This window comes from Amycolatopsis thermophila (assembly GCF_030814215.1).
In the GTDB taxonomy this organism is placed as follows: domain Bacteria; phylum Actinomycetota; class Actinomycetes; order Mycobacteriales; family Pseudonocardiaceae; genus Amycolatopsis_E; species Amycolatopsis_E thermophila.
Map to the genome: position 1 here is coordinate 6,595,571 of NZ_JAUSUT010000001.1, position 115,343 is coordinate 6,710,913.

General features: G+C 71.6%; 98 protein-coding genes and 1 pseudogene (1 of these 99 cut by a window edge). 29 read left to right on the forward strand and 70 right to left on the reverse strand.

Features of this window, described 5'->3' with window-relative positions:
* Window positions 1-262: 262 nt before the first annotated feature.
* From FB470_RS32350 to FB470_RS32395, 10 genes are all read right to left on the reverse strand, one after another.
* Window positions 263-592: an IS3 family transposase gene (locus tag FB470_RS32350; protein WP_306997728.1), complete on the reverse strand. Its 330-nt coding sequence runs from the start codon at window positions 590-592 to the stop codon at window positions 263-265.
* Window positions 593-1,277: 685 nt separating this feature from the next.
* Window positions 1,278-1,457, reverse strand: a complete 180-nt coding sequence (locus FB470_RS32355) for a hypothetical protein (RefSeq protein ID WP_306997730.1) — start codon at window positions 1,455-1,457, stop codon at window positions 1,278-1,280.
* Between the two features lie 101 nt (window positions 1,458-1,558).
* The gene (locus FB470_RS32360; RefSeq protein WP_306997732.1) at window positions 1,559-3,487 is read right to left on the reverse strand and encodes a hydantoinase B/oxoprolinase family protein; all 1,929 of its coding nucleotides are present in this window, start codon (window positions 3,485-3,487) and stop codon (window positions 1,559-1,561) included.
* Complete coding sequence (locus FB470_RS32365) at window positions 3,484-5,544, reverse strand: hydantoinase/oxoprolinase family protein (protein ID WP_306997734.1); 2,061 nt, start codon at window positions 5,542-5,544, stop codon at window positions 3,484-3,486. The genes FB470_RS32360 and FB470_RS32365 overlap by 4 nt, the downstream gene beginning before the upstream one ends.
* Window positions 5,537-5,779, reverse strand: coding sequence for a hypothetical protein (locus FB470_RS32370; protein WP_191243543.1), 243 nt, complete (start codon window positions 5,777-5,779; stop codon window positions 5,537-5,539). Before FB470_RS32370 ends, FB470_RS32365 begins: the two co-directional genes overlap by 8 nt.
* 30 nt (window positions 5,780-5,809) lie before the next feature.
* Window positions 5,810-7,558, reverse strand: a complete 1,749-nt coding sequence (locus tag FB470_RS32375) for a class I adenylate-forming enzyme family protein (RefSeq protein ID WP_306997736.1) — start codon at window positions 7,556-7,558, stop codon at window positions 5,810-5,812.
* A complete protein-coding gene (locus FB470_RS32380; protein ID WP_306997738.1) occupies window positions 7,555-8,421 on the reverse strand; it encodes an SDR family NAD(P)-dependent oxidoreductase in 867 nt (288 codons plus the stop codon). Before FB470_RS32380 ends, FB470_RS32375 begins: the two co-directional genes overlap by 4 nt.
* Before the next feature lie 22 nt (window positions 8,422-8,443).
* Complete coding sequence (locus FB470_RS32385; RefSeq protein ID WP_306997740.1) at window positions 8,444-9,925, reverse strand: aldehyde dehydrogenase family protein; 1,482 nt, start codon at window positions 9,923-9,925, stop codon at window positions 8,444-8,446.
* The gene (locus tag FB470_RS32390) at window positions 9,922-11,103 is read right to left on the reverse strand and encodes a CaiB/BaiF CoA transferase family protein (RefSeq protein WP_306997742.1); all 1,182 of its coding nucleotides are present in this window, start codon (window positions 11,101-11,103) and stop codon (window positions 9,922-9,924) included. The genes FB470_RS32385 and FB470_RS32390 overlap by 4 nt, the downstream gene beginning before the upstream one ends.
* Window positions 11,103-12,188, reverse strand: a complete 1,086-nt coding sequence (locus FB470_RS32395) for an NAD(P)H-dependent flavin oxidoreductase (RefSeq protein ID WP_306997744.1) — start codon at window positions 12,186-12,188, stop codon at window positions 11,103-11,105. The genes FB470_RS32390 and FB470_RS32395 overlap by 1 nt, the downstream gene beginning before the upstream one ends.
* Before the next feature lie 221 nt (window positions 12,189-12,409).
* Here FB470_RS32395 and FB470_RS32400 point away from each other — a divergent pair, with 221 nt between their 5' ends.
* Window positions 12,410-13,102: a TetR/AcrR family transcriptional regulator gene (locus FB470_RS32400; RefSeq protein WP_306997746.1), complete on the forward strand. Its 693-nt coding sequence runs from the start codon at window positions 12,410-12,412 to the stop codon at window positions 13,100-13,102.
* Between the two features lie 360 nt (window positions 13,103-13,462).
* Here the strand turns inward: FB470_RS32400 and FB470_RS32405 are convergent, their stop codons facing one another.
* Window positions 13,463-14,290, reverse strand: coding sequence for an SDR family oxidoreductase (locus FB470_RS32405; protein WP_306997748.1), 828 nt, complete (start codon window positions 14,288-14,290; stop codon window positions 13,463-13,465).
* A gap of 257 nt (window positions 14,291-14,547) precedes the next feature.
* On the opposite strand from FB470_RS32405, the gene FB470_RS32410 reads away from it, so the two are divergent.
* From FB470_RS32410 to FB470_RS32425, 4 genes are all read left to right on the forward strand, one after another.
* Window positions 14,548-16,005 carry a class I adenylate-forming enzyme family protein gene (locus FB470_RS32410; protein WP_306997750.1) on the forward strand — a complete coding sequence of 486 codons (1,458 nt, stop codon included), beginning with the start codon at window positions 14,548-14,550 and terminating at the stop codon, window positions 16,003-16,005.
* A gap of 25 nt (window positions 16,006-16,030) precedes the next feature.
* Complete coding sequence (locus FB470_RS32415; protein ID WP_306997752.1) at window positions 16,031-17,857, forward strand: DUF3556 domain-containing protein; 1,827 nt, start codon at window positions 16,031-16,033, stop codon at window positions 17,855-17,857.
* On the forward strand, window positions 17,854-19,287 hold the full coding sequence (locus FB470_RS32420; protein WP_306997754.1) for a phytoene desaturase family protein: 1,434 nt from the start codon (window positions 17,854-17,856) through the stop codon (window positions 19,285-19,287). Before FB470_RS32415 ends, FB470_RS32420 begins: the two co-directional genes overlap by 4 nt.
* Before the next feature lie 88 nt (window positions 19,288-19,375).
* The gene (locus FB470_RS32425) at window positions 19,376-20,635 is read left to right on the forward strand and encodes a PucR family transcriptional regulator (protein WP_306997756.1); all 1,260 of its coding nucleotides are present in this window, start codon (window positions 19,376-19,378) and stop codon (window positions 20,633-20,635) included.
* A gap of 14 nt (window positions 20,636-20,649) precedes the next feature.
* Here the strand turns inward: FB470_RS32425 and FB470_RS32430 are convergent, their stop codons facing one another.
* Together FB470_RS32430 and FB470_RS32435 are read right to left on the reverse strand one after the other, a co-directional pair.
* Window positions 20,650-21,336 carry a nitroreductase gene (locus FB470_RS32430; protein ID WP_306997759.1) on the reverse strand — a complete coding sequence of 229 codons (687 nt, stop codon included), beginning with the start codon at window positions 21,334-21,336 and terminating at the stop codon, window positions 20,650-20,652.
* Window positions 21,337-21,385: 49 nt separating this feature from the next.
* Window positions 21,386-22,297, reverse strand: coding sequence for an alpha/beta hydrolase (locus FB470_RS32435; protein ID WP_306997762.1), 912 nt, complete (start codon window positions 22,295-22,297; stop codon window positions 21,386-21,388).
* Window positions 22,298-22,442: 145 nt separating this feature from the next.
* On the opposite strand from FB470_RS32435, the gene FB470_RS32440 reads away from it, so the two are divergent.
* Together FB470_RS32440 and FB470_RS32445 are read left to right on the forward strand one after the other, a co-directional pair.
* Window positions 22,443-23,327, forward strand: a complete 885-nt coding sequence (locus FB470_RS32440; RefSeq protein WP_306997764.1) for a helix-turn-helix domain-containing protein — start codon at window positions 22,443-22,445, stop codon at window positions 23,325-23,327.
* A gap of 14 nt (window positions 23,328-23,341) precedes the next feature.
* Entirely contained in the window at window positions 23,342-24,469 is a 1,128-nt protein-coding gene (locus FB470_RS32445) for a low temperature requirement protein A (RefSeq protein ID WP_306997766.1), read from the forward strand.
* 1 nt (window position 24,470) lies between these two features.
* Here FB470_RS32445 and FB470_RS32450 read toward each other — a convergent pair whose 3' ends face one another.
* The 18 genes from FB470_RS32450 to FB470_RS32535 form a co-directional block, all read right to left on the reverse strand.
* Entirely contained in the window at window positions 24,471-26,036 is a 1,566-nt protein-coding gene (locus FB470_RS32450; protein ID WP_306997768.1) for a class I adenylate-forming enzyme family protein, read from the reverse strand.
* A gap of 4 nt (window positions 26,037-26,040) precedes the next feature.
* Window positions 26,041-26,301, reverse strand: coding sequence for a hypothetical protein (locus tag FB470_RS32455; protein ID WP_191244924.1), 261 nt, complete (start codon window positions 26,299-26,301; stop codon window positions 26,041-26,043).
* 12 nt (window positions 26,302-26,313) lie between these two features.
* Window positions 26,314-28,227 (reverse strand): hydantoinase B/oxoprolinase family protein, encoded by a 1,914-nt coding sequence (locus FB470_RS32460; RefSeq protein ID WP_306997771.1) that lies wholly within the window; start codon window positions 28,225-28,227, stop codon window positions 26,314-26,316.
* A gap of 14 nt (window positions 28,228-28,241) precedes the next feature.
* Window positions 28,242-30,308, reverse strand: a complete 2,067-nt coding sequence (locus FB470_RS32465) for a hydantoinase/oxoprolinase family protein (RefSeq protein WP_306997773.1) — start codon at window positions 30,306-30,308, stop codon at window positions 28,242-28,244.
* A gap of 87 nt (window positions 30,309-30,395) precedes the next feature.
* Complete coding sequence (locus FB470_RS32470) at window positions 30,396-31,481, reverse strand: helix-turn-helix transcriptional regulator (protein WP_306997775.1); 1,086 nt, start codon at window positions 31,479-31,481, stop codon at window positions 30,396-30,398.
* A 143-nt stretch (window positions 31,482-31,624) separates the two neighbouring features.
* Window positions 31,625-32,200, reverse strand: a complete 576-nt coding sequence (locus FB470_RS32475; protein WP_306997777.1) for a hypothetical protein — start codon at window positions 32,198-32,200, stop codon at window positions 31,625-31,627.
* Between the two features lie 39 nt (window positions 32,201-32,239).
* Window positions 32,240-33,358, reverse strand: a complete 1,119-nt coding sequence (locus tag FB470_RS32480; protein ID WP_306997779.1) for an NDMA-dependent alcohol dehydrogenase — start codon at window positions 33,356-33,358, stop codon at window positions 32,240-32,242.
* A gap of 13 nt (window positions 33,359-33,371) precedes the next feature.
* The gene (locus tag FB470_RS32485; protein WP_306997781.1) at window positions 33,372-34,850 is read right to left on the reverse strand and encodes an aldehyde dehydrogenase family protein; all 1,479 of its coding nucleotides are present in this window, start codon (window positions 34,848-34,850) and stop codon (window positions 33,372-33,374) included.
* 1 nt (window position 34,851) lies between these two features.
* Window positions 34,852-36,339, reverse strand: coding sequence for a sugar ABC transporter ATP-binding protein (locus tag FB470_RS32490; RefSeq protein WP_306997783.1), 1,488 nt, complete (start codon window positions 36,337-36,339; stop codon window positions 34,852-34,854).
* A gap of 4 nt (window positions 36,340-36,343) precedes the next feature.
* On the reverse strand, window positions 36,344-37,423 hold the full coding sequence (locus tag FB470_RS32495; RefSeq protein ID WP_306997785.1) for a hypothetical protein: 1,080 nt from the start codon (window positions 37,421-37,423) through the stop codon (window positions 36,344-36,346).
* On the reverse strand, window positions 37,420-39,585 hold the full coding sequence (locus FB470_RS32500) for an ABC transporter permease (protein WP_306997787.1): 2,166 nt from the start codon (window positions 39,583-39,585) through the stop codon (window positions 37,420-37,422). The genes FB470_RS32495 and FB470_RS32500 overlap by 4 nt, the downstream gene beginning before the upstream one ends.
* Before the next feature lie 22 nt (window positions 39,586-39,607).
* Window positions 39,608-40,681, reverse strand: coding sequence for a sugar ABC transporter substrate-binding protein (locus FB470_RS32505; protein ID WP_306997789.1), 1,074 nt, complete (start codon window positions 40,679-40,681; stop codon window positions 39,608-39,610).
* Window positions 40,682-40,711: 30 nt separating this feature from the next.
* Complete coding sequence (locus FB470_RS32510) at window positions 40,712-41,728, reverse strand: ABC transporter permease (protein WP_306997791.1); 1,017 nt, start codon at window positions 41,726-41,728, stop codon at window positions 40,712-40,714.
* A 227-nt stretch (window positions 41,729-41,955) separates the two neighbouring features.
* Window positions 41,956-42,852 (reverse strand): alpha/beta hydrolase, encoded by an 897-nt coding sequence (locus tag FB470_RS32515; protein ID WP_306997793.1) that lies wholly within the window; start codon window positions 42,850-42,852, stop codon window positions 41,956-41,958.
* Complete coding sequence (locus tag FB470_RS32520; protein ID WP_306997794.1) at window positions 42,849-43,967, reverse strand: zinc-dependent alcohol dehydrogenase; 1,119 nt, start codon at window positions 43,965-43,967, stop codon at window positions 42,849-42,851. Before FB470_RS32520 ends, FB470_RS32515 begins: the two co-directional genes overlap by 4 nt.
* The gene (locus tag FB470_RS32525; protein ID WP_306997796.1) at window positions 43,967-45,127 is read right to left on the reverse strand and encodes an acyl-CoA dehydrogenase family protein; all 1,161 of its coding nucleotides are present in this window, start codon (window positions 45,125-45,127) and stop codon (window positions 43,967-43,969) included. The genes FB470_RS32520 and FB470_RS32525 overlap by 1 nt, the downstream gene beginning before the upstream one ends.
* On the reverse strand, window positions 45,124-47,067 hold the full coding sequence (locus tag FB470_RS32530; protein ID WP_306997798.1) for an AMP-binding protein: 1,944 nt from the start codon (window positions 47,065-47,067) through the stop codon (window positions 45,124-45,126). Before FB470_RS32530 ends, FB470_RS32525 begins: the two co-directional genes overlap by 4 nt.
* 28 nt (window positions 47,068-47,095) lie before the next feature.
* Window positions 47,096-47,575 (reverse strand): MaoC family dehydratase, encoded by a 480-nt coding sequence (locus tag FB470_RS32535; RefSeq protein WP_306997800.1) that lies wholly within the window; start codon window positions 47,573-47,575, stop codon window positions 47,096-47,098.
* 205 nt (window positions 47,576-47,780) lie between these two features.
* On the opposite strand from FB470_RS32535, the gene FB470_RS32540 reads away from it, so the two are divergent.
* The 5 genes from FB470_RS32540 to FB470_RS32560 are packed head-to-tail and all read left to right on the forward strand — an operon-like array spanning window position 47,781 to window position 53,325.
* Window positions 47,781-49,334, forward strand: a complete 1,554-nt coding sequence (locus FB470_RS32540) for a class I adenylate-forming enzyme family protein (protein WP_306997801.1) — start codon at window positions 47,781-47,783, stop codon at window positions 49,332-49,334.
* An 11-nt stretch (window positions 49,335-49,345) separates the two neighbouring features.
* A complete protein-coding gene (locus tag FB470_RS32545) occupies window positions 49,346-51,271 on the forward strand; it encodes a flavin-containing monooxygenase (RefSeq protein ID WP_306997803.1) in 1,926 nt (641 codons plus the stop codon).
* Window positions 51,268-52,017, forward strand: coding sequence for an SDR family NAD(P)-dependent oxidoreductase (locus tag FB470_RS32550; RefSeq protein WP_306997805.1), 750 nt, complete (start codon window positions 51,268-51,270; stop codon window positions 52,015-52,017). Before FB470_RS32545 ends, FB470_RS32550 begins: the two co-directional genes overlap by 4 nt.
* On the forward strand, window positions 52,014-52,793 hold the full coding sequence (locus FB470_RS32555; RefSeq protein WP_306997807.1) for an SDR family NAD(P)-dependent oxidoreductase: 780 nt from the start codon (window positions 52,014-52,016) through the stop codon (window positions 52,791-52,793). The genes FB470_RS32550 and FB470_RS32555 overlap by 4 nt, the downstream gene beginning before the upstream one ends.
* Window position 52,794: 1 nt before the next feature.
* Window positions 52,795-53,325, forward strand: coding sequence for a nuclear transport factor 2 family protein (locus FB470_RS32560; RefSeq protein WP_306997809.1), 531 nt, complete (start codon window positions 52,795-52,797; stop codon window positions 53,323-53,325).
* Window positions 53,326-53,382: 57 nt separating this feature from the next.
* Here FB470_RS32560 and FB470_RS32565 read toward each other — a convergent pair whose 3' ends face one another.
* From FB470_RS32565 to FB470_RS32585, 5 genes are all read right to left on the reverse strand, one after another.
* Complete coding sequence (locus FB470_RS32565) at window positions 53,383-54,852, reverse strand: aldehyde dehydrogenase (RefSeq protein WP_306997811.1); 1,470 nt, start codon at window positions 54,850-54,852, stop codon at window positions 53,383-53,385.
* Window positions 54,853-54,883: 31 nt separating this feature from the next.
* Entirely contained in the window at window positions 54,884-55,774 is an 891-nt protein-coding gene (locus FB470_RS32570; protein ID WP_191244945.1) for an HpcH/HpaI aldolase/citrate lyase family protein, read from the reverse strand.
* Window positions 55,771-56,592, reverse strand: coding sequence for an enoyl-CoA hydratase/isomerase family protein (locus tag FB470_RS32575; RefSeq protein ID WP_306997813.1), 822 nt, complete (start codon window positions 56,590-56,592; stop codon window positions 55,771-55,773). The genes FB470_RS32570 and FB470_RS32575 overlap by 4 nt, the downstream gene beginning before the upstream one ends.
* Entirely contained in the window at window positions 56,589-58,286 is a 1,698-nt protein-coding gene (locus tag FB470_RS32580) for a CoA-transferase (protein WP_306997815.1), read from the reverse strand. The genes FB470_RS32575 and FB470_RS32580 overlap by 4 nt, the downstream gene beginning before the upstream one ends.
* 87 nt (window positions 58,287-58,373) lie before the next feature.
* A complete protein-coding gene (locus FB470_RS32585; RefSeq protein ID WP_306997817.1) occupies window positions 58,374-59,069 on the reverse strand; it encodes a GntR family transcriptional regulator in 696 nt (231 codons plus the stop codon).
* A 90-nt stretch (window positions 59,070-59,159) separates the two neighbouring features.
* Between FB470_RS32585 and FB470_RS32590 the strand changes: the two genes are divergently transcribed.
* From FB470_RS32590 to FB470_RS32605, 4 genes are read left to right on the forward strand one after another with little or no spacing between them, the layout of a single operon-like run.
* Window positions 59,160-60,332 carry an acyl-CoA dehydrogenase family protein gene (locus FB470_RS32590; protein WP_306997819.1) on the forward strand — a complete coding sequence of 391 codons (1,173 nt, stop codon included), beginning with the start codon at window positions 59,160-59,162 and terminating at the stop codon, window positions 60,330-60,332.
* On the forward strand, window positions 60,329-61,477 hold the full coding sequence (locus FB470_RS32595; protein ID WP_191244950.1) for an acyl-CoA dehydrogenase family protein: 1,149 nt from the start codon (window positions 60,329-60,331) through the stop codon (window positions 61,475-61,477). Before FB470_RS32590 ends, FB470_RS32595 begins: the two co-directional genes overlap by 4 nt.
* Window positions 61,478-61,486: 9 nt before the next feature.
* Window positions 61,487-62,227, forward strand: coding sequence for a 3-oxoacyl-ACP reductase FabG (gene fabG / locus FB470_RS32600; RefSeq protein ID WP_306997821.1), 741 nt, complete (start codon window positions 61,487-61,489; stop codon window positions 62,225-62,227).
* Complete coding sequence (locus FB470_RS32605) at window positions 62,224-62,676, forward strand: MaoC family dehydratase (protein WP_306997823.1); 453 nt, start codon at window positions 62,224-62,226, stop codon at window positions 62,674-62,676. The genes fabG and FB470_RS32605 overlap by 4 nt, the downstream gene beginning before the upstream one ends.
* Window positions 62,677-62,729: 53 nt before the next feature.
* Here FB470_RS32605 and FB470_RS32610 read toward each other — a convergent pair whose 3' ends face one another.
* The 12 genes from FB470_RS32610 to FB470_RS32665 form a co-directional block, all read right to left on the reverse strand.
* Window positions 62,730-63,848 (reverse strand): NDMA-dependent alcohol dehydrogenase, encoded by a 1,119-nt coding sequence (locus FB470_RS32610; RefSeq protein WP_191244953.1) that lies wholly within the window; start codon window positions 63,846-63,848, stop codon window positions 62,730-62,732.
* Window positions 63,849-63,872: 24 nt separating this feature from the next.
* Window positions 63,873-65,081 (reverse strand): acetyl-CoA C-acetyltransferase, encoded by a 1,209-nt coding sequence (locus tag FB470_RS32615; RefSeq protein ID WP_306997825.1) that lies wholly within the window; start codon window positions 65,079-65,081, stop codon window positions 63,873-63,875.
* Between the two features lie 41 nt (window positions 65,082-65,122).
* Window positions 65,123-66,166 carry a zinc-dependent alcohol dehydrogenase family protein gene (locus tag FB470_RS32620; protein ID WP_306997827.1) on the reverse strand — a complete coding sequence of 348 codons (1,044 nt, stop codon included), beginning with the start codon at window positions 66,164-66,166 and terminating at the stop codon, window positions 65,123-65,125.
* A gap of 2 nt (window positions 66,167-66,168) precedes the next feature.
* Complete coding sequence (locus tag FB470_RS32625; RefSeq protein ID WP_306997829.1) at window positions 66,169-67,539, reverse strand: phenylacetate--CoA ligase family protein; 1,371 nt, start codon at window positions 67,537-67,539, stop codon at window positions 66,169-66,171.
* A gap of 14 nt (window positions 67,540-67,553) precedes the next feature.
* Window positions 67,554-68,081: a cupin domain-containing protein gene (locus tag FB470_RS32630; protein WP_191244957.1), complete on the reverse strand. Its 528-nt coding sequence runs from the start codon at window positions 68,079-68,081 to the stop codon at window positions 67,554-67,556.
* Window positions 68,082-68,405: 324 nt separating this feature from the next.
* Window positions 68,406-69,197, reverse strand: a complete 792-nt coding sequence (locus FB470_RS32635) for an SDR family NAD(P)-dependent oxidoreductase (protein WP_306997831.1) — start codon at window positions 69,195-69,197, stop codon at window positions 68,406-68,408.
* Complete coding sequence (locus FB470_RS32640; protein ID WP_306997832.1) at window positions 69,194-70,780, reverse strand: class I adenylate-forming enzyme family protein; 1,587 nt, start codon at window positions 70,778-70,780, stop codon at window positions 69,194-69,196. Before FB470_RS32640 ends, FB470_RS32635 begins: the two co-directional genes overlap by 4 nt.
* Window positions 70,777-72,249 carry an aldehyde dehydrogenase family protein gene (locus FB470_RS32645; protein ID WP_306997834.1) on the reverse strand — a complete coding sequence of 491 codons (1,473 nt, stop codon included), beginning with the start codon at window positions 72,247-72,249 and terminating at the stop codon, window positions 70,777-70,779. Before FB470_RS32645 ends, FB470_RS32640 begins: the two co-directional genes overlap by 4 nt.
* Window positions 72,249-72,977 carry a hypothetical protein gene (locus FB470_RS32650; RefSeq protein WP_306997837.1) on the reverse strand — a complete coding sequence of 243 codons (729 nt, stop codon included), beginning with the start codon at window positions 72,975-72,977 and terminating at the stop codon, window positions 72,249-72,251. The genes FB470_RS32645 and FB470_RS32650 overlap by 1 nt, the downstream gene beginning before the upstream one ends.
* A 35-nt stretch (window positions 72,978-73,012) precedes the next feature.
* Window positions 73,013-74,929, reverse strand: a complete 1,917-nt coding sequence (locus FB470_RS32655) for a hydantoinase B/oxoprolinase family protein (protein ID WP_306997839.1) — start codon at window positions 74,927-74,929, stop codon at window positions 73,013-73,015.
* 5 nt (window positions 74,930-74,934) lie between these two features.
* Window positions 74,935-76,974 (reverse strand): hydantoinase/oxoprolinase family protein, encoded by a 2,040-nt coding sequence (locus FB470_RS32660; RefSeq protein ID WP_306997841.1) that lies wholly within the window; start codon window positions 76,972-76,974, stop codon window positions 74,935-74,937.
* Between the two features lie 14 nt (window positions 76,975-76,988).
* Window positions 76,989-77,198 (reverse strand): hypothetical protein, encoded by a 210-nt coding sequence (locus FB470_RS32665; RefSeq protein WP_191244964.1) that lies wholly within the window; start codon window positions 77,196-77,198, stop codon window positions 76,989-76,991.
* A 192-nt stretch (window positions 77,199-77,390) separates the two neighbouring features.
* Here FB470_RS32665 and FB470_RS32670 point away from each other — a divergent pair, with 192 nt between their 5' ends.
* Complete coding sequence (locus FB470_RS32670) at window positions 77,391-78,362, forward strand: AraC family transcriptional regulator (protein ID WP_306997844.1); 972 nt, start codon at window positions 77,391-77,393, stop codon at window positions 78,360-78,362.
* A gap of 7 nt (window positions 78,363-78,369) precedes the next feature.
* Here the strand turns inward: FB470_RS32670 and FB470_RS32675 are convergent, their stop codons facing one another.
* Window positions 78,370-79,584 carry a CaiB/BaiF CoA transferase family protein gene (locus FB470_RS32675; protein ID WP_306997847.1) on the reverse strand — a complete coding sequence of 405 codons (1,215 nt, stop codon included), beginning with the start codon at window positions 79,582-79,584 and terminating at the stop codon, window positions 78,370-78,372.
* Between the two features lie 148 nt (window positions 79,585-79,732).
* On the opposite strand from FB470_RS32675, the gene FB470_RS32680 reads away from it, so the two are divergent.
* On the forward strand, window positions 79,733-81,049 hold the full coding sequence (locus FB470_RS32680) for an MFS transporter (RefSeq protein ID WP_306997849.1): 1,317 nt from the start codon (window positions 79,733-79,735) through the stop codon (window positions 81,047-81,049).
* A 138-nt stretch (window positions 81,050-81,187) separates the two neighbouring features.
* Here the strand turns inward: FB470_RS32680 and FB470_RS32685 are convergent, their stop codons facing one another.
* The gene (locus tag FB470_RS32685; protein ID WP_370876630.1) at window positions 81,188-81,460 is read right to left on the reverse strand and encodes a hypothetical protein; all 273 of its coding nucleotides are present in this window, start codon (window positions 81,458-81,460) and stop codon (window positions 81,188-81,190) included.
* Window positions 81,461-81,671: 211 nt separating this feature from the next.
* The gene (locus tag FB470_RS32690) at window positions 81,672-82,568 is read right to left on the reverse strand and encodes an alpha/beta hydrolase (protein WP_306997851.1); all 897 of its coding nucleotides are present in this window, start codon (window positions 82,566-82,568) and stop codon (window positions 81,672-81,674) included.
* Window positions 82,569-82,802: 234 nt separating this feature from the next.
* Here FB470_RS32690 and FB470_RS32695 point away from each other — a divergent pair, with 234 nt between their 5' ends.
* Window positions 82,803-83,504, forward strand: coding sequence for a GntR family transcriptional regulator (locus tag FB470_RS32695; RefSeq protein ID WP_306997853.1), 702 nt, complete (start codon window positions 82,803-82,805; stop codon window positions 83,502-83,504).
* A 36-nt stretch (window positions 83,505-83,540) separates the two neighbouring features.
* On the opposite strand, the gene FB470_RS32700 is transcribed toward FB470_RS32695, so the two are convergent.
* Window positions 83,541-84,407: a helix-turn-helix domain-containing protein gene (locus FB470_RS32700; protein ID WP_306997856.1), complete on the reverse strand. Its 867-nt coding sequence runs from the start codon at window positions 84,405-84,407 to the stop codon at window positions 83,541-83,543.
* A gap of 121 nt (window positions 84,408-84,528) precedes the next feature.
* Here FB470_RS32700 and FB470_RS32705 point away from each other — a divergent pair, with 121 nt between their 5' ends.
* Entirely contained in the window at window positions 84,529-85,392 is an 864-nt protein-coding gene (locus FB470_RS32705; protein WP_306997858.1) for an alpha/beta fold hydrolase, read from the forward strand.
* Window positions 85,393-85,481: 89 nt separating this feature from the next.
* Window positions 85,482-86,705 (forward strand): CoA transferase, encoded by a 1,224-nt coding sequence (locus FB470_RS32710; protein ID WP_306997860.1) that lies wholly within the window; start codon window positions 85,482-85,484, stop codon window positions 86,703-86,705.
* 47 nt (window positions 86,706-86,752) lie between these two features.
* Here the strand turns inward: FB470_RS32710 and FB470_RS32715 are convergent, their stop codons facing one another.
* Together FB470_RS32715 and FB470_RS32720 are read right to left on the reverse strand one after the other, a co-directional pair.
* Window positions 86,753-88,147, reverse strand: coding sequence for an MmgE/PrpD family protein (locus tag FB470_RS32715; RefSeq protein WP_306997862.1), 1,395 nt, complete (start codon window positions 88,145-88,147; stop codon window positions 86,753-86,755).
* Window positions 88,148-88,214: 67 nt separating this feature from the next.
* The gene (locus FB470_RS32720) at window positions 88,215-89,639 is read right to left on the reverse strand and encodes an MmgE/PrpD family protein (RefSeq protein WP_306997864.1); all 1,425 of its coding nucleotides are present in this window, start codon (window positions 89,637-89,639) and stop codon (window positions 88,215-88,217) included.
* A gap of 296 nt (window positions 89,640-89,935) precedes the next feature.
* Between FB470_RS32720 and FB470_RS32725 the strand changes: the two genes are divergently transcribed.
* The gene (locus FB470_RS32725; protein ID WP_306997867.1) at window positions 89,936-91,108 is read left to right on the forward strand and encodes a CaiB/BaiF CoA transferase family protein; all 1,173 of its coding nucleotides are present in this window, start codon (window positions 89,936-89,938) and stop codon (window positions 91,106-91,108) included.
* Window positions 91,109-91,409: 301 nt separating this feature from the next.
* Here FB470_RS32725 and FB470_RS32730 read toward each other — a convergent pair whose 3' ends face one another.
* The 4 genes and pseudogenes from FB470_RS32730 to FB470_RS32740 all read right to left on the reverse strand — a co-directional run bounded on the left by FB470_RS32730 (window position 91,410) and on the right by FB470_RS32740 (window position 94,717).
* The gene (locus FB470_RS32730; RefSeq protein WP_306997869.1) at window positions 91,410-92,219 is read right to left on the reverse strand and encodes a carbon-nitrogen hydrolase family protein; all 810 of its coding nucleotides are present in this window, start codon (window positions 92,217-92,219) and stop codon (window positions 91,410-91,412) included.
* Window positions 92,220-92,298: 79 nt separating this feature from the next.
* Window positions 92,299-92,415, reverse strand: a pseudogene (locus FB470_RS35890) (carbon-nitrogen hydrolase family protein); the annotation flags it as partial.
* Window positions 92,416-92,500: 85 nt separating this feature from the next.
* A complete protein-coding gene (locus tag FB470_RS32735) occupies window positions 92,501-93,460 on the reverse strand; it encodes an AraC-like ligand-binding domain-containing protein (protein WP_306997871.1) in 960 nt (319 codons plus the stop codon).
* A 105-nt stretch (window positions 93,461-93,565) separates the two neighbouring features.
* The gene (locus tag FB470_RS32740; protein ID WP_306997873.1) at window positions 93,566-94,717 is read right to left on the reverse strand and encodes an acyl-CoA dehydrogenase family protein; all 1,152 of its coding nucleotides are present in this window, start codon (window positions 94,715-94,717) and stop codon (window positions 93,566-93,568) included.
* A 109-nt stretch (window positions 94,718-94,826) separates the two neighbouring features.
* Between FB470_RS32740 and FB470_RS32745 the strand changes: the two genes are divergently transcribed.
* The 6 genes from FB470_RS32745 to FB470_RS32770 all read left to right on the forward strand — a co-directional run bounded on the left by FB470_RS32745 (window position 94,827) and on the right by FB470_RS32770 (window position 100,033).
* The gene (locus FB470_RS32745) at window positions 94,827-95,771 is read left to right on the forward strand and encodes a LysR family transcriptional regulator (RefSeq protein WP_306997875.1); all 945 of its coding nucleotides are present in this window, start codon (window positions 94,827-94,829) and stop codon (window positions 95,769-95,771) included.
* The gene (locus FB470_RS32750; RefSeq protein WP_306997877.1) at window positions 95,768-96,544 is read left to right on the forward strand and encodes an alpha/beta fold hydrolase; all 777 of its coding nucleotides are present in this window, start codon (window positions 95,768-95,770) and stop codon (window positions 96,542-96,544) included. Before FB470_RS32745 ends, FB470_RS32750 begins: the two co-directional genes overlap by 4 nt.
* 157 nt (window positions 96,545-96,701) lie before the next feature.
* Window positions 96,702-97,427, forward strand: coding sequence for an NUDIX hydrolase (locus FB470_RS32755; RefSeq protein ID WP_306997879.1), 726 nt, complete (start codon window positions 96,702-96,704; stop codon window positions 97,425-97,427).
* On the forward strand, window positions 97,424-98,422 hold the full coding sequence (locus FB470_RS32760) for an ADP-ribosylglycohydrolase family protein (RefSeq protein WP_306997882.1): 999 nt from the start codon (window positions 97,424-97,426) through the stop codon (window positions 98,420-98,422). The genes FB470_RS32755 and FB470_RS32760 overlap by 4 nt, the downstream gene beginning before the upstream one ends.
* A 64-nt stretch (window positions 98,423-98,486) precedes the next feature.
* Window positions 98,487-99,227: a VIT1/CCC1 transporter family protein gene (locus FB470_RS32765; RefSeq protein WP_306999602.1), complete on the forward strand. Its 741-nt coding sequence runs from the start codon at window positions 98,487-98,489 to the stop codon at window positions 99,225-99,227.
* Between the two features lie 8 nt (window positions 99,228-99,235).
* Window positions 99,236-100,033, forward strand: a complete 798-nt coding sequence (locus tag FB470_RS32770; RefSeq protein WP_306997884.1) for a lipase family alpha/beta hydrolase — start codon at window positions 99,236-99,238, stop codon at window positions 100,031-100,033.
* Here the strand turns inward: FB470_RS32770 and FB470_RS32775 are convergent.
* Genes FB470_RS32775 through FB470_RS32785 form a run of 3 tightly spaced genes read right to left on the reverse strand, consistent with a single transcriptional unit; the run spans window position 100,030 to window position 102,871 of the window.
* Window positions 100,030-100,869, reverse strand: coding sequence for an ABC transporter permease (locus FB470_RS32775; protein ID WP_306997886.1), 840 nt, complete (start codon window positions 100,867-100,869; stop codon window positions 100,030-100,032). The genes FB470_RS32770 and FB470_RS32775 overlap by 4 nt on opposite strands.
* Window positions 100,866-101,777: an ABC transporter ATP-binding protein gene (locus FB470_RS32780; protein ID WP_306997889.1), complete on the reverse strand. Its 912-nt coding sequence runs from the start codon at window positions 101,775-101,777 to the stop codon at window positions 100,866-100,868. Before FB470_RS32780 ends, FB470_RS32775 begins: the two co-directional genes overlap by 4 nt.
* Window positions 101,774-102,871 (reverse strand): hypothetical protein, encoded by a 1,098-nt coding sequence (locus FB470_RS32785; RefSeq protein WP_306997890.1) that lies wholly within the window; start codon window positions 102,869-102,871, stop codon window positions 101,774-101,776. Before FB470_RS32785 ends, FB470_RS32780 begins: the two co-directional genes overlap by 4 nt.
* Window positions 102,872-103,063: 192 nt before the next feature.
* On the opposite strand from FB470_RS32785, the gene FB470_RS32790 reads away from it, so the two are divergent.
* On the forward strand, window positions 103,064-103,660 hold the full coding sequence (locus FB470_RS32790) for a TetR/AcrR family transcriptional regulator (protein ID WP_306997891.1): 597 nt from the start codon (window positions 103,064-103,066) through the stop codon (window positions 103,658-103,660).
* Between the two features lie 128 nt (window positions 103,661-103,788).
* On the opposite strand, the gene FB470_RS32795 is transcribed toward FB470_RS32790, so the two are convergent.
* From FB470_RS32795 to FB470_RS32835, 9 genes are all read right to left on the reverse strand, one after another.
* A complete protein-coding gene (locus FB470_RS32795; RefSeq protein ID WP_306997893.1) occupies window positions 103,789-105,222 on the reverse strand; it encodes a dihydrolipoyl dehydrogenase family protein in 1,434 nt (477 codons plus the stop codon).
* 1 nt (window position 105,223) lies between these two features.
* Window positions 105,224-105,784: a hypothetical protein gene (locus FB470_RS32800; protein ID WP_306997895.1), complete on the reverse strand. Its 561-nt coding sequence runs from the start codon at window positions 105,782-105,784 to the stop codon at window positions 105,224-105,226.
* A gap of 201 nt (window positions 105,785-105,985) precedes the next feature.
* The gene (locus FB470_RS32805; protein WP_306997897.1) at window positions 105,986-108,310 is read right to left on the reverse strand and encodes a hydantoinase B/oxoprolinase family protein; all 2,325 of its coding nucleotides are present in this window, start codon (window positions 108,308-108,310) and stop codon (window positions 105,986-105,988) included.
* On the reverse strand, window positions 108,307-110,424 hold the full coding sequence (locus tag FB470_RS32810; RefSeq protein WP_306997900.1) for a hydantoinase/oxoprolinase family protein: 2,118 nt from the start codon (window positions 110,422-110,424) through the stop codon (window positions 108,307-108,309). The genes FB470_RS32805 and FB470_RS32810 overlap by 4 nt, the downstream gene beginning before the upstream one ends.
* 19 nt (window positions 110,425-110,443) lie before the next feature.
* Entirely contained in the window at window positions 110,444-112,054 is a 1,611-nt protein-coding gene (locus tag FB470_RS32815; protein ID WP_306997902.1) for an FAD-dependent monooxygenase, read from the reverse strand.
* On the reverse strand, window positions 112,051-112,803 hold the full coding sequence (locus tag FB470_RS32820; protein ID WP_306997904.1) for an alpha/beta fold hydrolase: 753 nt from the start codon (window positions 112,801-112,803) through the stop codon (window positions 112,051-112,053). Before FB470_RS32820 ends, FB470_RS32815 begins: the two co-directional genes overlap by 4 nt.
* Window positions 112,804-112,841: 38 nt before the next feature.
* On the reverse strand, window positions 112,842-113,468 hold the full coding sequence (locus FB470_RS32825) for a cysteine hydrolase family protein (RefSeq protein WP_306997906.1): 627 nt from the start codon (window positions 113,466-113,468) through the stop codon (window positions 112,842-112,844).
* Complete coding sequence (locus FB470_RS32830) at window positions 113,465-114,775, reverse strand: MFS transporter (RefSeq protein WP_306997908.1); 1,311 nt, start codon at window positions 114,773-114,775, stop codon at window positions 113,465-113,467. The genes FB470_RS32825 and FB470_RS32830 overlap by 4 nt, the downstream gene beginning before the upstream one ends.
* A gap of 551 nt (window positions 114,776-115,326) precedes the next feature.
* Window positions 115,327-115,343, reverse strand: partial view of a helix-turn-helix transcriptional regulator gene (locus FB470_RS32835; protein ID WP_306997909.1) — the 3' portion only. Its footprint extends 1,003 nt past the window's final position; only the last 17 of its 1,020 coding nucleotides appear in the window; its start codon lies beyond the right edge, outside the window; the stop codon is at window positions 115,327-115,329.

Sequence of the window (115,343 nt, forward strand, 5' to 3'; positions counted from 1 at the left end):
GCGGCCAGGGAGATCACCATCTCGTCCACCTCGGTGATCCGCCCCCGCTGCCGCTTGATCACGATCTTCGGCTCGACGCTGACATCCCCGTCCACCCTCGGGCGTCGATTCCACCAGCCGGTTGGTCACAGGCCCCAAGACAGCCCTGCCCCGAGTGCGAGCTTGGAGGACGTTGCCGAACCCGAACATGAAGGTGAGACCGACGACGATGCCCACTTCGGTGCGCTGCCGTCCGTGGGTGTCTCGGCTGCGATGCCGCGTTTCACCGAGGAGTGTGGCGGGAGTAGGCGTCCATGACCACGGCGCAGTACAGCTTGCCGTGGCGGGTCGGCTGATCGGTGATATCCGTCAGCCACAGGAAGTCAGGAGCGTCGACGCTGAACTGCCGGTTGACCAGGTCCTCGGCGGTCGGCCCACCGACCAGGTTCTTCCGACGTCTACGCCGGGAGACATCCTGCAGTCCCGCCTCGCGCATCAACCGCGCGACGCGCTTGTGATTGACCTGCTCACCGTATCCCAGCACCAACTCGGCACGCACCCGTGGCCAGCCGTATGTGCCACGGGAGTCCTCGCGAATCTGTCCGATCCCCAAGCACTCGGAGGTCACTGCGACCGGGATCGCACGGGCGCACGTTCTCCCGCGCGAAGTACACCGCCGCGCGTTTGAGGATCCCCACTTCCAACTCCAGCTGCCGGGTGCGTTTCCGCAACTCCGCAAGCTCACGCCGCTCGAGGGTCGTCAACCGCGGTCCGTCCGGCCGCTCGTCAGCACCAGCCGCGGCCACCCGGTTCCGCAAACAGCTCACGCTGATCCCCAAATCCTTCGCCGGCAACGCGATCCGCGTCTCCCGACGCCGTGCCAGTTCCACCGCGCGCTGCCGAAACTCCGGCGGACGTGCAGGCATGATCCCATCAACTCTCCCACCAGACCCGAGGTGTCCGGACGACCGGGGGCCAACCTCAGATACAGGTGGTGACGTCGAGGAGAGTTTGTGGATGTCGTCGCGGCATTCCCAGCCGATGCGCACGCGTTGCCTCACGTCGTACCACGTGATCGTGCGCCCGACCAGCCACCTGTACTCGCCCGGAGCGGATCCAGGTTGGCCGCGGCGCGCGATGCGGGGGCGGATCCGTTCGGCCCCCGCACCTTCTTGCGGTACTCCCGCCCGCCCACCGGTTCTCAGCAGCGAAAACAACTTCAGAAATCAACCGATCACCATTGGGCGCGGCCTGGATGGGAGCATCTCAGCGTGATGTCGATGCCCCGGCGGCGCAAGTCAGTAGGCCAGGATCCCCGCTTCGATGCCGCGTACCCGGTCACCGCACCCGCTCATCGTCCGCGGACCGAACCCGACGATGCCCGTCCGGCGATCGCGCGGTCGACCGGGCTCGGACCCGGCCCGGTCGACCGCGAACGTCAACGCGGCCGGGTCACTCCCGTCCGCCCCGGCGGTCACGACGTGACGGCTCTTCGGGCATCGCCATCGGGTAGCCGGACGGCGTGGCGGTGACGTGGCCGTGCGCGGTCCCGGCGGCGCAGCGCCCCAGGACGGGTTGGTCATCGCCGCGCGGCCCGCGCCTTCTCCGTGGCGGCCTCGTCGAGCACGAGTCCCTCCGGATCGGCGTGCGGGTCGCCGGTGATCACGACCCCGAAGTCCCGCTTGGCGGCGGCGAGCGTGACGTACTCGTCGCGGACGTCGCGCAGTACCCGCTGCGGGTCGCGCTCGAGCGGGTCGCCCCAGCCGCCGCCCCCGTTGGTCACGTACCGCCAGGTCGCACCGGCCTCGGTGGCCCAGCCCGGGTCCCGGCCGTAGTAGAAGAACTCGCCGTCCACCCGCGGGGCCCGCGTCACGGGATCCAGGGTGCCCGCGACCGCGACCGCCGCGGCGTAGCCGGAGTCGTCCGTGGGCAGCAGGGTCTCCGGCCCGCTCGTCGGAGCGCCGTCCCGGCCGAAGACCCAGACTCCGCCGAGCGCACCGTCACCTCCTCCGCGCACACCGACGCCGCTCGCGTGGCGGAACCGCAGCGGGATCGTCTGGTGCTCACCCGGCCGCGTGTAGAGGACGTCTTTCGCGACCGCGGCGCCGCCGCGGTGCGCGCCCGGCCCGGCAGTGTCGGGCAGGAACTCGCGCCGCATGATCCGCAGCGGGAAGTCGGCTTCCAGGGACTCGCTCGAGGGCGACATGAGGTTGAAGATGTAACTGCACGAGAACCCGTCGCCGTCGCCCGCACTGGACCCGCCTCGCGGTCCGTGCTCGCCGCCGGCCATCGCGGAGCACATCCACGGCGCACCGTCGGGGCCCACGCCGTAAGCGTTGTGCACGTAGGCCGCGCCGAAGTCGCCGCCGAGGGCGGCTTCGCCGAGGACCGAGCCCAACGCTTCGCACAGGACCGTGTTGATGAGTGCGGAAACCTCGTAGTAGCAGAAGACCGCCCCGTCCGGAGGCAGCGCGCTGACCATCGAGCCGGGCGGGATCACGAGGTCGATGTCACGGAACGTGCCGGAGGTGAACTCGCTTTCGGGCGACAGCAGCATCTTCAGGCCCACGCCGACGGCGGTCTTGGCGTCGAGCGCGCCGGCGTTGATGCAGGTGCGAGCCTGCCGGGACGAGCCGCTGAAGTCGGCTTCCAGCCGCTCCCCCCGCTTGCGCAGCGTGAGGGCGACCGTGTACTCCTCGCTGTCGTCGACGCCATCGGCGTCCAGGGAACCGCTCGCGGAGTAATCACCGTCGGGCATCGAGGCGAACGCCTGCCGCATGCTCTCGGCGGAGGCGTCGCAGGCGTAGCGGAGGCTGCCCAGGTACGCCTCGATGCCGTAGCGCTCGATGATCTCCTGGATGAGCTCTTCGCCGAGCGCGCAGCAGCTCTGCATCGTGTGGAAGTCCGGCAGCATCAGCTCGGCCATCCGCACGTTGTCGAAGATCAGCGAGAACGTCTCCCGCACCGGTTCGCCGGCGTGGTAGAGCAGCCGCGGGCTGATCGAAATGCCGTCCTCGTAGATGTTGTGCTTGGCGGCGGAGAACCCGCCCGGGGCGATGCCGCCGACGTCGAGCTGGTGCGCCCGCAACGCGATGAAACCGGCGATCTTCCCGTCGTGGAACACCGGCCGGATGAAGCAGACGTCGTTGTAGTGATTGCCCATCCGGTAGACGTCGTTGCAGATCAGCAGATCGCCGGGCACCAGGTTCTCGGGCCCGAACTCCTCGACGGCGACCCGCACGCCGGCGGACATGGTGCCGAGGAAGATGGACAACCCGTTGGTCACCGCGCTCATCGCGTAGTCCTGCTCGGGCGGCGCGCAGACGCAGGCCGCGAAGTCGTAGCACAGCGCGATGATCGGCGAGAAGGCCCGGTGCAGCAGGCCGGTGGTGACGTGCTGCGCCGAGTACCGGAGCCGGTTGGCCAGCACCGAAGCGGTGAACCGATCGCAGTCGTAGCGCTCGAGGAACTGCTCGTCGGTCAGGTCCCGCAGCAATGTCGTGCTCATTTTCCTGCTCCTTCGACGCGGGTGATGACGATCTCGCCGATCCGGCCGACGGTCGCGATCAGGCCGGGCGGCACGAACGTGGTCGACATCGGCTCCCGGATCACCGCCGGGCCCTCGATGACGTCGCCGCGCATCAGGCTGTCGCGCTCGTACTCGCCGGCTGTCAGGTCGGTCTCTTCCAGGTATCGGATGGTGATCGTCCCGGCCGGCCGGACGGACTCCCCGGCCGGCCGCGCCGGCGGCTCCGGGTACTCGACCTTCGGCGTGGGCACGACCGCGGTGAGCCGGTAGGTGACGCCCTGCACCGGCATACCCTCGAAGCGGTTGCCGGAGCGCTGTTCGTAGCCGTCGTGGAAGTTGGCGATCATCGTCTCGACGGCTTCGGGGGTGATCTTGCCGTTCGGCACCTCGACGAACGGGGTCTCCCAGACCTGCCCCATGAGCTGGCCGTCGAACGAGCGGGTGAACGTGACGCGCTCGGCGTCCGCGCCCAGCGAGCGCCTCATCGCCTCCTCCATGCCCGCGTACACGGCGTCGATCTCGTCGGCGGCCTCCGGCGTGAGGACCGTGTACGCGGTGCGGCTGTCGGCGTACACCTGGTCGGCGCTGACCAGGCCCAGCGCCGAGAACAGCCCGGGGTGCGGCGGCACGATCACGCTCTTGACGTGCATCTGCTCCAGCAGTCCCGGCAGCATCATCGGCCCGGCCGCGCCGTAGGCGACCATCGCGTGGTCACGCGGGTCGACGCCGTTCTTGACCAGCACGTCGACGATGCCCTCGGCGACGTTGTTCAGCGCCATCCGGTAGGCGAACCGGACGCGTTCGGCCAGGGTCGCCTGGGTGTCGAGCTTCTCGAAGGCGGCCCGGGCGAGGTCCGGGTCGAGCCGTGACCGCCCGGCGGCGAACCGGTCCGGATCGAGGATCCCCAGCATCAGGAACGTGTCGGTGGTGGTGGGTTGCTCGCCGCCGCGGCCGTAGCACGCCGGCCCGGGGTCGGCGCCCGCGCTCTCCGGGCCGACCTTCACCTCGCCGGTCGGGGTGATGCTGACGATGCTGCCGCCGCCGGCCCCCACGCTCACGATCTCGTTCGAGAGCGTGTTCACGATCAGATCGTGCTCCAGCTCGAACGTCGTGTTGACGAACGGCTTGCCGCCGGTGACGACGCTGATGTCGCTGGAGGTGCCGCCGATGTCGGTGCAGATCAGGTTCGGCTCGCCGATCAGCTCGCCCAGGTGCGCACACGCGACCGTCCCCGCGGCGGGGCCGGAGAAGACGATGCGGGACGGCCGCTCCATCGCGACGTCGACCGGGGCGAGCATGGCGGCGCAGTCGGCGAAGTTCAGGTCCCCGGTGAACCCGAGGCCGGTCAGCCCGGCGGCCAGTTCCCGCGTGTAGGGGCCGTAGATGCGCTTCATCAGCACGTCGACGACGGTCGTCGAAGCCCGCGGGTATTCGCGGGCCAGCGGCGAGACCTCGCTCGAGATCGAGCACGCGACGTCGCCGATCTCCTCGGCGACCAGCTCCCGCAGGCGCCGCTCGTGGCTTCCATCCACATAGGAATTGAGCAGGCAGATCGCGACGCCCTCGACCCCGCAGCGGGCCAGGATCCGCAGCTCTTCGCGGGCCTGCCGCTCGTCGAGCGGGATCACCACCGACCCGTCGGCGCCGAGGCGCTCGCGGATGCCGCGGCGCAGGTAGCGCGGTACCACCGGGGCGGTCACGTCGCCGAAGCTGCGGTGCCAGCGGGGATCGGTGTTGGCCTCGGCCGGCCGCCACGCCCGCGCCATGTCCAGCATGTCGCGGTGGCCTTCGGTCGTCAGGAACGCGATCTTGGGCAGCCGCCGGGTGATGATCGCGTTGAGGCCGTGCGTGCTGGCGTGGTTGAACGCGGCCGCGGCGGCGACGTCCACTTCGGACGCTCCCTCCAGAACCGCCTTGTAGCTCTCGGTGACGTTGGTGGCCACCTTGACGGTCTCGATCCGGCCGTCGGCGATCGAGACGATGTCGGTGAACGTGCCGCCGACGTCGACGCCGATCATCCCCTTGCGCTCAGCCATGTCCGCCACCTCGGATCCGGTCCGCCAGCAGTTCGATCGGGCCCAGCTTCGGCCCGGGCGTGCGCCGCACGTCGGTCAGGCACTCCGCGCACTTGACGACGTCGAACCAGCCGGCCTCCGACAGCACCGGGTAGGCCTGCAGCTTGCGCGCGCCGCAGCCCGGGCACGTGCCCTCGACGCTCTCCCGGTTCACCGACAACGTCGGTTCGGCCGGGCGTGGATTGGTGATCGCCATTGATCTCTCCTCACTGGATCCGTTTCGGTACTAGGCCGGATCGGCCGGGCTCAGGGCCCGGACGGCCGACGCGTCCGCGCCGAGCAGACGCTGTGCCATCGGCACGAGCTTGAACTTCTGGACCTTCCCGGTCGGGGTCTGCGGCACGGCGCCGGTGTCGAGCACGAAGACGTGCCGGGGCACCTTGAACCGGGCCAGCGCCGACCGGCAGGCTTCGAGGAGCTGCCCCGGATCGGGCGTGGCGCCCGGCTCCGGGACGACGAACGCGCACCCGGCCTCGCCCCAGCGGTCGTCCGGCACGCCGACGACGAAGGCCTGGCTGACACCGGGGCGGGTGGTCAGGAAGTCCTCGACCTCCTTGGGCATCACGAGTTCGCCGCCGCTTTTGAACACGTCCTTCGACCGGCCCGTGATGACGAGGGAACCGTCGTCGAGGACCCGGCCGAGGTCGCCGGAGTACAGCCAGCCGTCCCGGAGCGTGGCCTCGGTCGCGTCGGGGCGGTTCCAGTACCCCAGCATGGTCGTCGGCCCGCGCGACACGAGCTCACCGGTTTCCCCGGGCCGGACGGGTTCGTGGGTGACGGGGTCCAGGATCCGGTACTCCGCGACCGTCCCGGCGGCCCCGGCGGCGGCCCCGCCCAGCTTGGGCCGGCCGACGGTGGACGCGGTCACTTCGAGGGGGTCGTCCGGCTGCGTCATCACCGTCGCCCCGGCGACCTCGGTCATCCCGTACGCGGTGGTGAGCTCGCGGACCCCGAGGTCGTCGCGGATCCGCTGCCACAGCCACGTCGGCGCGACCGCCGCGGCCGAGAGCATCCTGGTCAGCGAGGAGAGGTCGACGTTGGTGCGGTCGGGATGCTCGACGAGCGCGACGCTCATCGTCGGGACCGCGAGCACGTCGTTGACCCGGTGCCGCTCGATCGCGCGCAGGTACTCCCCCGCGTCGAAGCGGGGCTGCGGCAGCATCGCCCCGCCGACGAAGGTCGTCGACTGGACCCCGTGCTCGTAGCCGAACATGTGGTAGCAGGGCAAGGCGAACACGACCCGGTTGCCGTCCGGGAGGGCCCGGCAGAACGCCGAGCCGTATTCCTGGCGCAGCAGCGCGTCGTGGCTCAGCTGCACGCCCTTGGGCTCACCGGTCGTCCCGGAGGTGTACATGATGTCCGACATCTGCTCCGGGCTTCGCCGGCCGCCCGGCGCCGCACCCGGGTTCTGCTCACCGATCCGCGCCAGCTCCGGGACGTCGGCCACGCACTCCCGGCCCTCGCCCCGCCCTTCGGCGTCGAAGGTGATGACGCGCTCCAGGTCGCCGAACCCGATCGACCCGGTCCCTGACCAGCCGGGCGCCAGCTCGTCCAGCATCGCCAGGTAATCCAGGTCGCGGTAGGACGTCATCGTGATCAGCACGCGGGCGCAGGACTGGCGGAGCACGAACCCGAGCTCGTGGGTGCGGTACAGGTAGTTCAGCGGCACGGCGACCGCCCCTGCCCGGGAGATCGCCAGCTTCAGCGGCGCGTACTCGGGGTAGTTCGCCATCAGCACGGCCACGTGGTCCCCGGGCCGCACGCCCAGCGCGGCCAGCCCATCGGCGAACCGGTGGGCTTGGCGCAGCACGTCGTCGTAGGTGAGCACGCGGTCGCCGGCGATGACGTACGGCCGTGGCCCGAAGCGGGCCGCGGCGTGCTCGAAGTGCTCGTCGAGCGTCCGCGGGCGCCAGGGTGCGAACTCCCGCTCCAGATCCGCCCGCCGCTCGGCGATCGACGGCCCGTCCGCGGTCACCGGGTGCCGCCCGCGACATCCACCGTGCGGTGCACGGTCGACTTCACCCCGGTGCTGCCCCGGTTGACGCCGACCAGGCCACGCAGCGCGGGGTTGTTGTTGACCAGGTTCCCCAGCTGCGGCCCGGCGGCGATCATGCCGCCGTCGACCGTGACGATCTCGCCGGTGATGAACCGCGCGTCGTCGCTGGCCAGGAACGACACGACCGCGGCGACGTGGTCCGGCTCGCCCGCGTAGGGCAGGGGTTGCACGGTGCCGAGCACCGGCTCGAGATCCTCGGCGGTCAGGCCGATCAGGGGTGTGGTGATGATGCCCGGGGCGACCGCGTTGACCCGGATCCGGTCCGGCGCGTATTCGAGCGCGGCGATCCGGGTGAGGTGCTGGACCCCGGCCTTCGCCACCGAGTAGGCCTGCACCCCGGCTCCGGCCGCGAAGGCGCCCACCGAGCCGAAGTTGACGATCGCGCCGCCGGTGCCCTGGGCGCGCATGACCCGGCCGGCGTGCTTGATCCCGAGGAACACGCTGCGCAGCACGACGTCGAACGTGTAGTCCCAGTCATCGGCCTCGATCTCGGTCAGCGGGCCGAACGCCCCACCGACCCCGGCGGCGTTGACCAGCACGTCGAGCCGGCCGTAGGTCTCGACCGTCTCGCGGATCGCGGCCTCGAACCGCGCTTCGTCGCTGACGTCGGTGTGCACGAACCGGACCCGGTCGCCCGCGTCCAGCTCCGCGATCGTCCGCTCGGCGACCTCGCGGTTGAGATCCGCGATGACCACGCTGAACCCGCGCCCGAGGAACCGGGCCACCGACGCGCGGCCCATGCCGCTCGCCCCACCGGTCACCAGTGCCACTTCGTTGCCCATGTCTCGTCCGTTTCCGGTGCTGTCAGCCGAACAGCACTTGCTTGGTGTCGGTGAACTCGCGGAGGCCCTCGGGACCGCATTCGCGCCCCCAGCCGGAGCGCTTCACGCCGCCGAACGGCGCGGCCATCGTGGGCCCGAAGGTGTTGAGCGCGACCGACCCGGCGCGGATCCGGCGGGCGACCGCCAGCGCACGCTCCCGGTCCGCCGAGAACACGCTCGCGGCCAAGCCGTACTCGCTGTCGTTCGCGATCCGGACGGCGTCGTCGACGTCGTCGTAAGCCAGGACGGCGGTGACCGGGCCGAAGACTTCGTGCCGTGCGACGTCGTGGTCCTCGGCGACGCCGGTCAGCAGCGTGGGTTCGTGGAACCAGCCGGTGCGCAACCCCTCGGGACGGCCCCCGCCGGTCACGACCGTCGCGCCCTGCTCGCGAGCCCGGTCCACGACGCGACGGGTCCGGTCGAGCGCGGCGCGGGTGGCGAGGGGACCGTGGTCGGTGTCCGTCGACCGCGGATCGCCGATCCGCAGCGCCCGATAGGCCCCGGCGAGCGCCTCGACGATCTCGTCGTGCCGGGCCGCCGGGACGAGCACCCGCGACAGCGCGGCGCACACCTGACCGGCGCCGCTCATCGCCCCGGCCACCAGAGGCCGCAGTGCCCGGCCGAGGTCGACGTCCTCCAGCAGCACCGCCGGGGACTTGCCACCGAGCTCGAACACCGTGCGTGGCAGCAGATCGGCGCTCTGCCGGAGGATCTCCGAGGCAGTCCGGGGTCCGCCGGTGAACGAGATCATCTCGAACCGCGGATCGGCGACCAGCCGCCGCGAAACCTCGACGCCGGCCGACAGGACGCTCAGCACCCCGGGCGGAAACCCCGCGGCGGCAGCGCATTCGGCCACGATCCGCATCATCAGCGCCGATTCGGGCGCCGACTTGACCACCACCGGGGCGCCCGCCAGCAGCGCGGGGACGACCTTGCTGCCCACGGTCGTCAGCGGACCGTTGTACGGCATCACCGCCAGCACCGGCCCGACCGGGTCCCGGTCGATCCGCACCTCGCCGACCGGGGTCGTCCGGGTCTCGGGCGCCAGCGCGTCCTCGGCCACCTCGAGCGCGGTCCGCCAGGCGGTCTTCGCGGCGAAGCGGTGCAGCGTGCGGCTCCAGCGCACCGGAATCCCGGTCTCCACTGCCCACACGAGACCGATCTCGTCGGCCCGCTCCTCCAGGAGGTCGCAGAACCGGCCGCAGACTTCGATCCGGCGGCTGACCGGCCACCGCGGCCACGGACCGGCGAAGGCTTCGGCGGCCGCCGCCACCGCGGCATCCGCGTCTTCGGCCGACGGCGCCACGACCTCGGCGACGATCTCTTCGGTCGTCGGCGAGACGACCGTCGTGCGCTCGTGCCCGGCCGAGGGCCGCCACTCGCCGCCGATCAAGAGCGCGTCCGGCCGTGGTACGCGCAGGTCACCGTCCACCACGAGCTGCTCTCGGTTGTCCACCAGGCTCATCGGATCGCCCTCTCCTTCCGGACCTCGGCCTGGACGACGGTTTCCGCCGCGGCGAGTCCCGCGATCTCGGCGGGACTGAATCCCCAGTCCCGCAAGGCTTCTTCGGTGTGTTCACCGGGAACGGCGGCCGGCCCCGCCACCGCTCCCGGCGTGCGCCCGAACCGCGGCGCGGGTGCCGGCTGCAGCACCCCGTCGACCGGGACGAACGACGAGCGCGCGACGCCGTGCTCGTGGGTGCGTGCCTCGTCGAGGGTCAGCACCGGGGAGAAGCAGGTGTCCCGGGCCCGGAACGTCTCGACCCACTGGGCGCGGGTGCGGGTCAGGAAGGTCTCCGCGAACCGGGCTCGCAGCTGCGGCCAGCGGCGTTCGTCGAACTGGTCCGGCAGGTTCTCGCCGGCCAGCTCGAGCGCGTCGAGCAGTTCCGCGTAGAACCGCGGCTCGTTCGCCGCGATCGCCACCCAGCGCCCGTCGGCGGTTTCGTAGGTGCCGTAGAACGGGGCGCCGCCGTCGAGCCGGTTCGACTCCCGGCGGTCCTGCCACTCGCCGACCTGCCGCAGCCCGTGGATCAGGGTGCCGAGCAGGCAGGAGCCGTCGAGCATCGCCGCGTCGACGACCTGGCCGCGGCCGGAGCGGGCGGCTTCGATCAGCCCGGCCGCGATCCCGAACGCCAGCAGCATCCCGCCGCCGCCGTAGTCGCCGACGAGGTTCAGCGGCGGGGTGGGGCGGCCGTCCGCCGGCCCGATGGCGTGCAGCAGACCGCTCAGTGCGAGGTAGTTCAGGTCGTGTCCGGGCAGGTGCGCCAGCGGGCCGTCCTGGCCCCACCCGGTCATCCGGCCGTACACCAGCCGGGGATTGCGGGCCAGGCACTTCTCCGGCCCGATGCCCAGCCGCTCGGCCACACCGGGCCGGCTGCCCTCGATGAGCGCGTCGGCCTGCTCGGCCAGCCGCAGCACGACCTCCGCGCCACCGGGGCGCTTCAGGTCGACGCCGACCGACCGCCGGCCGCGCAGGGTCGCGAACTCGTAGGACCGCTCGCCGGGAAGGTGCTCGCGCACGTGCCCGGCGCGGTCGACGCGGAGCACGTCCGCGCCCATGTCCGAGAGCATCATGGCGCACCACGGCCCGGGCCCGATCGAGCCGATCTCGACCACCTTGACGCCTTCCAGCGGGCCCGGCATCAGCGGAACTCCACCGTCTTCTCCACCCGGCGCAACGCTTCGACGGTCTCCTCGACCAGCCGGTGGAGGACGTCGGCGGCCCCGGGGAGATCGGTGATCATGCCGGCACCCGATCCGGAGGGCAGGCTCATGTGCGACTTCAGGTTGGCGCGCATGGCGGCGTACTTGAACGGCATGGTCAGCACCCGCTGGACCGGGTACGGGCGCAGTTCGTCCTCGTGACCCTCCCAGACCTCGGTGAAGCGGTTGCGCAACATGCGCACGTGCAGGCCGTCGAACAGCACTGAGCGCAGCGTCGAGTCGTATCCGGCTTCGAGGACCGCCTCCTTGAAGACGTCCTCCGAACCGGATTCCCGGGTGGCCAGGAACCGGGTGCCGACCCACGCGCCCTGCGCACCGGCGGTCAGGCACGCGGCGATCTGGGAGCCCTTGACCAGCCCGCCCGCGGCGACGACCGGCACCGTCGCGAACTCCAGCACCTCGGCGAGGAGGGTGATCAGCCCGACGTCGCCGGTGTGGCCGCCGCCCTCGGTGCCCTGGACGATGACGACGTCCGTGCCGTTGCGGATCGCGCTGCGCGCGTGCTTGGCGAGCCCGACGATGCTCATCACTTTCGCGCCCTTGGCGTGACACGCCTCGACGACCCAGGTCGGGGTGCCCAGGGCGCAGGCGATCACCTCGACTCCGTGATCGAGAGCGATCTCGAGCTTCTTCTTGTTGTCGGCCAGGCTGATCGCCTGGTCAGTGGTCGGCTTGATCTCGACGCCGCGCTCGTTCAGCTCCGACTTCAGCTGCCGCAACGGCCCCGGCAGCTCGGGCACCTCGACATCGGACAGTCCCTTCGGGGCATTCGCCGGGAAGCCGAGGTCCACGCAGAGCGGCCCCTCGCTGAGCGAGCGGAACAACCGGATCTCCTCGTCGACCTGCTCCGGCGTGATGTCGATACCACCGATCGAGCCGAGACCGCCCGCGTTCGAGACCGCGGCGGCCAGCCGGCCGTAGGCGACGTTGCCCATGCCTGCCTGCATGAGGGGCACGTCGATCCCCAGAAGCTCACAGATCGGGGTCCGCAGGATCGGCGGCATGGGTCCTCCTCGAGTGGCCTGCCCGGGGTCCGGGCACGGAGCGAATCAAGATCCGGATACATTTAATATTTGCTCACGTCTGCCCTGTTCACCCAGGACAGCGCGGCGAGTTCGTATTTTCTAACACTTCCTCGAAAAGTTGGCAACACCTGAGCCGGCGTTGGTCACTTCTTCGAACACCCTGTAGATTTCCAGTGGGACTACCGGGGAAGGACGATCAGGTGACGAAGGCAGCCGATGCCGGGCGGCGTGAACGCAAGTCCGACAAGACGCGGCGGCGCATCCTCGACGCGGCCGCGGACCTGTTGAACCGCAAGGGTTTCGACGGCACCCGGCTCTCCGAGATCGCGACGCTGGCCGAGCTGCGTGTGCCCGCCATCTACTACTACTTCGACTCGCGGGAAGCGATCCTCGAAGAGGTGGTCAACATCGGCGACCGGCTGGCCCACGAGAACGTCACGCGGCGGCTGGCCGAGCTGTCGCCGGCCGCTTCGGCGCTGGACCGGATCTGCACGGCGTTCGCCGCCCACCTCGAGATGGTGCTGATGGAGTCGGCCTACACCGCGGCCGCGATGCGCACGATGGGCCAGCTCCCGGCCGACATGCGGGCGCGCCAGCTGGAGCGCCAGCGCGCAAGCGGCCGGATGTGGCGGGAACTCATCCAGGCCGGCGTCGAAGCCGGCGAGATCGACCCCGGCCTCGACCCACGCGCCGCCCGGATGTTCCTGCTCGGCGCGGTGAACTGGGCGAGCGAGTGGTGGAACCCCGAGCGCGGCAGCCTGAAGGAAATCCTCGCGACCGCGCAGCGGCTCATCCGCAACGCCCTCGCCGGCCCACTCCTCGCCTCGCGACCGGCCACCACCGCCCCACCGGCGGCGGCGCTGTCGCCTGTCTTCACTCCCCCGGCGATCTGAGCCCCCTCGGAGGACGCAACCTGCGGCGGGACGGTCTGCGACACGTGAGGTTCGTCCGCCGCCGCTGACGCACGCGGAAATCCGTGCACTCGACACGACACCGATGCGGCGGGCACGCCCGGCATCCGGCGCGATGCATACGGGGACGATCGGGGTCCGCGAGCGCGACGACGAGCAGCGGGGGCGCCGCTGCTGTGCCGGGCCCGGTCCGGCTCGGTGCTGCTGCACACCTGCTCGATCACGGACCAGACGACGCCGTCCCCGTCCTCGTACCGCCCGGCATCACCAGCCCGACCGCGTGAGGTGGTCGGATCAACCACGGTGTCCGGCGAACGGGCGAAGGTGGACACGGCTACCGGACTAATCGAGGAACAGGTCGGGCGCCAGGTCCTCACTCGGGCCGAGGGCGTAGCGGGAGAAGTCGGTAATGCCCTCTTGTTCGAGGACGGCGTCGTCCAGGTAGAAGTTTCCGGTGTATCTCCGCGCGTCACGGGTGAGGATCGCGTAGGCGGCGTCGGCCATGATCTGCGGGGAACGTGATCGCTCCATCATCGCGTTGTCGCCCACGACGTGTTCGACCGCCGCGGTGGCTATCGTCGTCCGCGGCCACAGCGAGTTCACCGCTATGCCGTCGCCGGCCAACTCGTGGGCGAGCCCCAGGGTGCACAGGCTCATGCCGTACTTCGCGATGGTGTACCCGAGGTGCCGGCCCGCCCACCGCGGCGACAGGCTCAGCGGCGGCGACAGGTTCAGGATGTGCGGGTTCGCCGACTTGCGCAGGTGCGGCAGGCACGCCTTGCTGAGCAAGAAGGTTCCCCTCGCGTTGACGTCCTGCATGAGGTCGTACCGCTTCATCGTCAGATCAGCGGTCGCCGACAAGTCGATCGCGCTCGCGTTGTTGACGCACACGTCGATCGAGCCGAATTCGAGCGCCGTGCGTTCCACCGCCTCGAGCACGGCGTCGTCGTCCCGCACGTCCCCGACGATCGGCAGTGCGTTGCCGCCCGCCCGTTCGATCTCCCGGGCGGCCGCGTGGACCGTGCCCGGCAGCTTGGGGTGTGGCTGACCGGTTTTCGCCAGCAGTGCGACGTTCGCGCCGTCCCGCCCGGCCCGGACCGCGATCGCGAGGCCGATGCCCCGGCTGCCACCGGACATGATCACCGTCTGGCCCGACAAGTCACGCGGCACGGAATTCCTCCTTCTCCTTGCGATTCCACCATCATGGGGCCGCCGTCGGGCGGCCTCCACGGTTCGAACCGACAACGCCGCGGCCCGCCGTTGTCGGTCGCGGCCACCTCGCCGCGGCCCTGCCCGCCCGCGACGGGCCGTTTTGGTTCTGATCGACAAAGGCCGCGGGCAACTTGGTCGGCACGAGCCATGTCGTGCGGCTCGGATCCGCTCCTAGTGTCTTGCCTCACACGAAGACGTGACTGTGAGGTGTTTCGGTGAGCATCGGCTACTTCCCGTGGAACCGGCCTGCGGCCGCGGCGGACCGGCCGTGCCTGCGCGATCCCGAGACGGAACTGACCTACGGCCAGGTGAACCTCCGGGTCGAGGCGATCACCGAGCAACTGGCCGGGCGCGGCATCGGGAACGGGGATGTCGTCGCGATCATGCTCCCCAACCGGGTCGAACTGCTCCTCGTCGTCCTCGCGGCCTGGAGGATCGGCGCGCTCGCCACTCCGCTGAACCCGGCGTTCACGGTGACCGAAGCGCGGTACCAGCTCGACGATTCCGGGGCCGCCCTGCTGGTCACGGACCGGGACCCGGCCGGCTACGACGTGCCGGTCCTCGACGTGCGGGACCTGGCCACCGTGCCGGCCGGCGCCGGGTCGCCGGGGCGCTCCGATCCCGCGGACATCGCGCTGCTGATCTACACCAGCGGGTCGACCGGCCGGCCGAAGGGCGTCATGCTCGACCACGCCAACCTACGGGCCATGACGTCGATGCTGGCCGCCCACCTGCACCTGGGCGCCGACGACCACTGCCTGCTCGTGCTGCCCCTGTTCCACGTCAACTCGCTGTGCGTGAGCTTCCTGGCGCCCATGCTCGTCGGCGCCCAGATCACGATCCTGCCGCGGTTCGCGCCGGACACCTTCCTGGCGGCCGTGCGACGGTACCGGCCGACCTACTTCTCTGCCGTGCCGACGGTCTACGCGCGGCTGGCCGAACTCCCGGACCACGTCCGGACGGCCCTGACGTCGGTGCGCTTCGCCGTGTGCGGGGCCGCGCCGATGCCACGCGAGCTGCTCGAACGGTGCGCCGACCGGTTCGGCATCGTCATCGTCGAGGGCTACGGGCTCACCGAGGGCACGTGCGCGTCGACCTGCAACCCCCTGGACGGTCCCCGCAAGCTGGGCACGGTCGGCCCGTCGTTGCCCGGGCAGCAGGTGAAGATCGTCGACGAGTCGGGCCGGGAGTGCGCCCCCGGACAGGCCGGCGAGGTCGTCATCGCGGGACCGAACGTCATGCGCGGCTACCTCCACCGCCCGGAGGCCACCGCGGAAACCGTGCGCGGCGGCCTGCTGCACACCGGAGACGTCGGATACCTCGACGAGGACGGCTACCTCGTCCTGGTCGACCGCATCAAGGACATGATCATCCGGGGTGGCGAGAACATCTACCCCAAGGAGATCGAGGCGGCGTTGTGCCACCACGACGCCGTGCTGGAAGCCGCCGTCATCGGCGAACCCCACCCGGTCTACGGCGAGGTGCCGGTGGCCTTCGTCGTCCGTTACCCCGGCGCGTCCGCCACCGCGGAGGAACTGCTCGAGCACTGCCGGCGCGACCTCACGAAGGTCAAGCTCCCGGCGCGCATCTCGATCGTCGACGCCCTGCCGAAGAACCCGGTCGGAAAGATCGACAAACCCGCGCTGCGCAGCGCACTTCCGGTCGCCCGATAGGAATTCGCTCAAAGGAGAGAGAAACGTGGGACTCACCAAACCGGACTTCCCGCCGGTCGACGTCGAGACTTTTCTCGGCGAACCGTTGCGGGAGCGCATCAAGGCGCTGTCACTGCACTGGGTCGAGTACGGCTTCGGCTCCCCCAAACTGTTCCACCTGATCTACGCCGTGAAGGTGTTCGTGCTGCACATGGTCGCCGGCGCGGCGGCGGCGACCTGGTCGTCCGGTCTCGGTCCGTTCTGGGACGTCGCGACCTGGTGGAACGAGCCCATCGTGTACCAGAAGCTGATCCTGTGGACGGTGCTGCTGGAGACCGTCGGCGTGGCCGGCTCGTGGGGGCCGCTCGCGGGCAAGTTCAAGCCGATGACCGGTGGCGTGCTGTTCTGGACCCGCCCCGGCACGATCCGCGTCCGCCCCTGGCGCCGGGTCCCGTTCACCTCCGGCGATCGCCGCACCGTGTTCGACGTGCTGCTCTACCTCACGGTGCTCGGGGCGCTGCTGGCCGCCATCCTCACGCCCGGGCATCCCAGCGCGACGCTGTCGGCTGCTCTGCCGGGCAACACGTCCGGCCTGGTGAACCCGGTGCCGGTCGCCGTCGCGATCGCCGCGCTGGTGCTGCTCGGCCTGCGGGACAAGGTGATCTTCCTGGCGGCTCGGGGTGAGCAGTACCTGCCCGCGATGGTGTTCTTCGTCGCCCTGCCCTTCGTGGACATGATCGTCGCGCTGAAGCTGCTGATCGTGGTCGTGTGGATCGGCGCCGGGGTGTCGAAGTTCGGCAAGCACTTCTCCAACGTCGTCCCGCCGATGGTGAGCAACAGCCCGTGCATCCCGGCGAAGTGGTTCAAGCGCGCGCACTACCGGGACTTCCCGCGCGACATCCGTCCGTCCAAAGTGGCCGGTTTGCTGGCCCACGTCGGCGGCACCTGCGTCGAGATCATCACGCCGCTGATCCTGCTGCTGTCGACCAACCGGGTCCTGACGCTCGCCGCGGTCGCGATGATGGTGCTGTTCCACCTGTTCATCACCTCGACGTTCCCGCTGGCGGTCCCGCTGGAGTGGAACATCCTGTTCGCCTTCGCCGCGATCTTCCTGTTCTGGGGCTTCCCCAACGAGGCCGGCTACGGGATCGGCGACATGTCCTCGCCCTGGCTGACCGCCGCGATCGCCGCCGGCCTGCTGTTCTTCCCGGTTCTGGGCAACCTGCGGCCCGACCTCGTGTCGTTCCTGCCGTCGATGCGGCAGTACGCGGGCAACTGGGCGTCGGCGCTGTGGGCGTTCGCACCGGGCGCCGAGGAGAAGCTCGACGCCGTGCGCCGTCCGACGCGGAACCAGATCGACCAGCTCAAGGGCATGGGTTACGCCCCCGCCATCTCCGAGATCACGATGCAGCAGACCATCGCGTGGCGCTCGATGCACAGCCAGGGACGCGGTCTGTTCTCCCTGCTGTACAAGCACCTGCCCGACATCGACCGGTGGACGATCCGGGAGGCCGAGTTCGCGTGCAACTCGCTGCTCGGCTTCAACTTTGGCGACGGGCACATGCACAACGAGGACATGCTGGCCGCGTTGCAACGGCGATGCGGGTTCTCACCCGGCGAGTTCCTCGTGGTGTGGGTGGAATCCCAGGCCATCCACAGCCGGGTCCAGCACTACAAGGTCATCGACGTCGCCGTCGGCCTGATCGAGCGCGGCACGTGGAAGGTCGCCGACGCCGTCGCCGAGCAGCCCTGGCTGCCGAACGGGCCCATCCCGCTGCAGGTGGAGTGGTCACGGGCCGCGAACGGCGACCAGACGGCGCAGGCCACCCCGCAGCGCCGCACCCCGCAGCACCGCACTGGGACGCCGGCATGACCACCGCCGTCGTGGTCGGCAGCGGGCCCAACGGGCTCGGTGCCGCGACCGCCCTCGCGCGGGCGGGTGTGGACGTCACCGTGCTGGAAGCCGCGCCGGAGATCGGCGGTGGTACCCGGTCGAGTGAGGCCATCCTGCCCAGCCTGCTGCACGACCACTGCTCGGCGTTCCACCCCATGGCGGCCGGCTCGCCGTTCCTGCGGGAGCTCGGCCTCGAGCGGTACGGGCTGGAGTGGCGGTGGCCGGAGATCGACTGCGTGCACCCGCTGGACAACGGCGACGCCGGCGTCCTGCACACCTCGCTGGAGCGCACCGCCGAGGGTCTGGGCGCCGACGGGCCGCGATGGCGGATGCTGTTCCGGCCGTCCGAGACGTTCGACGACTGGTCCTCCGACATCATGGGGCCCCTGGTCCGGCTGCCCGAGCACCCGCTGCGGATGGCGCGGTTCGGCGCGCCGACCCTGCTCCCCGCCTCCCTGCTCGCGCGGGTGTTCCGCACCGCACGGGCCCGGGCGCTGTTCGGCGGGGTGGCGGCGCACGCGTTCCGGCCGCTGCACCTCCCGCTCACCTCGGCGATCGGGGTGGGGATCATCACCGCGGGGCACCGGTACGGCTGGCCGGTGGCGGCGGGCGGGTCGCGGTCGATCACCGCGGCCATGGCCGCGCTGCTGGCCGACCTCGGCAGCAAGATCGAGACGGGCGTCCGGGTGTCCGCGGCGAGTGATCTGCCGCCCGCCGACATCACCGTCTTCGACCTGGCACCGGGCGCGGTCGCCGACATCCTCGGCGACCGCCTCCCGCCCGGTGTCGCCCGGTCCTACCGGCGGTTCCGGCACGGGCCAGGCGCGTTCAAGGCCGACTTCGCCGTCGCCGGCGGGGTGCCCTGGACCAATCCGGACGCCCGCCGGGCCGGCACCGTCCACCTCGGCGGGGAGTACCGCGAGATCGCCGCCACCGAACGCGAGATCCACGCGGGACGGATGCCGGAGCGCCCGTTCGTCCTGGTGGGGCAGCAGTACCTGGCGGACCCGGCGCGGTCGGCGGGGGATGTCCATCCGGTGTGGACCTACGCTCACGTGCCGCACGGGTACACCGGTGACGCGACCGAGGCCATCGTCGCGCAGATCGAGCGGTTCGCGCCGGGGTTCCGCGAGCGGATCGTCGGCACGGCGGTGCGGTCGGCGACCGGGTTCGCCGCGTACAACCCCAACTACGTGGGAGGTGACATCATCACCGGCAGCAAGGACGTCCGGCAGCTGGTCTTCGGTCCCCGGATCGGCCTCGACCCCTATGCGACGGGCATCCCGGGCGTGTACCTCTGCTCCGCCGCGACTCCACCCGGTCCGGGTGCGCACGGCATGTGCGGTGCCCACGCCGCGGCGCGTGCGCTGCGCGACCTGCGCCGCGGGGACGGCCGCGTTGCCGCATAATGGTGTCTCCCACCACCTGGGAGGAAGGTATGCGGCGAGGTCCGGGCCGTCGGGTAGCGGGACCGCCGACGGGGACGTCGCGCGGTGGGTGGTCACCGTCGCCACGGACCTCAACCCGCGGCTCGGTGACATCACCGACAGCATCCGGGTGCAGCTGGCCGAGCGGATCGACGTCCTGCGCGGTGATCAGCGCCTGGTCGACCTGCTCCGGGCGAGCATCGAGAGCAACGTCGACACGATCCTGCACATCCTGCAGCACGACATCCCCGTCGCCAACGTCGAACCGCCGTCGGCCGCGGTGGAGTACGCGCGCCGCCTCGCGCAGCGCGGCGTGCCGGTCTACGCTCTCGTCCGGGCCTACCGGCTCGGGCAGGATCACCTGCTCAAGCTGTGCTTCGCCGAGATCGAGCGCCGCATCGCCGACACCGGCATCGCCTTCCGCGTGTCACAGCGTTTCGTCGAGGTGACCTTCAGCTACATCGACTGGATCTCCCAGCAGGTCACCACCGTCTACGAGGACGAGCGGGAACGGTGGCTGGAGAACCGCAGCACGCTGCGGGCCGTGCGGATCCGCGAGCTGCTCGACGGCCGCGACTTCGACCTCGAATCCGCCGAAGCCGCGATCGGGCACCCGCTGCGCCAGCACCACCTCGGCGTCGTCGTCTGGCGCCAGGGCGAGAGCGAGAGCGGCGACAACGACCTGTCCGGGCTGGAGCGCACGGTGAGCGCGCTGGGCCGGGCGCTGCGCTGCACCGGGCGCCCCCTGTTCGCCGCCTGCGACCGCACCAGCGGCTGGGGCTGGCTGCCGTTCGACGGCCCGGTGCCCGCGCTCGATCCGGCCACCGTCACCGGCATCCTGCGCGGGACAGCGCCGGGAGTGGCGGCGGCGCTCGGCAGGCCGGCAGCGGACGTGAACGGCTTTCGCGAGACGCACCGGCAGGCGCTGCTGGCGCAGCGGGTGGCGCTGGTCGCCGGCCCCGCGGCGCACACCGTGACCTCCTACGGCGATCCCGGGGTGCGGGCGGCCGCGCTGATGTGCGCCGACCTGGACCAGGCCCGGACCCTGGTGCACGCCACCCTCGGCAAGCTCGCCCTCGACGACCCCTACCACGCTCGCCTCCGCGAGACCCTGCTCAGCTTCATGACCGCGGGATCCAGCTACACCGCGGCCGCCGAACGCCTGATGCTGCACAAGAACTCGGTGAAGTACCGCGTGCTGAAGGCCGAAGAAGAACGGGGCGCCCCCATCGGCGACGACCGGCTCGACGTCGAACTCGCCCTGACGGCATGCCATTGGCTCGGCCCGTCACTGCTGATTCCCGCCGGCTCCCCGGCGCGCGGCGGCTGAGGGCGGCCGCCCGGTCAGTCGCCGCCGAGGAAGACCACCGCGTCGTCGAGCTGGGCGCGGTCGGTGCGGAACCCGTTGACCGGGTGCTCGGTGTCGGCGTAGCCGAAGGAGACCGCGCAGACCACGAGCCGTTCGGCCGGGATCCGCAGGCACCGGTGGACGTGGTCGGCGTGCATCGCGATCGCGGCCTGCGGGATCGTGGCGACGCCGAGCGCGGTGGCGGCGTTGAGGAGGTTCGCCACGTAGCCGCCGCAATCGATCGCGCCGTAGACGCCCTGCTCGCGGTCGGTGGTGACGACCGCGACGTGCGGGGCGCCGAAGAACTCGAAGTTCCTCAGGCGCTGCTCCTCCCGCGCGTCGCGGTCCTCCCGCCGGATCCCGAGGCTCCGGTAGAGCGCGTACCCCGCGCCGCGCCGGCGCTCCTGGTACACCCCGTGGTATCCGGCGGGCATCGGCAGGTCCGGCGCCGGCTCGTGGGTCTTCGCGTACTCCGTCAGACTGCGCGCGAATCGCCGGGTCGCCTCGCCCGAGGTGACGTGCACCTGCCACGGCTGGGTGTTGCACCACGACGCGGTCCGCTGGGCGGTCCCGAACATCTCGCGCATCACGGCGTCCGGGACCGGATCCGGCAGGAAGGCGCGGCAACTCCGGCGCTGCCCGAGCAGCCGGTCGAACCCGGTGGTGGTCACGGAACTCCTCATCGGCAACATAATATATTATGCTTGGCAATTCGTCCCGTGACCGCCGCCACTACCCGGCCAGGTTCTCCTCGAAGAACGGCGTGGCCTCCTCGACGGCGCGCTTGACGTACTCCGGCACGTCGTAGAAGTCCATGTGGGTGCCGCCCTCGACGACCACCAGCTTCTTCGCCGACCGCACCCGCGAGTGCAGCTCCGTGGTGTGCCATAGGGAGCCGGCCGCGCTCCCGGCGACCATCAGGATCGGCTGCGTCAGCAGGTCCTCGACCAGGTGGAAGGCGTCGTAGGCGAAGATCCGGGAAACGCTCTTGGTGAACAGCTTCTTGTTCTGCGCGTTCGGGTGCTGGGCGCGCGGCGTCAGGTAGTAGTCGTGCGCCTCGACCATGTCGCGCGGGGTGCTCTCGTCGAGGGCCGGCGGCACGTACGGGATGAACGCCGCCTCGGCACCCTTCGCCTCGGCCGTCCGCTGCTGAGCGGCGGCTTCCAGCGTGGCCACGGCCGCCGAGTCGGGGTCGGCGCCGAACCAGCCCTTGCGGTACGCGGAGCCGATGTTGACCGCGCTGACGGTCGTGACGGCCTTGATGCGGTGGTCGGTCATCGCCGCGGTGACGGCGTACCCGCCGCCGGCGCAGACGCCCAGCACACCGATGCGCCCGGCGTCGACGTAACCGAGGGTCTGCAGGTGGTCGACCGCGGCGCGCACGTCCTCCACGCGGGCGGCCGGGTCCTCGAGGAACCGCGGCTGTCCGCCGGAGTCACCCTGGCAGGAGGCATCGAACGCGAGCGCGACGAAACCCCGCTCGGCCAGCTTGCTCGCGTACAGGCCGGCGGTCTGCTCCTTCACCCCGCCGCCGGGGTGGACGGTGACCACAGCCGGGTAGCTGCCCTCGGGGTCGAAGTCCGACGGCAGGTACAGGTTGCCCGCCATGCTGATCGGGCCGTTGGGGAAGGTGATCGTCTCCACTGGACACTCCCTGGATTCGGTTCCGCCCGGCGGTTCCGGGCTCCGGCATCCACGATGCGGCCCCACGCGCGCCCGTGGCAGAGGCCGGTTATGGGGGTACCGGCAGCCCCTCCATCACCCGGGTGAACACACCTAGCCTGGAGTCATGGAAATCGCCAAGGACATCCGGGACTTCCTGATGACCCGCCGCGCGAAGATCACCCCGGAGCAGGCCGGGCTCGTGCCCGGGCCACGGCGGCGGGTACCCGGGCTGCGGCGTGAGGAGGTGGCACGCCTGGCCGGCGTGAGCACCGAGTACTACGTGCAGATCGAACGCGGTCAGATCTCCGGCGTGTCCGACGAGGTCCTGCACGCCATCGCCAGGGCACTACAGCTCGACGACGTCGAGACGGCCCACCTGTTCGACCTGGTACGCGCCGCCACCCGCCGCGCCGGGCCACGCACGGCGAAGCCGCGCGTGCCGCGGCAACGGGTCCCCGACGGCGTGCAGGCGCTGATGGACTCGATGGTCGCCGCCCCGGCGATCGTCCAGAACGGCCACCTCGACCTCGTCGGGACCAATGCACTGGGGCGGGCGCTGTACGCCGGCGTGTTCGAGCGGGCCTCCGGGACGCCGAACCTCGCCAGGTTCATCTTCCTCGACGAGCGCGCCGCGGAAGTCTTCCCGGACTGGGAGAAGGCGGCCGACGATTCGGTGGCGCTGCTGCACGTCGAAGCGGCCCGCTCGCCCTACTCCAAGGTGGTCACCGGTCTCGTCGGGGAGCTGGCCACGCGCAGCGCGGAGTTCCGCGCGCGGTGGGCCGCCCACGACGTGCGGGCCCACCGGCGCGGCACGAAGCAGTTCCGCCACCCGGTCGTCGGCGACCTCACCCTGCGCTTCGAAGCGCTCGAGATCACCAGCGCAGCCAACCTGACGCTGATCGGCTACACCGCGGAGCCCGGGTCCCCCTCGGCCGAGGCGCTGCAACTCCTCGCGAGCTGGATCGCGACCGCGCCGTCACCGCCAGGCGAGCGCGCCCGCGCCGACTGACCGACAATGACCGGATGCCGGCGCCGACCGCACGGGCCCACCGGGACGTCTCACCACTGGAGCTCTTCTTCGACCTGGTGTTCGTCCTGGCCATCGGCCAGCTCACGCACCACCTGATCGAGCACCTGACCTGGCGGGGCGCCGGTGAGACGCTGATCGCCCTGGTGGCCGTGTGCGGGGTCTGGGCGTTCACGTCCTTCGAGGTCACCCTGCTCGACATCGAGCGCACGGCCACCCGCGCGATCACCCTCCTGGTGATGGGTCTCGGCCTGTTCATGAACGCCGGGATAGAACACGCGTTCGACACGGGTCCGTGGCTCTTCGTCGTGCCGATGCTGCTCGCGCTCGCCGGTCCGGGCGCCCACGCCGCGGCGACCTCACCCGCGCCCGAACTGCGGCGGCACTTCGTCCGCGTGCTGATCTGGATCGGGGCGTCCGCGCCCTTCTGGGTGGCCGGAGCGGCCTCCGGCCCCGGGGCCCGGATTTGGTGGTGGGCGGGCGGCGCGCTCATCGATCTGCTCGGCACCTGGACCGCGCACCCGATGCCCGGTCGCACGACCCGGACCGAACGCCTCCCGTTCGACGCCAAGCACATGCTCGAACGGCTGCGGCTGTTCCTCATCATCCTGCTGGGTGAAACCGTGCTCACCCTCGGACGGGTGCTCGCCGACCACGCCCAGGACGCGCTGACCCCGCTGCTGGCCCTGGGCGGTTTCGTCGCGCTGGTCTGCCTGTGGGCGATCTACTTCGGACGGTCCGAGCAGGAGGTGGTCAGCCACGCGACCGGCAGCGCCGACCCGATCCGGTCGGTGCACCTGGGCATCAACGTGGTCTACGGGGTGGTCGCCGGGCTGGTCGTGTTCGCCGCGGGGATGGAGCTGGTCCTCGTCCAGGCCCACCACCCGGCCGCCGGGATCGCCGGTGTGCTGGTGGCCGTTGGCCCGCTCGTCTACCTCGCGGCGCAGGCCGTCTACTTCCGGGCCGAACCGGGCACCGGGTGGCTGCCGCGCGCCCTCGGCGCCGCCGCCCTGGGAATCGTCGCCGCGGCCGCGTACTGGCTGCCGGCGTACGGGGTGGTGACGCTCCTGGTCGTCGTCCTCGTCGTGCCGGCCGCCCACCTCGTGCGGGCCCGGGCGAGGTGAGTCAGACCCGCCGCTCCCGGCCGTGCCACAGCTGCTCCCGCAGCAGGCGCTTCTCGATCTTCCCGGTGCCGGTCTTGGGCAGTTCGTCGAGGAAGATCACCGACTTCGGGACCTTGTACCCGCCCAGCCTGGCCCGGCAGTGGGTCAGCACCTCCGCCGCGGACAGGGCGTTCCCGGGGGACACGAAGGCGGTGATGGCCTCACCCCACCGGTCGTCGGGGGCGCCGACCACCGCGACCTCCCGCACCCCGGGCAGGTCCGAGATGACGGTTTCGATCTCCCGCGGGTACACGTTGAACCCGCCGGTGATGATCATGTCCTTGCGGCGGTCGAGGATGAACAGGAACCCGTCCTCGTCGAGGTACCCGACGTCACCGGTGTGCGCCCACCCACCCGCGAAGGTCTCCGCGGTCTCCTCGGGCCGGCGCCAGTAACCGGCGCTGACGTGGTCGCCACGGGTGCGGATCTCCCCCGTCTCGCCGGGCGGCACCGGCCGCCGCGCCGCGTCGACGATCTCCAGCTCGACGTGCGGCGTGACCCGGCCGGCCGACGCCAACCGCGGCAGGCCCCGCGCGTTGCGGGTCTCCACGTGGTCCTCCGGCCGCAAGGTCGTGATGGGCAGCTGCGCCTCGCTGGCGCCGTAGAGCTGCTGCATCGCGTCGCCGAACCAGGCGCGGGCCCGCGCCGCGACGCCGGGCTGGATGGCCGAGCCGGCGTAGGGCAGGACCCGGACGCCGCCGACGCGGCCGCGCGGCGCGTCCCGGGCCGACAGCTCCTCCACCAGCATCGTGATCATCGTGGGCACGAGCGGCAGCACGGTGACCTCGCCGCCCAGCGCCGCGTCGGCGACCCGGGCCGCGTCGAACCCCCGCTCGTGGATGTTCAGCCCGCCACAGGCGGTGACGACGTCGGCGATACCGCCGCTGAAGTGGCTCACCGGCGCGGTGTGCAGAGCCGCGTCCCCGGGTCCCAGGCCGGGCAGGACCTCGCGGGCGTTGCGGATCAGCGCGCCCACCGCCCGATGGGGGACCCGCACCCCCTTCGGCTGCCCGGTCGAGCCGGACGTGTAGAGCAGCCAGGCGTCGGATTCCGGTTCCGGGAGCGGCAGTTCGTCGTCGGTGCCGGACGCGACCAACTCCTCGAACGGGATGCACCCCGGGGGAACGTCGCCCTCCCCCAGCACCACGACGTCCCGCACGCCGGGCGGCACCCAGTCCGTGCCGTTGCGGGACAGCCATTCGCCGTCCACGAGGACGGCCACCGGTTCGGCGTCGGCGGCGATGCGGGCCAGTTCGGCCGGGTGCAGGCGGGTCAGCAGCCCAGTCCGCACGTACCCGCCGAGCGCCATCCCGTGGTAGGCCTCGGTCCATTCGCAACGGTTCGGCGACACGATGACCACGCGCGAGCCGGGGGCCGCGCCGAGCCGGCGGAACGCCTGGGCGATCCGCCGGGCCCGGGCGCCCAGTTCGCCGTAGGTCAGCGTCCGGCGCTCGTCGCGGATCGCCGGGCGGTCCGCGTGCTCGCGGTAGGCGCGCGCGTAGACCTGGGCCAGTGGGGTGGGGGACATCGGGTCACCCCAGCCGCGAGGGCGCCCAGTCGCGCGTCGGCGACCGCCAGGCCGGCCAGTGGTCCTCCGGCTCGGGCCGGGTCACCGACAGGTGGGTGAAGCAGTCCTGGCACTTCACCACCATGCGCGGTCCGAGGTAGTTGGCCACGGGGTAGCGGGCGACGTCGCCGCTCCCGCACGACGGGCAGGTGGCGTCCACGGGCTGCCGTGCCACGGAGACCCGCTCGGTCTCCGGGCGCGGGAAGAGGAGTCGGTCGACGGACATGTGCGGTGCCTCCTAGAGGATCCAGTTCAGGGGGGTGGCGACGGGCACGCTCCAGGTGCCCGCCGCGCGCAGCGCCGCCAGTTCGGCCCGGCGCCGGGCGGTCGCGTCGCGGTCGATCCGCTCGCCCTCGAGCACGGCACCGAAGGCGAGAGCGGCGAACTCCGGGCTGTAGAGACCGTCGCGGAGGTCGCGTTCGAGCCGGCCGAGGTCGCGGGCGAGGGGGTCGCCCCAGCCACCGCCGCCGCCGATGAGGAAGCGGATCGCGTCGCCGGCCTTGAGCACGAGCCCGGAGAACTTGCCGGTGGAGTACCGCGCGCCGCGGCAGAACCCGCCGTGGTTGGGATCGGGCCTGCCGTCGTCGTCGAACATGCCGAACAGCGGTTCCGCGGGGCGGAGGTCGAGCGGGTCGGCGTGCCGCGCGAGGTCGAAGTCCTTGATGTACCACCCGAACGCGGGTGCGCCGGCACCAGCCCCGGCCGCGCCCGGCGCGCCGACCCGGACCCGGTCGCAGGTGACCGTGACGATCGTGTCGGCCTGGGCGGTCAGGGTGTACACCGAGCCCAGACCGCCCCGGTACTGCCCGGCGCCCGCGGTGTCGGCGACCATCTCGTGCTGGGCGACGATCAGCGGGCTCTCGATCTCCACGTGCTCCTGCACCGAGGTGCGGCAGTTGCCGATCGGCGTGACGCAGAAGGAGATCCCGTCCTCCTTCCACGTGCCGCCCCAGCCACCGCCGGTGAGGGCGAACGCGCCCCACGGCGTGCCGCCGTGGCCGGGCCGGGTGTCGATGCCGCCCAGGCTGATGACCAGCGCGGTGCCGGTGTCGCAGGCGATCGAGCGGTCGCCGACGGCCTCGCTGAGCGCGCTGGCGACGGCGTTGATGCACCGGGCCCCGATGTCGGCGTGGTTGGAGCAGCTGGACGGCGGGAGCACGCAGACCACGCTGCCCTGGGGCAGCAGCGTTTCGATCGGCCGCAGCGTGCCGCTGTTGACCGGCGTGCCCGGATCGGCCATGAGCTTGACGGCCTCGATGCAGCGGACCGCCTCGCACCACGCGGTCCCGCAGTTGCCCAGCGGCTGCCGTCCCGAGCCGGAGAAGTCGATCTCCATGCTGTCCCCGCGGACCTTCACGGTGACCCGCACCGGGATGGGCTCGTCGGTCACGCCGTCCTCGTCGAGGAAGTCCTCGACGGTGTAGTCACCGTCCGGGATGGCGGCGATGCCGCGCCGCATGCTCGCCTCGGTCGCCTCGATCGCGTACCGGCCGGCGGCCTTGACCCGGTCCAGGCCGCCGCGGGCGACGAGCGCCTGGAGCTGCCGCTCCCCCACCACGAGGCAGCCGTGCAGGGCCCGCAGGTCTCCCAGCACCAGCTGGGGCACCCGGTTGTTCTCCAGGATGTAGTTGAACAACGGCCGCACCGGGACGTCGTTGGCGTAGAGCAGCGACGGCGGGAGCTTGATCTGCTCCTCGAACGCGGTCTGCGTGCCGTTGGAGAACCCGCCGGGGATGGGCCCGCCGAGGTCGACCAGGTGGGAGGTCGAGTGCAGGATGAACTCGACCCGGCCGTCGACGAAGACGGGGCGGAGCAGGTTCACGTCGGACTGGTGGATCGTCCCGCGCCACGGGTCGTTGACGAAGATGACGTCGCCGGGCTGCAGTGTGTCGAGGTCGAACTCGTCCACCACGAAGTTCACGATGTGCGGCGAGGTGAAGGCGTGCTGCATGCAGCCCTCCCACTGCGCCGCCGTCTCCCACGCGTCGCCGCTGCGGATGTGGATCGCGGTGGTGCAGTCCAGGATGTCCCGGCACACGGGCGAGAACGCGCTGCGCATCAGGGCTTCGTTCATCTCGCGGGCGACCTCGATCAGGCCGTACCGCAGGATGTCCAGTTCGAACTCGGCCGCCGGTTCCGTGGAAGTGGTCATGCTCGTCGCGCTCCTCAGCCGTGGTTCTCGATGATCAGCAGGCGGTCGTCGTCGATGCGGGCGCGGCGGCCGGGCAGGACGACGGTCGTGGCGAACTTCTCGGACACGATCGCCGGGCCCGTCACGACCTCTCCGGGCTGGAGGCGTTCGCGGACGTGCACGGGCACGCGCACGGTGTCCCCCGCGCCGGGGATCCGCAGGTCCCGGTGTCCTAGCAGGGATTCGCCGTCCTCGGCGGCCGACGGCGGGACCTTGTGCGGCCGCGGGATCACCGCGGTCACCTCCAGGGTCGACACGACGACCGGGATCTCGGCGGCGGAGAACCCGTAGGACTCCTGGTAGAAGGCGTGGAAGTCGGCGACGATCTCCGCCACGCCCTCGGCGGTCACCCGGTCCCGGCGCAGCGGGAGCCGGTTGTCCCACGTCTGCCCGCGGTACATGCCGAAGAGGGCGCGGTCGAAGGTCAGGCCCTGGATGTCCACCCCCTGCGCGGTCAGCTCCTCGGTGAGAGCGCGTTCCATCGCGGCGAACCCGTCCTCCATCACCGCGGCGTTGTCCGGGGAGAGCGGGATCATCAGCGACTGCGCCCGCGTCGTGCGCAGGTCGCTCTGCAGCAGTCCGAGTGCCGAGAACTGCCCGGGCGTGGTGGGGACGACGACGGTGCCCACGCCGAGGATCCGCGCGACGCGGTCGGCGAGCATCGGCCCGGCCGACCCGAACGGCAGCAGGGCGAAGTCGCGCACGTCCAGTCCACGGTAGACGGAGATGGTCCGGATCTTGGCGGCGATGTCCTCGCACGCGACCCGGTAGGCGGCCTCGGCCAGGTCCTCGGCGGAGAGGTTCCACCGTTCGCCGGCGCGCGCCAGCGCCGCGCGGGCGGCGTCGACGTCGAGGGTGATCCGGCCGCCGGCGAACAGGTCGGGTTGCAGGACCCCCAGCACCAGGCAGGCGTCGGTGAGCGTGGCCTCCGTGCCGCCGCGCCCGTAGCAGGCGGGGCCGGGGTTCGAGCCGGCCGAGGCGGGGCCGACCGCGATCCGGCCGAGAGCGTTGGGGCCGATGATGCTGCCCGCACCGGAGCCGACGCTTTCGACGTCGACCAGCGGCATGGTGAGCGTCAGGCCGGTCTCCAGCGTCCACAGGTCGGTCAGCGGGGTCCGCGCGTCCACGATCGCGGCCACGTCGGTGCTGGTCCCGCCGACGTCCATGGTCAGCAGGTTCCCGCGGCCGGCGTCCCGGGCCAGCCGGATGCTGCCGGTCACGCCGCCCACCGGTCCGGACACCAGCTGGAAGACCGGTGCCCGGCCGGCATCGGCAACGGTGGCGACACCACCGTTGGTCATCATGATCCAGAGCGTCCCGCCGAACGCGCGCTCCGCCAGCGCCACCGTGAGGCGCCGCAGGTACCCGACGACGGCGGGCCCGACGTAGGCGTCCAGGGCGACCGTCGTGGTCCGCTCGTGCTCCTTGGTCACCGGGTAGAGGTCCGAGGTCTGGACGTAGGCGTGCGGGATCTCCTCGGCCAGGATCTCCGCGGCGCGGCGCTCGTGCCCGCGGTCCCGGTAGGAGTTCAGGAAGCACACGCCGACCGCCTCGACGCCCCGGGCGGCGAGCGCGCGGGCCGCCTCCCGCACCGCGTCCTCGTCCAGGGCGAGCAGTTCCGTGCCGTCGTAAGCGATCCGCTCCGGGATGCCGAGCCGGTTGTGCCGCTCGACGACGGGGCGTTCCTGGTGCGGCCGCAACCAGGTGGGGTCGTAGAACCGGTCGCCGAACTCGCGGTGCATCCGCCCGATGTCGAGCAGATCGCGGTGTCCCCGTGTGGCGAGCAGGCCGGTCCGCGCTCCCGCACGGCTGAGCAGGGCGTTGATGCCGACGGTGTGCCCGTGCACGATCTCCGCCACACCCGGGACGTCCACGTCGATCGCGGCGAGCGCCTGCAGCACGCCCTTCTCCTGCTCCGGCGTCGAAAGCACCTTGCCGTCGCGGATCTCGGCGGTGTCGCGGTTGAGCCCGACGACATCGGTGAAGGTTCCCCCGACGTCGATCCCGACCAGCCAGTCGGCTGAGCTTCGTTGCTCGGTCACGTCTTGCCTCCAGGCCTCGTCCGATCCGAGGCGCCCAGTCTGCGACCGGGATCACACCGGGGGCATCGTCCGGGGGAAGGAGGTTTCCTACGACCTTCGGGCAGTCAGCCAGCAGGCGATGGCCTCGGCCCGGCTGGTGACGCCGAGTTTGCGGAGGATGTGGGTGACGTGGGTCTTCGCCGTGCGCTCGGAGATCACCAGCTGCCGGGCGATGTGCCGGTTGGAGTGCCCGGCGGCGAGCAGCTCCATCACCTGGACCTCGCGCGCGGTCAGATCCGCCGCGGCGGGTGGCGCGGGCGGCACCGGCGGGCGCACCGCGGCCGGGTTGGTCATGAGGGCCTCCGCGGCGCCCCGCAGGACGGCCACGCCGTCCATCAGCATCAGCCGTCCGAGCGAGTGGCTCAGCGCCTCGGCCATGACGGACAGCAGCGCCTGGTCGGTGGCGTCGACGTCGCGGCGCTGGTGGTAGCAGTCGCCGTGCAGCAGTCCGGCGACCTCGCCGTGGACGGTCAGCGGCGCGACACCGTAGGAGGTGGACCTGGTGACCCGGATGAGGTCGCGGTCGACCCGGTCGCTGTGCTGCGCGTCGAAGATCAGGCGCGGTTCGGCGCGGCGGACCACGTCCGCTTCGACGAGCCGGCCGTCGAGCTGCGGTGGGGAGGCCTTGCCGACGGCCACGATCTCGTCCGCCCAGCGCGGCTCGCGCACGACGCACATCGTGTGCAGCCGCCACACCGAATCCTCCACCCGCGACACGAGGACGCGGTCGAAGCCCAGGCGGCAGCCGGCCTCCGGCACCCGGCCGAGGAGCTCGTCCACGGTGCGCGCGTCGCGGACGGACGCCAGCGCCCCGGCCACGCGCCGCAGCAGCACGTGCCGTTCGGCGAGCCGGGCCTCGGCCAGCTCGGCCTCGACCTCGCGGATCCGGCCCAGCAGGTCCACGAGCTCCCGCTGCCGCGCCGACCCGGTACCGTCCAGGGACCGCAGGGTCTCCCCCATCGCGGCGTTCCAGATCCTGCTCAGGACCGGTCTCGCGTGGTTCTCCCACGGCAGGTCGAGCCGGGGCGACGGGACGTCGATGCCGAGCGCCGCGGAGGCGTCCGCGCACAGCTCGCGGTACCGTTCCGCGACGCCCGTTCGCTCCGCCGCCTGGACAGCCGTGTTCGCATCCATGGTGGGCCCACCTCGACGTTCGGCACCCCTTGCCAGGCCATATAATATATGGCACTGGTCACGGTTGACAGACCGAGGAAACGCGGGCCGCGGGCACGCGATGGGGACCGCATCGCGGACGCCGGCCGGCTGTTCCCCGGTGATCACCGTCTCCGCCGCCACGCGGAACGGCCGGCCGGCGAAGTCCGCTCGCCCCGTGCGGAGCGGGAGGCGGCTGCCCAGCAGGCCGGGCACGCCGGCACCACGGCGCCCCTCGTGCCCGGCAACGGCAGCCGGAAGCCGTCCGCGGCGATCCCGCGGCACGCCGACGGGTTGTGCCCCAGCGGAGCACACAAGCACTCGCACCGCTCGACACCGACGCGGTGCCTCGGAACCGGAGGAGTCACCGGCTTCTCCGCTGCCGTCCGATGCGGGCACCGCGCGGTGGGCACAGCCGGGCGGGGCGGCACCCGCCAGGCCGCCGGGCAGGTCAGGTAGGCGCCGAGGACGAACGAGCGCAGCACGTCGAACTCCTCCGGGCGCGCCTCGCGCAGGGTGGCCAGGTAGGCCTCGGTGTCCTCGGCGGGAACCGCTCGCAGGGCGGACTCCACGATGCCCGGCGAGCGCGCGAGCATCGCCGCGATCACGTCCTCGCCGGGGACGTCGGCAGCCGGCCCGGGTAGGACGACCTCACCGACGACGGCCAGTTTTTCCCGCAGTCCTCGGTGTTCCGGTGCCATCGGACAGCGTTTCCCTTCGCAGCGCCACTCGCCGGGCTCTCAGTCGAACAGCACGACTCCCCGGATGTTCTTGCCGTCGTGCATGTCCCGGTACCCCTGCGCGATGTCGTCCAGTGCGTAGGTCCGGGTGATCATCTCGTCGAGTTTCAACGTGCCCTCCTGGTAGAGCCGGAGCAGCCGGTGGACGTCCCGGTTCCCGCTCGTGGCACCGAAACACGTGCCCTCCAGGCGCTTCTGGAAGAGCGTCAACTCGAACAGGTCGAGCGGCATGTCGCCGACCCGGTGCGGCCCGACCGCCGTGGCCACGACGATGCCCGCCTTGCGGACCGCCCCGAGCGCCTGGCCGACGTACTCCGGCCGCATGACCCCGACCGTGATGACGGCGGCGTCGGCACCCTGCCCGTTGGTGAACTGCTTGGCGAGTTCCGCGGCCTCGGCCATCGACTCGACGGCGTGGGTGGCCCCGAACACCGGCGCCTGTTCCCGCTTGAAGGCCACCGGATCCACCGCGATGACGTTCGACGCACCCGCGTGGACGGCACCTTGCAGCGCGCTCGCGCCGATCCCGCCGATGCCCATCACGATCACCGTGTCCCCCGGCCGGACGCGGGCGGAGTTGACCGCCGAGCCCCAGCCGGTGCTGACCCCGCACCCGACCAGGCACGCCTTGTCCAGCGGGATGTCCGGGTCGATCTTCACCACCGAGGCCAGCGACACCGTCGTCGTCTCGGTGAAGGTGGAGATACCGCACATCTGGCCGACCGGCGTGCCATCGGTGGTGTGCAGGCGGTAGGTACCGTCGGTGAACCGGGGGCCGGCCAGGATGCCCGCGGCCAGGTCACACAAGTTCGACGCTCCGGCGGCACACCAGCGGCAGTGCCCGCACGAGGGAATCGCGGAGAAGATGACGTGATCGCCTTCCTCGATGCCCTTGGCGTTCGGCCCCACCTTCGTGACCACGCCCGCACCTTCGTGCCCCAGTGCGAACGGGTAGGTGCCGACCGGGATGTCCCCCGTGGCGTGGTGGTCGTCCGAGTGGCACAGCCCCGAGGCGACGAGCCGCACCTGCACCTCGTCCGGATGGGGGTCGTCCAGCTCGAGGTCGACCACCTCCAGCTCACCGGGCGCCTGCCGGATCACCGCTCCACGTGTGTACACCGGTTGACCTCCTTCATGCGTCGAGAAGCGTGACCACGGACTTGGTCTCGAGGTATTCCCCGATCGCCTCGGGTCCGTTCTCCCGGCCCCAGCCGGACTGCTTGTAGCCGCCGACGGGCATCTGCACCCCGCCGGCGCGATGGACGTTGATGCCGACCCGGCCGGCCCGCAGCCGGCGCGCGATCGAATGGGCCCGCGCGACGTCCCGTGTCCACACGCTGGCCGCCAGCCCGTAGTCGCTGTCGTTGGCCGCGGCGACCGCCGCGTCGACGTCGTCGAACGCCATCGCGCCGAGCACCGGCCCGAAGATCTCCTCGCGCACGATGCGCATCGACTGGTCGACGTCGGCGACCACCGTGGGCTGGAAGAAGAAGCCCTTGTCCCCGATGCGGGATCCGCCGGTCAGCACCCGTGCGCCCGCCTCGATCCCCCCTTCGACGTACCGGCTGACGCGGGCGAGCTGGCGTTGCGAGATCAGCGGCCCCAGATCCGCGGACGGGTCCGTGCCGTACCCGACCTTGAGAGTGCCCGCGTACTCCGCGATTCCGTGCACGAGTTCGTCGAACACGTCCCGATGGGCGAACAGCCGGGTGCCGGACGTGCAGATCTGCCCGGAGTTCCAGAACACGCCCATGGCGATGCCCGGAACCGCCGCGGCCAGGTCCGCGTCCGGCAGCACGACGACCGGGGACTTGCCGCCCAGTTCGAGGGAGACCTTCTTGAGGTTGCCGGTGGCGGCGCGCACGATCTGCCTGCCGACCTCCGTCGAACCGGTGAAGCTCACCTTGTCGATGCCGTCGTGGGCGGCCATCGCCGCCCCGACCGGCAGCCCGTACCCGGTGACGATGTTGACCACCCCGTCCGGCACGCCCGCCTCGAGCAGGATCCGTCCCAGCGCGAGCGTGGTGAGCGGCGCATCCTCCGAGGGCTTCAGCACGCACGAACACCCGGCGGCCAGAGCCGGAGCCAGCTTCTGCGACACCGCGATCATCGGCGCGTTCCACGGGACGATCAGACCGGCGACGCCGACGGGCTCACGCAGCGTGTACCCGTGCAGGCGCCGCTCGGCCGTGCCGACCTGGACGCTCCGGCCGTCGATCTTGTCCGCCCAACCGGCGAAGTACCGGAACTGGTTGACCGCCTCGCCGGCCATGATCCGCGCCTGGGACACGGGCATGCCCACGTCCAGGCTCTCCAGGCGGGCCAGCTCGTCGGCGCTCGCCTCGATCAGGTCGGCGACGCGCCACAGGACCACCGCCCGCTGCGCGCCGGACAACCGCAGCCAGCGCTCGTCCTCGAACGACCCACGGGCCGCTCGCACCGCAGCGTCGACGTCCGCGAGGTCGCCCTCACCGGCTTCCGCGACGACCTCACCGGTGCCGGGGTCGAGGACCGGGAAGGTCTTCCCGGAAGCCGCCGGAACCCAGGATCCGCCGATGAGCATCCGTCCCGGCTCGACGAGCAGGCCGGGGTTCGTACCGGTACGCGTCATGTCAGTGCACCGCCGCGAACATCAGCCGCTGGTCGTCGGCCTCGGCCGGGTCGAACTCGGCCGCAATGCTGCCCTGCCGCGCCACCAGGATGCGGTCGGACAGCGCGCGGATCTCCGGCAGGTAGGACGAGATCACCACCACGGCCACGCCCTCGTCGGCGAGCGCCCGGATCATCGCGTGGATCTCCACGATCGTGCCGAGGTCCACGCCGCGGGTCGGCTCGTCGATGATCGCCACCAGCGGCTTGCGCGTCAGGCCCTTCGCCAGGACCACCTTCTGCTGGTTGCCGCCGGACAGCTCGACGAGCTTCGCCCGGTCGGGCTGCAGGGTGCGCACCTGGAACCGCTCGACGAACCGCTTCGCGAGGGACTTGCGCTCCCCCGGCCGCAACAGGAACGGCAGTCGCGCCGAACCGCAGATGTGGCCCAGGTGGATGTTGTCCGCGATGCTGAAGTGGCTGAAGAACCCGGACGCCTTGCGGTCCTCGGTGATGTAGACGACGCCGGCCTTGCGGGCCTGCCGCGGCGTGCGGAACCGGACCTCGCGCCCGGCGACCCGGACCTTGCCACCGCGCAGCCGCCGCCGTTTCATGATCCCGCTGACGATCATCGCGACCTCGCTGCGCCCAGCGCCGACCAGCCCGTAGATCCCGACGATCTCGCCGGGATAGGCCGAGAACGACATGTTGCGCACCACCGGCAGCAGGGTCACGTCCTCCACCTCGAGCACCGGCGTGGGGTCCGGCGCGCGGCCGGGCGGCACCCGGCCGTACTCGACGTCGCGTCCCACCATCATCCGGACGATCTCTTCCCGGTCGAACTCCGGATTGGACAGCGTGCCCTGCACCGCGCCGTCGCGCAGCACCGTGATCCGGTCGGCCTCGCTGAACGCCTCGTCGAGCATGTGGGTGATGAAGATGACCCCGATGCCGTCCCGCTTGAGCCGCTGCATCGACAGGAACAGCTGCAGCCGCTCCTCCGGCGTCACCGACGACGTCGGCTCGTCCAGGATGACGACCTTGGCCCTGCGGTGCACCGCGCGCGCGATCTCCACCATCTGCTTCTGGGCCACACCCAGCGCGCCGACGGTCACTTCCGGCCGGATGTGGAAGTTGTGCGATTCCAGCAGCTCACGCGCCACGATGTTGAGGTGCGAGAGGTTGTTGAACACCTTCTCCTGGCCCAGGAACAGGTTCTGGGCCACGGTCATCGACTCGACCAGCGACCCCTCCTGGTAGACCATGGCGATCCCGGCCGCGGCGGAGTCCTTCGGCGTCGCGAACCGCCGCTCCACCCCGTCGACGGTGAGGGTGCCAGCGTCGTGCGTGATCGCCCCGGAGATGATCTTCACCAGGGTGGACTTGCCCGCGCCGTTCTCGCCCAGCAGGGCGTGGATTTCCCCGGGGCGGACGTCGAAGCTCACGTCGCGCAGCGCGTAGGTGCCGCTGTAGCGCTTGCTCACCCCGTCGAGCCTGATGACCGGCTCCATCTCGTCACTCCTCATCGTCGACCGCCAGCAGGTTCCGGTAGCCGCGAGCGGCGACCACCAGTTCCCCGCCGCGCACCGCCACTCCGGTGACCCCGTGCCGCTCACCGTCCACCCGGGACTGCAGGCTCTCCGCCACGCGGCCGCCGGCGTCCATCCGGAACACCAGCCCGTAGGAGCGGGCCGGCGCCCACGGCTTGAGCACGCCGAGCACCCGCAGCTGCCCCATCTGGGGCGTGTCCGTGTAGGGATTGGTGCTGCGCAGCCGCGGCACGAACCAGTCGCGCGGCGCGACGGTCGCCGTCATGTCCGCCAGGACCTCGGGTTCGTCCAGCAGCAGTTCGGTGATGCGGTTGCGCACGTAGGGCGCGGCGGCCCACCAGCCGTCACCGGCGGCCACCAGGCGGCCCGGGTAGACCGGCAGGTTCGCCACGAACGGTCGCGCCGGGCCGGACAGGGACGCCACGGCCCGCCGTTCGATCCGGTGGTCCAGGCTCACCGACACCAGCACGTCGCCACCGGGTGCCGGCTCGATCCCGGAGGGCCAGGCCAGGCCCTCGGCCTCGACCCGCGCCGCCGCACCGTCCACCCGCACGATCCGGCCCGACCGGTCGCCGCGCACGAGGGCCCGGGCCCACCCGTCGGCCCGCTCCTGGCTCGAACCGACCGTCAGCAGCAGGGAACCGTCCGGCAGCGCGGCGATGTCCGTGACGCACGACGACACCGCGTCGTCCGTGCACAGCTCCTCGGCGGACCCGGACTCGTCCAGCGCGACCAGGCCGGTTCCCTCGACCGCGGCCACGACCGCCTCGCCCACCGCGGTGAGGCTGCCGACCGCACCGTCGAGCTCGGCCACCGTCCGCACCTGCCCGTCCCGCAGGGCGCAGACCCGGTTGCCGCTGGAGAACACGAGCGCTCCCCAGGCGGGCACCACGTCGTCCGGCTCGTAGGCGCCGTCGGGCAGCAGCACCCTGCTCTCGTCCAGGCGGCTGTTGGGGCGCAGCCCCGCCTCCATCGGCGGCACCGTGCGGTGCCGCGCCCACGCCGGGTTGATCCATTCCTTGATCGCCGCGACCGTCCGGTTCACCGCTCCACCTCCGCCAGTGGCCGGCCGGCACCGGCCGTGCCGGGCACCGCGGCCGGGTCGATCGGACCGACGTCCTCGGGGTCGAGCGTGAGGCGGCCGACCCGGTTGTTGTTGACCCCGCACAGGTACAGCCGGCCGTCGCGCTCGTTGATCGAGGTGACCATCGGGTAGTTCGCCAGCGTCGAGTCCCACAGGACCTTCAGCACCTGTCCGCGCTCGTCGAACTTCAGCACGCACGACACGTTGAGCTGCGGGACCACCCAGCTGTCCAGCGGCACCTCCTGCGTCATCCGGCGCCGGAACGCGGGGTACTTCACCAGCAGGTCCGACATCGGGGTGCGCATCGACACGAAGGCCATCCAGTAGTTGCCGTCGGAGGCCCGGTTGATGTTGTCCGGGTGGCCGGGCAGGTTCTCCAGCACCGGCTCGAGCTGTCCCTGCTTCGGGCCGGCGATCCACAGCCGGTCCACCCGGCACAGCGTGGTGCTGGCGATCAGCACCGACTGACCGTCGTGGGCGGTGCACATCCCGTTGGGGAACACCAGGTTGGAAGCGACCACCTCGGTGCCGCCGTCCGGGTCGACGCGCACGACGCGCCCGTTCGGCCGGGACTCCACCAGTTCGACCATGTACTCGGCGGCGTTGTACCGGGCCGAGAAGTCCGACACGTACAGGGAGCCGTCCGGGGCCACGTCGAGGTCGTCGACCGCCCGCAGACCCGAATCGTCCAGCAGCGACAGGCGGCTCCGGCGGACCTTGTTGGCGACCAGTTCCGGCTCGCCGTCCGGGTGGATCCGGTAGACGCCCATCCCGCCGACCGCCACCACGAGGCGGCCTTCGCGGTCCCACGCGTGGCCGAGCGGAAGCCCGCCGGTGCGGGCGAAGATCTCGCCTTCGGCGTGGTCCGGGCCGGAGAACCGCCAGATCCAGCCGCGGCGGTCACCGCAGTAGAGGTTGCCGGCGGGGTCCACCGCGCAGTCCTCGGCGCCCTCGATCTTGCCCAGACCGATGGTCGGCGCGTCCGTGAGGCGGTTGTTGATCGTCCACACGGTGCCCGGCTCGGTGACGTCCACCAGCGGTCCCAGCGTGATCCGCCCCGGGTCGATCTTGAGTTTCTCCGCGGTGCGCTCGCGGTACTTGCCCCACTTCAGGTCGAGGATCGCGAACAGCAGCAGCACCGCCGCGAGGATCGCGGTGTAGTAGGAGCCTTCGAGCCCCAGCGCCACGGTGGCCTGCAGGATGACGCCGACGACGAGGATGCCGACGGTCGCCCGCAGCACCGAGCCGCGGCCGCCCTTGAGGCTGACCCCGCCGAGCACGACCGCGGTCAGCGCCACCAGTTCCCAGCCCTGCCCGACGTCGGCGTCGGTCCGGCCCAGCCGGGCGGCGGTGAGCAGCCCGGCCGTGCCGGCGAGCGCCCCGGACAGGAGGTAGACGCAGAACGTGACCCGGTCCACCGGGATGCCGTTGCGGCGGGCGGAGCGCCGGTCGGAGCCGACCGCCATGACCCACCAGCCCCAGCGCGACCGGGTCAGTCCCACGTGGACGACGACCAGCACGACGAGGAAGATGAACCACCCGGTCGGGATGCCGGCCACCGTGCCCTCGCCCAGGAAGTCCCACACGAGGTCGTCCTTGGGCATGCCGAGCTCGAAGCTGTAGGAGCTCTGCAGCGCCGCCGCCGCACCGCCGAAGGCCACCAGTGTCACCAGGGTGGTGATGAACGGCCGCATCTTGAGCCGGGCGATCAGGAACCCGTTCACCGCGCCCAGCGCGGCCCCGGCCACGATCGTCGCGGGCACCACCAGCGCCATCGGCCAGTTCCAGGCCCGCGACGCGACCATCGCGCCCAGGGAGGCGAGGCCGACGATCGAGCCGACCGACAGGTCGATCCCGCCGCCCACGAGCACGACGGTGAGCCCGATGGCGAGCAGCCCCTTCTCCGTCGCCTCGTCGAGGATGAGCGGGACGTCCACCCCGCCCACGGGCGTGGTACCCCACACGATGATGCTGAGCACCACGGCCAGGGTCAGCGGGACAGCGCCCTCCATCCAGCGCTTTCCGAACAGGTCGGACAGGGTGCGCAGCGGCGCGAACCGGGCGGCGCGGCCCTGTCCGGTGAGCGCGAACGCGTCCACGCCCGAGCGGGATTTGATCTTCATCCGCCTGGTCCTCGTCCCCGGATCACTGGCCCTTGTAGCAGGCGATGGTCGTGTTGTCGACGTTCGAGCGGTCCACCACCGCGTGCGAGACGTAGGCGACGCTGTGCGTGCTGCCGGGCGCCACACCGGTCTGGATCAGCTGCTGCGCCGTCACGACCGCCGCCGCGCCGACGCCCTGGACGTCGTAGGCGACCGAGGCGGTCACCTTGCCCGCCCGCAGCGCGTCGCACCACAGCGTGTCGGCGGCCATCGTGTAGACGCCGATGGAGTTCGGCCGGATCACGCCGTGGGCCGCCGCCTCGGACACGGCGTCACCGACGGCCACCGAGTTGAGGTCGTAGGTCACCATGTAGGCGCACAGGTTGTCCTTCTGCTGCTGCGTGATCGACGCCGCCGCCTGTTGCGCGGCCGCGTTCTGCCACTGGGTGTGGGCGGTGGCGACCACCTCGTAGCCGGCCGGGTCGGCCACGTCGTGCACGCCCTTGGACCACTGCAGCGACGCCGCGTCGTTGCCCGGGCCGTCGATGATCGCCAGGCGCTTGGCACCGCCGCGCTGGTCGCAGTCGGCGATGGCCCGCTTGGTGATGTCCTGCGCCGCGTGCACCACGTCGACGCCGATGAACGCGTCACCGAGCTGGCTGGACATCATGTTGACGACGATGGTGTAGATGCCCGCCTTGCGCGCGTCCTCGATCTGCTTGGTGAGCACGCCGACGTCGGTGTTGTGCAGGATCAGGACGTCGGCTTCCTTCCGCGAGATCAGGTCGTTGACGATCTTGACCATCTTGTCGGGGTCGAAGTTGGCGTCGTAGACCTGGAACTGCGCGCCGAGGTTGTCGAACGCGCGCTGCATCGACGCGCCCCAGTTCTGCGTCAGGTTGTAGCCCTTGTACAGGATCGGCACGAACGCGACCCGCTTTCCCTTCATGACGTCGTGCGCCTTCTGGTTCGCGTCGAAGAGCTGGGCGCTGTCACCGAAGGCCTGGTTGCCGCCGCCCGGCGCGCTCCCGGACGAACCGCTGCTGCCGGTGGTGCACGCCGTCATCGCGACGGCCGCGGCGGCCGCGGTCAGCAGGGCGGTGATCTTCCTCTTCATCGTTGAAGCTCCTTGATCATCGGTGGTGGTTCACAGTTCGTCGGTCTTCGCGGTCTCCTCGTCCCGCGGGTGCAGCCAGGCGTCGAGCGCGATCGCGGCGATCAGCACGCCGCCGCGGACCAGGTCCTGCATGGCGGTGCTCAGGCCGTGCAGGATCAGCAGGTTGTTGAGCACGCCCACGAACAACGCGCCGGCCAGGACGCCGAGGATCGTGCCCCGCCCGCCGGACAGCGAAACGCCACCGATCACGGTCACGGTGAGCGCGGTGAACAACAGCGGGTCGAACGAGGTGACCGTGGTCTGGACACTGCCCTGGATGGACACCGTCACGTACCCGGCCAGCAGGGCCAGCAGCGCGGAGAGCACGTAGGTGAGCATCTGGAGCGGCCGGACGGGCGCGCCCGTCGAGCGCGCGGTGGCGAAGTTGTCCCCCATCGCGCGGATCAGGCGGCCCGGCGCGGTGAAGGTCACGAACAACCACGCGAGCAGGAAGACGGCCGCGGCGATCAGCACCGGCCGGGGCACGCCCAGAACCGAACCGTTGCTGAGCGCGGAGATCGCCGATCCCGGTGGCAGCGCGTAGAAGTTCTGGTCCAGCAGGAAGATGTCGACGCCGCCGATCGTCAGCAGGCCCGTGGCCAGCGTCGCGAACAGCGCGGGCACCTCGAGGTAGGCGACCAGGAGACCGTTGACCACGCCGATCACCAGCGCGAGCCCGGCCATCAGCAGGATCGCCTGCCATTCCGACATACCGCCGGACATGAACGCCAGCGTGGCCTGCGCGCACCCGAGTGCGACGCCGGCGACCGACAGGTCGATGCCCTTGCCGAGGATCACGATGGCCAGGCCGATCGCCAGGATCCCGAACGCGGCCGACAACCGCAGCAGGCTCGCGAAGTTGCCACCGGTGAGGAAACCCTCGGTGGTCAGCGCGCCGGCCACGCACAGCACCACCGTGATGACGAGGACGAAGAACCCCTGTTCGGCGCGGGCGAGCCGGTCACGGAGGGACAGGCCGGGCCTCGCGTCCGCCGCAGCCACTGCCATTGTGGACCTGCCAATCGTGTCGCGTGGATTTTCCGGATGAGGGGACTCGCGGCGCGGTCGCCGCTGCCGGATTGCCGGGAAAGGTATATGGAAAATATTTTATGGTCAAGGCTGTCGGAGCGACCCCTGCGCGGTACACCCGAACGTGGGACCTCGGCCGCGCGCAGTTCCATTGTGGACACCGCCGGAATCCCGGCGATCGCGGGGATTCCGGCGGTGACTGCGCGTCACCGCTCGACGTGCTCCCGGAGGAAGCCGGCGACGGCGCGCAGCCCGCGACGGTGCCCGGGGTGGGTGGGCAGCTGCAGGAACCCGTGGGGCGCGCCCGGCACCGGGACGAACCGGTGCGGGACGGCGGCCTCGGCCAGCCGGTCCGCGATCGCGACCGACTCGCCGAAGAGCGGATCGTCCTCCCCGGCCAGCACCAGCGAGGGCGGGAAATCCGCGCAGTACCGCTCGGGGTGCAGGCGCGGATCGTCGGTCAGCCGCCGCGCGTCGGCCGGTTCCAGGTACTGCTGCGTGTCCGCCTCGGCACCGCCGAGGAGGTCGGCCAGCACGGGCAGCGCGCGGTGGACGTCGTAGATGCCGTAGCACAGCAGGGCCGCCGCGACCCCCGCCCCGTGCCCGGACGCCAGTGCGGCGGCGGCCAGGTTCGCCCCCGCGGAATCGCCCCCGACGAGCACCCGCGCCGGATCGCCGCCGAGACCGGCGGCGTGTTCACGCACCCAGCCCAGGGCGTGCACAGTGTCCTCCACCGCCGCCGGGAACCGGTGCCGCGGCGCACGCCGGTAGTCGAGGACGACGGTGAGCAGGCCCAGCGCGGCGAGATCGGCCGCCAGCCTGCGGTGACTGGCCGGCGCGCCGAGCACCCACGCGCCGCCGTGCAGGAACAGCAGCGTGGGAAACGGCGGATCCCCGAACGGCAGGTACACGTCGGCGGTCACCCGCCAGCCGGCGATCTCCCGCACGGGAACGCCGCGCGTGACGGCCGCGACCCGGGGCCCGTCGGCGTTGGTGTAGCCGTCGAAGGACGCCAGCAGGTCACGGACCGTTTCCCCGTCGCGCACCTTGAGCGTGCGCTGGAACTCCAGCAGGCGCGCCGGCACGCCGTCCACCGTGGTCACGCGCCCGGCGCGATCATCACGTGCACGGCGTCCTCCCCGGGCACGCGGCCGGCGAGGGTCTCGACGGCCAGCGGCACCTGCTCCAGGCCGAACGTGTGCGTGTGCAGCAACTCCAGCGGGTACCGCCGCGACTCGATCAGCCGCAGCGCGGGCTCGAACGCGCGGATGTCCTGTGACCACAGGCCCTTCACGGTCAGCTCCTTCGTCACGATCCGATCCGGGGCCAGCCCGCTCACTGTCGCGCCCGACCCCTTCACCCCCGCCAGCACGACCGTCGCGCCAGGCTTGGCGATCTCGACGGCGTCCACGATCGGCTGGGTCGCCACCGCGGTCACGTCCACGACGACGTCCGCCCCCTCGCCCCCGGTCGCCTCGGCGACCGCGGCGACGGTGTCCTCGGTGTCGGCGACGACGGTGACGTCCGCACCGAGCCTGCGGGCGAGCTCGAGTTTGTGCGCGTCCCGGGCGAGCCCGGTCACGATGATGCGGCCCGCCCCGGCCTCCCGTGCGGCGACCACGCCGGCCAGGCCGCGCTGCCCGCAGCCCAGGACCACGACCGTGTCCCCGGCCCGGAGGCCGGAGTCGAACGCGAACCACCGCAGGCCGGCGGCCATCGGCTGGTAGAGCGCGGCCAGCTCGAGCGGGAGGTCCGGGTCCAGCTTGTGCAGCACGGTCCGCGGATCGAGGTACAGGTACTCCGCGTAGCCGCCCCACAGGCCCGGTCCGGCGCTCGTCGGCAGGTAGCCGTAGGCGTTGATCGCGGCGCCGTGGCGCGAACTGACGCAGCGGCGGTAGTTCCCGGTCAGGCAGGCGCGGCAGGAACCGCAGCCCAGGACCGGTTCGACCGCCACCCGGTCGCCCACCCGCACCCGCCAGCGCCGCGCCGCCTCGGCCCCGATCTCGGCGATCGTCCCGACCGGTTCGTGGCCGGGTATCAGAGGGTAGGCGACACCGAGCGCGGTGAACCCGCCGTCGTACTGCTCGACGTCGCTGCCGCACATGCCGCAGGCGTCGACCCGCAGCAGCGCCTCGTCCGGGCCGATCCGCGGCAGGGGGAACTCCTGGATCTCGTAGCGGCGGTCGGCCACCTGGACCGCGGCCCGCGCCGTGGTCATCAGTAGGCCCTCGGCAGGCCGAGGACCTGCGTCGAGATGTAGTTCAGCACCATCTCCTGCGAGAACGGCGCGTTGCGCAGCAACCGCACCTCCCGCCACAGCCGCTCGATGTGGTACTCCTTCGCGTACCCGAAGCCGCCGTGCGTGGACAGCGCCCGGTCGCACGCCTGCCAGCCCGCCTCCGCGCCGAGGAACTTCGCCGCCGCCGACTCGGGGCCGCAGGGCTGGTGCGCGTCGAACAGCTCGGCCGCCTTCATGCACATCAGTTCGGCCGCCTCCAGCCGGATCCACGCGTCGGCCAGCGGGTGCGCCACCGCCTGGTTCTTGCCGATGGGCCGGTCGAACACCACGCGGTCGTTGGCGTACTTGGTGGCCAGCTCCAGCGCCGCCCGGCCGAGCCCGACGCCCTCGAGCCCGACCACCGTGCGCTCCGGGTTCAGGCCGTCGAGCAGGTAGTAGAAGCCCTTGTCGACCTCGCCGACCACCTCGTCGTCGCCGACCTCGAGGTTGTCGATGAACAGCTCGTTGGAGTCGATCGCGGCACGGCCGAGCTTCTCGATCTCCCGCACGGTGATCCGCTCGCGGTTCAGGTCGGTGAAGAACAGGGTCATCCCGTGCAGCGGCTTGTCCTCGCGGCGCGGCGAGGTGCGGGCCAGCAGCAGGATCTTGTGCGCGTTCTGCGCGTTGGTGATCCACACCTTCTGGCCGTTGACCACCCAGCCACCGTCGATCTTGGTGGCCTTGGTCTTGATGCGCGAGGTGTCCACCCCGGCGGTCGGCTCGGTGACACCGAAGGCCATCAGGATCTCACCCCTGGCGAGCTTCGGCAGCCACTCCCGCTTCATCTCCTCCGAGCCGTGCCGCACGATGGGCGCCGGCGGGAAGACGTAGAAGTGGATCGCCGAGCCGCCGCTCATGCCGGCGCCGGACGCGGCGATCTCGGACATCATCACGCCGGCCTCGGTCAGCCCGAGCCCGATCCCGCCGTACTCCTCGGGGATCATCGCGCCCAGCCAGCCGCCTTCGGCGAAGGTCTTGACGAACTCCCACGGGTACTCGTGCTTGCGGTCCTTCTCCAGCCAGTAGTCGTTGTCGAACTTCCGCGCCAGCTCACGCGTGGCCTTCCGGACGATGTCGACGCTGCTCTCTTCCGCGGTCATCGGTGGTCCTCCTGCTCGGCGGAAACGGGGATGTCGGTCAGCGGCGTGGCCGGGTCGAGCGAGGACAGGTCGCCCACCGGCTCGCCCAGGTGCCGGGCCCGGATGGCGCGGCGCATGATCTTGCCGTTCTTGGTCTTCGGCAGCGTCGGCACGACGTGCAGCACGGGCGCGAAGGAGCGGCCCGCGTTGCGCAGCGCGGTCGCCTCCAGATCGGCCTGGTCGACGGCGCGCTCGCGCAGCACCACGAACGCGACGGCCCGCTGGCCGCGCCGCTGGTCCGGCACGCCGATGACCGCCGCCTCGGCGATGCGGCTGTCCTTCAGCAACGCCGTCTCGATCTCCGCCGGGCCGACCCGCCGTCCGGAGAGCTTGATCGTGTCGTCGGAGCGGCCGTGGATGCGCCAGGTGCCATCACCGTCCACACTGGCCAGATCTCCGTGCAGCCAGACGCCGTCCCAGCGGCTCCAGTAGGTCTCCAGGTACCGGTCGCGATCGCGCCAGAAGGCGTGCGTCATACCGGGGAACGTGTTGCGCACGGTCAGCTCCCCGACCTCACCCACCACCGGGGCGCCGTCGGCGTCCAGGACGGCCGCGTCGACGCCCGGCAGCGGCCCGTTGAACGAGGCCGGTTTCATCGGCAGGAACGGGTAGCCGACGAGCAGCCCGCCGCCGACCTCGGTACCGCCGCTGTAGTTGATGATCGGGCGGGTGGACAGCCCGACCTCCTTGAACAACCACCACCAGGTCGGCTCGTCCCATGCCTCCCCGGTGGACACGAAGGAGCGCAACGTGCCCAGATCGGCGAAGGACCCGTCGCCGCTCGCCATGATCGCCCGTGCGGCGGTGGGCGCGATGCCCTGCACGGTGACGCCGTTTCGCTCGACGATGTCCCACATCCGGCCGGGGTGCGGGTGGACCGGCACGCCCTCGATCATCACGATCGTGGCCCCGAGCTGGAGCGGCCCCATGATGAGCAGCGGGCCGACGAGCCACCCCATGTCGGTGATCCAGGAGACCACGTCGTCGTCGTGCACGTCGAAGCCGTAGGCGAAGTCGACCGCGGCCTTCACCGCCAGGCCGGCGTGGGAGTGCACGATGCCCTTCGGCTTGCCGGTGGTGCCGGAGGTGTAGACGATCGCGAGCGGGTCGTTGGACTCCGTGGCGGCCGTGCCGACCGGCTCCGGATCGGCCTCGAGCTCGTCCCAGTAGACGTCGCGCCCGGCACGCATCTCCACGCCGTGCCCGAGGTGGCGGACCACCACCACGTGCCGGACCGAGGGCGCCGATTCCAGCGCCTCGTCGGCGACCTCCTTCAGCGGCACGCGCTTGCCGCGCCGGGTGGTGCCGTCGGCGGTGACCAGGAGAACCGCCTCGGAGTCCCGCAGGCGCGTGGCCAGCGCCTCGGCGCCGTAACCGGTGAAGGCCGGAACGGCCACCGCGCCGATCATCGCGATGCCCAGGAACGCCACCACCGACTCCGGCACGACCGGCACGTACAGCACCACCCGGTCGCCCGCCCGGACGCCGAGACGCGCCAGGTTGGCGGCGAACCGGCGCACCTGCTGGGACAGCTGGGCGTAGGTCAGCGAGCGTCGCTGCCCGCTGTCACCCTCGTAGACCACGGCGGTCTTGCCGGCCCGCTCGCCCACCGCGTGGCGGTGCGCGCACAGCTCCGCGGCGTTGACCCGGCCGCCGGGGAACCAGCGCGGGAAGGGCTTGCCCTCGCTGTCGTCGCGGACCCGCTCGAACGGCTCGTCGAAGGCGACGCCGAGATCCTCGACCACGGCGCGCCAGAACCACTCGGGGTCCTCGACCGACGCCCGGTGCAACTCCTCGACGCTGTCGTATCCCCAGCGCCGCATCGCCGCCAGGAGGCGGCTGCGCTCGCGTTCCGCCGCGCCGGGCACCCACGCGTACGCGGTGCCCGTGTCTTCGGTCACTGGCATGGTTCTCCTCGTCGGGCGGCGGTCACGACGCGGCGGTGGCGGCCTGATCCGCGGCCGACCGCTTGAGCATCAGGCCGACGCGGGTGGCGTCGCAGACGATCTCGTCACGCTGGTTGATGCCCAGGTGCCGGAAGACGACGATGCCGGAGTCGCCGCGGCTGCGGGACTCGCGCTTGCTCACGATCTCGGTGCGGGCGCGGATGGTGTCGCCGTGGAACACCGGGTTCGGGAACTTGACCTCCTGGAAGCCGAGGTTGCCCAGCGTCGTGCCCTGCGTGGTGTCCGGAACCGTGACGCCGGAGACCAGGCCCAGGATGAACAGGCTGTTGACCAGCCGCTGGCCGAAGATGGTGTTCTTGCTGTACTCCGCGTCGAGGTGCAGCGGGGCGAGGTTCAGCGTCAGCGTGCTGAACAGCACGTTGTCCGCCTCGGTGACCGTCCGCCGGGTCGCGTGCTCGATCACCGCGCCGGGCTCGAACTCCTCGAAATACAGGCCGGGCATGATACCCTCCACTCCTACGGAAAATATATTTTATGTTTACATGGCGGCGTCGCCTGGGTCAACCCCGCCGGCCCGCGAGCCCGGAACCGTCCGGCAATCTTGCTCTGACAAAGTATTAAATATAGTATCGAGCCATTCCGGCACGGTTCCCCCTCGGACGGCCCACTGCGCCCGGAAACCCCGTTCACACACAGGAGGTGCCCGGATGGACTCCGGCCCCACCGTCGCCTCGGTGCTGCGCCGCGGCTACACCGAATTCGCCGACCTGCCCGCCGTCGTGGACGTGTCCGGGACGACGACCACCTACGCGGAGCTGGGCCGCGACGCGCGGCTACTGGTGACCGGCCTGCGAAACCTGGGTGCCGGCCAGGGGGACCGCATCGTCGTCCTGACCAAGAACCGGCCGGAGTGCTTCACCCTGGACCACGCGCTGGCGATCGGCGGGTTCGTGCGCGTCGCGCTCAGTTACCGCCTGCACCCGAAGGAGATCGCCGACATCGTCGCCGACGCCGGGGCGCGCATCGTCGTCGTGGACGGTGAACGCGCCGACGAAATCGCCGGCGCGGTCGGCGCGGACGTCACGCTGGTGAACTTCGACGGCGATGAGCCGGGCGTCCCCTACGGCTCGCTGTTCGCCGGTGCGGAAGCCGAACCCGCCGAGGTCTCCCCCTCCGACATCGCGTGGATGCCCTACACGTCCGGCACCAGCGGGCGCCCCAAGGGCGTGATCCACACCCACCACAGCCTGCTGTCGATCATTCGGAACGTGCTGGTCGAGCTGCCGGGGCTCGGCGATCGCGACGTCCTCGTGCACACCGCCCCGCTCACGCACCTCAGCGGGTACGCGATGCTGGCCGGTTTCACGCGCGGCGCCCGCCAGATCGCCCTCGGCCGGTTCGAGCCGGCGGAGTACCTCCGCGTCGTCCAGCAGCACCGCGCGACGGTCCTGCCCCTGGTCCCGACGATGATCAACATGCTGCTGCCGGTCCTGGAGGCGGGCGAGGCCGACGTCTCCAGCGTGCACACCGTGCTCTACGGCGGCTCCCCCATCGCGCCGGACCGGCTGGCGCGGGCGATCAAGCTGTTCGGCCCGGTCTTCGTCCAGTCCTACGGGCTCACCGAGATGCCGTGGTCGTCCTGGCTGTCCAAACCGGACCACGTGTTCGACCCGGACGGCGAGCTGCCCGCCCGCCTCGGGTCGGCGGGCCGGGTGAGCCCGTTCATCGAGATGCGCCTGGTCACCCCCGGTGGCCGTCTCGCCGAGGACGGCGAGGAGGGCGAGATCCAGCTGCGCGGCGACGCCCGCATGGCCGGCTACTGGAACCTCCCGGACGAGACGGCGGCCGCCATCCTCGACGGCGGCTGGGTCGCCACCGGCGACGTCGGGCGCATGTCCGAGGGCTACCTGCACGTCGTGGACCGCAAGAAGGACATGATCGTCTCCGGCGGGTTCAACGTCTACCCCGCCGAGGTGGAGAACGCCATCTACACGGTGCCCGGCGTGGCGGAGGTCGCCGTGGTCGGCATCCCCGACGAGCGGTGGGGCGAAACCGTGCACGCGGTGGTCGTCCCGCGCGGCGGGGCCATGGTGACCCAGGACGAGATCGACCGGGCCTGCCTGCGCGCGATCGCCGCCTACAAGCGCCCGCGCAGCGTCGAGTTCGTCAGCGAACTGCCGAAGACGGGCACCGGCAAGATCATGCGCCGCGCGGTGAAGGAACGGTACTGGCAGGGCCGGGCCCGGCTGGTCAACGGATGAAGGAGCACCGCATGCCGCAGGAGGACTTCGCGGACCTGGTCCGGCGAGCCGTCCGCGACGCGAATGTGCCGACGCTGCTGATGGTCCTGGTCCAGCTGACCGGGGACACGCGGTGGCTGGCGGACCCCTACCGGCCCACGCGGGGCCGCGGGCTGAGCGAGAACGACTCCGGCGGCCTCCCCGAGAACGTGCAGGAGGAGATCCGGCACGCCGCCGCGGACGCGATCATCGCCTGGCACGACGGACGCCCCATGGCGATCCCGGAGCCGGACGAGTCCCTGCTGACCCGGATGCTGTCCGTGGCGATGGGCGAGGAGATCCCCGCCGAATACGGTCCGATGATCGCCGACGACCTGCGCACCGCCCTGAACGCCGCGCCCGCCCTGCCGGACGTGCCGCGGCCCCCCGACGGGTTCTCCGCGATCGTCATCGGCGCGGGCATCTCGGGCATGCTCGCCGCGCACCACCTGCGGCAGGCCGGCATCGCCTGCACGATCATCGAGAGCGGCGAACGCGTCGGCGGGACCTGGTGGCACAACCGGTACCCGGGCTGCGGCGTGGACGTGCCGAGCCACCTCTACTCCTTCTCCGGCGTCGTCGCCGACTGGCCGTACTACTACGCCACCCGCGACGAGATCCACGCCTACCTGGAATCGGTGGCCGCCGAATGGGACATCCCCGGCTGCACCCGCTTCTCCACCCGGGCCACCGCGGCCCGGTGGGACGAGGCCGGCCGGCAGTGGTCGGTGGAGATCACCGGCCCGGACGGCACCCGCGAGGTGCTGCGGGCCGACATCCTGATCAGCGGGGTTGGCGCGTTCGGCAAGCCGAAGCTGCCGGACGTGCCGGGTCTCGACCGGTTCGCCGGCACGTGGTGCCACACCGCGACCTGGCCGGAGGATCTGGACCTGGCCGGCAAGCGCGTCGGCGTGATCGGCAACGGCGCGAGCGCGATGCAGGTCGTCCCCGCGATCGCCGGTACCGCGGAGTTCCTCACCGTGTTCCAGCGGTCGGCCCACTGGGTGGCGCCGTTCGAGAAGTTCCGGGTGCCGGTCCCGGATCCGGTCCGGTTCCTGCTCCGTGAGGTCCCGCTGTACCGGTCGTGGTACCGGCAGCGGCTGGCCTGGGTGCTCAACGACACCCTCTACCAGGCGTTGCAGAAGGACCCGGACTGGCCGCACCAGGACCGGTCCATCAACGCGATCAACGAAGGCCACCGCCGGTTCTTCACCCGGTACATCTCCGCCGAACTGGCGGGCCGTCCCGACCTGGTCGAGAAGGTCACCCCGTCCTACCCGCCGTTCGGCAAGCGCATCCTGCTGGACAACGGCTGGTACCGCACGCTGAAGCGGGACGACGTCGAGCTGGTGACCGACTCGATCGCCGAGATCACCGAGCACGGCATCCGGCTGGTGTCCGGGCGCGAGGTGGAACTGGACGTCATCGTGTTCGCCACCGGGTTCGACGTGGTGCGCTTCCTGTCGTCGGTGGAGCTGACCGGGCGCGGCGGCCGCACCCTCGGCGACGTGTGGCACGGCGACGACGCGCGCGCCTACCTGGGCACGACGGTGCCGGGCTTTCCCAACCTGTTCTGCCTCTACGGCCCCAACACCCAGGCCGGTCACGGCGGCAGCCTGATCTTCTACCTCGAGTGCCAGATGCGGTACGTGCTGAGCCTGCTCGGGCAGATGTTCGACGCGGGCGCGACGGTCGCCGAGGTCCGCGCCGAGGTCAGCGACAAGTACAACGAGGACGTGGACGCGGCCCACGAGCGGATGATCTGGACCCAGCCCGGGTTCACCACCTACTACCGCAACTCCCGCGGCCGCGTGGTGGTCGCCAACCCGTGGCGGGTCATCGACTGGTGGCAGATGACGAGGGAGGCGGCGCTGTCGGACTACCACCTCGACGGCCCCGGAGCGGGAGGTCCGCGATGACGAACCGGTTCACCGGCACGGTCGCGCTGGTCAACGCCGCCGCGGGGGCGGGGATCGGCGCGGCGGTCACCCGGCGCCTGCTGGCCGAGGACGCCACCGTGGTGATCACCGACGTGAGCGAGCGGCGGCTGGCGAAGTTCCAGGCGGAGCTGGCACAGTCCGGCCACGGCGACCGGGTGCTCGCCCGCGTCGCCGACGCGGCCGACGAGCAGGCGGTCGACGCACTGGTCGCCGAGGTCGCGGACGTTCACGGGCGGCTGGACGTCCTGGTCAACAGCGTCGGGCTCAACCTGCTGGCGGAGTTCCCCGGCACCGGCCTGGACACCTGGCGCCGGGTCCTGGACACGTCGCTGACCTCGCACTTCCTGCACGCCCGCGCGGCCTGGCCGCTGCTGCGGAAGTCGGCCGCCCCGGCCATCGTCAACATTTCCTCGCTCGCGGCCGAATCCCCGGTGCCCTTCGGTGAGGTCGCCTACGCCGCGGCGAAGGCCGGTGTGCTCGGGCTGACGCGCGCGCTGGCCGTGGAGGGCGCCCAGTGGGGGATCCGCTGCAACGCGGTCATCCCGGGCCTGATCTGGAACGAGCGCCTCACCGCCGGGGTCGCCGCCGAGTACGTCGACGCCTACCGGGCGCGGCGGCCGCTGGGCCGGGACGGCGAGCCGGACGAGGTCGCCGACGTGATCCTGTTCCTCGCCTCCGGCGACAGCCGGCACGTCACCGGCCAGGCGCTGCGGGTGGCGTCATGACGCTGGACGGGAAGGTCGCGCTCGTCACCGGGGCGGCCAGCGGTGTCGGCGTGGCGATCTGCCGCGCGCTGCGGGAGGCCGGGGCGCGGGTCGCGCTCACCGACGTCGACGGGACCGCGCTGGAAGAGGTTGCGAGCGGCCTCGGCGACGGTGCGGCCACCTTCGTGGCCGACCTCGCCGACGACGACGCCGCGGCGGCGCTGCCGGCGCGCGTGCGGGACGAGTTCGGGTCGCTGGACATCCTGGTCAACAACGCCGGGGTCCGCCAGGTCGCCCCGCTGCTCGAGCTCACGCCGGCGCAGTGGCGGCGCACGCTGGACGTCGACCTGGTCGCCCCGTTCGTGTTGTGCCGGGCCGCGATCCCGCTGATGGCCGAGCAGGGCCGGGGCAAGATCGTCAACATCGCTTCGATGGCCGGGCTCGCCGCGTTCCGCGACCGCGCGGCCTACAGCGCCGCCAAGGCCGGCCTGATCATGCTCACGAAGAACATCACGGTGGAGTTCGGTGACCGGGGCATCTGGTGCAACGCCGTCGCCCCCGGCGTCGTGGAGACCCCGATGACGAGCTTCTTCTTCGCCAGCCCCGGCATGACCTCCTCGATCCGGGCGAACACGCCGATGCGGCGCTGGTCGCGGCCGGAGGAGATCGCGCGGCCGGTGGTGTTCCTGAGCGGTCCGGAGTCGGACTTCGTCAACGGGACGGTCGTCCCGGTCGACGGCGGCTGGACCGCCGGTTACTACGGGGCGGAGCTGTCCCCCCGGCCCGAGGAGGCATGACGTGATCTCCAACGCGCGACTGGAGGAGCTGTCGGCCAAGCAGGCGATCACCGACCTGCTGCTGACCTACTGCCGCGGCATCGACCGGTGCGACGCCGCGCTCGTCAAGGAGGCGTTCTGGCCGGACGCCTACGACAACCACGGCGCGGACGCCGGCCCGGCGTGGGAGTTCGCCGACCGGATCGTCGCGGCGAAGCTCGCCACGACCGAGTGGACCACGCACGCGGTCACCAACCACCTCGTCGAGGTCGACGGCGACCGCGCGTTCTCCGAGGCGATCGTGCTGACCTTCCAGAAGCAGGTCGGCAGCGACCAGGTCAACGTGTTCTGCGGCCGGTACGTCGACCGCGTCGAGCGGCGCGACGGGACCTGGCGCATCGCCTACCGCCAGATGATCCACGACTGGAGCGGCTCGACCGTGCTCGAACCGTGGGCGCTGTCCGGTGTGGCCAGTGGCGCCTTCGTCCAGGGCGGCCGTCGTGACGGCGACTTCGTCACCGGCGCCGGCCGCGACGCGCTCATGCACGACTGACCCACGGGCACGGGAAAGGGGCGGAACGGCCGTGGCCGTTCCGCCCCTTTCCCGTGTTCAGGACGCCAGCGCCTCGGCCATCTCCGGCGGCACGCCGTAGGACTTGATCTCGACGTAGGCGTCGAAGCCCTCCAGACCGGCCTCACGCCCGATACCGCTGCACTTGAACCCGCCGATGGGCGCGTGGAACCCGACGACGTTGCCGTTCAGTTCGACCGTCCCGGTGCGGATCCGGCGGGCGAACGCCAGTGCGTGCTCGGGGTCGGCGGTGAACACCGAGCCGTTGAGCCCGTAGGTGGAGTTGTTCGCGATGGCGGCGGCCTCGTCCTCGGTGTCGAAGGACAGCACGGACAGCACCGGGCCGAAGATCTCCTCCTGCGCGATGCGCATGTCCGGGGCGACGTCGGTGAAGATGGTCGGTTCGACGAACCAGCCGCGCTCCAGTCCCGCCGGGCGGCCACCGCCGACCAGCACCTTGGCGCCCTCGCCGCGGCCGATCTCGAAGTAGCTCTCCACAGTGGCCCGCTGCCGCGCGCTCACCAGGGGGCCGACCTGGGTGACCGGATCGGCGGGGTCCCCGATCGGCATCTCCGCCACCATCGCGGTCAGCCGCTCCAGCAGCTCCCGCTCCCGGGCGCGCGAGACCACGATCCGGGTCTTGTTGCTGCACGCCTGGCCGGTGTTGCGCAACGACAGCGCCCGGATCTGCTGCACGGCCAGGTCGAGGTCGGCGTCGTCGAGGATGACCGCGGCGGACTTGCCGCCCAGCTCCAGCGTCACCCGCCGCAGGTCCTGCCCGCACAGGGCCGCGATCCGCCGCCCCGCGGCCGTGGAGCCGGTGAAGGACACCTTGTCCACGCCGGGGTGGGTGACGAGGTACTCGCTCACGTCGCGGTGCGCGGGCACGATGTTGACCACCCCGTCCGGCAGCCCGGCCGACTGCAGCATCTCCGCGAACAGGTAGGAGTCCAGCGGCGCCTCCGGCGACGGCTTCAGCACGACCGTGCACCCGGACAGCAGCGCGGGCCCCAGCTTCAGCATCGTCACCAGCAGCGGCGCGTTCCACGGGATCACCGCTCCCACCACGCCGACCGGTTCGCGCGTCACCAGCGCGTTGCCGGTGGCCGAGCGGCGCACCGTGCTCCACTCGTACCGGGGCGCCAGCTCGAGGAAGCTGTCCAGCAGCAGGCGCGCGCCGGCGGACTGCATGGTCCGGGACAGGCTGATGGGGCAGCCCATCTCGTCGCTGACCAGTGCGGCCACGGTGTCCTGCTGCTCGGCAAGCGCGGCGCTGACCCGCCGGAGCACGTCACTGCGCTCCGCCAGGCTCATGCCGGGCCACGGGCCGCGGTCGAACGCCTCCCGCGCCGCCGCCACCGCACGGTCCACATCGGACCTCGACCCCGCGGGCACGCGCGCCACGACCTCTTCGCTGAACGGGGAGATCACCTCGATCTTCTCGTCGGTCGCCGGGTCCACCCACCGGCCGCCGATGAACAGCTTCGCGTAGTTTCCTTGCCAGACCATGTCGTTCTCCTTTGAACGGTGGGGAGTGGGATCAGCCGTGCCGCGCCACGGCTTCGGCGAGCTCGATGACGCCTTCGGCCGTCTTCACGTGGGCGAGGTCGATGTGCTGGCCTTCGAAGTCCACCGCCGCGCTGCCTTCGGCCTCGGCCTTGCGGAACGCGTCGATCATGCGCCGGTAGAACTCCACCTTCTCCGGCGACGGCGTGAAGACCTCGTTGGCCACCGCGACGTGGGAGGGGTGGATGCAGACCATCCCGCGGTAGCCGAGCCCGCGGTTGTCCTCGCAGAAGCGACGGAACCCGTCGAGGTCCCGGATGTCCTGCCACACGCCGGCGAGCGGGTGGTGCAGGCCGGCCGCGCGGGCGGCGAGGACGATGCGACTGCGCAGGTACAGGGTCTCAAGCCCGGCGGGGGTGAACTCGAACCCGAGCTCGCGCCCGACGTCGGCGTTGGGTCCGGTCGCGCCGAGCAGGCTGGCCACCCGCGGGCTGGCGGTGGCGATCTCCTCGCAGTGGGCCATCGACACCGCGGTCTCGTAGCTCACGATCAGTCCGACCGAGCCCGGCGCGAGCCCCTCCCGCTCCTCCAGGTGCGACACCACGGCGTCGATCCGCACGATCTCCTGCGCGTCGAACACCTTCGGCAGGAACAGCCCGGCCAGCCCCGGTCGCACCACGGCCTCCAGGTCGGCCCCGAGCAGGCCGCTGACGGAGCTGTTGGGCCGGACCCACAGGTCGGCCCGGGCGGCGTCGGCCAGCCGGTCCAGCGTCTCCGCGACGGTCTTGCGGGCGTCCGCCTTGTCCCCGGCGGGCACCGAGTCCTCGAGGTCGAGGATCACCGCGTCGGTACCCGAGGCGAGCGCCTTGTCGGCCCAGGTGGGCTTGTGCCCGGGGACGAACAGCAGGGAACGGTAGGGCTTCATCGGATGTCCTCCTTGACGGGACGGGAGAAGTCGGGCTTGCGGCGCTCGCGGTGAGACGCGAGGCCTTCGCGCACCTCGGGACCGGCGAAGCCGTAGAACTCCAGCGCGAGCGAGGAGTCGAAGATGGCCCCGGCGATCTGCCGGTACCACGCGTTGAGGGACTGCTTGGTCCAGCGGATCGCGGTGGGCGCCCCGGTGGCCAGCTCGCGGGCGATCTCCCTGGCGGTGGGCAGGAGGTCGGACTCCTCGTCGACGCAGAGCGAGACCAGGCCGATGCGCTCGGCTTCCTGGCCGGTGAGGGGCCGGCAGGTCATGAGGTAGTACTTGGCCTTGGCCATGCCGCACAGCAGCGGCCAGCACACGGCGGCGTGGTCACCGGCGGCGACGCCGAGGCGGGTGTGGCCGTCGACGATCTTCGCGCTCCGGGCGACCACGGACACGTCGGCCAGCACCCCGGCGACCAGCCCGGCTCCCACGGCGGGACCGTGGATGGCCGAGACCGTCGGCTTCGAGCAGTCGATGACGTTGTAGACCAGGTCCCGCGCCTCGCGCATGGTGCGCGTGCGGGTGTCGTAGTCGGTGGACAGCTTCTCCACCAGGTCGAACGAACCGCCCGCCGAGAACGCCTTGCCCTCGCCGCGGAGCAGGACGGCGGCCACGTCGGGGTCGCGGTCGAACTCGCGCCAGATCTCGGCGAGGTCCGCGTGGGCGGCTTCGCTCACCGCGTTGAGATTGGGGGCGTCGAGGACCAGCTCGATGACCCCGTGTTCGTCGGGGCCCTCCACCCGCAGGTGGGGGAAACGTGCGTAGCGGCTCATGTGCTTCCTTTCCTGTCCCGGCCGAGGAAGAGCCCCTCCCGGTCGTGGTCGCGCAGCTCGGCGACGTCCTCGGCGGTCACCGGCCGCAGCTCGCGGACGTCCTCGGCCACCTTCAGGTCCCAGCCGCAGCGAGCGCGCACCGCGGCGATCCGCTCGGCGAGCGCCTCCGGCCCGGGGGCGACGTGGGTGAGGACCAGGTCGCCGTCGCGCATGGTCAGCGTGCCGGCGTCGGTGACGACGGCGCGGACGCGCGCGCCGGGGCTGGTGACGTAGTCGCACTGCTCGATGAACCGGCGGGGACTCAGCGTGCCGACGACCAGGGTTTCGTCGGCGTTGGTGACGACGTCGTTCGCGCCGCCGGACCCGACGAGGTGGGGGCCGCCGGCGATCTTGGTGGTGTTGATGTTGCCGTGGCGGTCGATCTCGGCCGCGCCGACGCACGCGATCGAGCGGGTGCGCGGCCCGTTGACCAGGGTGCCCAGCACCTGCTCGGTGTCCAGCAGCATCGAGGCGGTCGGGAAGTTGGCGAAGCTGAAGATGAACGGGTCGCCGGGGGTGGGGGTGTAGTCCCACAGCCCCAGTTCGGCGGCCAGCGCGACCTCGTGACCGGCGGCTTTCGACCGCGCGACGCCGACCCACGCGGCGAGGTTGGCCAGCCCGGCACCGGCCAGCACGGCGTCCGCGCCGGTGGCCGCGATGCGCTCGCCCAGCAGGTCGGCGAGCCAGACCGCCGCGCGCTCGGCGGGGGTCGGCGGTCCGCCGTGGCCGTCGCCGCGCGGTACCAGCGACGGCCCGCCGGCCGCGCGCACCAGCTCCGCCAGCCGGTCGCCGCCGAGTTTCGCGAGGTAGGCCTCGTGATCGGCGGGTTCGAGGATCCACTCGCGGATCCAGTCGTCGAACCGCTCGGAGCGGGTGGCGGTGCGCACGTCGATCCAGAAGGGGACGTCCTCGGCGTAACCCCGCACCGGCAGCGCGGCACCCGCCGGACCGGCGAACACGCCGCCGGGGTGGGCACCGAACGGCGCCTCCACGACGGCGAGCACCCGGTGGGCGGGGATCCGCACCAGCGGCGACCAGGCACGCAGATCGTCGACCACCTTCTCCACGGTGGCGAGCACCCCGCGCCGGGCGGCGAACGCACCGATCGAGCCTTCGAACATCGGCGGGGCGATCGCCAGGTTGCCCCGCCGGTCGGCCACCGCGGCGTGCACCACCGCGATGTCGGGGGCCAGGGGCGCGACCAGGCCGACCCGGCCGAACCGGGTGTCCACTTCGTCGTAGGCGTCGTTGGCGGCCATCGACGAGCCGCGCACCGAACCGGTCACCACCGCGGGCACCCCGGTGGCGGCCGCGCGCAGCCGCTGGATGAAGCTCAGGAACGACCAGTTCTCCACCTGCACCGCGCCGCTGCCGTAGGCCTGCTGGAAGACCGGGTTGGGCGTGAACACGGGGAACGAGTCTCCCGAGTAGACGGTGACGACCCGCTCCAGGCAGCCCGCGCGGAACAGCACAGCCCCGAGCGAGGACAGGCTCGCCATGATCAGGGTGAAGGCCGGCGGCCTGCCCCAGTGCTGCCGCGCGATCTCCCGGACCAGGGCGCTCCACCGGGAGTGGCCCATCATCACGTGGATCGCGTCGCCCGGCCGGACGTGGCGGGCCACCGCCTCGTCCAGCCGGCAGAAGTCGGTCGCCAAGCCGGCACCCCCGTTCCTCGCCACGTTCGCCGCCTGACCATATAATATATTTTACGATTAGACGAGTGCGCTGGACCACACCCGAGCTCACCCGGCCGCGTCGTCCCAGAACCCGCGCTCCTCGAGCAGCGCCACCGCGCGGTTCCCGCCGCGCAGGAAGTGGTCCTCGGTGAGCTTGCGGGCCACGTCGCCGGCCCCCGCCCGCAGCGCGTCGATGATCTCCCGGTGGTCGGCGTGCGCCGCGGCCGACCACTGGGCGTGCGATTCGTAGAACCCGTGCGGGATCGCGCTGCCCAGCACCTTCAGCTCCGAGACGAGCCGGCGCGAGCGCGAGGCCCGGTTGATCACCCGGTGGAACTCGAAGTTGAGCACGTCCAGCCGCTCGCTCGACACCTCCGTCTCCATCCGCGCGGCGATCTCGTCGAGCGCCTCCAGGCTGGCCGGAGACATCCGCGCGGCCGCCCGCTCGGCCGCCAGGCCGGAGATCACGCCGAGCATCCAGTACTGGTCGCGGACGTCCTCCCGGGACAGCCTGGCGACGAACGCCCCGCGGCGTGGCACGACCTCGATGATCCCCTCGACCTCGAGCGCGATCAGCGCCTCCCGGACCGGGAGCTTGCTGATCCCGAGCCGCTCCGCCACCGCGTCCTGGTCGATCCGGACCCCCGGGCGCAGCACCCCGGCGAAGACCTGCCGCCGGATCTCCTGGGCGGCGGCTTCCTTGAGGCTGGCCGGGAGAGCCACCCGCCGCGACCTCGGGAAGACCGAGTTGTCCAGTACCATGTCCGCCCTGCCTTCCGTCGACCACCGCGGATACACATCATAATATATTTTACTTCAGCAGCAGCCGAGCGACGTGATAAAATATTTTCCATGAGCACTCCCCCGGCCGTGAGCCCCGAGGACTTCCGACCGATCCTGGAGCTGGTGCGCGACTTCGTCCGGACGAAGGTCGTGCCCCGCGAGCAGGAGATCGCCGACAGCGATGCGATACCGGACGACCTGCGCAAACAAGTCGCGGAAATGGGCCTGTTCGGCTACGCCATCCCCCAGGAGTGGGGTGGCCTGGGCCTGGATCTGACCCAGGACGTGGAACTGGCCATGGAGTTCGGCTACACGTCGCTGTCGCTGCGGTCGATGTTCGGCACCAACAACGGCATCGCCGGGCAGGTGCTGGTGAACTTCGGCACCGAGGGGCAGAAGGCGGAGTGGCTGGAGCGCATCGCCTCCGGCGAGGTGGTGGCCTCCTTCGCCCTGACCGAGCCGGGCGCCGGGTCCAACCCGGCCGGCCTGCGCACCCGGGCCGTCCGCGACGGGGACGACTGGGTCATCGACGGGCAGAAGCGCTTCATCACCAACGCCCCCATCGCCGACCTGTTCGTCGTGTTCGCCCGCACCCGTCCGGCCGACGAGACGGGGCCCGGCATCGCCGTGTTCCTGGTGCCGGCCGGCACGCCGGGGGTCGAGGTCGGCGTCAAGGACCGCAAGATGGGCCAGGAGGGCGCCTGGACGGCGGACGTCGTGTTCTCCGGCGTCCGGGTGCCCGGTTCGGCCCTCGTGGGCGGGGACGAAGCGGCCGGCTACCGGGCGGCGATGACCTCGCTGGCGCGGGGACGCGTGCACATCGCCGCGCTGGCCGTCGGCACCGCCCAGCGCGCCCTGGACGAATCCGTCGCCTACGCCGCCTCGGCCACCCAGGGCGGCACCCCGATCGGTGACTTCCAGCTGGTCCAGGCGATGATCGCGGACCAGCAGACCGGCGTGATGGCCGGCCGCGCCCTGGTGCGGGACACCGCGCGGCGTTACGTCTCCGGCGAGGACCGCCGCATCGGCCCCTCCGCGGCGAAGCTGTACTGCACCGAGATGGCGGGCAGGGTGGCCGACCTGGCGGTGCAGATCCACGGCGGCACCGGGTACATGCGCGAGGTACCGGTGGAGCGCATCTACCGCGACGTGCGTCTGCTGCGCCTCTACGAAGGCACCAGCGAGATCCAGCGCCTCATCATCGGCGGCGCCCTCATCCGCAACGAAAGGACGGGACGATGAAGCTCAACGAGGACGAGGAGCAGATGGTCGCTCTCGTCTCGGAGTTCGTCGACGAGCGGGTGCGCCCGCGGGTGCGCGAGTTCGAGGAGGACGACATCTACCCCGGCGAGTTCATCGACGAGATGAAGAAGCTGGGGTTCTTCGGGCTCCTGGCGCCCGCCGAGTACGGCGGCGTGGACGTCAGCACCGCCTGTTTCGCGCGCGTGACCGAGGAGCTGGCCCGCGGCTGGATGAGCCTGGCCGGCGCCATCGGCGGGCACTCCGTCATCACCTACCTGATCAAGACGTTCGGCACCCCGGAGCAGCGCGAGAAGTACCTGCCGAAGATGGCCGAGGGGACCATCCGCGCGACGATGGCGCTCACCGAACCCGGCGGCGGCAGCGACCTGCAGGCGATGCGCACCCACGCCGTTGCGGTCGACGGCGGGTGGTCGATCACCGGGTCGAAGACCTGGATCTCCAACGCCGCCCACTCCGGGCTGATCGGCCTGCTGTGCATCACCGATCGCGAGGCGAAACCGGCCCACCGCGGGATGAGCGTGCTGCTGGTCGAGCCGGGCGAGGGCCTGACCATCTCGAAGAAGCTGCCCAAGCTCGGCTACCGCGGCGTGGAGGCGTGCGAGCTGGTGTTCGACGGCCGCACGGTGCCGGAGGAAGCGGTCCTGGGCGGCACCCCGCACCAGGGCTGGGCGCAGATGATGCGCGGCCTGGAGGTCGGCCGCATCCAGGTCGCCGCGCGCGCCCTCGGCGTGGGACAGGCGGCACTCGACGCCGCCGTGCGCTACGCCCAGGAGCGGGAGTCCTTCGGCAAGCCGATCTGGAAGCACCAGTCCGTGGGCAACCTGCTCGCCGACATGGCCACCCGCATGCGCGCGGCCCGGCTGCTGACCCTGGACGCCGCGGAGCGGCTCGACGCCGGCGAGCGGGCCGACATGGAGGCCGGCATGGCGAAGCTGTTCGCCTCGGAAGCGGCCATGCAGGTCGCGCTCGACGCCATCCGCGTGCACGGCGGCTACGGCTATTCCAAGGAGTACGACGTCGAACGCTACTTCCGCGACGCTCCGCTGATGATCGTCGGCGAGGGCACCAACGAGATCCAGCGCAACGTCATCGCCGCCCAGCTCATCGCCCGCAACCGGATCTGAGGGAGAGACATGTCCTTGCTGACCGACCGGACCGCCGTCGTCACCGGCGCCGCCCAGGGCATCGGGTTCGCCATCGCCGAGCTGTTCGCCGCCCACGGGGCCCGCGTGGTGATCGGCGACCTCGACGGCGACGCGGCCGTCCTCGCCGCCAAGCGCATCGGGGGCCCGGACGTCGCGCGCGGCGTCCGTTGCGACGTGACCGTGGCCGACGACGTGGACGCGCTGCTGGCGGCCGCGGAGGCGGCGTTCGGGCCCGTCGACGTCATGGTCAACAACGCCGGCATCACCCGCGACGCGACGATGCGGACCATGACCGAGGAGCAGTTCGACCAGGTGATCAACGTGCACCTCAAGGGCAGCTGGAACGGCACCCGCAAGGCCGCCGCGATCATGCGGGAACGCAAGCGCGGCGCGATCGTCAACATCTCGTCCCTGTCCGGCAAGGTCGGGATGGCCGGCCAGACCAACTACTCGGCGGCCAAGGCCGGGATCGTCGGCCTGACCAAGGCCGCGGCCAAGGAGCTCGCCCACCACGGGGTCCGGGTCAACGCGATCCAGCCCGGCCTGATCCGCACCGCGATGACCGAGGCCATGCCGCAGAAGGTGTGGGACCAGAAGATGGCCGAGATCCCGATGCGGCGCGCCGGCGAGGTGTCCGAAGTGGCCTCCGTCGCCCTGTTCCTCGCCAGCGACCTGTCGTCCTACATGACCGGCACGGTGCTGGAAGTGACCGGCGGACGGTTCATGTGACGCGCGCGTTCGCCGGGATCGACGAGGTGAAGGCCGCGCTCGGCGAGGAGCTCGGCCCCAGCGAGCCGCTGGAGATCGGCCAGGACCGGATCGGCGCGTTCGCCGACGCCACCGGCGACCACCAGTGGATCCACGTCGATCCCGAGCGTGCCGCGAACGGCCCCTTCGGCACCACCATCGCGCACGGGTTCCTCACGCTGTCGCTGCTCCCGTGGTTCGGGCAGCGGCTGTTCCGGCTGGACTTCGGCACCACGCGGATCAACTACGGCCTGAAGAAGGTCCGGTTCCCCGCGCCGGTGCCGGTGGGGTCGCGCCTGACCGCGACGGCGACGTTCACCGACGTCCGCGAGGGCCCGGCCGGTGCCACCCTCACGGTGCGGTACGCAGTCACCGCCGAGGGCGCGGCCAAGCCGGCGTGCGTGGCCGAAATGCTCCTGCTGGTCGCCTGAACACGCGAACGGGCCGGGACGCGCGAGGTGTCCCGGCCCGTTCTGCCGCGCCGTCAGTCGTGCCGGATGACGCCCCGGATGTTCTTGCCCTCGTGCATGTCCCGGTAGCCCTGGGTCACCTCGTCGAGGGTGTAGGTCCGGGTCACCAGCTCGTCCAGCTTGAGCGCGCCGTCCCGGTACAGCTGCAGCTGGCGCCGGATGTCCCAGGTCGGGTTCGAGTGGCCGAACAGCGTGCCCTGCAGGCGTTTCTGCGACAGGGCGAGATCGCCGAGCGCCACCTGCGCGCCGACCTCGGCCAGCGGGGCCATCGCGGTCACCACGCACGTGCCGTCCTTGCGGATCGCAGCGAGCCCCTGCCCCACGTGCTCGGCGGTGAGCACGCCCACGGTGAGGATCGCCGAATCGGCGCCCTGCCCGTTGGTGAACTGGCGGGCCAGCTCGGCCGCCTCGTCCATCGTCTCCACCGCGTGGGTGGCGCCGAAGGTCGGCGCGCTCTCCCGCTTGAAGGGGACCGGGTCCACGGCGATGATCGTCGTCGCGCCCGCGTGCGCCGCGCCCTGCAGGGCGTTGACGCCGATGCCGCCGGCGCCCATCACGATCACCGTGTCGCCCGGCTGCACGGCTGCGGCGTTGACCGCCGACCCCCACCCGGTCCCGACGCCGCAGCCGACCAGGCAGGCCTTGTCGAGCGGGATGTCGTCGTCGATCTTGACCACCGAGTCCAGCGACACCGTGGTCGTGGAGACGAACGTGGAGATGCCGCACATCTGCCCCACCGGCGTGCCGTCCGCGGTGTGCAGCCGGTAGGTGCCGTCCGTCCAGCGCGGGCCGGCGAGGATTCCCGCCCCCAGGTCGCACAGGGCCTGCCGCCCCGAGGCACAGAACCGGCAGTGCCCGCACACCGGCACCGCGAGGAAGACGACGTGGTCGCCCTCCTTGATCCCCTTGCGGTTCGGGTGCGCCTTGGTCACCACACCAGCGCCCTCGTGGCCGCCGGCGAACGGGTACGTGCCGACGGGGATGTCCCCCGTCGCGATGTGGTCGTCGGAGTGGCACAGCCCGGACGCCACCACCTTCACCTGGACCTCGTCCGGCTGCGGGTCGTCCAGTTCGAGGTCGACGACCTCGTACTCGCCCGGCGCCTCGCGCACGATCGCCCCACGGGTCAGCACAGTATGGTCTCCTTCGGTCGTCGTTCAGGCGGCGACGAGCGTCGCCGCCAGGCCTTGCCCACCGCCGACGCACATCGTCGCCAGGCCGCGGCGGCCGCCGCGGCGGCGCAGCTCGTGCAGCAGCGTGGTGACCATGCGCATGCCGGTCGCGCCGATCGGGTGGCCGAGCGAGATGCCCGAGCCGTTGACGTTGAGCCGGTCGTGGTCGTGCCAGCCCCAGCCCTCCAGGACGGCCAGCACCTGCACCGCGAACGCCTCGTTGAGCTCCACCAGGTCCACGCCGTCGAGCAGGGCCGCGGTGCCGGTGCCGGTGCGCGCCGCCAGCTTGGCGACCGCGGGGACGGGCCCGATGCCCATCCGGGCGGGATCGCAGCCCGCCGCCGCCCACGCGTCCAGGTATCCCAGTGGTTCCAGGCCGAGCGCCTCCAGCCGGTCCTCGGCGACGACCAGGCACGCGGCGGCCGCGTCGTTCTGCTGGCTGGCGTTGCCCGCGGTGACGGTGCCGCCGGGGGTCACCGGGCGGAGCCGGGCCAGCGACTCCGGCGTGGCGTCGGGGCGCACGCCCTCGTCGGTGGTGACCAGCAGCGGGTCGCCCTTGCGCCGCGGCACCTCGACCGGCACCACCTCCGCGTCGAACCGGCCGTCCTTCCAGGCGGCCGCGGCGCGCTGATGGCTGCGGGCGGCGTAGGCGTCGGCCCGGTCCCGGTCGATGCCGTAGTCCGCGGCCAGGTTTTCGGCCGTCTCGATCATCCCGGAGATCCGGCCGAACCTCGCCTCCGGCTGCGACCGCTCCCGGCCCCGGTCGAGCCGGTCGTAGAGCTGCACCGTGCCCGCCCGGGCGCCCCACCGGGTCGCGGTCGAGTAGTACTCGATCCGGCTCATCGACTCGACACCGCCGGCGAGGACCACGTCCGCCGCACGGGTCTGGACCATCATCGACGCCGTCACCAGCGCCTGCAGTCCCCCGCCGCAGCGGCGGTCGAGCTGCATGCCGGGCACGCCGATCGGCAGCCCGGCGTGCAGGGCCACCCAGCGGCCCACGCACGGCACCTCGGAATTGGCGTAGGACTGGGCGAAGACCACGTCGTCGATCCGCTCCGGATCGACGCCCGAGGTGGCGACGACCTCGCGGACCACGGCGGCCGCGAGGTCTTCGACGGGCAGGTCGCGCAGCGCTCCGCCGAACGAGCCGACGGGGGTGCGCAGGGGGCTGACGATCGCGGCGCGTCGCACGGGTTCTCCTCGATGGTGTCCGGATGGGGTGGTGGGGCGGGTCAGATCTCGAAGACCGCCTTGCCGCCGGTCTGCTTGTCGAACTCCCGGTAGGCCCGCTCGGCGTCGGCGAGCTGCCACCGGTCGGTGAACAGCTTGTCCACCTCGACGCCGTGCCGGGCGACGAACCGCGCGCAGTCCGCCTGCCCGGCGATGGAGAAGGTGTAGGAGCCGAGGATGGTCAGCTGCTTGCGGATGACCTCGGGGCTGACGTTCAGCGTCACCTCACCGCCTTCCCCGACGAACGCGACCCGGCCCCACCGCGCGGCGGCGCGGACCGCGGCGGCGCGGGCCGCCGGCGCGCCCGAGCAGTCCAGTGCGCGGGTCACGCCCTTGCCGCCGGTGAGTTCGCGGATGGCCTCGACGGGGTCGCTCGCGCTGGAGTCGATGGCGTGGGCCGCGCCGAACTCCGTCGCCTTGGCCACCCGCTCCGCGGCGATGTCCACCGCGATCACCTCGGCCCCCATCGCGGCGGCCAGCTGCACCGCGGACTGCCCGACCGGGCCCTGGCCGAAGACCGCGATGGTGTCGCGCGCGGTGAGGTCCAGCCGGACCAGTGCGCCGAAGGCGGTGCCGGTCCCGCAGGAGATGGCGGCGCCGGCGGTGAAGCTCAGTTCGTCCGGGAGCGGGACGAGCGTGCGCGCCGGGACCTTCAGGTAGTCGGCGTGGCCGCCGTGCGCGGTCGCGCCGAAGATCGCCGCACCCCGCTCGCACATCTGCGTCCAGCCGGTGCGGCACAGGTCGCAGAAACCGCACCCGTCGTAGTGGAAGACCATGACCCGGTCGCCTTCGCGGAAGCGCGTGACGTCCGGGCCGGCCGCCGCGACGACCCCGCACGGCTCGTGGCCGGCGATGATCCGGGCCCCGTCGCCGGAGAGCCCGAACGCCGCGAGCGCCTCGCCCGCGGGCGCGCGGTAGAACCTGAGGTCGCTGCCGCACATCCCGGAGGCCTTCATCTCCAGGACGACCTCGCCGGGCCCAGGAACCGGGTCGTCGAACGAGGCGATCTCCAGCTCGCGTTCACCGTTGAACACCACTCCGCGCATCTTCAGTCCTTCCGGGTCGCCACGCGTTCGACGAGGGCGACCTTGACGTGGTCCGGTCGTTTCAGCGAGCCCTCGGGCACCAGCTCGACGAGGCACTTGACGTTCAGTGCCGAGCGGAGGCGGGCTTCCAGGTCCGCGCGCAGCTCCTCCTGACGCGCCGGCGGCAGGTCCGCGGCGTGCTCGACCACCAGCGGCAGCGGCCGCTGCGTGGTGTGCCCGGGGAAGTCCGCGCGGATGCGCATCTCGCCCGTCGCCGCCGGGACGAACCGCTGCACCAGGTCCTTGACGGCCGAGGGGAACACGTTGATGCCGCGCACGATCAGCATGTCGTCGGTGCGGCCGACGCAGCGCACCTTGTAGCCGGTGCGGCCGCACGAGCAGCCGGTCCCGGTGACGACCACGTGGTCGCGGGTGCGGAAGCGCAGCAACGGCGAGGCCCGCCGCCGCAGCGCGGTGTAGACCAGCTCGCCGGTGGCCCCTTCGACGGGTTCGACGCGCTGTCCGGTGTCCGGGTCGATCAGCTCGGCGATCATCAGGTCCGGGGACAGGAAGTGCATCCCGTCGCCGGCCTCGCACTCGCCCCAGTAGGTGCAGGCGATGTCGGTGCCGCCGAGCATCTCGCGCACGGTGGCGCCCCAGAGGCGTTCCAGGTTGCCGCGCACGCTCGGCAGCCCGCCGCCGGGTTCACCGCCGACGCTGATCGTGCGGACGCCGAGTTCGGTGGCCGGGCGGCCGACGACGCCGGGTGCCTGCTCGGCGAGGTGGGCCAGGAAGTAGGGCGTGCCGATGATCCCGGACGGGCGCTGGTCGGCCTGCACGCGCAGCAGCCGCTCGGCGCCGGCCTCCGCCCCGATCGGGATGTCGACGACACCCATGTACTGCAGGATCTGCACGATCGGCAGGCCCCCGACGAACCCCTTGCTCATCCCGAAGGCGTGCAGGACCCGGTCGCCGGGCCGGAACCCGTTGGCGTACAGGGCGCGTGCCCCCAGCTCGCACCACGTGCCCACGTCGCTCGCGGTCAGCCCGACGTAGGACGGGCTACCCGTGGTGCCCGAGGACGCCTGGATCTGCACGATCTCCGCGGCAGGCGCGGCCACGTGCCGGCCCAGCGGAGGTGCGGCCGCCAGGCTGTCGCGGAGCTCCTGCTTCTCGGTGAAGGGCAGGCCCTGGAGATCGTCGACGGTGGTGATGCCGTCCGGGTCCACGCCGTGCTCGGCGAACTTGGCCCGGTAGAACTCGCTGTGCGCGGCCAGGTAGGCGATCTGCTCGCCGAGCCGCTCGTCCTGCACGCGCCGCGCCTGCGCCGCGGGGAGCGTCTCGGCCGCGCTCCAGTGCTCGCCGGAGTGCGGCTGGCGGGGGAAGGTGTGCACTGCGCCGCCCCTGGTCAGCGCTTGGCCGGGAGCATGGTGGTCACGACGGTGGCCGGCTGGTCACCGCGGTTGCTCCAGGAGTGCTTGTTGCCCCGGTTGATGATCGTGTCACCGGGCCGCAACAGCGTCTCGCCGGTTTCGAACACCGCGTACAGCTCGCCCGACACCACCGTGACCACGTCGACCGTCTCGGTGGCGTGCATGCCCATGACCTCCGCGTCGCCGGCGTTGGCGTCCTCACCGTGCAACGCGTCGATGGAAGCGCTGTAGGTTTCCGGGTCGATCTCGCTGTCCGGCGGGAACGTGGCCAGCCGCACCACCAGGCCGTTCGCCGGCGGGTCCAGCTCCACCTCCCCGGTCAGCGTGTCGCCGTCGTCCACATGGGACGGCAGGCGGTCCACCCGCCACACGTCGTTCACGGTGAACCCGGGCAGCGCCACGCGCGTGGCGGTGTCCTCGTCCACCAGGATGGCCGACCGGCCGTTCTCGTCGACCCCGGTCACGACCCGGCGCGCCCGCACGTTCGTGTGTTCACCAGCCATCGCCCACTCCTTTGTGCCGCTGTCTCAAATTAAATATATTATGTCCTGCGAGCGCATGTCAACGTCGCCCGTCGACCGGCGTGCCGCCCGTCGAACTCGGTGAACTGCTGCGGCGAGGGCCGCTCAGGCGGGGTCGAACTCGATCGTCGCCGGGTCGAGCCCGGCAGGCCGTGCCCGCATCGGCTTCGAGCACCGTGTCATCACCGAAGGCAGCGGGATCCCGCTGGCGGCGACCCTGACCGACGGCAACTGCCGACGTTCACCCGGCTCGCCCCGCTGCGGCACGCCCGGTCGAACCCGGCGAACTGCTGCCGCCGGCGCCGCTCAGGCGGGGTCGAACTCGATCGTGGCCGGGTCGACCACCGCTCCCCCGCCGTCGGCGACGAGCACGTGCCCGGTCACGATCGAGGCGTCCGGTGAAGCGAGGAACGCGCACACCGACGCGATCTCCGCCGGCTCGGCGACCCGGCGCAGCGGAACGTGCGCGGCGACGCGCTCGTAGGCCTGCTCCAGGGTGATCCCCTCGCGCTGGGCGAGGTAGGTCATCGCTCCCTCACCGAGCGGGGTGCGCACCCAGCCGGGGCACACCCCGTTCACGCGCACGCCCTTGGGCCCGTACTCGCGGGCCAGCCACCGCACCAGCCCGATCACCCCGGCCTTGGCGGCGCTGTAACCGGCGGTGCCGGGCGGGCCGGACAACAGCCCCGCCGTGGAGGCGATCATCACCAGCGATCCGCGGCGCCGCACCAGGTGCGGCATGACCTCGCCGGCCAGGAAGAAACCGCCGTGCAGGTTCACGTCGAACGCCGAGAACCACGCCGGGTCGCCCTTCGGGCTCGCCCCGCCGGAGATCGCGGCGCCCTGCGCGGCCACGACCGCGTCCAGCCCGCCCAGGTCCGCGACGGCCTGCTGCACCACCTCATGCACGGCGTCGCGCTGGGTGCCGTCGGCGGGCAGTGCGAGGCCGCCGATCTCGTCGGCCACCTCCTTGAGCCGGTCGGCGTTGATGTCGGTGAGGGCGACCTTGGCCCCGTCCGCGGCGAAGCGGCGGGCCGTCGCCGAACCCACGCCCCCGGCGGCTCCGCTCACCAGGACCAGTTCCGGTTTCCTGCTCATGTCGGCGTCTTCTCTCCGTCCAATTCGGATTCGATGTGGGCGAACGCCTCGCGCAACCGGTACTTGAGGATCTTGCCGGAGGCGTTGCGGGGCAGCTCGTCCGAGATGAGGAAGTACTTGGGGACCTTGTAGCCGGCCAGCCGTTCCCGGCAGAAGGCGCGCAGCGCGTCCGGTTCCGGCAGCTGCCCGGCCTCGGGCACCACGATCGCGCACCCGACCTCGCCGTAGCGGGAGTCCGGGACCGCGACGACCGCCGTCTCCAGCACCTGCGGGTGGGCCGCCAGGACCTTCTCCACCTCGGCCGGGTAGATGTTCTCCCCGCCGCTGCGGATCATGTCCTTGGCGCGGCCGGACAGGTGCAGGAAACCGTCGGCGTTGACGTACCCGAGGTCGCCCGTGCGGCACCACCCGTCGTGGAAGGTGGCGCGGGTGGCATCCGGGCGGTTCCAGTACCCCTGGCTCACCGCAGGGGACCGGACCTCGATCTCGCCGACCTCGCCCGCCGCGGCCTCCCGGCCCTCCGGCGTGACGACCCGCGCCTGGGCGAGCGGCAGCGGGCGGCCGATGCTCTTCGGCTGGGCGAGGAAGTCCCGGTCCTCCAGCGTGGTGGCGATGGCGCCGCCCTCGGTGAGCCCGTAGACCTGGGTGAGCTTGACCTCCGGCAGCCGGCGCTTGACCTCCTCGGCGACCGAGGGCATGACCATGTCGCCGCCGAGGATGAACCGCCGCAGCGACGGCGGCAGCACCCGTTCCAGGTCGTCCCGGTGCAGCAGCTCGTTGAGCATGAACGGGAACAGCAGGCAGTCGGTCACCCGCTCCGCCCGCAGCACCGCCAGCAGCCGGTCGACGGTGAAGTTCCCGGAGGGCAGGAAGACCGCCGTGCCGTGCATCAGCAGCGCCGGTGCGACGAACGCCTCGAACCCGCCGGCGTGGTACAGCGGACCCGGCACGAGCGAGACCGTCTCCTCGCCGAACTGCCACCGCAGCGCCTGCGCCGTCGCGATGGCCACGGTGTTGCCGTGTGTCCACACCGCACCCTTCGGGCTGCCGGTCGTGCCCGACGTGTAGAGCAGGCTCATCGGATCGTCCCCGGTCACCTCGGGCAGCTCGTCCGGGGTGAGCGGCTCCGCCTCGCGGAACACCTCGAACGGCCGCGCCCAGTCCGGCACCGGGTCGCCCGAGTCGGGCAGCACCACGTACGTGCCCACGCCCGCCTGGTCGCGCACCGGGTCGAGCCGGCCGGTCAGGCTGCTGTGGACGACGACCACGGAGGTCCCGGAATCGGCCAGGACGAACGCCAGCTCCGCCGGAGCGAGCCGGAAGTTCAGGCGGACGGTGATCACGCCCAGGCGCGCGGCCGCCAGGAACAGCGGCGGGTACTCCGCGTCGTTGAACAGCAGCAGACCGAGCCGGTCGCCCTTGCGCAGACCCAGTTCCCGCAGCGCCCGGGCGTACCGCAGCGTCTTGTCGTGCAGTTCGCCGTAGGTGATCCGGTCCCGGCCGTCGAAGCTGAACGCGATCCGGCCCGGGCCCGCCGCCGGCACCCGGGCGACCACCGAGTCCAGGATCCAGCTGAAGTTCATCCCGCACTCCCCGTTCGGCCGGAGGGACCGATCAGAATCTGCTTGAGCTCGGTGAACTCGCAGATCCCCTCCGGCCCGGCCTCGCGCCCCCAGCCCGACCCCTTCATCCCCCCGAACGGGGCGGTGAGCGCCGGGCCGAACGCGTTGACCGCGACCGAGCCGGCCCGGATCCGGCGGGCGTAGGCGACGCCCTTGTCACGATCCGCCGTGTAGACGCTCGCGGCGAGGCCGTAGCTGGTGTCGTTCGCAAGGCGCAGGCCGTCCTCGTCGTCGCGGTAGGTCAGCACCGCCGTCACCGGCCCGAACACCTCGTTGCGGGCCAGGTCGGAGTCCCGCGCCACGTCGGTCACGAGCGTCGGCTCGAAGTACCACCCGGCGTCGAACCCCGCGGGCCGCCGGCCACCCGCCACCACGCGCGCGCCGTCGGCGACGGCCCGCGCCACGAACCCCTCGGCACGCTCGACCACCGAGGGTGCGGCCACCGGGCCGATCTGCGTGCGCGGGTCCAGCGGGTCCCCGATGCGCAGCCCCTCCCACGCCTGCCGCAGCAGCTCGACGACCTCGTCGTGGCGCCGCTCCGGCACGAGGATCCGGGACAGCGCGGCGCAGATCTGGCCGGCGCCGCTGGTCGCGCCGGGCACCAGCGTCTTCAGCACGACCGTGAGGTCGGCGTCGTCGAGGATCAGCGCCGGGGATTTCCCGCCCAGCTCCAGGTGCGTGCGGGCGAACCGGTGGCGCGTGGACTCGATGATCTGCTGGGCGGCGGCCCGGCCGCCGGTGAGCGACACCATGTCCACGTGCGGGTTCGCGCTCAGCTCACGGCCGATCTCCACGTCGCCGCAGAGGATGCTCAGCGCGCCGGCCGGGAACCCGGCGCCGGCCGCGCACTCGGCGATGATCCGCATGATCAGCTGCGACTCGACCGCAGCCTTCACCACCACCGGGCAGCCCGCGAGCAGCGCGGGCAGCGCTTTGCTCGCCATCGTCACCAGCGGCCCGTTGTAGGCCATGATGGCGGCCACCACGCCCGCCGGCTCGCGCCGGACCACGACGTCGCCGAGCGCCGATCCGCGGACCGTGTCGCGCAGGACGTTCTCGGCGCTGTCCAGCAGGGTCCGCCACGCCCCCACCGCGGCGAAGCGGTGCAGGGTGCGGCTGTAGCGGACCGGCATCCCGGACTCGACCGCCCAGACCGTGCCCATGTCGTCTAGGCGCGCCTCCATGGCCGCGCAGAACCGGTCGCAGATCTCGACCCGGCCAGCCACGGGCATCTCCGCCCACGACGCCAGCCCGTCGGTGCGGGCGGCGTCGACCGCGGCCTGCGCGTGCTTGACCGAGGGCAGGCCGACGGTCGCGACCGGCTGCCCGGTGCTCGGCGAGACGATCCGGTACTCGCCGACGGCAGGCACCCACTCCCCCGCCACGAACACCTCGTCGGCGTGCGGCACGGTCACCCCGGCGACGTCCATCACGCACCCGCCGCCGGGAAGAACGGGCTCACCGGGCGCAGGAACATCGAGCCGAACGGCGGCCGCATGAACTCCGGGAGCACCATCTCACCGGAGATCAGCTGCTGCTTGACCGACTCCCGCATGGGGTCCAGCGGGCCGGTGGTCTCGTAGATCGCCAGGTGGCTGACCTCGGGCGTCACCACCCCGGGCAGCGGTTTGACATCGGAGAGCACGAACCGCTGGGCGCGCACGAAACCGGGCGCGGACAGGACCTGCGGGATGTGCTCCTCGTCGTACCACTTGTCGTAGGCGGCGGCGTCCTCCGGCCGGTGGCTGAACACCAGCCACAGGTGCCGGTCGTCGAGGCTGTCCAGCGCCGCGTAGCGCTCCGAGTGGTGCGGTTCGCTGACCGGGCGCAGGAACAGCGCCGTGAACGGCTGGACCATGAAGTCCGGCAGCACCATCTCCCCCGACATCAGCATCCGCTTCACCTCCTCGCGGAAGCGCGCCGGGCTGCCGTCGAGTTCGTACAGGGCGGCGTGCCCGAAGTCGACCGGCTCGGTGCCGGGCAGCGGTTTGGTGTCCGCGACCACGAACCGCTGGGCGCCGACCATCCCCGGCGAGTCCATCACCTGCGGGATGTGCTCCTCGTCGTACCACTTGTCGAAGGTGGCGCGCTCGCCGGTGAAGGTGGAGAAGGCGAAGAACAGGTTCCGGTCGTCGAAAGCAGGGACAGTTGCAGTCATCGTCGATCCTCGTCGTCGTTGGGGTGCACCGGGTTTCAGCGCCGGGCGCGCAGTTCCGCGGTGGCCTGCTCGTCGATGCGCAGGCCCTCCGGGTCGTGGTGGGGGTCGCCGACGACCACGACGCCGTAGTCGCGTGCCGCGCCTTCGACGCTGACGTAGGCGTTGCGCACGTCGGCGAGCACGCGTTGCGGGTCGCGGGCGAGCGGGTCGCCCCACCCGCCACCGCCGTTGGTCAGGCAGCGCAGGACCGTGCCGGGTTCGGTCCGCCACACCGGCCGGCTGGCGAAGTAGTGGTAGACGCCCTCCGGGTCCGGCGCCTTGCTGTCCGGATCGAGCACCCCGGCGACCGGGATGCTCCCGGCGTACACCTCGGCGGAGGTGCCGAGCAGCTCCCGTGCGCCCTCCCGCGGCGGGAAGAACCACATGGCGCCGTTCGGTCCGGCCTTGCCGCCGTTCGCACCGACCCCGCTGGGCACCTTCGTCCGGAACGGCGACAGGTAGTGGTTCGCCGCGGACAGCCACAACGTGTCCTTCAGGTTCGCGGCACCGCCGCGGAACTCACCGGCCCCGCCGGTGTCGATCGCGTGTTCCTTGCGGAGCATGACCACCGGCGCGTCGTGCTCGATGGTCTCGGTGGCCGGGTCGAGGTTGTTCAGGAAGAACAGGACGGTGTAGCTGTCGCCGTCGCCTTCCTTCGTCGCGCCCCACGGCCCGTGCTCGCCACCGCACTGGGTGGCGCTCGTCCACGGGGTTCCACCGGCCGTCACCCCGGAGGCGTTGTGGGTGTTGGTCGAGCCGTAGTCGCCGGCCACGCCCTTCTCACCGAGCACCGGGTTGAGCGCGTCGAAGATCGCCGACACCACGGCGCCGGAGGCCTCCCAGAACATCATGATCCCGCCGTCCGGGGGCAGGGACGACACCAGCGTGCCGGGTGGCGTGGCGAGGTCGATGGTGCGCCAGGTGCCCGACGTGAACGGCACCTCGGGGTCCAGCAGCATGGTCAACGCCACACCGACGGCGGTCTTGGCGTCCAGCACCCCGCAGTTGATGCAGGTGCGCGCCTGCGGCGAAGTGCCGGACAGGTCCACCTCGATGTGCTGCCCGCGCTTGCGCAGGGTCACCCGCACCGTGTAGTCGACGGTGTCGTCCAGGCCGTCGGCGTCGATCAGCGCCGAGCCGGTGTAGTCGCCGTCGGGCACGAGCGCGATCGCGTCGCGCATCCGCTCGGCCGAGGTGTCACAGGCGTAGGTCAGGGTGCCCAGGTAGGCGTCCAGCCCGTACCGCTCGATGTTCTCCAGCACCAGCTGTTCGCCGAGCTTGAGCTGCTGGTGGATGCTCTTGAAGTCGGGCAGCAGCATGCCGCCCCAGCGGGTGTTGTCGAAGATCAGGCTGAACGTCGAGCGCACCGGCTGGTCCCGCGACCACAGCAGCACGGGCGGGATGACGAGCCCGTTTTCGTACACATTGGACTTGGTGGCGGAGAACCCGCCGGGGACGGTGCCGCCCATGTCGAGCTGGTGGGCGCGCATGTTCACGAACGTGACGATCTTCCCGCCGGCGAACACCGGGCGGATGAAGCAGACGTCGTTGACGTGGGTGCCCCCGCGGTAGGGGTCGTTGCAGATCAGCACGTCGCCCGGGGACAGGTTCTCCGGGCCGTACTCCTCGACGGCGTTGCGCACGGCGTCGCCCAGCGTGCCGAGGAACACCACGAGGCTGTTGCTGACCACGGCCATCGGGTAACCGCGCTCCGGCGGACCGCTGATCGTGCAGGCGAAGTCGTACCAGTCGCGGATGATCGGCGAGAACGCCTCCCGCATGAAGCCGGTGGACATGTGCTCGACCGCGTACCGCAGGCGGTTGAGGATCACCGCCGAGGTGAAGCGGTCACTGCCGTAGGCGGCGGTGAACTCGTCGTCGGAGATTTCGCGCAGGCGCGCGGGCTCGGTCATGGGACTCACTTCCTCCGGATGATCAGTTCGCCGTACCGGCCCACGGTGGCCCGCTGACCCGCGCCCACGTGCGTCGTGGACAGTCCCTCGTGGACGACCGCCGGACCGTCGAGCACGTCACCGGCGCGCAACGCCGCCCGGTCGTACACCGCGGCCTCCTGCGCGCCCTCGCCGTCGGCGTCGAGGTCGCCGAGGTAGCGCAGCACGGTCGTGCGGGCCGGAGCGAGCGGTTCGCCGTCGCGTCCGGGGATCTCCGGGTAGGTCACCTTCGGGGTGTCCAGCACCGCCCGCACGCGGAAGGTCACTCCCTCGACCGGCAGCATCTCGAACCGGTTGCCCGACCGGGCCCCGTAGGTGTCGTGGAACGAAGAGATCATGGTGCCGATCGCGGCGCCGTCGATGGTGCCCTCCGGCACCGGGACGAATGGCGTCTCCCAGCTCTGGCCGACCAGGTGGGCGTCCATGCTGCGGTGGAACGTCACCCGGGTCCCGGGGTCGAGGCGTTCGGCCAGCTGCGCCTCCATCTCGGCGAAGAGGGCGTCGATCCGCGGCGCGGCCTCCGGGGTCAGCACCAGGTAGGCGCTCCGGTTGGCGGTGAAGACCTGGTCGGCGGAGAGCAGGCCGAGAGCCGAGAACAGGCCCGGGTTGGGCGGCACGATCACCTGCTTGCAGTGCACCGTGTCGAGCACCGCGGGCAGCAGCATCGGGCCGGCCGCCCCGTAGGCGACGAGGCTGTAGTCGCGCGGGTCGACGCCGTTCTTGATGGCGATGTTGAACACGCCTTCGGCCATGTTGTTCACGGCCATCTCGTAGGCGTAGCGGACGCGCTGCGCGAGCGTGAACTCCGAGTCCAGCGCCTCGAACGCCTGCCGGGACAGCGCGGGGTCCAGCGTCATCTCGCCGCCGGCGAACCCCTGCGGGTCGATGATGCCGATCATCAGGCAGGTGTCGGTGGTGGTCGGCAGGGTGCCGCCGCGGCCGTAGCACGCCGGGCCGGGCGCGGCTCCCGCGCTGTCCGGCCCCACCTGGATCTCGCCGGCCGGTCCGATCGCGACGATGCTGCCGCCGCCAGCGCCGATGCTGGAGATGTCGTTGGCCAGCGCGTTGACGACGAGGTCGTGTTCGAGCTCGAAGGTGGTGTTGACGAACGGTTCCCCGCCCGTCACGACGCTGATGTCGCACGAGGTGCCGCCGACGTCGGCGCAGAGCAGGTCCTTCTCCCCGATCAGCTCGCCGAAGTGCGCGCACGCGACGGTGCCCGCCGCCGGCCCGGAGAAGACGATGCGGAAGGGGTGCTCCATCGCCCGTCCGGAGGGGACGAGGGTGGCCGCGCAGTCGGCGAAGTTGAGCTGCCCGGTGAAGCCGAGCTCGGCGAGCCCCTTCTCCAGTCGTGCCGTGTAGTCCGAGTAGATGATCTTCATGAAGGTGTCGATCACCGTCGTGGAGGCCCGCGCGTACTCCTTGGCCAGCGGGGAGACGTCACTGGAGATCGAGCACGGGACATCACCCAGGACCTCGCGCACGAGCTCGCGCAGGCGCACCTCGTGCGCCGGGTTGACGTAGGCGTTGATCAGGCAGATCGCCACGCCCGTGACGCCGCAGCGCCGCAGCACGTCCAGCTCGGTGCGCGCCTGGGCTTCGTCCAGTTCGAACAGCACCCCGCCGTCGGCGGTGATGCGCTCGCGGATGCCCCGGCGCAGGTACCGCTGGACCAGCGGGCGTGCGGCGTCGCCGAAGCTGCGGCGCCAGCGCGGGTCCAGGATGGCCGCCGCCGGGCGCCACACCCGTCCCATGTCGAGGATGTCCCGGTGCCCCTCGGTGGTGAGGAACCCGATCTTGGGCAGCCGCCGGGTGATCACGGCGTTCAAGCCGTGCGTGCTGGCGTGGTTGAAGACCGTGGCGCCCTCGACGCCGAGCGTCGCCGCGCCGGCCAGGACGGGCCCGGAGACGTCGGTGTAGTCGGTGGACACCTTCGCGGTCCGGATCCGCCCGTCCTGCAGGGCCACCACGTCGGTGAACGTGCCGCCCACATCCACTGCGATCATCGTCGGCTCCTCCGTTACAGCGAATCGGACAGCAGCTGGATCGGACCGAGGCGTGACCACGGCTCGCGATCGACCGAGTACAGGCAGCTCTGACACTTGACGACCTGGAACCAGCCACCCTCGGACACCACGGGGTAGCGCCGCAGCTCCTCGGCTCCGCACCGGGGACAGGGACCGTCGACCGGGATCCGCTCCAGAACCGGGTTCTCTCGAATTTCATTCATATCCGCACAACTCCGCTGGTGTGCTCGGTGGTGACCGCGCGTCCTCGCGCTCGTTGGAGAACGTAGGACCGGGGTGATGCGGACCACCATCCCCTGCGCGAAGGCGGGCATCCACTTTCCGAAGCGGCCGGTGACGTCGGCAGAATATGATATATTCAGAAGTACTGCACGACGGAGTGCGAGGAGGAAACCGTGCCCGACACCCAGGACGGCCAGGCTCCCCTCACCTTCCACACGGACGACCTCGACATCGCGCGTGAGCAGGTGAGCCGGACCTTCGCCAGTCACGACGTCCACGTGGCGAACAGCCGAGACCTGAACTTCCGGCTCGAGCTCGCGCCGTCACCGCGCCTGACCATCGGGCGGATGTCCTACGGCGCCGACACCACGATCCTCGGGCCCCCGATGCGGCTCTGCTACCACGTCAACCTCCCGGTGACCGGCCGGAGCACGGTCGAGCAGAACGGCGTTCGCCGGAGCTTCGTCGCGGGTGAGGCCGGCGTGGCGTTCGTCCCCCAGGCGCCGGTGCTGGTGCAGTGGAGCGCCGATTCCTGGCAGTACCACGTCAAGCTCCCCAAGGACCTCCTCGAGGCGCACGCCGCCAAGCTCACCGGGCACGCGGCGGGCGGCGAGATCCGCTTCGACCTCACCTTCGGGCTCGGTTCCGGTCCCGGCCAGGCGCTCGTCGCCACGGCGGGCTTCCTGTACGCCGAACTCACCCGCCCGGGTGGGATCGGGACGATCCCGGCCGCGTGCCACGAGCTGGAGTCCGCCCTCATGACCCAGCTGCTGATGACGCTGCCCAGCCAGATCAGCCCGGCCCTGCACAGCAAGCCCGCGCACACCCGGCTGTCGAAGATCCGCGAGGTCGTGGACTACATCGACAACCACCCGGGGGACGAGATCACCACGGCCGACCTCGCCGCGATGGCCGGTGTCAGCGCCCGGGCCCTGCAGGCCGGGTTCCAGGAGGTGGTCGGCATGTCCCCGACCGCGTACCTGCGCGGCGTCCGCCTGGACCGGGTCCACCTGGAGCTGCTCGGCGGAAGCCCGGGTACGGTCACTGAGATCGCCGCCCGGTGGGGCTTCTACCACCCCGGCCGCTTCGCACGGCAGTACCGCGAGCGGTTCGGGCAACTGCCCTCGGACACCGTCCGGCGGTGACCGGCGGTCAGGCCGAGCGGTCCCCCAGCCCGCGTGCCGCGGCCGACCAGTCGTGGACCAGCTGTCGCAGGTCCAGCTCGTCCGCTGACGGCGCCTGGGGCTCGCGGGCCGGTGTCCGGCTGAACCGGGGTGCCGGGCGCGGGTGCAGCACGTCGCCGACCCGGGCGAACACCCCGCGCCCGGCGTTGTGCGGGTGGTTCGCCGCCTCGTCGAAGGTCAGCACCGGGGTCACGCACGCGTCCGTGCCCGCGTAGATCTCCGCCCATTCGTCGCGGGACTTCCTCGCCACCGCGGCGGCGATCAGCTCCCGCAACCGGGGCCAGGCGCCCCGGTCGTCCTGGGCGGGCCAGTCCGCCGTGTCGACGCCCAGCCGGGAGAGGAACTCGCGGTAGAAGTCGGCTTCGAGCGCCCCGACCGCCAGATACCGCCCGTCCGCGCAGCGGTAGGTGTCGTAGAACGGCGCGCCCGAATCCAGGTAGTTGGTACCCGGGTCGTCGCTGTAGCGCCCGGCCGCACGCAGGCCCTGGATCTTCGCGGTCAGCAGCGCCACACCGTCGACCATCGCGGCGTCGACCACCTGGCCACGCCCCGAGGATCGCGCCTCCAGTACGGCGCACACGATGCCGAACGCTGCGACCAGCGCCCCGCCCGCGTAGTCGCCGAGCAGGTTGATCGGCGGCCGCGGCGCCTCGCCGGCCCGCGCCATCGCGTGCAACGCACCGGTCTGCGCCACGTAGTTGATGTCGTGGCCCGCCTCGCGCGCGAGCGGGCCGCTCTGGCCGTAGCCGGTCAACCGGGCGTAGACGATCGCCGGGTTGCGCCGCAGCAGTACCGCCGGGCCGAGTCCGAGGCGTTCGGCCACCCCGGGCCGGTAGCCCTCGATGAACACGTCCGCAGCGCCGGCCAGGCGCAGCACGGCCTCGACGCCCTCGGAACTCTTCAGGTCGGCCGCGACCGCCCCGACACCCCGGTTGGCGAGGTCGTGCTCGGGGAGCAGCCCGTCGGTCTGGCCGAGGGCGCGGCCGCGCCGGTTCGGCGGCCGCGTGACCCGCACGACCTCCGCTCCCATATCGGCCAGGAGCATGCTCGCGAACGGCGTCGGCCCCATCCCGGCGAGGGCGACGACCCGCAGACCGGACAGGGGCCCGCTCACCGGGGTGTCCTCGCGACGGGCGTAGGGGTCGGGTGTCATCATCTGCTCCCTCGCGGTGTCGTCCTGCACCGACCGTCATGTTCGTGCATGAAATATTATATTGTCAACTGTTCCAACCAGGCGCTCCGGCCTTGACATATGAAATTTCATGCACGATCGTTCCTCCTATCGGGCGACTCCGCCCGCCCCACTCCCAACACCGTGAGAGAGGTGTCCAATGACGGCCACCGAAGGCAGTGTGCCGGCCCGGACGATGCGGCGTATCGCGATCGCCAGCGGTACCGGCACGGTCATCGAGTACTACGACTTCTTCATCTTCGCGACCGCGGCTGCCCTGGTCTTTCCCAAGGTGTTCTTCCCCGCGCTGGGTTCGGCGGCCGGCACGGTCGCCTCGTTCGCCACGCTCGGGGTCGCATTCGTGGCCCGCCCCCTCGGATCGATCCTCTTCGGACACTTCGGCGACCGGCTGGGCCGCAAGCGGACCCTGGTGACGACGCTGCTCATCATGGGTGTGGCGACGGCGCTGGTCGGGTTGATGCCCACAGCGAACCAGATCGGGGTTGCCGCGCCGATCCTCGTCGTGGCGCTGCGGGTCCTGCAGGGACTCGCGCTCGGGGGCGAATGGACGGGCGCGACACTGATGGCGGCGGAGAGCGCTCCCGCGGGGCGGCGCGGCTTCTGGTCGATGTTCGGCTCGCTGGGCGGCTCCATCGGTTTCGTCCTGGCGAGTGCGACGTTCCTGCTGACCGGGGCGACCATGAGCGAGCACGCGTTCGCCAGTTACGGCTGGCGCATCCCGTTCCTGGCGAGCTTCATCCTGGTGGCGGTCGGGCTGTTCGTCAGGCTCGCGGTGGACGAGACGCCGGTGTTCAAGGGTGAGGTCGCGCGGGGTGGCACCTCCGGCGCCCCGTTCGTGGAGGCTCTCCGGAGCCAGCCCCGCGAGATCGTCTTCGCGTCGGGAGTCCTGGTGATGGTGTTCGCGTTCTACTACCTGGCCGTCGGGTACCTCATCAACTACGGCACCGCCGTGCTGAAGCTGAGCCGCCCCACGGTCCTGTCGATCGGCATCCTCTCCGGCGCGATGTTCGGGATCGCGATCGTGCTGGGTGCGGCGATCTCGGACCGGACCGGCCGGCGGCGCATCATCCTGGCCGGGAACGCCGCGGCCCTCGTGTGGGCCCTGGTGCTGTTCCCCGTCCTGGACAACGCTTCGGCGGTCACGTTCGCCGTGGGGTCGTGCGTGACCACCTTCATCGCCGGGTTCGCCTACGGCCCGGTGGGGGCGTTCATGCCGGAGCTCTTCCGCACGCGGTACCGCTACAGTGCGACGGGCTTCACCTACAACGTGGCCGGCGTCCTCGGCGGCGCGGTGCCCCCGCTGGTCGCGGCCGCCCTCACGGCGTCCTTCGGAGGATGGGCGTTCGGCCTGTTCCTCGCCGTGCTCTGCCTGATCAGCCTGGGATGCACCCTCGCCCTGCGCGAGACCCGGCATGCCGAGATGGACCAGCCGGCCGAGAAGGTCGCCCTGAAGTAGTCCCCTCGGCGGTACCCACCAGGCGTCGGCCCGGTGGGTACCGCCGAGTCTGCCGAAGACCTTGCGCACATAGCGGCCGGGATCGCGGCGATTCCTCCACACGGAGCGGAGCGCCGAACCGGCACCCGGCGATCGGCGTCAAGCGGCGTCGCGCACGGACTCCAGCGCGGCCATGCCCGCCGAAGTCACCAGGGCGCGGACCCGCTGCCCGACACGTCCTGGACGCGCAGGTGCCACCAGAGCGCGACGGGCCAGCAGGTGCGCGGTGTACTGATCGCAGCACGGCAGCCCGTCGAAGAACATGTCGGGCTCACTGCTCAAGACCATCTCGGCTCGACCGGTGGCGGCCGCCCGCAGCATGGCGAGCGCCCGGCGGCTCAGGGCCTCGTCCTGGCACGTTCCCGGGCTCACGATCGCCTCCGCTCCGACGCCGGTGCAAGATAATATATTTTATCGAGCGAGCCGACGAGGGGCAACCCCGGCTCTGCACCCGTTGCCGGCAGCGCGGTGACCACAGGGCGCACAGACGCTTGCCGAACGCGCCGGGCCCGGCGTGGTTCACGGCGACCGCGGCGATGGTGCCGCGGTCGCCGTGATCACGGTACGGGCTCGTGACCCGCGTTCAGCCCTCGCTCAAGTTCTTGGTGAAGAACTCGGCCAGCTTCTCGATGGCCTGGGTGACGTACGGTTCCTTGTCGTACAGATCGACGTGGCTGGCGCCCTCGATCTGGACGAGCTCCGCGTTGTCAGCTGCACGCGACACCGCGTCCTGACTGACCGGCAGCGTCATCGCCCTGGTGCCGGCGATCATCAGCAGCGGGCGCGGCGCGATCTTGTCCACATCGCGGTACGCCGTGAACTGCGCCAGCTTGTCGGCGCTGCGGACCGCGATCGTGTTCGTCGCCCGCGGGTGCTGGGCACGGGGGGTCTTGTAGTAGTCGATGAACTCGGCGATCGCCTCCGGCGTCGACTCGTCGGCAGCCTCGGGCAGCAGCGAGATCGTCGGCGCCTCGCCACCGGCGGCCTCCACGTTCCGGGCCTCCGCGGCCGCGTCCAGCAGCTGGTCGAACGCCTTGTCGTCCCCGCCCGTGAGCCAGGCCGGCACATCGGCGGCGCTGACCGTGGCCACCGCCTTCATGCGGCGGTCGGTCTGGGCGCTGTACACCACGTAACCACCGGAACCGCAGATGCCCAGAATGCCGATCCGCGCCGGGTCGACGTCGTCGCGGGTGGTCAGGTACGACACCGCGTTGCGGAAGTCGTCCGCGCGCTGGATGGGATCTTCCAGGCCATGCGGCTCCCCCTCGCTCTCCCCCTGGTACGCGGCGTCGAACGCCAGGGTCACGAAGCCCTGCTCGGCCAGGCGGCGGGCGTAGAGCCCGGCGGCCTGTTCCTTGACCCCCGTGGTCGGGTGACCGACCACGACGGCCGGCCGCTGCTCCCGCGTCGCGGTGTCCGGCGTGTAGACGTGCCCAGCGACCATCAGGCCGTTGCTGGGAAAACGCACATCGGTCTTCATGGCAGAAGTCACCTCCGGGTGACGGGTCTGGATCTCGTGCGGCTGCCGGTTCGCAGCGCCCTTGGTTCCACGGTCTCCGATCCGGCTGGACGGGAAAAGGACCAACGTCATCCCGGGACAGAACCGTCCCCCTCAGCGGCGGGAGGCCGGACAACATCGCGTATTGAGTATGATGTATCGCCGGTGCGTTACCATCGACCAGGTGCGTGTTCCGGTGGCCGGACGGGAGTGACGATGACGGAGAACGTGATGCCGATGCGCGGACGAGGGCCGGCCAGGCAGCAACTGCCCGAGGAAGTGGCTTCGTACGTGCGGGAGCTGATCATCTCGGGCGAGGTGCGGCCGGGCGAGTTCCTCCGGCTCGAGCCCATCGCGGAAGCCGTCGGAGTGAGCAACACTCCGGTGCGCGAGGGTCTGCTGTCACTGCGCAGCGAGGGGTTCGTCGAGCTGGTCCCGCGCCGCGGGTTCGTGGTCGCGCCGTTCACCGAACAGGACGTGCGGGACCTGTTCTGGACGCAGGCGCAGCTCGCCGGCGAGCTGACCGCCCGCGCCGCTCGCAAGATCACCGCGGACGGGATGGCGCGCCTGGAGGCCAACGTCGACGAGTTCACGAAGGCGAGCGCCGAGGGACGCGAGGACCGAGTGGCCGAGCTCGGTCACCAGTTCCACCGGGAGATCAACCTCGCGGCCGACTCGCACCGCCTGGCCAGGTTGCTGAACTCCGTGGTCAAGCACCTGCCGAACCGCTTCTACGCCGAGATCGAAGGCACCGTGACGGGCAGCCAGGAGGCCCATCCACTCATCCTCGAGGCCATTCGCAAGCGTGCCGCGCGGAAGGCGCAGTCGCTGATGGCCGAGCACATCCTCGACAGCGGCGAACACCTGGTCGAGATGCTGCGCAAGCGCGGGGTGTGGGCCGAGACCTCCAGCGCCTGATCCGGCCACGGGGACAGCCCCGGCCAGGCCGGTGGGTCACTCCGGCTGCCCGGCCGTGAGGTGCCGCGCATCCGCGGCCCAGGACGCGAGGATCCGCAAGCCGTCGTGTGACGGTGTGCCGGGTTCGGCCGTCCAGACGACGAGTTGCTGGTCGGGGTCGGTCGTACAGGTCAGCGTGTCCCAGTCCAGGGTGAGTTCACCGGCCACCGGGTGCCGTATGAGCTTCGTGCCCACGGTCCGCGTGGCCACGTGGTGCCCGGCCCACCACCGGCGGAACTGTTCGTCCCGCACCGCGAGTTCACCGACGAGCTCGGCGAGCTGCGGGTCGTTCGGATGCCGCGCGGCCTCCATGCGCACCTGCGCGACGCACATGGACGCGACGTCCTCCCACCGCGGGTACAGCGCGCGCAGGGACGGTTCGGTGAACACCAGACGCAGGTAGTTGCGCCGTTTCGGGGGGATGCTCGAGAAGTCCATGACCAGGGCGGCCGCCATCGGGTTCCAGGCCAGGATGTCCATCCGGCGACCGAGGACCATCGCCGGCGTGGTGGGCAGGTCCTCGAGCAGGCGCCGCAGCTGGGGCTCCACCTTCTGCGCACTGCGGCGGCGCGGCCGGGCCGCTTCCTTGCCGGCGAGTTCGAACATGTAGGCGCGCTCGTCGTCGCCCAGCTGCAGTACGCGCGCCAGGGCGTCCAGCACCGGCACCGACGCCTGGATCCGGCCCTGCTCGAGCCTGCTGTAGTAGTCGACGCTGATCGACGCCAGGTGGGCGACCTCCTCGCGGCGCAGTCCCCGGACCCGGCGGTGGCCGCCGGCGGGCAGCCCCACCGCGCGCGGCGTCAGGTCCGCACGGCGCGCTTTGAGGAACTCGCCCAGCTGGCTCGCCCGAGGATTCCGTGGCATGTCGTCCAGTGTGGCGGATGCGAAGGCGCCACGGGAGGGAAGAACCTCTCCCCCGTTCGACTCCGGAATACTTAATATTTTTGGTATCGCAGGAGTGATGTCGGCAGCGGGAGGCGGCGCGGTGACACCAGGGGAAACCGTTCGACGCGAGCACCTGCGGTTCGCCGGACACCAGGGCGTCACGCTGGCCGCCGATCGCTGGGCGCCCTCGGGTGCCGAGCGGCGGACGGTGCTCCTGCTGCCCGGCGGCGGACAGACCCGGCGGTCCTGGAGCAGGACGGCGGAGCGACTCGCCGCCGAGGGCTGGCCGGCTGTCGCCATGGACGCGCGCGGCCACGGCGACAGCGAATGGTCCCCCGCCGGCGCGTACGCGCTGGACGATTTCGTCGCCGATCTGCACGCCGTCGTGGACCAGCTGGGCGCGCCGCCGGTGGTCGTCGGCGCCTCGCTGGGCGGCCGGACCGCGCTGGCGGCCGAGGGCGAAAGCCCCGGGTTGCTCGCCGGCCTGGTGCTGGTGGACATCACCCACCGGGTCGACCGGACCGGCCAGGCACGAGTGCGCAGGTTCCTGGAGAGCGCGCCGAACGGGTTCGGCTCGCTCGACGAGGCCGCGGCCGCGGTCGACGCGTACCGGCCGCGCCCGGGCACCCGCCGCAACCTCGACGGCCTCCGGAAGAACCTCCGCCGGCGCGCGGACGGTCGCTGGTACTGGCACTGGGACCCCGGGTTCCTCGGGTTCGCCGCGGACGCCCGCAACTCCGACGAGGCGCGCCTGACGGAGGCCGCGCGGCACGTCACCATCCCCACCCTCCTCGTCCGGGGCCGGCACTCGGACATCGTGCCGCCGGCCGCGGCCGCCGAACTGCTCGAGCTGATCCCCTCGGCCGAGCTCGTCGAGGTCGCCGCGGGACACATGATCGCGGGCGACGACAACGACGTCTTCACCGCGCGCCTGTGCGAATTCCTCGACCAGCGCGTGCCGTAGGACACTCAGCCTTCCCGGGTTTTTATACATAATATATAGTATGCCAGAATGGCGTCATCAGTCCTGCACCCGAACGCGAGGTCACCGCAGTGAGCGCAGCGAACCCGAGCAGCACCCCGAACCCCGCCCCGCTCGCCGGACTGCGGATAGTGGAACTGTCGAGCTACGTGGCGACGCCCTTGTGCGGAATGACGCTCGCCCAGCTGGGCGCCGACGTGATCCGGGTGGAACCGCTCGGCGGTGCGGCCGACCGGACCCGGCTGCCGCTGGCGCCGACCGGCACGAGCCTCTACTGGACCGGCCTGAACAAGGGCAAGCGGGCGATCGCGGTGAACCTGTCGGCACCGGCCGGCAAGGATCTCGTCGCCCGCCTGGCGGCCGAACGCGGCATCGTGCTCACGAACTCCGAACGGGTCGTGCCACCGGCGGATCTGCGCGCGCGACGTCCCGACCTCATCCACGTCCTGCTCACCGGACGCCAGGACGGTGGTTCGGCCGTCGACTACACCGTCAACGCCGAGTGCGGGTTCCCGCTGGCCACCGGCCCCGCGGGCGGCGATTCGCCGGTGAACCACCTGCTGCCCGCGTGGGACGTCGCGGCCGGACTGTACCTGGCGGTCGGCCTGCTCAGCGCGGTCCGCGAACACGCGCGGACCGGCCGGCCGCAGAACGTGCGCGTCGCGCTGGAGGACGTGGCCCTGGGCATCACGGGCAACCTGGGCTACCTCGCCCAGGCCCAGATCACCGGCGAACCGCGCGAGCCGGACGGCAACTTCGTGTACGGCACCTTCGGCAAGGACTTCGTCACCGCGGACGGCATCCGCGTCATGGTCGTCGCGCTCACCCCACGGCACTGGCGCGATCTGGTCGCCATGACCCAATCCGCCGAGGTGATCAAGGCGATCGAGACCGCTCGGTCGGCCGATTTCGACGACGAGGGCGACCGGTACCGCCATCGGCACCTCCTGGCGGCGGTGCTGGGCGACTGGTTCGCGACGCACCCCTACGCGGAGGTGGCAGCCGCCTTGAGCGAGACCCGCGTCGTGTGGTCGCGGTTCCGCACCTTCACCGAACTCGCCGAGTCCGGCCTCCTGCGCGACAACCCCCTGTTCAACGAGCTGGACCAGCCGGGCGTGGGGCGCCATCTCGCTCCGGGATCGCCGCTGGTCGTCGGGGGCGACCGGGCGCCGGCGGTGCCCGCCCCCGCGGTCGGCGAGCACACCCACGAGCTGCTGCGCGAGGAGATCGGGCTGCGCGAGCGCGACATAGACCGGCTCGTCCGCGAAGGCGTCATCGAACCGCCCGTGGTGTGAGCCGGCCGCGGCCCGGCCCGGCGTCAGGACGGGCCGGGCCGGGCGGGTCAGGCGATCAACAGTGCGGCCAGCGTCGCCGCGGGCATCGCCGGATCGTCTTCGGTGATCGCCCGGAGCAGCGCCGCGCTGCGCTCAGCTCCCAGGGCCGACAGCGTGAGATCCCGGAACTTGGCGTCGAGGTCGTGCTGCGACATCGGGTTCTCGGCCGTGCCGAGCGGGCTGTCGACGAACAGGTTCTCCCGGGTGCCGTCGGTGTAGGTGACGGTGATGTCGGCGACCCACTTGCCGCGGTGGGCCGCATCGAGGTCCGGCCGCGGGGTGATGTGGACGCGCCGGGCGAGCTTGTCCACCTCGCTGCCGTCGGACAGGTCGAGCCGTCCGGCCAGGAAGTCGTGGTGGGTGGTGAAGCCGTTGCCCTGGCCGAGCACCGCGAGGGCGAACTGGAACGGCAGGCTGTACTGCAGGTTTTCGATGGTCTGCGGGGCGTACGCGTGCGCGTTCCGGTCGCCGACGATGATGTTCCCGCCGGTCTGGATCCCCAGTTCGACGGTGTCGATCTCCGCGGCGCGGTCCGCCAGCCGGCGCGCGCCGTCGATGTAGGCGTGGTTGATGCCGCAGCAGCAGTACGGCTTGATCCAGATGCGGGTGATCTCGAACGGCCGGTCCGGGGCGAACGCGGCGGCGGCGTCGTCTCCCGCGGAACGCCCGACGAAAGTGCGGTAGAAGCCCTTGCCACCGCTGAGGAACTCCGCGGGACCGGTGATGCCCGCCTCGGCCATCTCCGCCGAGCGGATGCCGTTGCGGGCACCGATGCCGGCGTGCACCCGCTTCACGGACCCACCGGACGAGGTGTACTCGGTGCTTCCGGCGCAGTGGCTCGTCGCGATCGACAACGCGTGGTGGATCCGTTCGCGGTCGAAGCCGCGCATCTTCGCGACCACGGCGGCGGCACCGAACGCGGAGAGCACCGCGTGCGGGTGGAACCCGCGCTCCAGCAGGTCCGGCGCGGCGAGCGTACCGAGCCGGGTGTAGACCTCGTACCCGGCGACGATGCCCACCAGCACCTCGCGCATCGTCGCGCCGATCTCCTCCCCCACGGCCAGCGCGGTGGGCACCACGCAGCTGCCGGGGTGGCTCGAGCTCGCGCGGTGGGCGTCGTCGTACTCGAAGCCGTGGCCGAACGAGGCGTTGACGAACGCCGCGTCGGCGGCACTCATCCGGTCACCGGCGACGGTCACCCGGGCCGATCCGGGCGCGTGCGACGCCCGCGTGAGCCGCAGGACCGTCTGGCTCCAGGGCAGCGCGGCGCAACCCACCTGGACAGCCAGCTGGTCCTGCAGGAGCCGCCGCGCGCCGCGGACCGCGTCGGCCGGGAGTGTTACGTAGCGCAGCTCGTCGACCAGGTGCACCACGGCTGCTTCGAGCGGCGGGGCTTCCGGCATGGGCTTCTCACTTTCCTTCGCAACGCACCACGCGCTGCTGTCGTGACGTACCGATGTGTGCAAACTGCTACCGGGGCGGGCGCACGCAGTCCATGAGCGTGCTGACGTCCGCCACCGCCTCCAGTCCGAGGACCGCGTCGACCACGGCCGCCACGTTCGACTCGGGCAGGACACCGTCGGCGTTGTGCCGGAACTTGGCGACCAGGTCCTCGGTCGTCATCCGCGTGGCGGGGTCGGGTGACGGCACGCCCTTGGGGTAGCTGCGCTCCCCGACGAACGTCTTCCCGCGCGCGGTGACCTCGACCCGGGACGGGCGCGCCGCGGGGTGGCCGCTGATCGCCGAGACGTAGTCCGCGTGCGGCTCGTAGGACACCTTCTCCATCAGCTCGAGGACCGACCGGCTGTGCACCAGTTCCGGGTCCAGCCAGTCCCTGCCCGGCGGTACCCGGTGCGCCCCCACCGCGAGCCCGTGCGCGATGCTGAACTCGGCGTCCCGGGGTTCGGCGACCGTGCGGTTGAGCCACACCGGCTGCTGCACGAACGGCTCGCCCCACGTCTTGATGGAGTCGATCTCCTCCGGAGCGAGGTCGTGCGTCTCGACGATCTCCCGCAGCGCGTCGAGCGGGGCGTGCAGGATCCGGCAGTGGGGGTAGGGCTTGTAGGCCTGTTCGGTGACGAACTTCCAGTCGCTGCCCAGACCCACCGTGATCCGCTCGGGTTCCCAGCGGGTGGTGCCGATGAAGCGCGGCCAGCCGAACTCCGCGTCGTCGAGGATCCGCAGGTCACCTCGGTGCCCGAACTCGGCCAGGTGCGCGGCGGTCAGCGCCGTCTGCGGGAGGGTCCCCGCGAGCATGTACTTGATCGTCGTGCTCGGCGTGTGCATCATCCACGCCCGCATGGCGTTGACCGGGGCGGTACTGGCCGCGATGCCCAGTGCGTGCCCCAGCGTCCCCTCGGACAGGCCCTTCACCATCGCGACCGCGGCGGTCGCGCCGAACACCGTGCTGCTGTACCCGTAGACCGGCGGAATCGTCACCTCGCCGTCCTTGATGTCGCGCAGGTAGTCGGTCGCCTTGCCGATCCGGTACGACATCTCGTGCGCCACGGCCAGGGCCGCGATCAGGTCCTTCCCCGACTTGTGGCCCGCTTCGGCCACGGCCAGCGCACCGGGCACCACGTACGGGGTGACGTGGCCCGGCGGGACGACGGCGTCCATGTCGAGGGCGTTGACGAGGTCGGCGTTGGCGAACGCGGCGCCGAAGATCGAGACCTTGTCGGCGGCACCGATCAGCGTGGCGTCGCCACTCGCGCCGCCGAGCAGCGACGCGAACTCGACGGCCTTGCGCGCGCCGGGTTCGGCCACCGCGGCCAGCGCGCATCCGAGCGAGTCCAGCAGGATCCGCTTGCACTCCTCGACCACGTCGTCCGGCAGGGCCGCGAACCCGCTACGGCTGCTGAACTCCGCCAGGCGCTCGACGAGGGTCTGGGACATCGCTTCTCCGTTCTCTCTTAATATATTTTATGTAAACTCAACCCGTGGTGACTGTCAAGGGATGGTGGCCACCGGCGGATCCGCGAGCCGGCTCACGATGACGACAAGGTCCCCGGCAGGGCCCGCCGAGGGCGACTCACGATGACACCAAGACCTCCGGGGCTCCCCGGCGGGGCTCGACGACGACCCGCGTCGCACACCGCGACGGAGGGAGGCGGCCACCCTTGTCGCTCAAATATATTTTACTTAGTATTGCTGATGAGCGTCGAACTTCTCAGCGGAGCGAGGTCACCACCATGCAGCACAAGCCGCTCACGGGCATCAGGATCCTGGAGATCGGCGGTTACATCTCCCTTCCCTACGGCACCTCACTCCTGTGCGCCCTGGGAGCCGAGGTCGTCAAGGTCGAGAAGCCGGGAGACGGCGAGGACTTCCGGCGGCGGGACAACAACCGCAGCGTGTACTTCATCCAGGTGAACGCGGGCAAACGCAGCCTGGCCGTCGACCTGAAGCACCCGCAGGGCGTGGCCCTGGTGAAGAAGCTGATCCCGCGGTTCGACGTGGTCCTGGAGAACATGCGGCCCGGCAAGCTGGCCGCGCTCGGGCTCGGGCCGGACGACTGCCGCGCCCTGCGGCCGGACCTGGTCTACGGATCGGTGACCGGGTTCGGCAACGGCGGGCCACTCGCCTCGCGCCCCGCCTACGACACGATCGGTCACGCCTTCGGTGGCCTCTACTCCCTGTTCAGCGATGCCGGGAACTACCAGCTCGCGGGCGGGCTGTGCGCCGACCTCGTCACCGGCCTCGCCACCGCGACCGGTGTGCTCGCCGCCCTGGTCGGTCGCGCTTCATCGGGCACCGGACAACACGTCGAGACCTCGATCATGGAGGCGGTCAGCACCCTGACCACCGACGCCATCACGCAGTACTTCGAGACCGGGACGGACCCGGACCGGCAGAGCAGGCACCCGCAGGCCCAGAACTTCTGCGTCAAGACCGCCTCGGGCGAGTTTCTCGCGATCCACCTGTCGTCGTCGCAGAAGTTCTGGCGATCGCTCTGCGCCGCCATGCACCGGCCGGACCTCGCCGAGGACCCGCGGTTCGCCGAGTTCCGCCACCGTGAGCGGAACTACTTCGAACTGGTCAAGATCGTGGAGGCCGAGTTCGCCACGAAACCGAAGGACGAGTGGGAGAAGCGGCTCACCGAGTTCGACGTCCCCTTCGCACCGGTGCTGACCATGTCCGGCTACCTGGAGCACCCGCAGGTGAAATGGCTCGATCTGATCGAGCCGGAGCGCAACGGGGTATCGCTGGTCCGGCCACCCTGGCGATTCGAAGGCTCCCGCCCGGACCGTGGCGGCGACGCCCCCCGCGTCGGGCAGCACAGCCGCGAGGTCGCGTCCGAGATCTGTGACGACGCCGAGATCGACGAACTCGTCGCGGCCGGCGTGCTGTACGTGGAGTCCTGAGGCCGAACCGGATGCCCACCGTCGAAGAAGCCCTCCAGCCCGAACCCGGCTTGGGTGGTGGCCGCGGTGCGCGAGTGCGACGACAATCGGCGGCCGAGCACCTGTTCCCGGACCGACGGTGCCGCACACCCGCCTGCTTCCGCTCGTGCGGCTCGTCTCCTGAGCGGTGGCCGGCGTCGAGCCGAATGTGATCGGCACAGGTCCGTGCCGGCGACGCCGAAATCCCCGCCCGTCAGCCGCTCGCCCCGGCCGCGCCCGGGCCGAGCTGTGACCCATGTCAACGCACCGCTGGGCGTCGGCGTCACGCCCCGTCCGCGGTCACGAGGTCGACGTCCTCGAACTCCGGCTCCGGCCGCTCCACTCCACTATGGACGATGCGCGGGGTGGCGGCGCGGTTGACCTGCAGGCGGAACACGTCCGGGCGCGAGTAGTGGCCGACCGGGTCGCCGGCGGACTTGGCGATCGCGATGAGCGAGAAGTCCAGGTCCGCGAACAGCAACCCCTCCTCGGTCTCGGCGAGCGGAGCAGCCAGCTCACTGCCCTCGGGGCCGTAGATCCGCGCGAACCCGCCGCCCTGGAGCAGCAACTGCTTCTTCACGTCGTCGTCGCAGAACACCTCGTGCGCCGCGGCGCCGACCACGCCGCACGGCGCGAGCACGAACGTCTGGCCCTCCACGGCGTACACCAGGCTCGCGGCGGTGTTCACCTCGGGACCCAGTGCCTTCGCCCCGCCGCGGTACACCGAAAAGCTCGGCCACGAGCCCACGTGGATCTGCTCCCCCAGGCTGTACATCGTGTACTTGGTCAGCGGCTGGAAGTGCTCCCAGCAGTTCAGCGCGCCGAGCCGGCCCAGCTTCGTGTCGTGCACCTGGAGGTCACTGCCGTCGCCCTCGCCGAACACGCTGCGCTCGACGTGCGTCGGCTTGAGCTTGCGGCGCACGGACAGCACGCGGCCGGTGTCGTCGACGAACGCCTGCGACATGTACAGGCTGCCGCCCGCCCTCTCGCTGAAACCGAGGACGACGTGCACGCCGTGCTCGGCCGCGGCGGCCGCGATCCGCGCCATCTCCGCGCCGTCGCGGGTCATCGAGTTCTCGCTGTACCGCGGCACGAACCGCATGCCCCAGGCGCGAGTCGAGCCAGATCCACCACGGGTAGCCCGGCAGGAAGGTCTCCGGGAAGGCGACGAGCCGGGCACCTCCCGCGGCGGCTTCGGCGATCAGGCCGACCACCTGGTCGACACCGGCGGCGAGGTCCAGCCACCTCGGTTCCGCCTGGACAACGGCAACGCGAACCTGTTCTGTCACGGCAAGCCTCCGGGGTGAGTCGCAACTGCTACCGGCTCACTATCCGATGCTCAGGCGTGCGCGCGGACCGACAACGCGTGCCGCGTCACTGACCGGACGTGCCACGGAACTGCCCGGGGGACAGACCGGTCTCCTGCCGGAACACCCGGTAGAACTGGCGCTCCCCGGCGAACCCGCACGCCACGGCGACCGAGTCGAGCGGGCGCCCGGGATCGGCCCGCAGCAACGACTTCGCGTGCTCCACCCGGATGCGCCGCAACACCGTGCCCACCCCGCCCGGGGCGCCGGCGAACAACCGGTACAGGGTCCGCCTCGAGATCAGGAACGCGCGCGCCACGTCGTCGACGGTGAGGTCCGGGTCGGCGTGGTGGGCGTGCAGGAAGGCCTCGATGCGCCGGCGGGTCAGGACGTCGTTCCGCGGCGTCTGGCCGGCGGCGAGGGACAGCGCGGACGCCATCAGCGCACGCCCCTGCGTCGCGAGCGTGGCCGCACCGAGCGGGTCGGTCTCCTGCAGGCGCGCGAGGCCGCGGAAGTACTGCGCGACGACTCCGGCGGGACTGTCCACACCGAGCGTCACCGCGGTGACGCCCCGGGCGTCGCGCAACCCGGTCTCGGCGAGCATCCCGTTCAGCGGCACCTGCACGACGACCTGTTCGAACGGGCCGTCGAAGTGCAGGGTGTACGGCCGCGTGCTGTCGTAGAGGGCCATCTGACCGGGCGCCAGCTCCGCCACCCGGCCGTCCTGTTCGATCCGGCCCTGGCCGCGGGTCTGGATGCTCGCCAGCAGGTACTCCTCGCCCGCCCGGGCGATCAGCTGGGGCGTGCGCCGGACCCGCTGCCCGCTCGCGTGCACCGTCGTCATCTCGAAGGAGTCCAGATCGGCGTGCACCAGCCTGCCGTCGAACCGGCCCGGCCTCGTCGGTGCCGCCGCCAGCTGCACGAACGTGTCGCAGATCAGGTCTCGCCAGTACTCGAACGCGCGCGCCGCGGCGACCGCCGAAGTGGACCAGACTCCGGCGGAGCCGGTGGGCCGGGGGCCGCTCATCGCGCCATCATGCAATGCCGCGTGTGAGCACGCAACGCCCGCGCCGCATCCGAAGACCGCGTCCCGCACCAAGGAACCGGGGATGACCGCCGCCTTCGTGACGCCTCAGATCCGGTTCCGCTGGATCAGCTGCTTGGCGATGACGCCGCGCTGGATCTCGTTCGTGCCCTCGCCCACGATCATCAACGGCGCATCGCGGAAGTAGCGCTCCACGTCGAACTCCGTCGAGTAGCCGTAGCCGCCGTGGATGCGCACCGCGTTCAAGGCGATCTCCATCGCCGTTTCCGAGGCGAACAGCTTCGCCATCCCGGCCTCCATGTCGGCACGGACACCGGAGTCGTAACGGCGGGCGGCGTGGAGCACGAGCTGGCGGGCGGCCTCGAGCTTGGTGCCCATGTCCGCGAGGTAGTTGCCGATCGACTGGTGCTGCCAGATCGGTTTCCCGAAGCTCTCCCGCTCCTGGGCGTAGCGCAACGCGTCCTCGAGCGCGGCCCGGCCGACACCGAGCGCCCGGCAGGCGACCTGGATGCGGCCGATCTCCAGTCCACGCATCATCTGCGCGAAGCCCTGCCCCTCCGCGCCGCCCAGCACCGCCGTGGCCGGCACGCGGAAGTCGTCGAAGGACAGCTCGCAGCTCTCCACGCCCTTGTAGCCCAGCTTGGGCAGGTCGCGGGAGACGTGGAACCCGGGACCCTTCTCGACGAGCAGCACCGAGATGCCCCGGTGCGCCGGGGTGGCCTTCGGGTCGGTCTTGCACAGCAGCGCCACCAGCTGCGACCGCCGGGCGTTGGTGATCCAGGTCTTCGACCCGTTGATCACGTAGTCCTCGCCGTCGCGACGGGCGGACGTGCGCAGGGCCTGCAGGTCGGAACCGCCGCCGGGTTCGGTCAGCGCCATCGTCGCCCGGATCTCACCGGTCGCCATCTTCGGCAGGTAGCGCTCCTGCTGCTCCGGCGTGCCGAAGGTGACCAGGAGCTTCGACACCACCGTGTGCCCGCCCATCGCGCCGGCCAGGCTCATCCAGCCGCGCGCCAACTCCTCCGTCACGGCCGCGTAGCACTGGGCCGACACCGCAGCCTCCCCCCAGGGCTCGGGAATCGCCAGTCCGAACACACCCATCTGCTTCATCGCCTCGATGAGCTTCTCGGGATGGGTGTCGGTGTGGTCGAGTTCCTGCGCGACGGGTTTGACCTCGCGGTCCACCCAGTCGCGCACCACACGAACGATCGCGGCTTCGTCCGCGCTCAGCCAGTCCATACCGGTTCCTCTCACGTCGCCGTTGCTCTATCATGAGAGGTGATGACCGGGGTCGTGAAATACCATTTCCTGATCTCGCCATGCCTGATCGCGATGACCCGAGGACGCGATGGATTTCAAGCAGCTCACGGCGCTGGTGACGGTCGTCGAGGTGGGCAGCGTGACCCGCGCGGCGGAGCTGCTGCACCTCGTGCAGCCCGCCGTGACCCGGCAGATCAAGGCGCTGGAGCAGGAGCTCGGCGTGGCGCTGTTCGAGCGGACCCGGCAGGGCATGCGGCCCACCGAGGCCGGTGTCAGCCTCGCCGAACGCGCCCGGCGGGCCCTGGCCGAGCTCGAACGGGCCCGCGCCGAGCTGTCACCCGCGCCCGGTGAGGTCACCGGCATCGTCACCCTCGGGCTCCTGGAGAGCACCGCCGCGCTGATCGCCGAGCCGCTGGTGGCCGCGATCCTGCGCCGACACCCCGGCATCGAACTGCGCCTGCAGACCGCCTACTCCGGCCACCTGCAGCGGTGGCTGGACGACGGCGACCTCGACCTCACCCTGCTGTACAACCTGACCAGCTCACCCACGCTCAACGTCACCCCGCTCGTGCGGGAACGCCTGTGGGTCGTGGCTCCCCCGGCCGAGGGCCTGCGGGCCGACCACCCGGTCCCCTTCGCCGATCTCGCCGAACGAGCCGTCGTCATGCCGGCCGCGGGACACGGCCTGCGCGCGTTGATCGAGGCAGCCGCCGCGAAGGCCGGAACCGACCTCACGAGCACCGTGCAGACGAATTCCATGACCCTGCAGAAACAGCTCGTGCTGGCCGGGCACGGCTGGACGATCCTGCCGGCTGTGGGCATCGCCGACGACGTGACCGCGGGCATCCTGAGCGCGGCTCCCGTCACCGCGCCGGAGGTCTGGCGGTCCATCGTCCTCGCCACGCCGCGCTCCGGCCGCGTCCCCGCGGCGGTGGACGTCGTCGCGCGAGAACTCACCCGCCAGGTGCACCTCTCCGTCCGCGAGGGCCGCTGGCCCTCGGCCGAAGCGACCACCGGGAACGAGGGACCATGAACCACGAGACCGTTGCCCGCGCCCCGGACGGCACCCGCCTGGCGGTGCAGACCGCCGAGGCCGGGCGGCCGCTGGTGCTGCTGCCCGGCCAGTCCAACAACCACACCTGGTGGGACGCCGTCCGCGGGGACTTCCACACCACGCACCGCACGATCACCTTCGACTACCGCGGCACCGGCGCGAGCGACAAACCCGACGAGCCCTACTCCACTCAGGAGTTCGCCGACGACGTCATCGCCGTGCTCGACCACCTCGGCATCGCCGAAGCCGACGTCTACGGCACGTCGATGGGTGGCCGCACCGCCCAGTGGGTCGCCATCAACCACCCCGGACGGGTGCGCCGCCTCGTGCTCGGGTGCACCTCGCCCGGCGGGCCGCACGCCGTCGAACGCTCCAGCGACGTGCGGCGCGCCCTCATCCGGCCCGACGCGGCCGAAACCCTCGCCGACCTCATGTACACCCCGGCCTTCCGGGCGCGCCACCACGGTCCTCATCGGACACTCGGCGATCCGGCGATGCCGGCGCACGCCCGCAAACACCACCTGGCCGCCAGCAACGAACACGACGCGTGGGACGCCCTTCCCCGCATCACCGCACCCACCCTGATCCTGCACGGCGACGACGACCAGCTCACCCCCGCCGCCAACGCCGCACTCCTCGCCGAGCGCATTCCGGACTCCCGCGTGCACCTGTTCCCCGGCGCCCGCCACGCCTACTTCGAGGAATGCCGCCCCGAGGCGAGCGACCTCGTCCGGGAGTTCCTCACCGGGTGACTGGTCTCGGCGGCTCTCGCGGGCACCACCGTCACACTCGACGCCGCGCTCGACTGAGACGGCCGGGTCCGGCGATCGAGCCTCGGCGAGACCCGGACAGGGGTTGACCGCACACACGGGCCCTTTTATAGTCACCATGACTATTAAGGAGGTGTGCATGCACGGGTACGACAGGCACGCCTACGAGCCGTTCGCGGTCACGGTCGACCTCGCCGTCTTCACGCTGCGCGCGGGCCGGTTGCGGATCCTCCTCGTCGAACGCGGCGAGGAACCGTACGCGGGGTCCTGGGCGCTGCCCGGCGGATTCCTGAAACCCGACGAGTCCGCGGAAACCGCCGCGCGGCGGGAGCTGGCCGAGGAGACCGGGCTCGCCGACGTGGCCGGGCTGCATCTGGAGCAGCTGCGCACCTACAGCGAACCGGACCGCGATCCCCGGATGCGGGTCGTGTCGGTGGCCTTCACGGCACTCGTCCCCGACGCTCCACAGGCGGTGGGCGGCGGGGATGCGGCCCAGGCCGCGTGGCTGCCGTTCGGGGAGCAGGGGCCGCTCGCCTTCGACCACGACCGCATCCTCGCCGACGCGCACCACCGGATCGGCGTCGAGCTGGAGCGCACCAGCCTGGCCACGGCGTTCTGCCCGCCCGAATTCACGCTCGGCGAGCTGCGGCAGGTCTACGAAGCGGTGTGGGACACCGGCCTCGATCCCGCGAACTTCCGGCGCAAGGTCCTCGGCACCCCCGGGTTCGTCACGCAGGTCCCCGGCGAATCCCGGCTCACCGGCGGGCGCGGCAAACCCGCCGCGCTGTACCGCGCCGGCGGCGCCACGACCCTGCACCCCCCGCTGCTCAAACCGCGTCCCGGTTCGACGGAAGGACCCTCGTGAGCACGTTGTCCACCGGATCACTGCTGGGCCTCGCCCTGGGCGACGCGCTCGGCGCGCCGACCGAGTTCATCGACGTGCCGGCGATCCTCGCCCGGTGCGGGCCCTGGCGGGAGATGGAGCTGCCGGGCCCACTGGCCCGCATCACCGACGACACGCAGATGGCGCTGGCCGTCGCGCGCGCCCTGCGGACCACTGGACGGCTCGAGCCGTCGGGGTTCGAATCCCGGCTGCGCGCGGAGTTCGTCGACTGGCTCCACTCGCCCGAGAACAACCGCGCGCCCGGCATGACCTGCCTGCGCGCCTGCCGGATCCTGGAGGACGGTGGCCCCTGGGCGGACGCCAGTCAGATCACCTCGAAGGGGTGCGGGGCGAACATGCGGGTCACGCCGCTCGGTCTCGTTCCCGGGCTCACCGACGAACAGCGCGCGGGCGGAGCTCAGCTGCAGGCGGGTCTCACCCACGGCCATCCGGCCGGGCTCGCCGCCGCCGATCTCACCGCGCACACCGTCCGGCTGCTCGCCGAGGGCACGGAGCCGGACGTGCTGGCCGGCCGGTTGCGCTCCTACGCCTGGGAAAACCGGGAGACCTACCACGAGCGGTGGCTCGGCGACCTGTGGACCCGCGCCGGTGACGCCTCCCCACGGCGGTTCATCGCCCGCGGCTGGGACGAGTGCCTCGCCGTCCTGGACCGCGTGGACGAGGCCGTGCGAAGGGCCGACCCGGAGGCCGACCCGTGCGCGGCGACGGGCGCGGGCTGGGTCGCCGAGGAAGCGCTGGGCACCGCACTGCTGTGTTTCCTGCTCTTCCCCGATGAACCGGTCCTCGCGCTGCGCCGGGCAGCCTGCACCTCGGGCGACTCGGACTCGATCGCCGCACTGGCCGGCGCGTTCGCGGGCGCCCGGCACGGCGCCGGCGCATGGCCCGAGCCGTGGACCGCACGCCTGGAACACCGCGACGAACTCCTCGCGTTCGGCGCGGCGTGGGACGCGACGTAGCTCCCCGGCACCCGCAGCGCTTCGGCGCGCGAGACGAGGCGACCCCGGCCAGAATCACGATGTGATGGCTCGACGTGACCCGGCTCGGCGCGCGCCGGGGCCGGCAACCGGTTCCGGCTGGGCGCACCGCCACCGCGACGTGTCCGGGGGCTGGCTGCGGCCCACGGTGTTCGGGGCCGTCGACGGCCTGGTCACCAACGCATCGCTGATCGCCGGGGTCGGCGGTGGCGGTGTCGCGCCGCACACGATCGTGCTGACCGGCCTGGCCGGACTCGTCGCCGGCGCGTTCTCCATGGGCGCGGGCGAGTACGTGTCCGTCACCAACCAGAACGAGCTCGTGCACGCGGAAGTCGCCCTCGAAGCGGACATGCACGCCCGGTTCCCGCAGCAGGAACACGACGAGCTCGTCGCCCGGTTCGTCTCCTACGGCGCCGACCACCAGACCGCCTCGCGCATGGCCGAAGCCGTCGCACGTGACCCGGAACAGGCACTGCGCCTGCACACCCGCGAAGAGCTCGGCGTGGATCCGCACGATCTGCCGTCCGGATCGATGGCCGGCATGGCGTCGTTCACCGCTTTCTCGATCGGCGCGCTGCTGCCCCTGCTGCCCTACCTGGCCGGTGGTCGCACCCTCGTCGCGTCGCTCGTCATCACCGCGGTCGCGCTGCTGACCGGCGGGATGACGGTCGGCAAGCTCACCGGCCGTCCACTGCTGCGGTCGGGACTGCGCCAGCTCGCCCTCGGTGGGCTGGCCGTCGCTGTCACGTTCGGAATCGGCCGGCTCATCGGCGCCCCACCGGCATGACCGGACCGGTGCGCCTTCCCGCCTGGTGGCGCGGCATCAGCCCGCGCCGTCGCCTGCTGGTGACCGCGATCGCCCTGCTGGCGGCGGCGGGCGTCGTCGCGGGTGTCGTCGCCGCCGTGCGGGGTGACGCGCCCGGCAGCGGGCGACCGTCGCAGGACCAGCCGGGCCCGGTGCTGCTGGTGCCCGGCTACGGCGGCGCCCAGGCAGCGCTCGCGCGGCTCGCCGAGCGGATCCACCAGGTCACCGGCCGCCCGGCCGAGGTGCTGACACTGCCCGGCGACGGCACCGGTGACCTCCTGGACCAGGTCGCCGTCCTCGACGACGCCGCGGAACGCGCACACGCCCGCGGGGCCCCCTCGGTGGACGTGATCGGGTATTCCGCCGGTGGTGTCGTCGCCGCGTGGTGGGTGACCCGCGACGGCGGCGCCCACCAGGCGCGCCGCGTCGTCACGCTCGGCGCGCCCCTGCACGGCACCCAGCTCGCCGCCACCGCCACCGTGCTCGATCCGGCCGCCTGCCCGACCGCGTGCCGGCAGCTCGCGCCGGGCAGTTCGCTGCTGCAACAGCTGCAGAACCAGCCCGTCCCCGAGGACCTCCCCTGGCTGTCGGTGTGGACCGAACGCGACGAGGTGGTGGTGCCGCCCGACTCGGCCCGGCTCACCGGCGCGGTCAACGTTCCGCTGCAGCAGGCGTGCCCCGGCAACCAGGCCACCCACAGCGACCTCCCCACCGATCCCCAGGTCACCGCCCTCGTCCTCCGTGCGCTCGGCACCGCGCCGCTGTCCGCGCCCGCCACCTGCGGTTAGCTGGTGACGTCCCGGGTGGCGAAGTTGGCCCACGCCGCGCCGAAGAACACCACGATGTAGCCGGCCTGCAACAGCAACCCCTGGTCGATGTTGCGCCAGAGCACCGGATCCCGGAAGAAGTCGATCCAGGACAGCCAGTAGTGCGTGGGCAGGTACGGCTTGAGCGACGCGGCGGCGTCCAGGGTTTCCAGCACCGAGCTGGTGATCAGCACGGCGAGCCCGCCCAGGGCGGCCGCGAGCGCGGAATCCGTCGTCGTGGACAGGAACACCGTGATCGCCGCGAAGCCCACCATGGACACCACGATGTAGGCCACCGCGCCGAGCAGCCGCCACCCCAGCGAGGTCGAACTCAGCGCCGTGCCCGACATCGACACCACCCCCGCCGCCGGGCCACCGCCCACCACGCCGCCCTGGCCGCCGGTGCCGAACAACAGCACTCCGACGACCAGCGAGGTGAGCACCACGAACGCGATCGCGGCGGTCACGTACACCGCGACCGTGACCAGTTTCGCGACGAGCAGCCGGGTCCGCCCGACCGGGCGGACGAGGAGGTAACGCAGCGTGCCGCCGGCCGCCTCCCCCGCGATCGAGTCCCCGGCGGCCACCGCGACCGCGATCGGCAGGAACAGCGGCAGCACCAGCGCGAGCGCGGCGGCGGGGTAGAGCGAGCCGTCGCTCACCACCGCGGACAGGAACGCCCCGCCCTGCCCGGGCGGCGGCGGGAAGTCCGCCGTCGCCAGGAACACCGCGACGATCGCGGGCAGCAGGCACAGCAGGCCGACACTGACCCACATCCGCGGCCGCAACACGAGCTTGCGCAGCTCCACCCCGATCATCCGGGCTCCCCGAAGCGGTCGGAGCCGGGCCCGGTGACGTCCAGGACGACCTGCTCCAGGGTGCGCCGCTCGGCCCGGATCGACCGCACCCGCACCCCGGACCCGACCAGCCAGGCGTTGAGCGCGGCCGGGTCGTCGTGCCGGACGAGCAGGGCTTCGCCGTCGCGGGACTCCACCCGCCCGTCGAGCACCGCCGCGGCCGCGGCCGCGTCCGGGGTGGCGACCAGCACCCGGCCGGTCGGCGTGTGGAGCGCGGAGAGGGCGTCCTCGAGCACGAGGCGGCCGCGGTCGACGACGCCGACCCGCGTGCACAGCTGCTCGACCTCGGCGAGCAGGTGGCTGGACAGGAACACGGTCGTCCCGTCGTGGTTCAGGTCGACGAGGAGTTCCCGGATCTCCCTGATCCCCTGCGGGTCCAGGCCGTTCGTCGGCTCGTCCAGGACGAGCAGCCGCGGCCGCCGGATCAGGGCGGCGGCGAGCCCGAGGCGCTGTCGCATCCCCAGCGAGTACGCCTTGACCGGGCGCTGGTCGATCTTCGCCAGCCCGACCCGCTCGAGCGCCTCCTCGATCCGGCGCTGCCGGGTCCGCCGCCCCCCGCCCCGGCCCGCGGCGTCGAGCAGGGCCAGGTTGCGGCGCCCGGACAGGTGCGCGTAGGCGCCCGGCCCTTCGACGAGCGCACCGACCTGCGGCAACACCTCGGCGATCCGCCGCGGCACCGGCCGGCCCAGCACCTCGATCTCCCCGCTGGTCGCGTACACCAGGCCGAGCAGCATCCGCACCAGCGTCGTCTTGCCCGATCCGTTCGGGCCGAGCAGGCCGTACCGGTCACCCTCGCGCACCCGCAGATCCACCGCGTCGACGGCCACGGTGCGGCCGAACCGCTTGGTCAGCGCGCGGGTGGTGATCACCGGATGCTCCGCTGGACGAGTTCACCGGCGACCTCGCCGAGCACCTCCGGGACGACCAGGCCGGCCACCAGGTAGCCGCGACCGCCGTCGGGAGGCTGCACCACCGCCAGGGACAGCGGCGTGATCGACAGCACGACGGCCCGGCCCGCCGTCAGGACCAGCTTCGCCCCGCCGGCCCGTTCGGCGGCATCGGCCACCGACGAGGCCGCGTCCGGCGGCACCCGGACGACGGCGAACGTCGCCAGACCCCATCCGTAGAGGGCGACGCCGTCGACGCCCGAGACGCGCGCGGGGCGGCCGTGCAGAGCCGACGGCAACCGGGACCGGCCCAGTGCGCGCAACGCTTGTGCCACGTCCGGGGCGCTCGTCACGGTCAGTCTCGTTCCCGCCGCCCGCTCCGGCGCGGTGACGACGGGGGCGGTCCGGTCGAGTTCGTCGAACGCGGTCACCAAGCCGGGCGCGCGTTGCCCGCGGGCGGTCACCTCGACGCGGACGGGCAGCCCGGAGGCGGGGTCCGCCCACACGTCGGCCTGCCCGATCGCGGTGTCCGGGTCGGCGGGGACGATCCGGAGACCGGACGCGGCCACGCCGGCGACGTTCCGCCCGGGCAGGGCGCTGACCGCGTCTCCCGCGGTGGATCGCAGGAGCCACCGCGCGAGATCGGGCGGCAGCAGGTCGCTCGCCCGCGGGAGCCGGAGCGAAGGGGTCCCGGTGAACGCCGTGAGCGTGTTCGTTCCGTAATCCCAGCTGTACTCGCCGTCGGGCAGCCGGTAGACGTCGCGCTCGCTGGTCGCGGTCAGCACGGCGACGCGGTAGCGATCGGGCCCGGCGTACCAGGCGTGCATGGTGGTGGTACCGGCGAACAGGGCCGCGACATCGGAGAGGTCCGGCAGATCGGGCAGCGCGAGAGCACCGGCACTGCGCGCATATCCCTGGTACGGCACGGAGTCCGAGCGCAGCACCAGGTCGCGCAGACCGGCCGGGTCGAGCACCCGCCCGGCCGGCCGCAGCGCGGCGACGATCGCGGGCACCGACAGCAGCACCGCGGCCACCGCGGCCACCACCGTCCACCGGTGCCGTCTCTCACGCCGCACGACGGACAAGGGCACCACCACCTCTGGGTTCCTTTGTACGCCCCGGAAAGCCGCGCTTGGGAGTCCGTGCCCGAGCCGTGTCCCGGCACGGGCAGGACGAGCGCGGTTCAGGTGACGCACCCGGCCACCTCGACGCTTCAAGACCGAACGTTCTCCCTGTACACTGGAACCGACCAGAAAGCGGGTGACCAGGTGTCCGAAGCACGATCCCGGCTGCTCGGCACAGCCAGCCGGCTCTTCTACGCGGAGGGACTGCACTCCGTCGGCATCGACCGGATCGTCGCCGAAGCGAGCGTGACACGGGCCACGCTGTACCGGCACTTCCCCAGCAAGGACGACCTGGTCGTCGCCTACCTGACCGCGGCGGACGAACTGATCCGGACCCAGGTCGAATCCGTTCGCACGGCGGGGCATTCGCCGGCCGACACCGTCCGGGCCGTCGCCGGGACGATCGCCGACGGCATCCGCTCCGACGGGTTTCGCGGGTGCGCGTTCCTCAACGCGGCCGCCGAGTACCCCGACCCCGATCACCCGGTTCACCAAGCCGTCCTCAACCACCGGACCTGGTTCCTCGACACGGTGACCGAGTTGATGGCCGACACCGGCGAGACGGAGCCCGAGCCCCACGCCAGGCATTTCGTCATGCTGCGGGACGGCGCGATGGCGGCGGGCTGCCTGTCCGACCCGGAACCGATCTGCGAAACCTTCCTGCTCGGCGTGGAAGGGATCCTGAAGTACCGCGACGCTTCCGTCGTGGACAAGGCCGCGGTGAAGGCCCGCCGGCGCTGACCGCGACCCGCACCCTGCGGCCGTCGACTCCACTCTTCCGATCCCGGCCGCGGCCCGGCCCGGATCCGCGATGCGCCGGTGCCCCGCCCCGCCGGATCGCGGCGGGACGGGGCACCGGCCGGGCGAGTTCAGCGGCCGTAGGCTTCCAGCAGCCGCAGCCACACCTCGCTGACAGTGGGGAAAGCCGGGACCGCGTGCCAGAGCCGGTCCAGCGGCACCTCGCCGGCCACGGCGATCGTCGCCGCGTGCAGCATCTCCGCGACGTCCGGGCCGGCGAGGGTGAAGCCGACGATCACCTCGCGGTCCTCGTCGACGACCATCCGGGCGTGCCCCCGGTAACCCTCGGCGTGCAGGGCGGACCCGGCGGTGGCGGCCAGGTCGTGGTCCACGACCCGGATCCGCAGCCCGGCCGCCTCGGCCTGGGCCGCGGTGAGCCCCACCGACGCGATTTCCGGGTCGGTGAAGACCACCTGCGGCACCGCGCGTTCGTCGGCGGTCGCCGCGTGCCGGCCCCAGGGGGCGTCGTCGACGGGCTCTCCTTTGGCGCGGGCCACGATGATGTCCCCGACCGCACGGGCCTGGTACTTGCCCTGGTGGGTGAGCAGCACGCGCCGGTTCACGTCGCCGGCGGCGTAGAGCCACCCGTCGCCGACCGGGGCACCGCCCTCCCCGAGGACCCGCATGGTGTCGTCGACCGTGAGCCAGGCGCCCGGCTTCAGGCCGGCCGTCTCCAGGCCGATGTCCTGGGTGTTCGGCGTCCGCCCGATCGCGACGAGGAGCTCGTCGGCTTCGATCCGCTCGCCGTCGGTGAGCGTGATGACCACCGTGCCGTCGGCGTTGCGTTCGACGGACCCGGCCTCGGCACCGGCCCGCACCGAAACACCCTTGTCCCGCAACGACTCCGCGACCTGCTCGCCGACGAACGGCTCGTGGAGGTGCAGCACACCGTCACGGGCCAGCATGGTCACCGACGACCCCAGTTCGCTGAACGCCGTCGCCATCTCCGAGGCCACCACCCCACCGCCGATGACCGCGAGCCGGGCCGGCACGGACTCGGCCGCCACCGTTTCCCGGCTGGTCCACGGCTTCGCCTCGCGGAGGCCTTCGATGTCCGGGACCAGCGCGCCACTGCCGGTGGCGACGACGACCGCGTGCCGCGCGGTCAACGTCGTGGTCGTGCCGTCGGCGCCGGTCACCGCGACGACCCGGTCGGAGGCGATCCGGCCGTGCCCGCGGTACAGCGGCACACCCACCGACTCCAGCCAGGACACCTGCGCGTCGTCCTGCCAGTTCGACGCGAAGGAGTCACGACGGCGCAGCACCGCCGCCACGTCCAGCTCACCCGTCACCGCCTCCCGCGCTCCCGGAACCTGCCGGGCCGCGCGGAGCGCCGCCCCGCTGCGCAGCAACGCCTTGGTCGGCATGCACGCCCAGTAGGAGCACTCACCGCCGACCAGTTCCCGCTCGACGATGGCGGCGGTCAGCCCGCCCTGCACCACCCGGTCGGCCACGTTCTCCCCCACCGGGCCGGCACCGATGACGATGACGTCGTAGGCGCTCATGTCAGTTGCCCTTGGCGGCGCCGCCGAGGCGGATCGCCGAGACGAGGAAGAAGATGCCACCGAGAACGGCGTAACCGGCCACAGTGGACAACGACGGGTTCGCCGCGGAGGCGCCGATGACGAAGTTGGCGCCGGCCAGCACCGAGATCCCGCCGCTGAGGATCATCGGCCACTGACCACCCATCTTGCGACGGACGATGGCCACGATCAGCTGGACCAGCCCGGCGACGATCGCCCAGGCACCCCACACCCTCAGCACCGCCGGCACGCCGGACGAGGCGGCCACGCCCACACCGACGGCCGCGGCCAGGCTGATCACGATGTTGACGTACAGACCGCGAGCCGACCCGGTGGCGCGGGACGACCGGGCGTCCACGATCGCGGCGGCGACGTCGAACAGCGGGTACAGGACGACCAGGACGACGCCGACCGCCCCGATCTCCGACTTGGTGGTGACGAACAGCAGAACCGCCCACACGATGGCGAAGGCGAACCGCACGAAGTACAGCCGGCGCAGCGCATGTGCGATTCCGCCGGCGGCGGGTGAGTCAACGGTGGTCACGATGATCCCTTCGAGACTGCGGAGAACTTCCAACAAGACCGAACGTTCTATCTCGATCCAGCATGGACGGGTGACCGGCCGTTGTCAATACCGAACGTTCTACTTCATCGGATGGGTCTCCCGAGAACTTCCTCGGTCGCGGATCGGATCACCGTGAGCCTCACCCCCTCTCCTCCGGTGAACAGCGAAGCGTGCGCGAACTCATGCCCAGCCCCGGTATTCGTCGGCCGGCAGCGGGTGGTCGGCCGGGACGACGCGGGAGTGGACCGCGGTCAGGCAGCCGGGGCAGAGCAGCTGCCGGAAGACGATCTCCGCGTCGACGTACTCCTCCGGGTCGGGCCAGATGTGGGGGCCCGCTTCGGTGGGCGCCGCGTCCCGGCGAGCCAGCGCCGTGACGAACTCGCCCCCGGCCAGAGGCCCGATCTCGGTGCCACAGTGGACGCACATCACCGTCCCGCCATCCGGCGATTCCCGGACGGCGAGGTTGTCGTCGAGCCGGCGCACCTGGCTCAGGTCCGGTGTGCCCGTCGGCAGGAAGCGGGGGCCGGGAACTTCGGCGTCGGATGCTCGCCGCTGCCGCAACGTCTGGCGGGCTCGGCCGGTCGCGGTCACGTCCACTTCGCCGTCGTCGCGGAGCACGACGCCGTAGACGTCCCGCGCCGCCTCTGCCGACACCCGAACCTGCAACACGTCCTCGCGCACACTGTCCGGCGAGCGGAGCAACGGGTCGCCGTACCCGCCACCGGCCTGCCAGTGCAGGTAGAGCGCGTCGCCGGGGCCCAGGTCCGACTCCCCTTCACACGGCAGCACCTCGATCTCCCCGCCCAGCTCGCCCAGGTCGGCGGGGATGGTGACCGCCTGGGCCAACTGGGGTTCGTGCACCCCCCGCACGACCAGGTCGAGCTGGGAGTTGCCGGGATACCCGCCCGCCAGGCCGACGTTCTGGTTCGCGACCTTGCCGGTTCCGGAGACGACCAGCGACATCGTCCCGTTCTGGTCGGGGTGCTGCACGTAGCAGACCGAGCCGCTCATCCCGCCCCGCTGCCGGCCCGGCCCGCCGGAGTCGGTCTGCTCACGGCGCCACAGCGCCACGAGCGGGTAGAGGTACTCGGTCATTTCGACGTCCGGTGCCCGCGCCGAGGGGATGATCAACCGGCCGCCGGTGTCGACGCCGTCGTGGTACACCTGTGCTCCGTAGCCACCGGCCATGACGTCGAAGACCGGTGAGACGAAGCCCTTGCTGCCCCCGCCGCGGGTGTCCACACCGGACACCACGCAGAGGTCGGTGGTGCCGTTGCAGATGGATTGCACGTCGGTGCGGTGGGCGGGTTCGGCGTCCAGCATCTTGGCGAGCACCTCGGCGACCAGGTTGCCCGATCCCCAGGCCGGGCCGAACGGGCCCTTGCCCACCGCGGCCGGGAAGGACGCGTTGGTGATGGTGTCCTCGTCGGTGACGATCTCGAAGCAGCGCATCAGCCCGCCCGCGGCCCACGGGATGTCCCCGGCCAGCAGCGGCAGCATCGTGAAGACGATGCCCGCGCGCAGCCCCGGGTAGGGGCAGTTGATGATGCCGGTCTGCCCGGCGGTGCCGCGGAAGTCGAAGACGAGCCGGTCGGCTTCCTTGGTCATCGCGACCTTGATGGCGTGCAGGCCGCGGTCGCCGGTCTGCGACTGCTCCTGGTAGCCGACCGCCGACCACGTCCCGTCCGGCAGGGTCTCGAGCTTGGCCCGCAGCCGGCGTTCGGCGTCGTCCATCATCCGGTGCATCACCGCCTTGACGGTGTCGGCGCCGTACTTGGTGATGAGCCGGAGGATCTGCTCGGCCGCGTTCTTGTTGGCCGCGATCTTGGCCCGGAGGTCGAGCCCCACCAGGTGCGGCAGCCGCGACCGGCGGACCCAGGCGTCGGCGACATCGCGCTGCAGCACCCCGCCGCGCACGACCTTCATCGGGGGCGTCGGCACGGCCTCGCCGAACACGTCCTGGGCCGACGGGCTGAAGGAGCCGGGCCGCGGCCCGCCCAGGTCGACCTGGTGGGCGATGGCCGTCGTCCAGCCGAACAGCTTGCCGTCGTGGAAGACCGGCGCCAGGATCGCGGCGTCGTTCTGGTGCAGCCCGCCACCGATCCACGGGTCGTTGCACAGGAACATGTCGCCTTCGGCGATGCCGGGGTTGTCGCTGCGGTTGCGCAGGGTCCAGGTGATGGCCAGGTCCATCGAGCCGATGAGGCCGATGTTGTAGGTGCCGACCTGGACCTGCTCGCCGAGCTCGTCGCAGATGGAGAAGTTGAAGTCGTTGGACTCGGTGACCACGTGCGAGCCCGACATCCGCCGCAGCGTCTCCCCCATTTCCTGGGTGATCGCCCACAGCCGGTGCCGGACGACCTCGTAGGTCAGGGCGTCGACCTGGTCGGCCTGCCCGGCGTCGACCTGGTGCAGGGGCAGGGTGGGCGAGATCTGCCGCAGCAGCTCCTCGCGCGGCATGGGCCGGCTGGTGAACTCGTCGGCCCCGGGGATCTTGGATGTCATGGGAGTTGTCCCCACTGGTAGCGCAGCACGAGGTTGCCGAGGTGGTCGACGCGGCCGGTGACCCCGGCGGGAACCACGACCACCGTGGTCGGCACATCGACGATGGCCGGCCCGACGAGCTCGTGGCCCGCCCGCAGCCGTGCGTAGTCGTAGACCGGGGTCGGCACGAAGCCGATCTGCGAGTCGAGGCACACGGAGCGTTCCCCGAGCAGAGCGTCCGCCGGATCGGGGCTGTCCGCCTCCGGGACGACGGGAAGGCTGACCGGGAAGCCGAGGCCCGCCTTCGCCCGCACCCGGTAGGTGATCGCCTCCACGCCGGCCTCGCGGTAACCGGCACCGCTGCCGTTGATGCGCTCGTACTGCTCCTCGAACCGCGCGAGGATCTCGTTCCCGGTGTGCTCGGTGAACTCCGCGTCCGGGACGGCCGTCGCGAGCTCGGTGACCTGCATCGAATAGCGCAGATCGATCTCGCGGTGCAGCGAGACGTCGTGGAACTTCACCTTCTGCGCCTCCAGCGCGCGCTGCAGATCGGCCTCCAGCTGCGCGAAGTGCGATTCGAGCACGGTGTGGTCGACGGGGAACGACGACGGATCGGACAGCTCGGCGCTCAACGCGACATCCGAAGCCGCCAGGCCGTACGCCGAGAAGGCCGACGCGACCGGACCGAGCGGCACGACGACCTCGCTCACGCCCAGGTCCTGGCAATAGCCCGCGCAGTGGGCCGGCCCGGCGCCGCCGAAGGCGTAGGCGACGAAGTCGCGGGGGTCGTAGCCGGCCTGCACCACGGCCCGGCGCAGCAGGTCGCCCGCCTGCGCGTTCTGCACCTCGTGGATGGCGATGGCGGCTTCTTCGACGGTGAGGCCGAGCGGTTCGGCGACGTGCTCGCGGATCGCTTCCCGCGCCAGGTCCAGCCGCAGCGGCTTGCGGCCACCGAGCAGGCCGCGCTCGCTCAGGATGCCCAATACCAGGTTGGCGTCGGTGTTCGTGGGCCGCGTGCCACCGTTGCCGTAGCAGGCCGGGCCGGGGACGGCTTCGGCGCTCTGCGGGCCGAGCCGCAGGTTCCCGCCCTCGTCGACGGAGGCGAGCGCGCCGCCGCCCGAACCGATGGTGTGCACGCGGATCGTCGCCGCGTTGATCGGGAACTGGTTGACGATGGAGCCCGGCGCCATGACCGGCTCGCCGTCGACGATCAGTCCCGCGAGGAACGTCGTGCCGCCGACGTCGGTGGTGATCACGTTGCGGTGGCCCAGTTGCCCGGCCAGGCGCATCCCGCCGACGACCCCGCCGGAAAGCACGGACCCCACGGTGGTGATGGCGTGCTCCGGAGCCCGGTCCGCGGTGATGGTGCCGCCCTCGCTCTGCATGACCAGCAGCGGCCCCTTGAGCCCGCCTGCCTCCAGGTGCTTCTGCAGCGGCAGCAGGTACGTGCGCAACCGGGGCCCCACCTGGGCGTTCATGATCGTCGTGGAGGTCCGCGCGAACTCGCGGATGCGGGGACTGACCTCCGAGGACAACGTGACGTACATGTCCGGGGCGATCTCGTGGATCAGCTCGCGGACGCGCTGCTCGTGGGCCCCGTTCTTGAACGACCACAGCAGGCAGACCGCGATCGCCTCGACGCCCTGGTCCACCAGGGACCGCGCGACGCGGCGCACCTCGTCCTCGTCCAGCGGCACCAGGACCTTCCCGGCATGGTCGATCCGCTCGGTGACCTCCAGGGCCCGGTACTTCGGGATCAGCTGCGCGGGCTTGCGCTGGCGCAGCGTGTCCTGGATCTCGTGGGCCGACCGGCCGAGGGTGCGGCCCTCGGCGTTCATGATGTAGATCGCGTCCCGGTGGCCCTTGGTGGCGATCAGCCCGACGTCGGCCACCTGCCCCTGGACCAGGGCGTTGATCGAAGCCGTCGTGCCGTGGGCGATGTAGTCGGTCTGCGCGAGCAGCTCGCCGACGTCGATACCCAGCTCAGCGGCGAGGTCCTCGATCGCGCGCATGACACCGGCCTCGCGGTTCGGCGGGGTCGTCGGCGTCTTGGCCGACACGATCCGGCCGGCGCCGTCGGAGGCGACCGCGTCGGTGAACGTGCCGCCCACGTCGATGCCCAGTGCGTATGGCATGCGTTTCTCCTGGTGGTCTCTACCGCTGGCGGGCCGCGACGCGCCCGGTGGCTGTGTGGAGGAGCTCCTCGGGACGGGCGTCCGCACCGCCCATCCAGGCGACGTGCTGGTCCGGGCGCACGAGCAGCAGCTCGGCGGGGTACCCGCCGGGCAGGTCGACGACGGTGAGCGGGATCCCGAGCTCGCGCGCCGCCAGCGTCCACGGCGTCACGGCGACGCCCGGATCCGTCCGCAGCAGCGTGAAGCCGGGGCCGAGGACGTCGAGCACCGGCCGGCCGTCGTCGAGCCAGACGTGCGGCAGCCGGAACCCGGGCCGCGCGCGGTCCTGGTAGTCCCCCATCGTGATCTCGGCATGGTCTTCGCCGCCGACCACCAAGGGCGAACGCGCGTAGTGGTAGCCGAAGCTGAACCCGTCGGGGGAATACCGCCGCGGCTCGGTCTCGGCCAGCCGCCCGGCGAACTCCGCCCGCGCCCGCTCGCCGTCCGGGCCGGGCAGGTGGATGTCCGGCGAGACGTCCGCGAACGCCGTGCGCGCCTGGGAGCCCACGGCGGCGGCGAATTGCTCACCGACCGGCTTGCGCTCCAGCTCGTACGCGTCCAGCAGCTCCGGCGGAGCCCAGCCGTGGTGCACGGCGGCCAGCATCCAGCTGAGCGTCGCCGCGTCCTGGATACCGGCGTTCATGCCGAACCCCCCGACCGGGATCCAGATGTGGGCGGCGTCGCCGGCCAGGAACACCCGCCCCGCGCGGTACCGCTGGGCGACGAGCCGGCGACCGGTCCAGCGCACCACGCCGAGCACCTCGTGCTCGACGGGCTGTCCCACGGACTCCCGCAGCAGCTGTTCCGGGTCCTCGCCCTCGGTGTCGTGGTCCGGGGCGAAGGCGACGTGGTTGAGCCACAGTGATTCCCCGTCGATAGCGATCAACGACGCGATCCGGCGGCCGTAGGTCCAGTAGGTCCAGGCCCGGTCCCCCGCGGTCAGCCGCCCCAGCTCCGGCGAGCGGACGAAGGTCGACACGAACCGCTGGATCGCGTCGACGCCTTCGTACCGGATGCCCAGCTGACGGCGGACGGTGCTGTGGGCGCCGTCGCAGCCGACCACGTAGGCGCAGTGCACGGTGCGACGCACCCCGGCGGTCTCCACGACGGCCTCGACGTGGTCGTCGTGCTGCCGCAGTTCGACCAGCCGGGTACCGCGCTCGAGCGTCAGCCCGGGCAGCCGGCTCGCGTGCCGCTCCAGAACGGGCTCGAGGTAGAGCTGCGAGATCCGGTGCTGCGGCTCCGGCGTCGGCCAGGTCTCCTTGCCCGCACCGGCCAGCACGTCGCCGGCCGACGGGAGGTCGATGCGGAAGATCTCCTCGCCCGTCAACGTCGTCCGGTAGTGGATCGACGTCGGGTAGTCCTCGGGCAGCCCGGCTCGGCGGATCTCGTCGGCCAGCCCGAGCCGCCGGAAGATCTCCATCGACCGCGCCGACGTGGTGTTGCACCGCGGGTTGACGCCCCGCTCTTCGGTGGCCTCCACGACGTGACAGGCCACGCCGCGCCGGGCCAGGTCGATGGCCAGGGTCAGGCCGGCGGGGCCGGCGCCGACGACCAGGACCCCGGTCCGGTCTTCAGTGTGCTGTGTCATGCGTTCAGGAACTCCTCCACCAGGCTGCAGAACTCATCCGGCCGGTCGACGTGGATCCAGTGCCCGGCCCCCGCCACCACCTGCAGGCGACCGTGTGGCAGGGCGTCGACGAGGCGCTGGGAAACCTCCACCGGCGAGACCCGGTCGCGCTCCCCGTGCAGCGCGAGGACCGGGTTGGCGATCTTGGTGAGATCGACCGGCGGGGGGCCGCCGGCGCCGTCGGCGAACATCGACCGGAAGGCCGGCTCGGCGCCGGGGCGAAGGGCTTGCCGCAGCCGCAGCCCGGTGAGCTCGTCGAGCAGTTCTTCGTGGACGCTCTCGTCCGCGACCAGCCGGCCGAGGGTGGCCCGCATGGACTTCCTGGTCGGGTTGTCGTAGAAGGGAACCGCCGGAGGCGGCGGCCCGGTCCCGGCTCCCCCCATGACGACCGCGCGGTCGACCCGGTCGGGCGCCACCGACAGCAACGCCAGTGCCGCGGCTCCGCCCGCCGCCGAGTTGCCGACGACGTGCACGCGGTCCAGCCCGTGCTGGTCGAGGAGGTCCACGACCTGCCCGGCCCGCGCCAGAGCCCACGCCTGCGGCCCCTTGAGCCCGCCCGTCCCGGCGATCTGCGAGCCGAACCCGAGCAGATCCGGCGCCAGACAGCGGAACCCGCCGGCGAACCTGGGGCGCACGCTCGCCCAGTTGCTCGCGGCATCCACGCCTGGCCCACCGCCGTGGAGCAGCACGAGATCTGATGTGGCCGGCACCTACCGCCTCCTCGCTGGATGGTACGTCGGGCCGCTCGTCACGACAGCCGCGCCAGGAACTCGCCGGTGGCGATCAGCTGCGAGGAGGTCAGCGCCATCACCCGCAACGCGGCCAGGTGCATCTCCGCGGCCGGCATCGGGCCGGCCCCGAGGTCCGGGTAGTCACAGGACGCGCACGCATCCGAGACCACCACGGAGCGGAACCCGCGTTCCAGTGCCCCGCGGGCCGTGCCGAGCACGCAGCATTCGGTCGTCATCCCGGTGAGGACCACCGTCTCCACGCCGAGCCCACGCAGGATGAGCTCCAGGTCCGTGGCGTAGAAGGCGTTGTAGCGGTGCTTCTTGATCACCGGTTCCCCGGGAAGCGGGGTGAGTCCGGGATGGATCTCCGCCCCGCGCTCTCCGTCGACCAGCGCCTCCCCCGCCGCCACCGGCGGGTACAGCTCGCGATGGACGCCCATGTCGGCCCCGCCGGGACGGTGGACGTGCGCGGCGTGGAGGACCGGCATCTTCCGGCTGCGCGCGGCGCCGAGCACCTTCTGGATCGCGGGGACCACGCGCCGCCCTTCGGGGAACTCCAGCGGTGCGCCCTCCTCGACGAAGTCGTTCTGCATGTCGATGACCAGCACCGCGGTGCGGTCCACGTCGATCACCGGGCTGCTCATGCTTCCGCCACCGCACTTTCGACAGGCTGGTTCGTGGCATTCCGGGACGCACGCCCGAACCGGATGAGCAGGATCGTCACGAGCGCACCGATCACGCCCGGGATCGCGAAGGCCCGGAACATCGACCCGGGGGCCCAGCCGGCCTGCAGCAGGAAGCCGGCGATCAGCGGCGCCAGGACGGCGCCGAGCCTGCTCACCGCGACGGCCAGGCCGAGAGCCGTCGCGCGGGCTTCGGCCGGGTACAGGCTCGGGATGATGACGGTCATCCCGGAGACCGTGCCGTTGAGGAACAGCCCGACGAGCACCGCCACGACCAGCGCGGTGGCCAGCGTGCCGAGGGAAACGGAGAACAGGATGAGAGCGAGGGCGCCGACGCCGAAGTAGGCGGCGGTCAGCCGCCGGGTCCCGGCGCGGGCGGCCAGCAGTCCGAACAGGACCGCGCCGGTGACCCCGCCGAGACTGAACAGAACGCCCCCGCTGATGCCCTGCTGGTTGGACATCCCCGCCTTCAACAGCAAGCTCGGCGTCCACGAGCTGGCGAAGTAGAACATGAGCTGCGCCGCGATGAAGGCCACCCAGACGAGAAGGGTCCGGACGGCGTTGCTCCCGCGGAACAGCGCGTCGAGGGCGACCTTCCGCGACGCCGGCGGCGCCGCGGGCAGGTCCGCGACCGGAGCACGGCCCATCGAGCCGAGGATCCGGTTGAGCTTGTCCAGCGCCTGGCGCGGCCGGCGGGCGACGAGGTAGTCCATCGACTCGGGCAAGTAGCGCAGCGCGACGGTGAAGAGGATCGCCGTGACGACGCAGCCGAACACGAAGACCGATCGCCAGCCGAACGCACCCAGCAGAGCGCTCGAGGCGATCCCGGCGATGACCGAGCCCAGGCCGTAGCCGGTGGTGATCAACGCGACCACGAGCCCCCTGCGCCGGTGGTTCGCGTACTCGGAGGTGAGCACCGGCAGGCTGGCCGCCATCGCACCCACCGCCGCGCCGGTCACGAGCCGGCAGGCCAGCAGCTGGCCGAAGTCCTGCGAGACGGCGGCGGCGAGCATGCCCAGCGCGGCCAGGGCGAGGCACCCGAGGGTGAGCCGCCGGCGTCCGACGCGGTCGGCCAGCGGGGCGAGGACGAGCCCGCCGATGGCCATCCCGGCCAGCCCGCCGCTGAGCAGCACGCCGACCGCCGACGGGGACAGGCTCCACTCACGGGTGATCGCCGGCCCGACGTAGGACGTGACCAGAAGGTCGAACCCGTCGATCAGGTTGATCACGAGGCACAGGGCGACCGCTCTCACCTGGGCGCGGCTCATCGGTGAATTCTTCACCTGTTCGAGGACGTTCAAGGGAAACCTCGCTTCGTTGCGGCGGTCAGGCAGCCCCCCGAGAGGGCCCTGGGGACACCGCTGGAAGCGCGCGGGAGCCGGGACCCATCCTGTTCTGTATGTAGCGCTCACTCTACAACATCGAAAAACCGTTGGCTACCGCTCAGGGGAACCCGCGGCTCCCCGGGTGCCGCCGCCGAGGCGTTCAACGCAGACGATCCACAGTGGCCGGAGCGGGTGGGTCCGGACCTCGTGACTCCGCCGTGCTCACTCGGGTTGGATCCACGAGCCGGGCGTCCACGCCGAAACCCGGCGCGCGTCTCTTATGGAACGCTCAACACAGCCGGTACGTCTCGTGCCGCCGGCGGAAAGCCTCGGGTGGGCGCAGATCCGCAGCGTGATCGTGCGCACTGCCGTCACTGGCTTCGAGGAGCGGCCAGATCGGCGGCCGCGGTCTCGGTCAGCCCCGACACGAGCATGCCGAGCAGGTCGTCCCTGCCCTTGATGTAGTGGTAGCGCGAGGGGCGCTCAACCCGCCGCTACGCGCCGCGTCCTG

Excerpts from the sequence above, each read along its gene's own strand:
- FB470_RS32485 (WP_306997781.1), bottom strand. The coding sequence starts at position 34,850 with ATGACGCGTACCGGTACGAACCCCGGCCTGCTCGTCGAGCCGGGACGG.
- FB470_RS32470 (WP_306997775.1), bottom strand. The coding sequence starts at position 31,481 with ATGGATGCGAACACGGCTGTCCAGGCGGCGGAGCGAACGGGCGTCGCG.
- FB470_RS32830 (WP_306997908.1), bottom strand. The coding sequence starts at position 114,775 with ATGAGCCGCGCCCAGGTGAGAGCGGTCGCCCTGTGCCTCGTGATCAAC.
- FB470_RS32735 (WP_306997871.1), bottom strand. The coding sequence starts at position 93,460 with ATGAGCGGCCCCCGGCCCACCGGCTCCGCCGGAGTCTGGTCCACTTCG.
- FB470_RS32755 (WP_306997879.1), top strand. The coding sequence starts at position 96,702 with ATGCACGGGTACGACAGGCACGCCTACGAGCCGTTCGCGGTCACGGTC.
- FB470_RS32640 (WP_306997832.1), bottom strand. The coding sequence starts at position 70,780 with ATGAACTTCAGCTGGATCCTGGACTCGGTGGTCGCCCGGGTGCCGGCG.
- FB470_RS32525 (WP_306997796.1), bottom strand. The coding sequence starts at position 45,127 with ATGACCGCGGAAGAGAGCAGCGTCGACATCGTCCGGAAGGCCACGCGT.
- FB470_RS32645 (WP_306997834.1), bottom strand. The coding sequence starts at position 72,249 with ATGGACGTCGCCGGGGTGACCGTGCCGCACGCCGACGAGGTGTTCGTG.
- FB470_RS32475 (WP_306997777.1), bottom strand. The coding sequence starts at position 32,200 with ATGGCACCGGAACACCGAGGACTGCGGGAAAAACTGGCCGTCGTCGGT.
- FB470_RS32775 (WP_306997886.1), bottom strand. The coding sequence starts at position 100,869 with ATGATCGGGGTGGAGCTGCGCAAGCTCGTGTTGCGGCCGCGGATGTGG.
- FB470_RS32565 (WP_306997811.1), bottom strand. The coding sequence starts at position 54,852 with ATGGTCTGGCAAGGAAACTACGCGAAGCTGTTCATCGGCGGCCGGTGG.
- FB470_RS32585 (WP_306997817.1), bottom strand. The coding sequence starts at position 59,069 with ATGGTACTGGACAACTCGGTCTTCCCGAGGTCGCGGCGGGTGGCTCTC.
- FB470_RS32420 (WP_306997754.1), top strand. The coding sequence starts at position 17,854 with ATGACCACCGCCGTCGTGGTCGGCAGCGGGCCCAACGGGCTCGGTGCC.
- FB470_RS32660 (WP_306997841.1), bottom strand. The coding sequence starts at position 76,974 with ATGATCGCAGTGGATGTGGGCGGCACGTTCACCGACGTGGTGGCCCTG.
- FB470_RS32555 (WP_306997807.1), top strand. The coding sequence starts at position 52,014 with ATGACGCTGGACGGGAAGGTCGCGCTCGTCACCGGGGCGGCCAGCGGT.
- FB470_RS32490 (WP_306997783.1), bottom strand. The coding sequence starts at position 36,339 with ATGGAGCCGGTCATCAGGCTCGACGGGGTGAGCAAGCGCTACAGCGGC.
- FB470_RS32440 (WP_306997764.1), top strand. The coding sequence starts at position 22,443 with ATGGAAATCGCCAAGGACATCCGGGACTTCCTGATGACCCGCCGCGCG.
- FB470_RS32655 (WP_306997839.1), bottom strand. The coding sequence starts at position 74,929 with ATGACCGAGCCCGCGCGCCTGCGCGAAATCTCCGACGACGAGTTCACC.
- FB470_RS32500 (WP_306997787.1), bottom strand. The coding sequence starts at position 39,585 with ATGAAGATCAAATCCCGCTCGGGCGTGGACGCGTTCGCGCTCACCGGA.
- FB470_RS32590 (WP_306997819.1), top strand. The coding sequence starts at position 59,160 with ATGAGCACTCCCCCGGCCGTGAGCCCCGAGGACTTCCGACCGATCCTG.
- FB470_RS32540 (WP_306997801.1), top strand. The coding sequence starts at position 47,781 with ATGGACTCCGGCCCCACCGTCGCCTCGGTGCTGCGCCGCGGCTACACC.
- FB470_RS32430 (WP_306997759.1), bottom strand. The coding sequence starts at position 21,336 with ATGAGGAGTTCCGTGACCACCACCGGGTTCGACCGGCTGCTCGGGCAG.
- FB470_RS32510 (WP_306997791.1), bottom strand. The coding sequence starts at position 41,728 with ATGGCAGTGGCTGCGGCGGACGCGAGGCCCGGCCTGTCCCTCCGTGAC.
- FB470_RS32630 (WP_191244957.1), bottom strand. The coding sequence starts at position 68,081 with ATGGCTGGTGAACACACGAACGTGCGGGCGCGCCGGGTCGTGACCGGG.
- FB470_RS32620 (WP_306997827.1), bottom strand. The coding sequence starts at position 66,166 with ATGCGCGGAGTGGTGTTCAACGGTGAACGCGAGCTGGAGATCGCCTCG.
- FB470_RS32360 (WP_306997732.1), bottom strand. The coding sequence starts at position 3,487 with ATGAGCACGACATTGCTGCGGGACCTGACCGACGAGCAGTTCCTCGAG.
- FB470_RS32765 (WP_306999602.1), top strand. The coding sequence starts at position 98,487 with ATGGCTCGACGTGACCCGGCTCGGCGCGCGCCGGGGCCGGCAACCGGT.
- FB470_RS32740 (WP_306997873.1), bottom strand. The coding sequence starts at position 94,717 with ATGGACTGGCTGAGCGCGGACGAAGCCGCGATCGTTCGTGTGGTGCGC.
- FB470_RS32700 (WP_306997856.1), bottom strand. The coding sequence starts at position 84,407 with ATGCCACGGAATCCTCGGGCGAGCCAGCTGGGCGAGTTCCTCAAAGCG.
- FB470_RS32455 (WP_191244924.1), bottom strand. The coding sequence starts at position 26,301 with ATGTCCGTCGACCGACTCCTCTTCCCGCGCCCGGAGACCGAGCGGGTC.
- FB470_RS32650 (WP_306997837.1), bottom strand. The coding sequence starts at position 72,977 with ATGACTGCAACTGTCCCTGCTTTCGACGACCGGAACCTGTTCTTCGCC.
- FB470_RS32805 (WP_306997897.1), bottom strand. The coding sequence starts at position 108,310 with ATGACATCCAAGATCCCCGGGGCCGACGAGTTCACCAGCCGGCCCATG.
- FB470_RS32535 (WP_306997800.1), bottom strand. The coding sequence starts at position 47,575 with ATGCCCGGCCTGTATTTCGAGGAGTTCGAGCCCGGCGCGGTGATCGAG.
- FB470_RS32725 (WP_306997867.1), top strand. The coding sequence starts at position 89,936 with ATGCAGCACAAGCCGCTCACGGGCATCAGGATCCTGGAGATCGGCGGT.
- FB470_RS32750 (WP_306997877.1), top strand. The coding sequence starts at position 95,768 with ATGAACCACGAGACCGTTGCCCGCGCCCCGGACGGCACCCGCCTGGCG.
- FB470_RS32550 (WP_306997805.1), top strand. The coding sequence starts at position 51,268 with ATGACGAACCGGTTCACCGGCACGGTCGCGCTGGTCAACGCCGCCGCG.
- FB470_RS32460 (WP_306997771.1), bottom strand. The coding sequence starts at position 28,227 with ATGACCACTTCCACGGAACCGGCGGCCGAGTTCGAACTGGACATCCTG.
- fabG (WP_306997821.1), top strand. The coding sequence starts at position 61,487 with ATGTCCTTGCTGACCGACCGGACCGCCGTCGTCACCGGCGCCGCCCAG.
- FB470_RS32665 (WP_191244964.1), bottom strand. The coding sequence starts at position 77,198 with ATGAATGAAATTCGAGAGAACCCGGTTCTGGAGCGGATCCCGGTCGAC.
- FB470_RS32370 (WP_191243543.1), bottom strand. The coding sequence starts at position 5,779 with ATGGCGATCACCAATCCACGCCCGGCCGAACCGACGTTGTCGGTGAAC.
- FB470_RS32545 (WP_306997803.1), top strand. The coding sequence starts at position 49,346 with ATGCCGCAGGAGGACTTCGCGGACCTGGTCCGGCGAGCCGTCCGCGAC.
- FB470_RS32365 (WP_306997734.1), bottom strand. The coding sequence starts at position 5,544 with ATGGCTGAGCGCAAGGGGATGATCGGCGTCGACGTCGGCGGCACGTTC.
- FB470_RS32570 (WP_191244945.1), bottom strand. The coding sequence starts at position 55,774 with ATGAAGCCCTACCGTTCCCTGCTGTTCGTCCCCGGGCACAAGCCCACC.
- FB470_RS32815 (WP_306997902.1), bottom strand. The coding sequence starts at position 112,054 with ATGACACAGCACACTGAAGACCGGACCGGGGTCCTGGTCGTCGGCGCC.
- FB470_RS32825 (WP_306997906.1), bottom strand. The coding sequence starts at position 113,468 with ATGAGCAGCCCGGTGATCGACGTGGACCGCACCGCGGTGCTGGTCATC.
- FB470_RS32810 (WP_306997900.1), bottom strand. The coding sequence starts at position 110,424 with ATGCCATACGCACTGGGCATCGACGTGGGCGGCACGTTCACCGACGCG.
- FB470_RS32385 (WP_306997740.1), bottom strand. The coding sequence starts at position 9,925 with ATGAGCCTGGTGGACAACCGAGAGCAGCTCGTGGTGGACGGTGACCTG.
- FB470_RS32795 (WP_306997893.1), bottom strand. The coding sequence starts at position 105,222 with ATGAGCGCCTACGACGTCATCGTCATCGGTGCCGGCCCGGTGGGGGAG.
- FB470_RS32450 (WP_306997768.1), bottom strand. The coding sequence starts at position 26,036 with ATGTCCCCCACCCCACTGGCCCAGGTCTACGCGCGCGCCTACCGCGAG.
- FB470_RS32390 (WP_306997742.1), bottom strand. The coding sequence starts at position 11,103 with ATGCCGGGCCCGCTGGAAGGCGTCAAGGTGGTCGAGATCGGCTCGATC.
- FB470_RS32445 (WP_306997766.1), top strand. The coding sequence starts at position 23,342 with ATGCCGGCGCCGACCGCACGGGCCCACCGGGACGTCTCACCACTGGAG.
- FB470_RS32595 (WP_191244950.1), top strand. The coding sequence starts at position 60,329 with ATGAAGCTCAACGAGGACGAGGAGCAGATGGTCGCTCTCGTCTCGGAG.
- FB470_RS32695 (WP_306997853.1), top strand. The coding sequence starts at position 82,803 with ATGACGGAGAACGTGATGCCGATGCGCGGACGAGGGCCGGCCAGGCAG.
- FB470_RS32520 (WP_306997794.1), bottom strand. The coding sequence starts at position 43,967 with ATGACCACGGCGCGGGCCGCGGTCCAGGTGGCCGACCGCCGCTACGAG.
- FB470_RS32575 (WP_306997813.1), bottom strand. The coding sequence starts at position 56,592 with ATGAGCCGCTACGCACGTTTCCCCCACCTGCGGGTGGAGGGCCCCGAC.
- FB470_RS32505 (WP_306997789.1), bottom strand. The coding sequence starts at position 40,681 with ATGAAGAGGAAGATCACCGCCCTGCTGACCGCGGCCGCCGCGGCCGTC.
- FB470_RS32635 (WP_306997831.1), bottom strand. The coding sequence starts at position 69,197 with ATGAGCAGGAAACCGGAACTGGTCCTGGTGAGCGGAGCCGCCGGGGGC.
- FB470_RS32690 (WP_306997851.1), bottom strand. The coding sequence starts at position 82,568 with ATGAAGACCGATGTGCGTTTTCCCAGCAACGGCCTGATGGTCGCTGGG.
- FB470_RS32715 (WP_306997862.1), bottom strand. The coding sequence starts at position 88,147 with ATGCCGGAAGCCCCGCCGCTCGAAGCAGCCGTGGTGCACCTGGTCGAC.
- FB470_RS32720 (WP_306997864.1), bottom strand. The coding sequence starts at position 89,639 with ATGTCCCAGACCCTCGTCGAGCGCCTGGCGGAGTTCAGCAGCCGTAGC.
- FB470_RS32395 (WP_306997744.1), bottom strand. The coding sequence starts at position 12,188 with ATGCCGCCGATCCTGCGGACCCCGATCTGTGAGCTTCTGGGGATCGAC.
- FB470_RS32380 (WP_306997738.1), bottom strand. The coding sequence starts at position 8,421 with ATGGGCAACGAAGTGGCACTGGTGACCGGTGGGGCGAGCGGCATGGGC.
- FB470_RS32745 (WP_306997875.1), top strand. The coding sequence starts at position 94,827 with ATGGATTTCAAGCAGCTCACGGCGCTGGTGACGGTCGTCGAGGTGGGC.
- FB470_RS32680 (WP_306997849.1), top strand. The coding sequence starts at position 79,733 with ATGACGGCCACCGAAGGCAGTGTGCCGGCCCGGACGATGCGGCGTATC.